General features: G+C 65.2%; 97 protein-coding genes, 2 tRNA genes, 5 rRNA genes and 2 pseudogenes (2 of these 106 cut by a window edge). 65 read left to right on the top strand and 41 right to left on the bottom strand.

All coding sequences use genetic code 11. From position 1 onward, the window contains the following. The 11 genes from ACFOPH_RS21995 to rrf (ACFOPH_RS22045) all read left to right on the top strand — a co-directional run. Positions 1–387: ribosomal RNA gene (locus ACFOPH_RS21995) — 23S ribosomal RNA — on the top strand (it extends 2505 nt beyond the left edge of the window). A gap of 116 nt (positions 388–503) precedes the next feature. Further along, positions 504–616: ribosomal RNA gene (gene rrf, locus ACFOPH_RS22000) — 5S ribosomal RNA — on the top strand. A 562-nt stretch (positions 617–1178) separates the two neighbouring features. Next, a complete protein-coding gene (locus ACFOPH_RS22005; protein WP_379737249.1) occupies positions 1179–2633 on the top strand; it encodes a DUF3375 domain-containing protein in 1455 nt (484 codons plus the stop codon). A gap of 10 nt (positions 2634–2643) precedes the next feature. Then, complete coding sequence (locus ACFOPH_RS22010; protein ID WP_312552707.1) at positions 2644–3237, top strand: DUF4194 domain-containing protein; 594 nt, start codon at positions 2644–2646, stop codon at positions 3235–3237. Beyond that, a complete protein-coding gene (locus ACFOPH_RS22015) occupies positions 3234–6686 on the top strand; it encodes an ATP-binding protein (RefSeq protein ID WP_379737251.1) in 3453 nt (1150 codons plus the stop codon). Before ACFOPH_RS22010 ends, ACFOPH_RS22015 begins: the two co-directional genes overlap by 4 nt. An 11-nt stretch (positions 6687–6697) precedes the next feature. After that, positions 6698–7888 (top strand): DUF3322 domain-containing protein, encoded by a 1191-nt coding sequence (locus tag ACFOPH_RS22020; protein ID WP_379737253.1) that lies wholly within the window; start codon positions 6698–6700, stop codon positions 7886–7888. 425 nt (positions 7889–8313) lie between these two features. Continuing rightward, a 16S ribosomal RNA gene (locus tag ACFOPH_RS22025) occupies positions 8314–9844 on the top strand. 76 nt (positions 9845–9920) lie between these two features. Continuing rightward, positions 9921–9997 (top strand) — tRNA-Ile (locus ACFOPH_RS22030). 4 nt (positions 9998–10001) lie between these two features. Next, positions 10002–10077 (top strand) — tRNA-Ala (locus tag ACFOPH_RS22035). A 243-nt stretch (positions 10078–10320) separates the two neighbouring features. After that, positions 10321–13196, top strand: a 23S ribosomal RNA gene (locus tag ACFOPH_RS22040). A gap of 117 nt (positions 13197–13313) precedes the next feature. After that, positions 13314–13426, top strand: a 5S ribosomal RNA gene (rrf, locus tag ACFOPH_RS22045). Together the 16S, 23S and 5S rRNA genes with 2 tRNA genes alongside form the textbook arrangement of a ribosomal RNA operon. A 278-nt stretch (positions 13427–13704) precedes the next feature. Here rrf (ACFOPH_RS22045) and ACFOPH_RS22050 read toward each other — a convergent pair. From ACFOPH_RS22050 to ACFOPH_RS22100, 11 genes and pseudogenes are all read right to left on the bottom strand, one after another. Then, positions 13705–14046, bottom strand: coding sequence for a DUF1840 domain-containing protein (locus tag ACFOPH_RS22050; RefSeq protein WP_379737255.1), 342 nt, complete (start codon positions 14044–14046; stop codon positions 13705–13707). 76 nt (positions 14047–14122) lie between these two features. Next, entirely contained in the window at positions 14123–15679 is a 1557-nt protein-coding gene (locus ACFOPH_RS22055; protein WP_379737257.1) for a hypothetical protein, read from the bottom strand. After that, complete coding sequence (locus tag ACFOPH_RS22060) at positions 15676–16407, bottom strand: ABC transporter ATP-binding protein (protein ID WP_379737259.1); 732 nt, start codon at positions 16405–16407, stop codon at positions 15676–15678. Before ACFOPH_RS22060 ends, ACFOPH_RS22055 begins: the two co-directional genes overlap by 4 nt. Beyond that, on the bottom strand, positions 16407–16940 hold the full coding sequence (locus ACFOPH_RS22065) for a hypothetical protein (RefSeq protein WP_379737261.1): 534 nt from the start codon (positions 16938–16940) through the stop codon (positions 16407–16409). Before ACFOPH_RS22065 ends, ACFOPH_RS22060 begins: the two co-directional genes overlap by 1 nt. Before the next feature lie 40 nt (positions 16941–16980). Continuing rightward, positions 16981–18498 carry a YifB family Mg chelatase-like AAA ATPase gene (locus tag ACFOPH_RS22070; RefSeq protein WP_379737263.1) on the bottom strand — a complete coding sequence of 506 codons (1518 nt, stop codon included), beginning with the start codon at positions 18496–18498 and terminating at the stop codon, positions 16981–16983. A gap of 102 nt (positions 18499–18600) precedes the next feature. Next, positions 18601–19113 carry an adenine phosphoribosyltransferase gene (locus ACFOPH_RS22075; protein ID WP_379737265.1) on the bottom strand — a complete coding sequence of 171 codons (513 nt, stop codon included), beginning with the start codon at positions 19111–19113 and terminating at the stop codon, positions 18601–18603. Between the two features lie 158 nt (positions 19114–19271). Continuing rightward, positions 19272–19844 carry a DUF2239 family protein gene (locus ACFOPH_RS22080; protein WP_312548856.1) on the bottom strand — a complete coding sequence of 191 codons (573 nt, stop codon included), beginning with the start codon at positions 19842–19844 and terminating at the stop codon, positions 19272–19274. A gap of 102 nt (positions 19845–19946) precedes the next feature. Next, the gene (locus ACFOPH_RS22085) at positions 19947–20468 is read right to left on the bottom strand and encodes an OmpH family outer membrane protein (protein ID WP_379737267.1); all 522 of its coding nucleotides are present in this window, start codon (positions 20466–20468) and stop codon (positions 19947–19949) included. Then, positions 20465–21379, bottom strand: a complete 915-nt coding sequence (locus ACFOPH_RS22090; protein WP_379737269.1) for a protein phosphatase 2C domain-containing protein — start codon at positions 21377–21379, stop codon at positions 20465–20467. The genes ACFOPH_RS22085 and ACFOPH_RS22090 overlap by 4 nt, the downstream gene beginning before the upstream one ends. Positions 21380–21454: 75 nt before the next feature. Further along, positions 21455–23941 carry an adenosylcobalamin-dependent ribonucleoside-diphosphate reductase gene (locus tag ACFOPH_RS22095; protein WP_379737271.1) on the bottom strand — a complete coding sequence of 829 codons (2487 nt, stop codon included), beginning with the start codon at positions 23939–23941 and terminating at the stop codon, positions 21455–21457. A gap of 168 nt (positions 23942–24109) precedes the next feature. Then, a pseudogene (locus tag ACFOPH_RS22100) lies at positions 24110–24340 on the bottom strand (accessory factor UbiK family protein); the annotation flags it as partial. A gap of 270 nt (positions 24341–24610) precedes the next feature. Between ACFOPH_RS22100 and ACFOPH_RS22105 the strand changes: the two are divergent. The 4 genes from ACFOPH_RS22105 (at position 24611) to gshA (ending at position 28549) form a co-directional block, all read left to right on the top strand. Continuing rightward, positions 24611–25348: a TorF family putative porin gene (locus ACFOPH_RS22105; protein ID WP_379737273.1), complete on the top strand. Its 738-nt coding sequence runs from the start codon at positions 24611–24613 to the stop codon at positions 25346–25348. A gap of 13 nt (positions 25349–25361) precedes the next feature. Continuing rightward, on the top strand, positions 25362–25700 hold the full coding sequence (glnK, locus tag ACFOPH_RS22110; protein ID WP_192053152.1) for a P-II family nitrogen regulator: 339 nt from the start codon (positions 25362–25364) through the stop codon (positions 25698–25700). A 10-nt stretch (positions 25701–25710) separates the two neighbouring features. Next, a complete protein-coding gene (amt, locus tag ACFOPH_RS22115) occupies positions 25711–27114 on the top strand; it encodes an ammonium transporter (RefSeq protein WP_379737276.1) in 1404 nt (467 codons plus the stop codon). A 133-nt stretch (positions 27115–27247) separates the two neighbouring features. Next, entirely contained in the window at positions 27248–28549 is a 1302-nt protein-coding gene (gene gshA / locus ACFOPH_RS22120) for a glutamate--cysteine ligase (protein WP_312548848.1), read from the top strand. A 119-nt stretch (positions 28550–28668) separates the two neighbouring features. Here gshA and ACFOPH_RS22125 read toward each other — a convergent pair whose 3' ends face one another. Beyond that, on the bottom strand, positions 28669–29382 hold the full coding sequence (locus tag ACFOPH_RS22125; RefSeq protein ID WP_379737278.1) for a class I SAM-dependent methyltransferase: 714 nt from the start codon (positions 29380–29382) through the stop codon (positions 28669–28671). A 178-nt stretch (positions 29383–29560) separates the two neighbouring features. Between ACFOPH_RS22125 and gshB the strand changes: the two genes are divergently transcribed. The 8 genes from gshB to ACFOPH_RS22165 all read left to right on the top strand — a co-directional run bounded on the left by gshB (position 29561) and on the right by ACFOPH_RS22165 (position 37018). Further along, the gene (gene gshB / locus ACFOPH_RS22130; protein ID WP_312548846.1) at positions 29561–30508 is read left to right on the top strand and encodes a glutathione synthase; all 948 of its coding nucleotides are present in this window, start codon (positions 29561–29563) and stop codon (positions 30506–30508) included. Positions 30509–30539: 31 nt separating this feature from the next. Then, a complete protein-coding gene (locus ACFOPH_RS22135) occupies positions 30540–30944 on the top strand; it encodes a PTS sugar transporter subunit IIA (RefSeq protein WP_312548845.1) in 405 nt (134 codons plus the stop codon). Positions 30945–31034: 90 nt separating this feature from the next. After that, complete coding sequence (locus ACFOPH_RS22140) at positions 31035–31304, top strand: HPr family phosphocarrier protein (RefSeq protein ID WP_312548844.1); 270 nt, start codon at positions 31035–31037, stop codon at positions 31302–31304. Between the two features lie 35 nt (positions 31305–31339). Then, positions 31340–33094: a phosphoenolpyruvate--protein phosphotransferase gene (gene ptsP / locus ACFOPH_RS22145; protein WP_312548876.1), complete on the top strand. Its 1755-nt coding sequence runs from the start codon at positions 31340–31342 to the stop codon at positions 33092–33094. 55 nt (positions 33095–33149) lie between these two features. Further along, positions 33150–34304, top strand: coding sequence for a homoserine O-succinyltransferase MetX (metX, locus tag ACFOPH_RS22150; RefSeq protein ID WP_312548843.1), 1155 nt, complete (start codon positions 33150–33152; stop codon positions 34302–34304). Beyond that, a complete protein-coding gene (metW, locus tag ACFOPH_RS22155; RefSeq protein ID WP_312548841.1) occupies positions 34301–34915 on the top strand; it encodes a methionine biosynthesis protein MetW in 615 nt (204 codons plus the stop codon). Before metX ends, metW begins: the two co-directional genes overlap by 4 nt. 294 nt (positions 34916–35209) lie before the next feature. Then, on the top strand, positions 35210–36091 hold the full coding sequence (locus ACFOPH_RS22160) for a M48 family metallopeptidase (RefSeq protein ID WP_312548839.1): 882 nt from the start codon (positions 35210–35212) through the stop codon (positions 36089–36091). Positions 36092–36094: 3 nt separating this feature from the next. Then, on the top strand, positions 36095–37018 hold the full coding sequence (locus ACFOPH_RS22165; protein ID WP_312548838.1) for a pseudouridine synthase: 924 nt from the start codon (positions 36095–36097) through the stop codon (positions 37016–37018). Positions 37019–37052: 34 nt separating this feature from the next. Here the strand turns inward: ACFOPH_RS22165 and ACFOPH_RS22170 are convergent, their stop codons facing one another. After that, entirely contained in the window at positions 37053–37823 is a 771-nt protein-coding gene (locus tag ACFOPH_RS22170; RefSeq protein WP_312548837.1) for an exodeoxyribonuclease III, read from the bottom strand. Between the two features lie 181 nt (positions 37824–38004). Here ACFOPH_RS22170 and ACFOPH_RS22175 point away from each other — a divergent pair, with 181 nt between their 5' ends. Both ACFOPH_RS22175 and pyrE read left to right on the top strand, forming a co-directional pair. Beyond that, a complete protein-coding gene (locus ACFOPH_RS22175) occupies positions 38005–40518 on the top strand; it encodes a hybrid sensor histidine kinase/response regulator (protein WP_379737282.1) in 2514 nt (837 codons plus the stop codon). Between the two features lie 71 nt (positions 40519–40589). After that, positions 40590–41252: an orotate phosphoribosyltransferase gene (gene pyrE / locus ACFOPH_RS22180; protein ID WP_379737284.1), complete on the top strand. Its 663-nt coding sequence runs from the start codon at positions 40590–40592 to the stop codon at positions 41250–41252. A 49-nt stretch (positions 41253–41301) separates the two neighbouring features. Here the strand turns inward: pyrE and ACFOPH_RS22185 are convergent, their stop codons facing one another. The 5 genes from ACFOPH_RS22185 to gatC all read right to left on the bottom strand — a co-directional run bounded on the left by ACFOPH_RS22185 (position 41302) and on the right by gatC (position 46588). Beyond that, complete coding sequence (locus ACFOPH_RS22185; protein ID WP_379737286.1) at positions 41302–42654, bottom strand: HipA domain-containing protein; 1353 nt, start codon at positions 42652–42654, stop codon at positions 41302–41304. After that, the gene (locus ACFOPH_RS22190; protein ID WP_379737288.1) at positions 42651–42938 is read right to left on the bottom strand and encodes a helix-turn-helix domain-containing protein; all 288 of its coding nucleotides are present in this window, start codon (positions 42936–42938) and stop codon (positions 42651–42653) included. Before ACFOPH_RS22190 ends, ACFOPH_RS22185 begins: the two co-directional genes overlap by 4 nt. A 255-nt stretch (positions 42939–43193) precedes the next feature. Next, complete coding sequence (gene gatB / locus ACFOPH_RS22195) at positions 43194–44654, bottom strand: Asp-tRNA(Asn)/Glu-tRNA(Gln) amidotransferase subunit GatB (protein WP_312548831.1); 1461 nt, start codon at positions 44652–44654, stop codon at positions 43194–43196. Positions 44655–44781: 127 nt separating this feature from the next. Then, complete coding sequence (gatA, locus tag ACFOPH_RS22200) at positions 44782–46257, bottom strand: Asp-tRNA(Asn)/Glu-tRNA(Gln) amidotransferase subunit GatA (RefSeq protein ID WP_379737290.1); 1476 nt, start codon at positions 46255–46257, stop codon at positions 44782–44784. Between the two features lie 31 nt (positions 46258–46288). Continuing rightward, on the bottom strand, positions 46289–46588 hold the full coding sequence (gene gatC, locus ACFOPH_RS22205) for an Asp-tRNA(Asn)/Glu-tRNA(Gln) amidotransferase subunit GatC (protein WP_312554160.1): 300 nt from the start codon (positions 46586–46588) through the stop codon (positions 46289–46291). 323 nt (positions 46589–46911) lie between these two features. Here gatC and ACFOPH_RS22210 point away from each other — a divergent pair, with 323 nt between their 5' ends. The 6 genes from ACFOPH_RS22210 to ACFOPH_RS22235 all read left to right on the top strand — a co-directional run bounded on the left by ACFOPH_RS22210 (position 46912) and on the right by ACFOPH_RS22235 (position 53945). Further along, entirely contained in the window at positions 46912–47955 is a 1044-nt protein-coding gene (locus ACFOPH_RS22210; protein ID WP_312554157.1) for a rod shape-determining protein, read from the top strand. A 129-nt stretch (positions 47956–48084) separates the two neighbouring features. Next, a complete protein-coding gene (gene mreC / locus ACFOPH_RS22215) occupies positions 48085–49257 on the top strand; it encodes a rod shape-determining protein MreC (protein WP_379737293.1) in 1173 nt (390 codons plus the stop codon). Continuing rightward, positions 49258–49776 carry a rod shape-determining protein MreD gene (gene mreD, locus ACFOPH_RS22220; RefSeq protein ID WP_379737295.1) on the top strand — a complete coding sequence of 173 codons (519 nt, stop codon included), beginning with the start codon at positions 49258–49260 and terminating at the stop codon, positions 49774–49776. It begins immediately after the preceding gene. A 25-nt stretch (positions 49777–49801) separates the two neighbouring features. Continuing rightward, positions 49802–51799, top strand: coding sequence for a penicillin-binding protein 2 (mrdA, locus tag ACFOPH_RS22225; protein WP_312553392.1), 1998 nt, complete (start codon positions 49802–49804; stop codon positions 51797–51799). Between the two features lie 4 nt (positions 51800–51803). Beyond that, positions 51804–52919, top strand: a complete 1116-nt coding sequence (gene rodA / locus ACFOPH_RS22230) for a rod shape-determining protein RodA (RefSeq protein WP_312553390.1) — start codon at positions 51804–51806, stop codon at positions 52917–52919. A 15-nt stretch (positions 52920–52934) separates the two neighbouring features. Beyond that, positions 52935–53945, top strand: a complete 1011-nt coding sequence (locus ACFOPH_RS22235) for a septal ring lytic transglycosylase RlpA family protein (protein ID WP_379737297.1) — start codon at positions 52935–52937, stop codon at positions 53943–53945. A 167-nt stretch (positions 53946–54112) separates the two neighbouring features. On the opposite strand, the gene ACFOPH_RS22240 is transcribed toward ACFOPH_RS22235, so the two are convergent. The 7 genes and pseudogenes from ACFOPH_RS22240 to argS form a co-directional block, all read right to left on the bottom strand. Next, the gene (locus ACFOPH_RS22240; RefSeq protein WP_379737299.1) at positions 54113–54844 is read right to left on the bottom strand and encodes an SPOR domain-containing protein; all 732 of its coding nucleotides are present in this window, start codon (positions 54842–54844) and stop codon (positions 54113–54115) included. Positions 54845–54848: 4 nt separating this feature from the next. Further along, positions 54849–55589 (bottom strand): type III pantothenate kinase, encoded by a 741-nt coding sequence (locus tag ACFOPH_RS22245; RefSeq protein ID WP_379737301.1) that lies wholly within the window; start codon positions 55587–55589, stop codon positions 54849–54851. A 1-nt stretch (position 55590) separates the two neighbouring features. Further along, positions 55591–56358 carry a biotin--[acetyl-CoA-carboxylase] ligase gene (locus ACFOPH_RS22250; protein WP_379737303.1) on the bottom strand — a complete coding sequence of 256 codons (768 nt, stop codon included), beginning with the start codon at positions 56356–56358 and terminating at the stop codon, positions 55591–55593. Then, positions 56355–57186, bottom strand: a pseudogene (locus ACFOPH_RS22255) (SDR family oxidoreductase). Before ACFOPH_RS22255 ends, ACFOPH_RS22250 begins: the two are co-directional and overlap by 4 nt. Continuing rightward, complete coding sequence (locus ACFOPH_RS22260) at positions 57183–57854, bottom strand: thiol:disulfide interchange protein DsbA/DsbL (RefSeq protein ID WP_379737305.1); 672 nt, start codon at positions 57852–57854, stop codon at positions 57183–57185. The pseudogene ACFOPH_RS22255 and the gene ACFOPH_RS22260 overlap by 4 nt, the downstream one beginning before the upstream one ends. An 18-nt stretch (positions 57855–57872) precedes the next feature. Then, complete coding sequence (locus ACFOPH_RS22265) at positions 57873–58580, bottom strand: SPOR domain-containing protein (protein ID WP_379737307.1); 708 nt, start codon at positions 58578–58580, stop codon at positions 57873–57875. A gap of 9 nt (positions 58581–58589) precedes the next feature. Further along, on the bottom strand, positions 58590–60326 hold the full coding sequence (argS, locus tag ACFOPH_RS22270) for an arginine--tRNA ligase (RefSeq protein WP_379737309.1): 1737 nt from the start codon (positions 60324–60326) through the stop codon (positions 58590–58592). Positions 60327–60511: 185 nt separating this feature from the next. Between argS and rsmB the strand changes: the two genes are divergently transcribed. The 8 genes from rsmB (at position 60512) to ACFOPH_RS22310 (ending at position 68899) form a co-directional block, all read left to right on the top strand. Continuing rightward, a complete protein-coding gene (rsmB, locus tag ACFOPH_RS22275; RefSeq protein ID WP_312548242.1) occupies positions 60512–62086 on the top strand; it encodes a 16S rRNA (cytosine(967)-C(5))-methyltransferase RsmB in 1575 nt (524 codons plus the stop codon). Positions 62087–62129: 43 nt separating this feature from the next. Continuing rightward, positions 62130–62693, top strand: a complete 564-nt coding sequence (locus tag ACFOPH_RS22280) for a DUF4390 domain-containing protein (protein ID WP_312548241.1) — start codon at positions 62130–62132, stop codon at positions 62691–62693. 15 nt (positions 62694–62708) lie between these two features. Then, the gene (locus ACFOPH_RS22285; RefSeq protein WP_379737985.1) at positions 62709–64985 is read left to right on the top strand and encodes a sensor histidine kinase; all 2277 of its coding nucleotides are present in this window, start codon (positions 62709–62711) and stop codon (positions 64983–64985) included. Between the two features lie 173 nt (positions 64986–65158). Further along, positions 65159–65890: a response regulator gene (locus ACFOPH_RS22290; RefSeq protein WP_312548238.1), complete on the top strand. Its 732-nt coding sequence runs from the start codon at positions 65159–65161 to the stop codon at positions 65888–65890. Further along, positions 65887–66270 carry a GTPase gene (locus ACFOPH_RS22295; RefSeq protein WP_312548237.1) on the top strand — a complete coding sequence of 128 codons (384 nt, stop codon included), beginning with the start codon at positions 65887–65889 and terminating at the stop codon, positions 66268–66270. Before ACFOPH_RS22290 ends, ACFOPH_RS22295 begins: the two co-directional genes overlap by 4 nt. 98 nt (positions 66271–66368) lie before the next feature. Then, positions 66369–66626 (top strand): BTH_I0359 family protein, encoded by a 258-nt coding sequence (locus ACFOPH_RS22300; protein WP_027865841.1) that lies wholly within the window; start codon positions 66369–66371, stop codon positions 66624–66626. A gap of 123 nt (positions 66627–66749) precedes the next feature. After that, entirely contained in the window at positions 66750–67526 is a 777-nt protein-coding gene (locus ACFOPH_RS22305; protein ID WP_379737312.1) for a class II glutamine amidotransferase, read from the top strand. 98 nt (positions 67527–67624) lie between these two features. After that, on the top strand, positions 67625–68899 hold the full coding sequence (locus ACFOPH_RS22310; RefSeq protein ID WP_312548234.1) for an EAL and HDOD domain-containing protein: 1275 nt from the start codon (positions 67625–67627) through the stop codon (positions 68897–68899). 113 nt (positions 68900–69012) lie between these two features. Here ACFOPH_RS22310 and ACFOPH_RS22315 read toward each other — a convergent pair whose 3' ends face one another. Then, a complete protein-coding gene (locus ACFOPH_RS22315) occupies positions 69013–69378 on the bottom strand; it encodes an SPW repeat protein (protein ID WP_379737314.1) in 366 nt (121 codons plus the stop codon). 116 nt (positions 69379–69494) lie between these two features. Then, positions 69495–73265 (bottom strand): methionine synthase, encoded by a 3771-nt coding sequence (metH, locus tag ACFOPH_RS22320; RefSeq protein ID WP_312548231.1) that lies wholly within the window; start codon positions 73263–73265, stop codon positions 69495–69497. Between the two features lie 251 nt (positions 73266–73516). Here metH and ACFOPH_RS22325 point away from each other — a divergent pair, with 251 nt between their 5' ends. Next, positions 73517–73744: a BrnA antitoxin family protein gene (locus tag ACFOPH_RS22325; RefSeq protein WP_312548230.1), complete on the top strand. Its 228-nt coding sequence runs from the start codon at positions 73517–73519 to the stop codon at positions 73742–73744. A 269-nt stretch (positions 73745–74013) separates the two neighbouring features. Here ACFOPH_RS22325 and fmt read toward each other — a convergent pair whose 3' ends face one another. Then, entirely contained in the window at positions 74014–74970 is a 957-nt protein-coding gene (fmt, locus tag ACFOPH_RS22330; protein ID WP_379737317.1) for a methionyl-tRNA formyltransferase, read from the bottom strand. A gap of 10 nt (positions 74971–74980) precedes the next feature. Continuing rightward, positions 74981–75523: a peptide deformylase gene (def, locus tag ACFOPH_RS22335; protein WP_312548228.1), complete on the bottom strand. Its 543-nt coding sequence runs from the start codon at positions 75521–75523 to the stop codon at positions 74981–74983. 281 nt (positions 75524–75804) lie between these two features. Here def and ACFOPH_RS22340 point away from each other — a divergent pair, with 281 nt between their 5' ends. The 3 genes from ACFOPH_RS22340 (at position 75805) to ACFOPH_RS22350 (ending at position 78691) form a co-directional block, all read left to right on the top strand. Further along, positions 75805–76902, top strand: coding sequence for a LysM peptidoglycan-binding domain-containing protein (locus ACFOPH_RS22340; protein WP_379737319.1), 1098 nt, complete (start codon positions 75805–75807; stop codon positions 76900–76902). Positions 76903–76909: 7 nt separating this feature from the next. After that, positions 76910–78052 carry a DNA-processing protein DprA gene (dprA, locus tag ACFOPH_RS22345; RefSeq protein ID WP_379737321.1) on the top strand — a complete coding sequence of 381 codons (1143 nt, stop codon included), beginning with the start codon at positions 76910–76912 and terminating at the stop codon, positions 78050–78052. 174 nt (positions 78053–78226) lie between these two features. Beyond that, a complete protein-coding gene (locus tag ACFOPH_RS22350; RefSeq protein ID WP_312548224.1) occupies positions 78227–78691 on the top strand; it encodes a DUF494 family protein in 465 nt (154 codons plus the stop codon). A 74-nt stretch (positions 78692–78765) separates the two neighbouring features. On the opposite strand, the gene ACFOPH_RS22355 is transcribed toward ACFOPH_RS22350, so the two are convergent. After that, positions 78766–79275, bottom strand: a complete 510-nt coding sequence (locus tag ACFOPH_RS22355; protein ID WP_312548223.1) for a hypothetical protein — start codon at positions 79273–79275, stop codon at positions 78766–78768. A 366-nt stretch (positions 79276–79641) separates the two neighbouring features. Here ACFOPH_RS22355 and ACFOPH_RS22360 point away from each other — a divergent pair, with 366 nt between their 5' ends. Further along, positions 79642–82275 carry a DNA topoisomerase III gene (locus ACFOPH_RS22360; RefSeq protein WP_379737323.1) on the top strand — a complete coding sequence of 878 codons (2634 nt, stop codon included), beginning with the start codon at positions 79642–79644 and terminating at the stop codon, positions 82273–82275. 101 nt (positions 82276–82376) lie between these two features. Here the strand turns inward: ACFOPH_RS22360 and ACFOPH_RS22365 are convergent, their stop codons facing one another. The 3 genes from ACFOPH_RS22365 to ACFOPH_RS22375 are packed head-to-tail and all read right to left on the bottom strand — an operon-like array spanning position 82377 to position 87076. Next, the gene (locus ACFOPH_RS22365; RefSeq protein WP_312548221.1) at positions 82377–82583 is read right to left on the bottom strand and encodes an addiction module protein; all 207 of its coding nucleotides are present in this window, start codon (positions 82581–82583) and stop codon (positions 82377–82379) included. Positions 82584–82627: 44 nt separating this feature from the next. Beyond that, the gene (locus ACFOPH_RS22370; protein ID WP_379737325.1) at positions 82628–86179 is read right to left on the bottom strand and encodes a hypothetical protein; all 3552 of its coding nucleotides are present in this window, start codon (positions 86177–86179) and stop codon (positions 82628–82630) included. A 3-nt stretch (positions 86180–86182) separates the two neighbouring features. Beyond that, positions 86183–87076: an ABC transporter ATP-binding protein gene (locus ACFOPH_RS22375; protein WP_379737327.1), complete on the bottom strand. Its 894-nt coding sequence runs from the start codon at positions 87074–87076 to the stop codon at positions 86183–86185. Positions 87077–87328: 252 nt separating this feature from the next. On the opposite strand from ACFOPH_RS22375, the gene coq7 reads away from it, so the two are divergent. Continuing rightward, positions 87329–87973: a 2-polyprenyl-3-methyl-6-methoxy-1,4-benzoquinone monooxygenase gene (coq7, locus tag ACFOPH_RS22380; RefSeq protein ID WP_312548218.1), complete on the top strand. Its 645-nt coding sequence runs from the start codon at positions 87329–87331 to the stop codon at positions 87971–87973. A 219-nt stretch (positions 87974–88192) separates the two neighbouring features. Here the strand turns inward: coq7 and ACFOPH_RS22385 are convergent, their stop codons facing one another. From ACFOPH_RS22385 to ACFOPH_RS22400, 4 genes are all read right to left on the bottom strand, one after another. After that, positions 88193–88618, bottom strand: a complete 426-nt coding sequence (locus tag ACFOPH_RS22385) for an OsmC family protein (protein ID WP_379737329.1) — start codon at positions 88616–88618, stop codon at positions 88193–88195. A 95-nt stretch (positions 88619–88713) separates the two neighbouring features. Continuing rightward, positions 88714–89943 carry an ABC transporter permease gene (locus ACFOPH_RS22390; protein WP_312548216.1) on the bottom strand — a complete coding sequence of 410 codons (1230 nt, stop codon included), beginning with the start codon at positions 89941–89943 and terminating at the stop codon, positions 88714–88716. Beyond that, positions 89940–90674: an ABC transporter ATP-binding protein gene (locus ACFOPH_RS22395; protein ID WP_312548215.1), complete on the bottom strand. Its 735-nt coding sequence runs from the start codon at positions 90672–90674 to the stop codon at positions 89940–89942. The genes ACFOPH_RS22390 and ACFOPH_RS22395 overlap by 4 nt, the downstream gene beginning before the upstream one ends. Before the next feature lie 13 nt (positions 90675–90687). Further along, a complete protein-coding gene (locus ACFOPH_RS22400) occupies positions 90688–92136 on the bottom strand; it encodes an alpha/beta hydrolase (RefSeq protein ID WP_312548213.1) in 1449 nt (482 codons plus the stop codon). A 321-nt stretch (positions 92137–92457) separates the two neighbouring features. Here ACFOPH_RS22400 and rplM point away from each other — a divergent pair, with 321 nt between their 5' ends. Together rplM and rpsI are read left to right on the top strand one after the other, a co-directional pair. After that, complete coding sequence (rplM, locus tag ACFOPH_RS22405; RefSeq protein WP_290424888.1) at positions 92458–92886, top strand: 50S ribosomal protein L13; 429 nt, start codon at positions 92458–92460, stop codon at positions 92884–92886. Positions 92887–92895: 9 nt separating this feature from the next. Beyond that, positions 92896–93288, top strand: coding sequence for a 30S ribosomal protein S9 (gene rpsI / locus ACFOPH_RS22410; protein WP_136223188.1), 393 nt, complete (start codon positions 92896–92898; stop codon positions 93286–93288). Positions 93289–93311: 23 nt separating this feature from the next. On the opposite strand, the gene ACFOPH_RS22415 is transcribed toward rpsI, so the two are convergent. Beyond that, positions 93312–93470: a hypothetical protein gene (locus ACFOPH_RS22415; protein WP_379737332.1), complete on the bottom strand. Its 159-nt coding sequence runs from the start codon at positions 93468–93470 to the stop codon at positions 93312–93314. Between the two features lie 90 nt (positions 93471–93560). On the opposite strand from ACFOPH_RS22415, the gene ACFOPH_RS22420 reads away from it, so the two are divergent. From ACFOPH_RS22420 to erpA, 4 genes are all read left to right on the top strand, one after another. Further along, positions 93561–94598 carry a patatin-like phospholipase family protein gene (locus ACFOPH_RS22420; RefSeq protein ID WP_379737334.1) on the top strand — a complete coding sequence of 346 codons (1038 nt, stop codon included), beginning with the start codon at positions 93561–93563 and terminating at the stop codon, positions 94596–94598. 168 nt (positions 94599–94766) lie between these two features. After that, positions 94767–95804, top strand: a complete 1038-nt coding sequence (argC, locus tag ACFOPH_RS22425) for an N-acetyl-gamma-glutamyl-phosphate reductase (RefSeq protein WP_312548207.1) — start codon at positions 94767–94769, stop codon at positions 95802–95804. 145 nt (positions 95805–95949) lie between these two features. After that, a complete protein-coding gene (locus tag ACFOPH_RS22430; RefSeq protein ID WP_312548206.1) occupies positions 95950–96348 on the top strand; it encodes a bactofilin family protein in 399 nt (132 codons plus the stop codon). 54 nt (positions 96349–96402) lie between these two features. After that, positions 96403–96771, top strand: a complete 369-nt coding sequence (erpA, locus tag ACFOPH_RS22435) for an iron-sulfur cluster insertion protein ErpA (protein WP_290424891.1) — start codon at positions 96403–96405, stop codon at positions 96769–96771. Between the two features lie 555 nt (positions 96772–97326). Here erpA and ACFOPH_RS22440 read toward each other — a convergent pair. Together ACFOPH_RS22440 and ACFOPH_RS22445 are read right to left on the bottom strand one after the other, a co-directional pair. Then, complete coding sequence (locus ACFOPH_RS22440) at positions 97327–98424, bottom strand: anhydro-N-acetylmuramic acid kinase (RefSeq protein ID WP_379737337.1); 1098 nt, start codon at positions 98422–98424, stop codon at positions 97327–97329. 181 nt (positions 98425–98605) lie between these two features. Next, positions 98606–99967 carry a M23 family metallopeptidase gene (locus tag ACFOPH_RS22445; RefSeq protein ID WP_312548201.1) on the bottom strand — a complete coding sequence of 454 codons (1362 nt, stop codon included), beginning with the start codon at positions 99965–99967 and terminating at the stop codon, positions 98606–98608. 148 nt (positions 99968–100115) lie between these two features. Between ACFOPH_RS22445 and tyrS the strand changes: the two genes are divergently transcribed. The 7 genes from tyrS (at position 100116) to purH (ending at position 106711) form a co-directional block, all read left to right on the top strand. After that, complete coding sequence (gene tyrS / locus ACFOPH_RS22450; protein ID WP_312548200.1) at positions 100116–101393, top strand: tyrosine--tRNA ligase; 1278 nt, start codon at positions 100116–100118, stop codon at positions 101391–101393. Continuing rightward, positions 101390–101848 carry a D-aminoacyl-tRNA deacylase gene (dtd, locus tag ACFOPH_RS22455; RefSeq protein WP_312548199.1) on the top strand — a complete coding sequence of 153 codons (459 nt, stop codon included), beginning with the start codon at positions 101390–101392 and terminating at the stop codon, positions 101846–101848. The genes tyrS and dtd overlap by 4 nt, the downstream gene beginning before the upstream one ends. A 53-nt stretch (positions 101849–101901) precedes the next feature. Continuing rightward, on the top strand, positions 101902–102567 hold the full coding sequence (locus ACFOPH_RS22460) for a YbhB/YbcL family Raf kinase inhibitor-like protein (RefSeq protein ID WP_312548247.1): 666 nt from the start codon (positions 101902–101904) through the stop codon (positions 102565–102567). Between the two features lie 42 nt (positions 102568–102609). Continuing rightward, positions 102610–103266, top strand: coding sequence for a histidine phosphatase family protein (locus ACFOPH_RS22465; RefSeq protein WP_379737340.1), 657 nt, complete (start codon positions 102610–102612; stop codon positions 103264–103266). A 426-nt stretch (positions 103267–103692) separates the two neighbouring features. Further along, positions 103693–104715 carry a tRNA dihydrouridine synthase DusB gene (gene dusB, locus ACFOPH_RS22470; protein WP_312548196.1) on the top strand — a complete coding sequence of 341 codons (1023 nt, stop codon included), beginning with the start codon at positions 103693–103695 and terminating at the stop codon, positions 104713–104715. An 85-nt stretch (positions 104716–104800) separates the two neighbouring features. Then, positions 104801–105034: a helix-turn-helix domain-containing protein gene (locus ACFOPH_RS22475; RefSeq protein ID WP_056338842.1), complete on the top strand. Its 234-nt coding sequence runs from the start codon at positions 104801–104803 to the stop codon at positions 105032–105034. 90 nt (positions 105035–105124) lie between these two features. Further along, positions 105125–106711, top strand: coding sequence for a bifunctional phosphoribosylaminoimidazolecarboxamide formyltransferase/IMP cyclohydrolase (purH, locus tag ACFOPH_RS22480; RefSeq protein ID WP_312548195.1), 1587 nt, complete (start codon positions 105125–105127; stop codon positions 106709–106711). Between the two features lie 149 nt (positions 106712–106860). Here purH and ACFOPH_RS22485 read toward each other — a convergent pair whose 3' ends face one another. Next, the gene (locus ACFOPH_RS22485; protein WP_312548194.1) at positions 106861–107754 is read right to left on the bottom strand and encodes a LysR family transcriptional regulator; all 894 of its coding nucleotides are present in this window, start codon (positions 107752–107754) and stop codon (positions 106861–106863) included. 116 nt (positions 107755–107870) lie between these two features. Between ACFOPH_RS22485 and ACFOPH_RS22490 the strand changes: the two genes are divergently transcribed. The 7 genes from ACFOPH_RS22490 to ACFOPH_RS22520 all read left to right on the top strand — a co-directional run. Then, on the top strand, positions 107871–108299 hold the full coding sequence (locus tag ACFOPH_RS22490; protein WP_379737343.1) for a PACE efflux transporter: 429 nt from the start codon (positions 107871–107873) through the stop codon (positions 108297–108299). 216 nt (positions 108300–108515) lie between these two features. Then, positions 108516–109052 carry a crossover junction endodeoxyribonuclease RuvC gene (gene ruvC, locus ACFOPH_RS22495; protein ID WP_312548192.1) on the top strand — a complete coding sequence of 179 codons (537 nt, stop codon included), beginning with the start codon at positions 108516–108518 and terminating at the stop codon, positions 109050–109052. A gap of 21 nt (positions 109053–109073) precedes the next feature. After that, positions 109074–109655, top strand: a complete 582-nt coding sequence (ruvA, locus tag ACFOPH_RS22500; protein ID WP_312548191.1) for a Holliday junction branch migration protein RuvA — start codon at positions 109074–109076, stop codon at positions 109653–109655. Between the two features lie 32 nt (positions 109656–109687). Next, a complete protein-coding gene (gene ruvB / locus ACFOPH_RS22505) occupies positions 109688–110749 on the top strand; it encodes a Holliday junction branch migration DNA helicase RuvB (protein ID WP_312548189.1) in 1062 nt (353 codons plus the stop codon). 22 nt (positions 110750–110771) lie between these two features. Further along, the gene (locus ACFOPH_RS22510; protein WP_312548245.1) at positions 110772–111227 is read left to right on the top strand and encodes a YaiI/YqxD family protein; all 456 of its coding nucleotides are present in this window, start codon (positions 110772–110774) and stop codon (positions 111225–111227) included. A 92-nt stretch (positions 111228–111319) separates the two neighbouring features. Further along, positions 111320–113113: a CIA30 family protein gene (locus ACFOPH_RS22515; protein ID WP_312548187.1), complete on the top strand. Its 1794-nt coding sequence runs from the start codon at positions 111320–111322 to the stop codon at positions 113111–113113. 32 nt (positions 113114–113145) lie between these two features. After that, positions 113146–113400, top strand: partial view of a sensor histidine kinase gene (locus ACFOPH_RS22520; RefSeq protein ID WP_379737346.1) — the start only. Its footprint extends 873 nt past the window's final position; 255 of the gene's 1128 nt are visible here — the first part of the coding sequence; it begins with the start codon at positions 113146–113148; its stop codon lies beyond the right edge, outside the window.

Raw genomic sequence — 113400 nt, forward strand, 5'->3', positions numbered from 1 at the left:
CATCCTGGGGCTGTAGCCGGTCCCAAGGGTATGGCTGTTCGCCATTTAAAGTGGTACGTGAGCTGGGTTTAAAACGTCGTGAGACAGTTTGGTCCCTATCTGCCGTGGGCGTTGGAAATTTGAAGGGGGCTGCTCCTAGTACGAGAGGACCGGAGTGGACGAACCTCTGGTGTACCGGTTGTCACGCCAGTGGCATTGCCGGGTAGCTAAGTTCGGAAGAGATAACCGCTGAAAGCATCTAAGCGGGAAACTTGCCTTAAGATGAGATTTCCCGGAGCCTTGAGCTCCTTGAAGGGTCGTTCGAGACCAGGACGTTGATAGGCTGGGTGTGGAAGTGCAGTAATGCATTAAGCTAACCAGTACTAATTGCCCGTACGGCTTGTCCCTATAACCTTAGCAGGTATAGTCGAGAATACAGCGCTGTTTGTTGATACACGCTACCCATACTTCTTCCAGATTCAGAGTGGCGCTCACATGAGTGAGCGAAACTCGTACAAGTCATGCCTGATGACCATAGCAAGTCGGTCCCACCCCTTCCCATCCCGAACAGGACCGTGAAACGACTTTGCGCCGATGATAGTGCTGCAACCAGTGTGAAAGTAGGTTATCGTCAGGCTAGTTATAAGAAAAACCCCGCAGAGTGATCTCTGCGGGGTTTTTTGCGTTTCAAGGGTCCGTTTATATCGGTTTTCCTTCTCTTCGCGCCGCGGACAGTCGACCGGTGAGACCGCGTGGACACAGGTGTCCACCCTACTGGGCAGAAGGCTGAACATCAGGTGAGACCGCGTGGGCTCGAGAGCCCACCCTACTGGGCAGAAGGCTGATCATCAGGTCAGACCGCGTGGGGACGAGTCCCCACCCTACAAGGGCGGCTTTCCAAGCTGGGCAAGCATTTGCCACCGTCGTGTTTCCCCCGATTACGAAACCTCGGGTGAACAAACGCCGCCCAGGTTCGTAGGACACTGGGATAACGCAACGGTTCCGTTACCAGCTGTTCCTGTTCAAAACCTGGCTCACTAAGCGTCGAGCCCATCAGAAAGCGAGCTGCAGCAGAGGAAGAGGCTGTGCAGTAAACATCCTTTTGCGGTTCTACTCCTCGAAACAACTTCCATTATTCTTTTGTCTAAATACCGCCAGGTCGCTTACATTGGACGTAGTGATGCCACGGACAATCAAGAATGGATTACCAACAGCTCGCAGCCCAACGCCGCAGCCATCCAGCCTGGCGCCTTCTCGCCGCCGACCACGCGCCGATGATCGCCAGCTTCCTGTACCGGAGCTTTAGCGCGCCGAACATTCGAACGTTCTCGCGTGACGAGCTCGTTACCCGGCTTGACGACCACCTCTTCCATCTGCACGACATGGCAGGCGAGCCGCTCTATTCGAAAAGCGCCGCCGCATATCTGGATGACTGGGCTGCCGACGATCGCGGCTGGCTACGAAAGTATTATCCGGAAGGCGAAGACCAGCCGCACTACGACCTGACATCGCCTGCCGAGGCCGCCATTGAATGGTTGAAGGGACTGGGCCAGCGCAGTTTCATTGGTACCGAGTCGCGCCTGATGACGGTATTCGGACTGCTCAAGCAGATCGTCGACGGCACCGAGCTGAATCCGCGTACACGCATTGCCGAGCTGCAGAAGCGCAAGGCCGATATCGATGCGGAGATTGCCCGGATCCGGGCCGGCCACGTCGAGCTGATGGAACCGGTGCAAGTGCGTGAACGCTTCCTGCAGATGGCTTCCACGGCGCGCGAGCTGCTGGCCGATTTTCGCGCCCTCGACCAGAACTTCCGCAGTCTCGACCGCGGTGTACGCGAACAGATCGCCACCTGGGATGGCGGTAAAGGCGAACTGCTGCAGCAGGTATTCGGCTGGCGCGACACGCTCACCGATTCCGACGAAGGCAAGAGCTTTCGTGCGTTCTGGGATTTGCTGATGTCGCCTGCGCGGCAGGACGAATTGAGCGGGCTGCTCGAACAGGTGATGGCGGTGCCTGCCGTGCGTGAACTGGCGCCGGACAGCCGGCTGCGGCGCATCCATTACGACTGGCTCGAAGCCGGGGAGCTGACCCAGCGCACCGTCGCGCGCTTGTCCGAGCAGCTGCGGCGCTACCTCGACGACCAGGCCTGGCTCGAGAATCGGCGCATCATGGAGCTGATCCGCAACGTCGAGCAGAAAGCGCTGGCCCTGCGCGGCCGGATTCCCGACCAGGGCTTGGGCGCCATCGACGAGCCCGGGCCGGAAATCACGTTGCCGATGGAGCGCCTGATCTACACGCCGCCTTTCAAGGCGGCGATCCGCGAGGTGGCGATCGATGAGTCGGAGGCGCCGATCGCGAGCGATGCTTTGTTCGACCAGGTGTACGTCGACCAGGCGCGCCTATTGGCGGCGGTCCGGCGCGCCCTGCAGACCCGCCGCCAGATTTCGCTGGCGTCCCTGGTCGGCGAGGCGCCGATCGAGCAGGGCCTGGCCGAACTGGCCACCTATCTGAAGCTGGCGAGCGAGGACCCGGCCGCCGTCATCGACGACGAGCGTACCGAGCAGGTCGACTGGGTCGACGGCGACGGTTGCCGTCGACGCGCGACCGTGCCGCTGGTGGTGTTTGCCGTGAAGGAGCATGGCAATGAATGAACGAGAGCGAATGAACGACGACGATCAACTGGGACCCATCCTCATCGCCCTGTTCCAGGGTGTCTTGTACCGCGAAGCCGGCGCGGCGCCGTGGCAGGCGCTGCTCGACCTGCAGGCGCGCGTGCGCGACTACGCCGCCGTGATCGGCCTCGAACTGATCCTCGACGAAGCCGAGGGCTATGCCTACCTGCGCCAGCGCGCGCAGGCGCCCGATGCGCCGGCACTGCCGCGCCTGGTGCAGCGCCGGCCGCTCAGTTTTCCCGTCAGCCTGCTGCTGGTCCTGCTGCGCAAGAAGCTGGCCGAGTTCGACGCCACAGGCGGCGAGACGCGCCTGGTCGTCAGCCGCGACGACATCGTTAACCACATGCGCCTGTTCCTGCCCGATACCGCGAACGAGGCGCGTCTGTTCGACCGCATGGAAACGCATCTGAACAAGGTGGTCGAGCTGGGCTTCCTGCGCCGCCTGCGCGGTCAAGGAGAGCAATACGAAGTCAGGCGCATCCTGAAGGCGTTCGTGGATGCGCAGTGGCTCGACGATTTCGCCGCGCGCCTGGACGGCTATGCGCAACATGCCGCGGCGATCGACGACGGGGAGGGCGCATGAATACGCCATCGGATGCGGCTCCCGGCATGTTCACGCCGGACGGGCAAACCGAACTGCCGCTGGACGCCGGTGCAAGCGGCGCTCAGGCGCCGCAGCCCGAGCCTGCCGCCACGGCCGAACGCGCCGGTTTCCGCCTGCACCGCTTCGAGGCCTACAACTGGGGTACCTTCCACGGGCGCGTATGGCGCCTGCACCCGGGCGGCGATAACATGCTGCTGACCGGCGACATCGGCTCGGGCAAGTCGACCCTGGTCGACGCCCTGACCACCTTGCTGGTCCCGGCCAACAAGATCGCCTACAACAAGGCGGCAGGCGCCGACGCCCGCGAGCGCAGCTTGCGCACCTATGTGCTTGGCCACTACAAGTCGGAACGCGGCGACACGGGGGCCAATGCACGTGCGGTAGCGCTGCGCGACGAGCACAGCTATTCGGTCCTGCTTGGCGAATTCCAGAACGAGGGCTTCGCGCAGACGGTCACGCTGGCCCAGGTATTCTGGTTGAAGGATCCGCGCGGCCAGCCCGAGCGTTTCTACGTCGTCGCCGACGCCGCCCTCGCGATCCAGGAACACTTTACTGGTTTTGGCAGCGACATCGCGCAGTTGAAAAAGCGCCTGCGCGCGATTGCCGGCGTCACCCTGCACGACAGCTTTCCTCCTTATGGCGCCGAGTTCCGGCGCCGCTTCGGTATAGCTTCGGAGCAGGCGATGGACTTGTTCCACCAGACCGTGTCGATGAAATCGGTCGGCAACCTGACCGAGTTCGTGCGCGAGCACATGCTCGAACCTTTCCCGGTCCAGCCGCGCATCGATGCCCTGATCAGCCACTTCGACGATTTGAACCGCGCCCATGAGTCGGTACTCAAGGCCAAGGCGCAAATCGAGCACCTGTTGCCGCTGACGGATAACTGCGAGCGGCATGCCGCGCTGGTAAGCGAGGTAACAGGACTGCGCGGCTGCCGCGATGCGCTGCGTCCGTGGTTTGCGGGACTGAAGGGCGAACTGCTCGACAAGCGCATCGTGCACCTGGAGGCGGACGAGGGGAAGGCGAGCGCCAGGCTGGCCCAGCTCGATCAGCTGCGGCGCAGCCAGCTGCACAGCCGCGACGAACTGACGCTCGCCATCGCCGCCAATGGCGGCCACCGCATCGAGCAGATCAGGAACGAGATCGGGCGTCTCGATGCGCTGCGCCAGGAGAGGAGCATGCGCGCGGAGCAGTATGACTTCATTGCGTCCGCCCTGTCGCTGCCCGGGGCATTCGATGCCGGCACGTTCGAGGCCAACCGCCGCGCCATCGAACAGGGCCAGGCCGGTTGCATCGTCCGACGCGACGAGCGCAGCAATCGCCTGACGGAGGCGGGCGTGACGATCCGCGAATTGCGCGGACTGCATGGCGAGCTGACCGGCGAACTCGAGTCGCTGCGCCAGCGCCGCTCGAACATTCCGCGTCAGATGCTGGCAGTGCGCGAGGCTTTGTGCGACACGCTGGCGATCGCGCCCGACGCGCTGCCGTTCATCGGCGAACTGATCCAGGTGCGCGAGGAAGACGCGGCCTGGGAGGGCGCGGCCGAGCGCCTGCTGCATGCCTTCGGCCTGTCGCTGCTGGTGCCGGAGACGCATTATGCGCAAGTGGCCGCATGGGCCGAGCGCACCCATCTCGGGGCGCGCCTGGTGTATTTCCGGGTGCGTCCGAACGTGGCGGCCGAAGCGCAGGCGCTGCATCCGCGCTCGCTGGTGCGCAAGCTGGCGGTCTCGCCGGCGTCGCCTTTCTATGCCTGGATCGACAACGAACTGGCGCGCCGCTTCGATTACGCCTGCTGCGACAGCATGGACCAGTTCCGCCGCGAGGGCCGCGCCATTACCAGCAACGGCCAGATGAAGTCGGGCGGCGAGCGCCACGAAAAGGACGACCGCCACCGCATCGACGACAGGACGCGCTATGTACTGGGCTGGAGCAACGAGGCAAAGATCGCTGCGCTGGCCAAGCAGGAGCGCGACCTGTCGACGCGCATACTGGCCCAGGCCGAGCAGGTACGCACGCTCAAGCGTGAAGTGGACGAAGCGAACGCCTTGCACGGGTTGTGGCAGAGGCTGGGCGTGTACGCGAATTTCGCCGAGCTGGATTGGAAGCCGCTGGTCAGCGAGGTCGAGCGTCTCGCCGCCGAACAGCAGGCGCTGGCCGCGTCGTCCGACCTGCTGCGCACCCTGCAGCAGCAACTGCAGGAACTGCTTGCGGCGCAGGCGCAGGCCGAGGAGCAGCACCTGGCTGCGACCAGGCAGCAGGCGACCCTCGCCGAAAAGCTTGCGCAGGCACGCAGCCAGCGTGAGGAATGCCTGCAGCTTTCCTCCCTCATCGCACCCGCGGTGGCCGCAGCCGCCTTTCCGGCGCTGGCCGCGCTGCGCGGGGAAGCGCTGGGCGAGCACACGCTGACGGTCGAGTCCTGCGACAGCCGCGAACGCGAGATGCGCGAGTTCCTGCAGGCGCGGATCGACGCCGAAGGCAAGCGAATCGAACGCCTGCGCGACCAGATCATATCGGCCATGCAGGATTACGTGCGCACCTGGCCGCTCGACGCGCGCGAAGTCGACGTCTCCATCGATGCGGCGGGCGAATTCAGGCGCATGCTCGAGGCGCTCCAGGCCGACGACCTGCCGCGCTTCGCCGGACGCTTCAAGGCGCTCCTCAACGAGAACACCATCCGCGAGATCGCCGGCTTTCAGTCACAGCTCAAGCGCGAGCGCGAGACCATCCGCGAGCGCATCGATACCATCAACGCCTCGCTGCACGCGATCGACTACAATCCGGACCGCTACATCGCGCTGGAGGCCGAGCCCAGCCTGGACGCCGACCTGCGCGACTTCCAGCAGGACCTGCGCAGCTGTACCGAGGGCGCGCTGACCGGTTCCGCCGACGAGGAATACACGGAGGCGAAGTTCCTGCAGGTGCGCCGCATCATCGAGCGCTTCCGCGGGCGCGAGGGCAGCGCCGAGATGGACCGGCGCTGGACCCGCAAGGTGACCGACGTGCGCAACTGGTTCGTCTTTTCGGCTTCCGAACGCTGGCGCGAAGACGATCGCGAGCACGAGCACTATACGGATGCGGGCGGCAAGTCGGGCGGCCAGAAGGAAAAGCTGGCGTATACCGTCCTGGCGGCGAGCCTGGCCTACCAGTTCGGGCTCGAATGGGGCGCGGTGCGCTCGCGCTCGTTCCGCTTCGTGGTGATCGACGAAGCCTTCGGGCGCGGCTCGGACGAATCGGCGCGCTACGGCCTCGAACTGTTCCGCCGCATGAACCTGCAGCTGCTGATCGTCACGCCGCTTCAGAAGATACACATCATCGAGCCGTATGTCGCCGGCCTCGGTTTCGTGCACAGCGAAGAAGGGCGGCAGTCGATGCTGCGCTACCTGAGCATTGAAGAATACCGCGCAGAACGCAGCGCGCGCGGCGCATGACGGGTCGGCATATGGCGCAGTGGTCGACGCCGGCCGATATCGTCGCAACGGTGCGCAAGCTGTGGGACAGCGGCGCCCTGCTGGCGGCGCGCCTCGACCGCGCTGAGCTGTTTCCCTACGCGCAGCGCCTGCGCCAGCCCGGGGCGGCCGAGATGGGGGAGCAGTTCGAGGCGGTGCGCACCTGGATCGCCGCCCTGGTTGGCGAGAGCCGCGAACGCAAGGGGTATGGCTACGATCTGGTCTGGCGCGAGATCAATCACCGTCAGTTGGGGCGCAACAGCATTCCGGCCGCGGTATCGATTCCATCCGAAGCCGATGCCTTGCGCATGATCGGTCGCGGGGCCGAGGCACGTCGCTTCGACACCCTGGCCGGCGCGACGCTGGCGGCGTTTCCTTCGCTATCGCCATGGGTCCGCGCGCATCCGCTGGCGCTGCTCGAGCACGGGGACGGTTGGGCGCAAGTACTCGCCGTGCTGGACTGGTTCGTACGCCACCCGCGCCCGGGACTGTATCTGCGCCAGCTCGATATCGCCGGGGTCGACAGCAAATTCATCGAAGCGCGCAGGGGACTGCTGGCCGAGCTGCTCGACCAGGTGCTGCCGGCGGAGGCTGTCGTGGCGGCCGCGCTTGGCAGCAAGCAGTTCGAAGCGCGTTTTGGCCTGCTGAGCAAGCCGCCCATGATTCGCTTCCGTTTGCTCGATCCCGAGCACTTCATTGGCGGTTTGTCCGATCTCACCGTGCCGGTGGCGCAGTTCGCATCGCTGCAGAGCAGGGTGGAGCGCGTGTTCGTGACCGAAAACGAAGTCAATGCCTTGGCATTCCCGCCTGTGCGCTCGGGGATGGTCGTCTTCGGCGGCGGTTATGGCATCGATCGCCTGGCCCAGGCTGAGTGGCTGCGCAACAGAGAACTGTTCTATTGGGGCGACATCGACACCCATGGTTTTGCCATTCTCGACCGCTTGCGCATGAACCTGCCGCACGCCCGCTCCATCTTGATGGATGAAGCAACCCTGCACGCGCATCGTCACCTGTGGGGAAAAGAGGACCCGGACAAACGCTTCCTTGCCGAACTGACGCGCTTGACCTCGGCCGAGAAAACGCTGTTTCTCGCGCTGCGCGACGATTGCCATGTCGAGCGCCTGCGGCTGGAGCAGGAACGCATCGGCTACACCTGGGCAGCGGATGCAATACGCGCGGCGTGAAGTGTGTGGCTGAATCGCCTCTTGCGCCAATGGATGAGCTTTGTTATAGTTCGGTCCCTCGCGAAAACGACAACGAAATCAAGTAGTTGAAGAGTTCACGAAGGCCGCGACAAAACGCGGTGCTGTAAAAAAGAAGTTGACGAATATCGCGAAACACTGCATAATCTCACTTCTCTGCTGCTGACGAACAAAACGATTCGCAAGCGCCGCGAGGCGGTACAGAACAACGGTTCTTTAACAATTAACAGTCGATAAGTGTGGGCGTTTGATGTAGGTGCCGCTGACTTCGGTCAGTGATTACTTAAAATATCAAATGCTCGCACAAAGTATTAAGCGTTGTCTCAGCAATGAGGCGACGGTCAGTATTTTGAGTGAGCGACTCCTGAGAAATCAGGATGACTCGAAAGAGTCAACAAACAGAGATTGAACTGAAGAGTTTGATCCTGGCTCAGATTGAACGCTGGCGGCATGCTTTACACATGCAAGTCGAACGGCAGCACGGACTTCGGTCTGGTGGCGAGTGGCGAACGGGTGAGTAATACATCGGAACGTACCCAGAAGTGGGGGATAACGTAGCGAAAGTTACGCTAATACCGCATACGTTCTACGGAAGAAAGTGGGGGATCGCAAGACCTCATGCTTTTGGAGCGGCCGATGTCTGATTAGCTAGTTGGTGAGGTAAAGGCTCACCAAGGCGACGATCAGTAGCTGGTCTGAGAGGACGACCAGCCACACTGGAACTGAGACACGGTCCAGACTCCTACGGGAGGCAGCAGTGGGGAATTTTGGACAATGGGCGCAAGCCTGATCCAGCAATGCCGCGTGAGTGAAGAAGGCCTTCGGGTTGTAAAGCTCTTTTGTCAGGGAAGAAACGGTAGAGGCTAATATCCTTTGCTAATGACGGTACCTGAAGAATAAGCACCGGCTAACTACGTGCCAGCAGCCGCGGTAATACGTAGGGTGCAAGCGTTAATCGGAATTACTGGGCGTAAAGCGTGCGCAGGCGGTTTTGTAAGTCTGACGTGAAAGCCCCGGGCTCAACCTGGGAATTGCGTTGGAGACTGCAAGGCTTGAATCTGGCAGAGGGGGGTAGAATTCCACGTGTAGCAGTGAAATGCGTAGAGATGTGGAGGAACACCGATGGCGAAGGCAGCCCCCTGGGTCAAGATTGACGCTCATGCACGAAAGCGTGGGGAGCAAACAGGATTAGATACCCTGGTAGTCCACGCCCTAAACGATGTCTACTAGTTGTCGGGTTTTAATTAACTTGGTAACGCAGCTAACGCGTGAAGTAGACCGCCTGGGGAGTACGGTCGCAAGATTAAAACTCAAAGGAATTGACGGGGACCCGCACAAGCGGTGGATGATGTGGATTAATTCGATGCAACGCGAAAAACCTTACCTACCCTTGACATGTCAGGAACCTCCGAGAGATTGGAGGGTGCCCGAAAGGGAACCTGAACACAGGTGCTGCATGGCTGTCGTCAGCTCGTGTCGTGAGATGTTGGGTTAAGTCCCGCAACGAGCGCAACCCTTGTCATTAGTTGCTACGCAAGAGCACTCTAATGAGACTGCCGGTGACAAACCGGAGGAAGGTGGGGATGACGTCAAGTCCTCATGGCCCTTATGGGTAGGGCTTCACACGTCATACAATGGTACATACAGAGGGCCGCCAACCCGCGAGGGGGAGCTAATCCCAGAAAGTGTATCGTAGTCCGGATCGTAGTCTGCAACTCGACTACGTGAAGTTGGAATCGCTAGTAATCGCGGATCAGCATGCCGCGGTGAATACGTTCCCGGGTCTTGTACACACCGCCCGTCACACCATGGGAGCGGGTTTTACCAGAAGTAGGTAGCTTAACCGCAAGGAGGGCGCTTACCACGGTAGGATTCGTGACTGGGGTGAAGTCGTAACAAGGTAGCCGTATCGGAAGGTGCGGCTGGATCACCTCCTTTCTAGAGTAGCACCAGAGCGAAAGCTCAACATCAAGCGTCCGCACTTATCGACTGTTGAAAATAACGAGAACAGTTTGGGTCTGTAGCTCAGTCGGTTAGAGCACCGTGTTGATAACGCGGGGGTCGTTGGTTCGAATCCAACCAGACCCACCACATAGGGGGATTAGCTCAGCTGGGAGAGCACCTGCTTTGCAAGCAGGGGGTCGTCGGTTCGATCCCGTCATCCTCCACCATTCTTCTTGAGAGTGCAAACGTAAGCGACGCAACAGCGTATGTTTAGGTTTGATCTTTTCGAGATCACTGTTTTTTCGTTCTTTAACAATCTGGAAGAAGTAAAGTTTTTTTAAGCGTGCGGTTAAGTCAGCAATGATTTGATCACACACTTAGGGTAGTAATCAAAGTATCAACAAACATGCAATGAGCTGTACTCTTTGAACTGTAACGATCCCTGTTGTCAGCAGGGGCTAACGTTATAGGGACAAGCGAATAAGTGCACATGGTGGATGCCTTGGCGATTACAGGCGATGAAGGACGTAGTAGCTTGCGATAAGCTGCGGGGAGTGAGCAAACACACATTGATCCGCAGATTTCCGAATGGGGAAACCCGGCCCTTTGGGTCATTGCATGCTGAATACATAGGCATGCAAAGCGAACGCGGCGAACTGAAACATCTAAGTAGCTGCAGGAAAAGAAATCAACCGAGATTCCCAAAGTAGTGGCGAGCGAAATGGGAAGAGCCTGTACGTGATAGTCGATTGAATAGTGGAACAGATTGGAAACTCTGGCCATAGCGGGTGATAGCCCCGTACACGAAATTCAGACGGTGGTACTAAGCGTACGACAAGTAGGGCGGGACACGAGAAATCCTGTCTGAACATGGGGGGACCATCCTCCAAGGCTAAATACTCGTAATCGACCGATAGTGAACCAGTACCGTGAGGGAAAGGCGAAAAGAACCCCGGGAGGGGAGTGAAATAGATCCTGAAACCGTGTGCATACAAACAGTCGGAGCGGACTTGATCCGTGACGGCGTACCTTTTGTATAATGGGTCAGCGACTTACATTCAGTGGCGAGGTTAACCGAATAGGGGAGCCGTAGAGAAATCGAGTCCGAACAGGGCGACAGTCGCTGGGTGTAGACCCGAAACCAAGTGATCTACCCATGGCCAGGATGAAGGTGCGGTAACACGCCCTGGAGGTCCGAACCCACTAATGTTGAAAAATTAGGGGATGAGCTGTGGGTAGGGGTGAAAGGCTAAACAAACTTGGAAATAGCTGGTTCTCTCCGAAAACTATTTAGGTAGTGCCTCAAGTATCACCATCGGGGGTAGAGCACTGTTATGGCTAGGGGGTCATTGCGACTTACCAAACCATTGCAAACTCCGAATACCGATGAGTGCGAGCTTGGGAGACAGACGTCGGGTGCTAACGTCCGGCGTCAAGAGGGAAACAACCCAGACCGCCAGCTAAGGTCCCAAAGATTGGCTAAGTGGAAAACGAAGTGGGAAGGCTAAAACAGTCAGGATGTTGGCTTAGAAGCAGCCACCATTTAAAGAAAGCGTAATAGCTCACTGATCGAGTCGTCCTGCGCGGAAGATGTAACGGGGCTAAGCCAGTCACCGAAGCTGCGGATATCCTTTATTGGATATGGTAGGAGAGCGTTCTGTAAGCCTGCGAAGGTGTCTTGTAAAGGATGCTGGAGGTATCAGAAGTGCGAATGCTGACATGAGTAGCGATAATGCGGGTGAAAAGCCCGCACGCCGTAAGCCCAAGGTTTCCTGTTCAACGTTCATCGGAGCAGGGTGAGTCGGCCCCTAAGGCGAGGCAGAGATGCGTAGCTGATGGGAAGCAGGTTAATATTCCTGCACCGTCGTATGATGCGATGGGGGGACGGATCGCGGAAGGTTGTCCAGCTGTTGGAATAGCTGGTTCTTGACTCATAGAAGGCGCTTAGGCAAATCCGGGCGCGCAATTCAAGGGGTCGAGACGTGTGTCCTTGTGACACGAAGCAATCGGAAGTGGTTCCAAGAAAAGCCTCTAAGCTTCAGTCATACGAGACCGTACCGCAAACCGACACAGGTGGGCGAGATGAGTATTCTAAGGCGCTTGAGAGAACTCGGGAGAAGGAACTCGGCAAATTGGTACCGTAACTTCGGGAAAAGGTACGCCCCGGTAGCTTGATCACTTTACTGTGTGAGGGCGAAAGGGTTGCAATAAACTGGTGGCTGCGACTGTTTAATAAAAACACAGCACTCTGCAAACACGAAAGTGGACGTATAGGGTGTGACGCCTGCCCGGTGCTGGAAGATTAAATGATGGGGTGCAAGCTCTTGATTGAAGTCCCAGTAAACGGCGGCCGTAACTATAACGGTCCTAAGGTAGCGAAATTCCTTGTCGGGTAAGTTCCGACCTGCACGAATGGCGTAACGATGGCCACACTGTCTCCTCCCGAGACTCAGCGAAGTTGAAATGTTTGTGATGATGCAATCTACCCGCGGCTAGACGGAAAGACCCCATGAACCTTTACTGTAGCTTTGCATTGGACTTTGAACCAATCTGTGTAGGATAGGTGGGAGGCTTTGAAGCGGGGACGCCAGTTCCCGTGGAGCCATCCTTGAAATACCACCCTGGTTTGTTTGAGGTTCTAACCTTGGTCCGTGATCCGGATCGGGGACAGTGCATGGTAGGCAGTTTGACTGGGGCGGTCTCCTCCTAAAGTGTAACGGAGGAGTTCGAAGGTACGCTAGGTACGGTCGGACATCGTGCTAATAGTGCAATGGCATAAGCGTGCTTAACTGCGAGACCGACAAGTCGAGCAGGTACGAAAGTAGGACATAGTGATCCGGTGGTTCTGTATGGAAGGGCCATCGCTCAACGGATAAAAGGTACTCTGGGGATAACAGGCTGATTCCTCCCAAGAGTTCATATCGACGGGGGAGTTTGGCACCTCGATGTCGGCTCATCACATCCTGGGGCTGTAGCCGGTCCCAAGGGTATGGCTGTTCGCCATTTAAAGTGGTACGTGAGCTGGGTTTAAAACGTCGTGAGACAGTTTGGTCCCTATCTGCCGTGGGCGTTGGAAATTTGAAGGGGGCTGCTCCTAGTACGAGAGGACCGGAGTGGACGAACCTCTGGTGTACCGGTTGTCACGCCAGTGGCATTGCCGGGTAGCTAAGTTCGGAAGAGATAACCGCTGAAAGCATCTAAGCGGGAAACTTGCCTTAAGATGAGATTTCCCGGAGCCTTGAGCTCCTTGAAGGGTCGTTCGAGACCAGGACGTTGATAGGCTGGGTGTGGAAGTGCAGTAATGCATTAAGCTAACCAGTACTAATTGCCCGTACGGCTTGTCCCTATAACCTTAGCAGGTATAGTCAAGAATACAGCGCTGTTTGTTGATACAGGCTACCCAATACTTCTTCCAGATTCAGAGTGGCGTTCAGATAGCTGAACGACATTCGTACAAGTCATGCCTGATGACCATAGCAAGTCGGTCCCACCCCTTCCCATCCCGAACAGGACCGTGAAACGACTTTGCGCCGATGATAGTGCTGCAACCAGTGTGAAAGTAGGTTATCGTCAGGCTAGTTATAAGAAAAACCCCGCAGAGTGATCTCTGCGGGGTTTTTTGCTTTTGGACGTTTGTTTTGTCGTTTTCCTTTCTCTTCAAGCCGCAGGCTGATCATCCGGTGAGACCGCGTGGGCTCGAGAGCCCACCCTACGAACCCCTATAAGACCCGGCTTCGATTGGAGTTGGGGGGACTCAGAGACTGTAAAAAGCGAAAAGGAAGCGCAAGCGCTTCCTTTTTTCGTTCAGCATGGCCCGACGGCGCGTTGGCCGTTGAACAGAACCAGGCCGCGTTTCAGACGCCCCAGAGGATATCGCAGTGCTGGTCGCGTGCCGCGCGCAGCATTTCCAGCATCGGATAGGCACGGGTGGCGAAGCTCACGACTTCCTTCTGTTCGTGATCCGGATCTTCCTCGTCACCGCTATGGGCCTTGATGTCCTGTTCCACTTCGTCGGTGGACGGATGCTTGCGGCTTTCGTCGATTTCGTGCTCCAGCAACTGGACGGCGCGGCTGGCTTCTTCGGAGGTGATGACACCCATTTCCGGCTCCTTCTGGAGCAGGTCGAGGATGCGCTTGGCATGCTCCTGATACATCATGACTTCAGGGTACGCTTTGCTTTTGAAAGTGATTAACATAGGTCTACTCGTATTGTGTGTGTCGTGACTAAACGATAACACGAGTGCCCATTATGGGTCATTACGCGCACGTCCGCTAGCGCGCACGATGCCGGAGCAAGTACGCCAGGCCGGGCATGGCCAGCGCGACTGTCGCGGCGGCGGCTATCCCTACCATCATGCCGGCGCGAACTTGCGCCATCCCGGCGGCCAGCGGCAAAAGAAAGGCGAGCGCACCCCAGCCCAGCAGGTGACTGAGTTCCAGGATGATGGCCATGCCGTTGCGCTGGCCGCGCGAATTGAACTTGTCGCGGCTGCCGGGTTTCCCTGCCCACATCACGATCAATGCCGCTCCCAGGCTGATGCCGCAGATCGTGAAAGCGGCCAGGCCGCCGGCGACCGGCCGGTTCCACGCCAGCCACAGTACGGGAAATCCCACCAGGGCTAGTACTGGCGCGATCGCCGCGAACAGTTTTGCGTTACGCACAGTGCTTGCCGATGCGGGAGCGGACTGGAGCAGGTCGGGCGCATCTTCGGCCTGCAGGACGATCCACGCCAGTGCGGAGCAGAGCGAGCCAGACAGCATCGTCAGCCCGGCGCCAACCGCGACAGGCCGCGCGCCATCGTCCTTGAAGACGAGAAAACAGATCGGCAGCAGGTAGAGCAGATTCAGCAACACCTGGGAGATCAGCTGCGGATCACGCAAGATCAGCCGCCACTCCTTCCTGACCACGACGCCGAACAGGCTACTGCCGAAACGAAAGCGTAGTGCGCCGGCGGGCCGTCGGGTCGTGCGGCCGCTGCTGGCAACCAATTGCAGGCCGCGCGTGAAACTGCGGTGCGTCAGGACGACTGTGGTACCGAACGCCAGCAGCGCCAGCACGGCCACGAGCGCGACCGCCAGTGGATCGCCCAACGCCGCCCGTCCGGGCAGCCACAGGGGACTTTCCGCGTCGATCCCGCCGCCTGACGCGAGAATGCGTCCAAAGCTGCGGTCCTGGTCGGCCCTATCCATGCCCAGCATGTTCGGCAACTGCGACAACACGAACAGCAGGGCGCCCGCGACCGCGCCGAGTACTTGCGCCACGACCCGCGTACGCCGAGCGCCCAGCCAGCGCACCAGTCCCAGCGTCAACAGCATGGCGGCCGATGCCGCGAGCGCCGCCGTGCCCAGCAAAACCGGATAGGCCGCCAGCCAGCGCCATTGTCCGAGCAGGGCGCCCGCATGGGCCAGCGGTGCCAGGAAAAAGAGGTAGATGGCGGACACGCCAAGCACGATGCCGGCCAGGCGGACCGTGAAGATGCTGCGCGAGGGCAGGGGAGACGACAGCAGCAGATCCATGTCGCCGCGGTCGAACAGGACTTGCACGCTGGACTTGAGCGCCCTCGACAGCATGAACAGGAAAGTCGCCACCAGGATCGCGCTGGCGGCGACCACCAGTTCCTGCGGGACCGGACCAGCGCCCGGCGCCACGCGTTTCAAGACCACATAGGCGCCCAGGTGCAGCAGCAGCCACAGCACCAGGAAAATCGCCACCAGCTTCCAGTGGAAACCGCGTGGCGCATTCGGCTTGGGGGAAGACAGCGTCGTGTACCAGAACAGGCGCAGCTCGTGCCGCAGCAGCCATGGCGCGCTGCCGGGACGCGCGCTCAAGCGTGCCCCGTTAGTTGCAGGAACATGTCTTCGAGCGTCTCGGCGGTCGTGCGCTCGCGCAATTCGTCGAGCGTGCCTTCGGCGATCAGGCGGCCGTGCTGGATGATGCCGATACGTTGGGCCATGCGCTCGGCCACTTCGAGGATATGCGTGGTCAGGATCACCGTGCCGCCACCGGCGACGTGCGATTGCAGCAGGTCCTTGACCTGGCGCGCCGCGCCGGCGTCGAGCCCGGTCAGCGGTTCGTCCAGGATCAGCAGTTGCGGTTCATGGATCAGTGCGCCGGCCAGCGCCAGCTTCTGTTTCATTCCGCGCGAAAAACCTTCGGTCAGTTCGTGCGCATGCTGGGTGAGGTCGAGCCAATCGAGCAGCCGGCGCGCGCGCTGTTCGGCAGCCGCGGCGTCGACACCCCATAGTCCGGCGACGAACTCCAGGTATTCGGTGGGTTTCAGCTTCCCGTACAGCATCGGGTCGTCCGGCAGATAGGCCATGGTGCGCTTCGCGGCGGCAGGGTCGCGCGCCAGGTCGATGCCGTTGACCTCGATGCGGCCGGCATCCGGCGCCAGCAGCCCCGCCACCATGCGCAGCGTCGTGGTTTTGCCGGCGCCGTTCGGGCCGAGCAGGGCGTAGAGCTCGCCGCGCCGCACCGACAGGTCCAGGCCATCGACGGCGGGGCGGCCGAAGGCCTTGTGCAGCTTGCTCAGGACGAGGGCGGGCGCGTCCGGCATCACAGCAGCGTGAACGACTTCATGAATTGCTCGGACTGCTCGGGCGCCACGTCCTTTTCCTTGCCCAGCACAATGACCTGATAAAAGCGCTTGCCGCGCGACTCGAAATGGCCGCTCAGCTTCATCGGTCCGCCATTGCCGGTACCGGTCGCATCGACGTCGACGCTCTTGCGCACGCTGTCGGGCGAACCGCTGCTGGCGGCGCTGGCACTTTCGCGCTCCACGGTCGCGTTGATATTGCGCAGCATTGCGGTACGCATCGCATCGACCGCCGCCTGTGCCTGCGCCGCATCCGGCGCCACGCCCGTGCCCACCGCAAACATCACGCCTTCGACCTCGGCCGCCGTCATGGTCATCTCGACTTTCATGCCGTTCAGGTCGACGCCGCGGGTGTGGGTCGCCGGCTTGGCCGGGAACATGACCTGGTAGGGCGCGTCCGGGCTGCGGTAGTCGCGCCAGTTATAAGTCGGGTTGCAGCCGGCCAGCAGCGTCGCGGCGCTCAGGAGTGTTGCGGTAAGTTTAATTTTTCGCATGTCCCGATGGTAGCAAAGCGCAGTTGCCAGGGCCAGCTTTCTACCTTTCGCGCAAGCCGCGCCGGTACTGGACGGCCTCGGCCATGTGTGCCGGCCCGATGGCCGGGGAGGCCGCCAGGTCGGCGATGGTGCGCGCTACCTTCAGCACCCGGTGATAGGCGCGGGCCGACCAGTGCATGTGCGCCATCGCGGCGCGCAGCGTGCGCTCGCCGGCCCGGTCGAGTGCGCAGTAGCGGTCGATCTCGTGCGTGCCCAGGCGCTGGTTCGGCTTGCCCTGGCGCGCGATCTGCAGCGCATGGGCGCCGGCCACGCGCGCGGCGATGGCCGCCGTGCTCTCGCCGTCGGCCTGGGCGCTCATCGCTTCCGGCGCCATGGCGCTCACCTCGATCTGCATGTCGATGCGGTCGAGCAGGGGACCGGAAATGCGGTCCCGGTAGCGCTGCGCCGCCTCGTTCGTGCAATGGCACTTGCCGGACGGATGGCCTTGCCAGCCGCAGGGACAGGGATTCATGGCGGCCACGAGTTGGAAGCGCGCCGGGAAGTCGGCCTGGTGCGCGGCGCGCGAGATGGTGATGCGGCCGGATTCCAGCGGCTGGCGCAGCACCTCCAGCACCTTGCGATCGAACTCGGGTAGCTCATCGAGGAAGAGCACACCACAGTGCGCCAGCGAGACCTCGCCGGGGCGCGGCACATTGCCGCCGCCGACCAGGGCCACGCCCGAGCTGGTGTGATGGGGGCTGCGAAACGGCCGGGCGCGCCACTGCTCGGCGGAAAAGCGGCCGGTCAGCGAATGCACCGCGGCCGCCTCCAGCGCCTCCTCGTCCGTCATCGGCGGCAGCAAGCCGGGAAAGCGCGAAGCCAGCATGCTTTTGCCGGCGCCCGGCGGGCCAAGCAGCAGGATCGAATGGCTGCCGGCGGCCGCGATCTCGAGCGCGCGTTTCACATGCAGCTGACCCTTCACGTCGGAAAAGTCGGGATAGCGCGGCGCCTGCACGGGCGCGTCCCTGCTGTAGCGCGGCAGCCGCGCATTTTCTTCGCTGGCGGCGAAGTGGGTGCACACCTGCAGCAGCGTGTCGGCAGGGTAGACGCGGGCGTCGGTAACGAGTGCGGCCTCGTCGGCGTTTGCCTGCGGCAGGATGAAGGCGCGGCCGCCGCCGGCACCGCTGCGTTGAATCGCGAAGGTCATGGCGAGCGCGCCGCGCACCGGCCGCAGCTGGCCCGACAGCGACAATTCGCCGGCGAATTCATACTTGTCGAGTTCCTTCGACGGGATCTGGCCGGACGCGGCCAGGATGCCCAGCGCCATCGGCAAATCGAAGCGCCCCGATTCCTTCGGTAAATCGGCCGGCGCCAGGTTGATCGTGATGCGCCGCGCGGGAATATCGAAGCCGACGTTCTGCAAGGCGGCGCGCACCCGGTCCTTGGCTTCGCGCACTTCGGCGTCCGGCAGGCCGACGATGGTGAAACTGGGGAGCCCGTTCGCCAGGTGCACTTCGACGCTGACGGGCAGCGCTTCCATGCCGGCGAGGGCGCGGCTTCGTAACACGGCAAGGCTCATGGGATTCCTGGCGAGTGAGGGCTCGCAGGATGGTGGCACCGCTTGGAAAATCGCTTGTTGAGCGCACCCAAGCCTTGTCGCGTACGGCGCCGGGACGCTGCTTCAGACGTCGCGCAGGGTCACCACCGGCATGGTCAGGACGCGCTTGTCCTTGAAGAAAGCGATATCGAACAGGGCCGCCGCGCCGACCACTTCTTTTCCAAGCTGGCGCAGCAGGGCCGCCGCCGCCTCGATGGTGCCGCCGGTGGCCAGCACATCGTCGACGATCAGCACGCGCTGGCTCTTGATGCGTTGCGGCTGGATCTCGATGGTCGCGCTGCCGTATTCGCGCTTGTAGTCGATGCTGATCGCCTCGCCGGGCAGTTTGCCCGCCTTGCGCGCCATGGCGAAGCCGACCTTGTGCTCGAGGGCGAGGGCGCCGGCGATCATGAATCCGCGCGCATCCATGGCAAGGATGAAGTCGAAGTGCAGCTCATCGGTCTGCGCGTGCAGGGTGTCGATGGCGATGCGCCAATGCTCGGGGTTATCGAAAATGCAGCCGACGTCGATGAAATTGACGCCCGGTTCAGGGTAGTCCTGAAAAAATTCCAGCGGAACGCTGTCGAAATCGGTCATGGAAGCAGGGTGCTCGTATAAGTAAAGCGCGTGAGTGTACGACGATTATCGCCGCTTCGTGCAAAGACGGCGCGGCTTTGGCGACATCCGGGGCGGCGTCGGGACAATGTTTCCTCGTCGCTGACGCCGCCTGCGGGTAGAGCGACAGGAACGACACCTCAGCCTTGCGCCTCGTCCGCCGGCGCAAAGGCCGGCTGCGCCAGTGCGAGCAGGTGCGCGCGCACGTCGGCCGGCCAGTCCGCCACGATCTGTTCCAGGCGCGCGGCGTCGCCGGCGAACAGCGCGCGCGAGGCTTCCTCGAAGCCCGGCGCGTCGCCGGCCAACTCGTGCATGAAGCGGTAGGCCGCATCGCGCGCTTCGCGCATCGCGTCCGCCTGGCGCGCATCGCGCGAGGCCAGCTCCACCAGTTTCCTCAGCGCGACCGAGGCGCCGCCCGGCTGCGCCGACAGCCATTCCCAGTGGCGCGGCAGCAGCGTCACTTCGCGCGCCACCACGCCCAGCTTCGGACGTCCGGCCGCGCGCGGCTGCGCACGCGGGATGCGCTGCAGCACCTCTTCCTCGGTGCCGATGAAATTGATCTCGACCGGCCGGCTCGAGGCCAGGTCGAGGACGGCGATCGATTGCTCGACCCCGCTGTCCAGCGCACGCTTCACGGCGCGTACGACGTCGAGCAAGGGGCCCCGGGCCAGCAGCGTGGTGCCGGCGAATGCAATGCAATGGTCAGGCAGCATGGTTTTTCCGATCCATGAAAAAAGCGCGCGGACGCACGCCTGCCTTGCATATTACCCGGATAAAAATGGCAGGACAATAATACCCGGAGAAAATTATCGGTGTTACTTGTCCAGCATGCGCGCGACCTTGTCGGTGATATCGAGGGCCGGCCGGTGCCACACTGTCCTGGTCAGTACCAGTTCGGCGCCTTGCTGCTCGCGGACCGTCGCAATGATCTCGTTGATGCGCGCCGCCATGCGCTGGTGTTCCTTCATCTTGCGCTCGAGCAGGTCTTCCTGGAGCTTCGCCTGTTCGCGCCTGACGGTGCGTTCGAATTCGCCGACTTCGCGCGCACGCACGAGGTGTTCGCGCTCGTCCAGCGCTGGTGCGTCGTGCTGGAGCTTGTCGGACAGCTCGCGCAGGCGCCGCACGTCGCGCTGGATGCGCTGCCGGCGCGGCGCGAAGTCCGTCTCGATGTGCGCCGCGATGGCCTTGGCGTGCGCGGACTCGGTCAACAGGCGCTCGACGTTGACGACGACGATGCGCGCTTCGCGCCGGGCTTCCTGCGCCGCCAGTGGAGCTGTCAGGCCGGCCAGGGACAGGCACAGGCAAGCGGTGGCGAAGTGTTTCAGGGTTGCATTCACGGGTGGTCCTCTGCTGTCGGCGCCCTGGGGCCGCGCTGGTCGAGCCTGGACGCCTGGGGCGTCCATAGGATGGCGGAGGCATCGTCCGCATTTTTTACCGCCGGCGCGGCGGCGCCGGCACGGGCCGTCTCGAATGCGCGCAATTCGCGCATCAGGCTTGCCAGCCCTTCGACCCGGCAGCGCCTTGCCAGTTCGTCCCAGGTCATCAAACCGTAGGGATCGACCAGCCGGTAGAAACCATCGCTCATCGCCAGCACGGCGGTATCGGGCGGCAGCCGCAGGCTGCGCTCTCGGGCTCCGAATTCTCCTTGCGGCGCCAGGCACAGGACGGCCGGCGCCGGGGCCGCGTGCTGGGCCTCGCGCCGCTCGCGCAGCAGCGGCAACAGGCGCTGGAGCCGCTCCTTGGGATCGAGCACGCCGTGCGCCGCGAGCTGGGCGACGGCGTCCTGCACCACCGTCTCGAACGGATTCTCGTAAGGGTCGAGGTCGGTGACGGCGCCCGCGCCATCGATCGCCAGGGCCTTGCAGTCGCCCAGGCAATACAGGGAAAGGTCGAGCGCATCGGGCAGGTGGCGGATGCGGATCCAGGTCAGCGCGGCCAGCGGATGGGCGTACAAGGGCACGTCCTGGCCGGCCGTGAGTTCGGCATACATGCGACGCACGGCATCGATGGCCAGGCGCAGGCTGTCGGCCTGGGAGCGCGCCGCATCGATGGTCTTGCCGAGTTCCGAGGCAAACGACTGGACGAACCAGGCGACGTCGCCGCTGCCCGTGTCGGCGTAATCGCGGTCGGCGACCGAGGTCGCGCCGTCGACGACGAGCAGGTCGAGCAGGCCGTCGGTCTCGAACACGGCCACGAGGTCTTCATTGTTACTGTCGCCAGGTGCGCAGGAAATTCGCTCGATCGTCATTCAGTCGTTCAGGTAGGCTGCCGATTGCATGATGGTATCACTGCAAGGGGCTTGTCTGAACGTTATCTCGGTATCTCAGCCACATTCCCCCACATACTGGCAGTTGTCGCAACGGGTGCAGCCATCGAGCTTGCGCAGGGCACGCGCGCCGCATTCCGGGCATTTGCCGGCCGAGGCCGAGAACGCCGGCGAAGTCGAGAACGCCGGCGATGCCGATGCGGCTGGCGCTGCAGATAGCGGCGCGACGCCGCGCGCCGCCAGCTGGCGAGATAACTGCGTCACCGGCACCTGGTTGCCCTGGCTGTCGAGGAAGCCGCGGCGCACCAATATACGTTGCAGCATGAAGCCGACCGCCGCCGCTTCCGAGTCGTGGAACACCGGCACCTCGACGCCGTCCTCGCGCGTCAGCGTGCCGCAGCGCACCGGGCCTTTTTCCCAGACCACGTCGCGCATGTCGGCCAGGGCCTTGGCAACCGGCCCGCCGGCGCGCGCCAGCATCGACAGCAGGCGCATCGAGGAGGTGATCCATTGCTGGCCGTCGGTGCGCTGGCTGGCCGGCATGAAGAATTCGAAGGGGCGCTCGATGACGACCGGCCGGCCCTCGCTCACGCCCTCGACGCGGATGAAACTCACCGTCAGGTAAAAGGTCTTGCGGCCTTCCTGGGTCGAATATTCGATCTTCGACGTGACCGATTCGAGTTCGCCGAGCGGGCGCTTCTCGAAGCGCTTGCGCAGCGGGTCCTCGTCGGGCGGCGCCGAACTGTCCGCCTGCGGCGCCGCGCCCAGCACCTGGCCGACCACCGCATTCGGCCGGTAGGTGGCCAGCCCTTTCAGGCCGGCGCGCCAGGCTTCGCTGTACAGGTCGCGGAAGTCCGCGTAGGGGTAGTCCGCCGGCACGTTGACCGTCTTCGAGATCGCGGTGTCGACGAAAGGCTGCACCGCCTCGAGCATGCGCAGGTGGTCGTCGGCGCTCATCTCGAGCGCGGTGACGAACTGCGGCGGCAGCGCGGCGTCAGGGTCGGGGTCGAGCGCGGGACTGCGGCGCCGGTACAGGCGCCAGGCGTGGTCCTCGACCTGGTAGCTGCGCATGCTGTTGTCGGGCATGCGCTTCTTGCGCTGGTAGGTCCAGGAATAGGGCGGCTCGATGCCGTTCGAGGCGTTGTCGGCGAAGGCCAGCGCGATGGTCCCGGTCGGGGCGATCGACAGCAGGTGCGAGTTGCGGATGCCGTGCACACGGATCGCGTCGCGCAGCGCTTCGGGCAGGCGCGCGACGAAACGGCCCTCCAGGTAGCGCGCGGCCTCGAACAGCGGGAAGGCGCCTTTTTCGCGCGCCAGTTCGCACGAGGCGGCATAGGCGGCGTCGCGCAGCGCTTCGGCGATGCGCGCGGCCAGGGCCCGGCCCTCGTGGGTGTCGTAGCGCAGGCCGAGCATCACCAGCGCGCTGCCCAGGCCCAGGAAACCCAGGCCAATACGGCGCTTGGCGCGCGCCTCGGCGGCCTGCTGCGGCAGCGGCCACTCGGTGGCGTCGAGCACCAGGTCGAGCATGCGCACCGCCACCGCGGCGACCTCGCGCATGCGTTCGAAGTCGAAGGCGGCATCCGGGCCGAACGGATCGTCGACGAAGCAGGTGAGGTTCAGCGAACCCAGGTCGCAGCAGCCGTAGGCGGGCAGGGGTTGCTCGCCGCAGGGATTGGTGGCGCGCAGCTCTTCGGCGTACCAGAGGTTGTTTTCCTCGTTCATGCGGTCGACGAACAGCACGCCCGGCTCGGCGTGGTCGTAGGTGGACAGCATGATCTTTTCCCACAGCGCGCGCGCCGGCACTTCCCGGTACACCCACAGGCCATCCGCGCGCCGGTACGCTCCCTGCGCCACGGCGTCCTCGCCGGGCTCGGCGCGGTGCACCAGCGCGAACGGCGCATCGGCTTCGAGCGCGCGCATGAAGGCGTCGCTCACGCCGACCGAGATGTTGAAGTTCGACAGGCCGCCCAGGTCCTTGGCGGCGATGAAGGCTTCGATGTCGGGGTGGTCGATGCGCAGCACGCCCATCTGGGCGCCGCGCCGGGCGCCGGCCGATTCCACCGTCTTGCACGAGGCGTCGAACAGTTCCATGTACGACACCGGCCCGGACGCGCGCGAGCGGGTGCCGCGCACCAGGCTGCCGAAGGGACGGATCGCGCTGAAGTCGTAGCCGACGCCGCCGCCGCGCCGCATGGTCTCGGCCGCTTCCGCCAGCGCGGTATAGATGCCGGGCAGGCCGTCCTCGACGCCCGTGACGGAATCGCCGACCGGCTGCACGAAGCAGTTGATGAGGGTGGCCTTGATGTTCAGGCCGGCGGCGGAGTTGATGCGTCCGCCGGGGATGAAGCCCTGTTCCTGGGCCCACAGGAAGCGCTCGGTGAATTCGGCGCGCCGCTCGGGCGTTTCCAGCGCCGCCAGCGCCGTGGCTACGCGCCGGCGCACGTCGGCGACCGAGGTCTCGTCGCCTTTTGCATATTTCTCGCGCAGGACGTCGAGCGAGACTTCCTGCGGCGGGAGCATCGACAACTGGTCGGCTGCATTCATGGTCCGCGTCTCCGTACCCGAATGCCGCCGCCGGCTTTACGGCTTGTCGATGATGACGTGCGGCGCGGCCGGGTCGGTGGCGCCGGCGAGCGGGACGTCGGCGCTGGCTGCCGGCGCTGGCTTGGCCGCCGACGTTGCCGCCGAGGTTGCCGCTGCGGGCTGCGCCGTCAGGCGAGCCTCCAGCTCGACCACGCGCAGTTCGAGCGCCTCGAGCTTGGCGCGGGTCTTGGCCAGCACCTGGGCCTGGATGTCGAATTCCTCGCGCGTCACCAGGTCGAGCTTGGAAAAGCCCTGGGTCATCATCGCCTTGACGTTGCGTTCGATGTCCTTGGCGGGCGAGCTTTCCATGGCCTGGTTGATTTTGCCCTGCAAGTCGTTGAAGAAGTTGTTCATGTCCATCTGTCCTAGTGTTCCGGCCGTTGCACCACGCTGGTGCGAAATGGTGTGCAGCGGGTGTGCAGCGGCCTGCTTTGGTGCGCCGTGACGCGGCTGCGACGGGCACGCACCGGTTTGTACTTATTGAACCAGAAGTGTGGCACCTGTATGAAAAATCAAGCACACGGGTGCCGTCTCGAGCTGGCACGCATTCTGCTAAAGGAAGGGTAAGCCGAATGACGCACAGATTGTAAACCGCATCGAACACATTGTTCCAATAACAGGGGAATCGTCATGAAAAGCAGGATGGCAGCAAGCGCGGCGGCGTTCACGCTGATGGCAGCAGGGGGCAGCCTGGCCCGGGCCCAGGAAGCGCCGGCGCCCGAACACCAGGTGAGCTACAACGCCGCGCTCACCAGCGAATACCGCTACCGCGGCCTGGCGCAGACGCGCTTCGAACCGGCCCTGCAGGGCGGCGCCGACTACACCCACACGCCGAGCGGCTTCTACGCCGGCACCTGGCTCTCGACCATCAAGTGGATCGACGATGCCGGCGGCGACGCGAACGTCGAGGTCGACCTGTATGCCGGCAAGCGCGGCCAGCTCACCGACGCCATCAGCTACGACGTGGGCGGCCTGTACTACGTGTATCCGTCGAACGGCCTGCCGACCAACGCCAACACCTTCGAGCTCTACGGCCAGCTCGGCTATGGCCCGGTCTACGTCAAGTATTCGCATGCGACCAGCAACCTGTTCGGCACCGCCGACAGCAAGAACAGCGGCTACCTCGACATCGGCGCCAACGTCCCGGTTGCCGACAAGCTGGTGCTGAACCTGCACGCGGGGCGCCAGCGCGTGAAGAACAACGGCGACTACTCGTACAACGACTACAAGGTCGGCCTGAGCTACGACTTCGGCGTCGCCACCGCTTCGCTGGCCTGGGTCAAGGCGAACACCGACGCGTATGTGAGCCCGCGCGGCAAGAATCTCGGCAAGTCGGCGGCCGTGTTTTCTGTATCAAAAACTTTCTGAAAGAGGCAACACCATGAAACTGATTACCGCCATCATCAAGCCCTTCAAGCTCGACGAAGTGCGCGAGGCCCTGTCGGAGATCAACGTGCAGGGCATGACGGTGACCGAAGTGAAAGGCTTCGGCCGCCAGAAGGGCCACACCGAGCTCTACCGCGGCGCCGAGTACGTGGTCGACTTCCTGCCGAAAATCAAGATCGAAGCGGCCGTCGACGACGCCGTGATCGACCAGGTGATCGACGCCATCCAGGGCGCCGCCCGCACCGGCAAGATCGGCGACGGCAAGATCTTCGTGTCCGACCTCAACCAGGTCATCCGTATCCGTACCGGCGAAACCGGCAACGACGCACTGTAAGGGAAGCCCCATGAAAACGATAACGAGCAAGATTCTCGCAGCCGCGCTGGGCCTCGGCCTGGCCCTGCCGGCCATGGCCGCACCTTCCATCAACAAGGGCGACACCGCCTGGATGTTCGTCGCCACGCTGCTGGTGATCATGATGTCGATCCCGGGCCTGGCCTTGTTCTACGGCGGCCTGGTGCGCGCCAAGAACATGCTGTCGGTGCTGCTGCAGGTGTTCATGATCTTCTCCCTGATCATCGTGCTGTGGTGCCTGTACGGCTACTCGCTGGCCTTCACCGGCGGCAGCCCCTTCATCGGCGGTTTCGACCGCGCCTTCCTGAACGGCATCTACGATCCGGCCAGCGGCGTGTTCAGCATGGCTGCGACCTTCAGCAAGGAAACGATGATCCCCGAGTTCATCTTCGTCGCCTTCCAGGGTACCTTTGCCGCGATCACCTGCGGCCTGATCGTCGGCGCCTTTGCCGAGCGCGCGCGCTTTGCCGCCGTGCTGCTGTTCGTCGTGATCTGGTTCACCTTCGGCTACCTGCCGATCGCGCACATGGTCTGGTTCTGGGCCGGTCCCGACGCCATCACCGACGCCGCCTCGCTGGCCAGCGTCACGGCGGACGCCGGCTGGCTGTGGCAGCAGGGCGCGCTCGACTTCGCCGGCGGCACCGTGGTCCACATCAACGCGGCGGTGGCCGGCCTGGTCGGCGCCTATGTGATCGGCAAGCGCGTCGGCTACGGCCGCGAATCGATGGCGCCGCACTCGATGACCATGACCATGATCGGCGCCTCGCTGCTGTGGGTCGGCTGGTTCGGCTTCAACGCCGGCTCGGCTCTGGAAGCGGGCGACGTCGCCGCGCTGGCCTTCATCAACACCCTGCTGGCCACCGCTGGCGCCACCGTCGCCTGGACCTTCGGCGAATGGGCGACCAAGGGCAAGCCGTCGATGCTGGGCGGCGCCTCGGGCGCGGTCTCGGGCCTGGTGGCGATCACCCCGGCAGCCGGTTTCGTCGGCCCGATGGGCGCGCTGGTCATCGGCCTGGTCGGCGGCCTCGTCTGCCTGTGGGGCGTGAACGGCCTGAAGCGCATGCTGCGTGTCGACGATTCTCTCGACGTGTTCGGCGTGCACGGTGTCGGCGGCATCGTCGGCGCCCTGCTGACCGGCGTCTTCGCCTCGCCCGAGCTGGGCGGCCAAGGCGTCTGGGACTACGTCGCCAACAAGGCGTCGAGCGAGCCGTACTCGATCGCCCACCAGCTGTGGGTGCAGCTCGAAGCGGTCGGCGTGACCATCATCTGGTCGGCGGTGGTTGCCTATGTCGCCTTCAAGCTGGTCGACCTGGCGATCGGCCTGCGCGTGACCGAAGAGCAGGAACGCGAGGGCCTGGACCTTACCAGCCACGGCGAAAGGGCGTACCATTCCTGATAGCCGCGAGCCGGTAGCGAAAGGGCGTCCTGCGGGACGCCTTTTTTGCGTGTGGGCCCGGCGGCCTTTAAAATGGCTGCATTGCCCCCAGATAAGGGCACTCATTGCCAAGAAGCCAATTAAGGACACCCACATGGTTCCGCACCTCGCCACCGCCTTGACCGGCCCGCTGCTCGACCTGGAAAAGAAGATTCTCGATGCCACGCCGGCCATCGAGCGCTGGTTCCGCCTCGAGTGGCAGGAGCATACGCCGCCGTTCTACTGCTCGGTCGACCTGCGCAATGCCGGCTACAAGCTGGCGCCGGTCGACACCAACCTGTTCCCGGGCGGCTTCCATCACCTGGCCACTGAAATGCTGCCCCTCACCGTGCAGGCGGCGATGGCGGCCATCGACAAGTATTGCCCGGACGCGCGCAACCTGCTGCTGGTGCCGGAAACCCATACCCGCAATCCGCAATACCTGCAGAACGTCGCGCGCCTGATGCAGATCTTCCGCCAGACCGGCCTGCACGTGCGCCTCGGCTCGCTGTCGCCGGAAGTGACCCAGCCGACGCCGCTGGCGCTGCCGGACGGCAACATGCTGGTGGTCGAGCCGCTGGTACGCTCGGCCAACGGACGCCGCCTGGGCCTGGCCGACTTCGACCCCTGCACGATCCTGCTGAACAACGACTTGTCGGCGGGCATTCCTTCGATCCTGGAAAACGTGCACGAGCAGTCGCTGTTGCCGCCGCTGCATGCGGGCTGGGCGCTGCGCCGCAAGAGCAACCACCTGAAGGCGCTCGACGAAGTGGCCAAGAAGTTCGGCAAGCTGATCGACATCGATCCGTGGATGGTCAATCCGCTGCATGCGAAAGTCAGCGAGGTCGACCTCGAGCACGACCAGGGCACCGAGGCGCTGGCCGACGCCGTCTCCTCGCTGCTCTCGAAGATCAAGAAGAAGTACAAGGAATACGGCATGAAGGAGCAGAAGCCCTTCGTGATCGTGAAGCCGGACGCCGGCACCTACGGCATGGGTGTGACGACGATCAAGGACGCCAGCGAAGTGCGTGACCTCTCGCTCAAGCAGCGTGCCAGGATGTCGGTGATCAAGGACGGCGTGGCCGTGACCGACCTCATCGTGCAGGAAGGCGTGCCGACGTTTGAAAGCATCGACGACGCCGTGGCCGAACCGGTGGTCTACATGATCGACCGCTACGTGGTGGGCGGCTTCTACCGCGTGCACGCCGAGCGCGGCGTCGACCAGAACCTGAACGCGCCGGGCTCGCAGTTCGTGCCGCTCGCCTTTGCCCAGCAGCACGCGGTACCGGACCTGAAGGCCAAGCCGGGCACGGCGGCGCCGAACCGCTTCTACGTCTACGGCGTGGTGGCGCGCCTGGGCCTGCTGGCGGCCTCGCTCGAGATGGAGCGCACGGATCCGAATCCGGAAGTGTACTGATCCGGGTTTGCCGGAGGGATAGGGAAGGGACCGCTTGCGGTCCCTTTTTCATTGATGTCGTATCGGTGGCGCGGCGGCGCATCGGTGCGTTGAACGCGTGGGCGGCGCAGCCGCCCACGCTACGGCTTTTTCCTGCACATGTAGATGAACTGCGAGTGCAGCGGCGGCGCCACGGTGGCGAGGATTTCGGTCACCAGGGCCGGCAGGCCGGCCAGGGCGCGGCCGATGGGCGGGACCAGCAGCAGGGTCTGGTATTGCTGGCGCTCGCCGGGCCAGAACCGGTCGAGCTCCTCGCGCGTGACGCGCCGTACCTGCGGGTTCTTCGGGTTGTTGTAGCGGAAGTCGAACACCATGCACCAGCCGCCGGGCTTGAGCAGGCGCCACATGTCGGCCGCGAGCTGCGCGCGCATGCCGGGATCGAGATAGGACGAAAACACGGTTTGCGCGGCGACCAGGTCGCTGTTGCCGGCCGGTAGCAACGACAGCGCGCCGCAATGCCAGCCCACGCCGGGTGCGGTGCGCGCGGCGGCGATGTCGAGCCGGTCCTGCTGGAATTCGGTGCCGGTGAGGTTGGCGGGCGTGGCGCCCCAGTCGATCAGCTGGCGCAGGAACGCACCGGTGCCGCAGCCGACGTCCACCACCCGCACATGGGTGAGATCGGTGCCGACGGTGGACACCAGCATGCGCGAGAGCACGCGTGCCCGCATGGCCTGCTGGCGCACGACGTCGGGCCGGTGCCAGGCATGGCGCGCCAGCGCGGCGCTGCCGTGCCAGCCGCGATAGGCGCGCGCGATGCGTTCCTGTTCGGCCTGCTGGTCGAGTTGAACGTCCATGCTGCCATCCTTGCGCAGCGAATGGAAAGGGATTTGCGCACGCTCAGGCGTGTGTGTGATCTGGCACAAGGCTGATCGGAACTATTTGCGTAGCCGCAGGATGCCGGCCGGGCCGCTCGGCCGCGCGGTTTCGGGTTTCCAGCTAAAATCGTGGGCATTACCTTCGATGGACACACCCATGAAAATCGCTTTCCTCGCCGATCCCTTATCCGGTTTCAAGATCTACAAGGACTCGACCTTCGCCATGATGCGCGAGGCGGCGCGGCGCGGCCATGAAGTCTATGCCTTCCAGCAGCGCGACATGGCGCTGGAAGACGGCGTCGTCACCGCCGAGGTCGCACGCATCCACCTGACCGGCGAGCAGGATCCCTGGTACCGCGCCGACGAGGCGCACGACCTCCGCCTGTCGAGCTTCGACGCGATCATCGAACGCAAGGACCCGCCGTTCGACATGGAATACGTCTACGGCACCTATCTGCTGGAGCTGGCGGAAAAGCAGGGCGCGCGCGTGTTCAACAAGGCGTCGGCGATCCGCGACCACAACGAAAAGCTGGCGATCGGCCAGTTCAGCGAATTCACGTCGCCGACCCTGGTCTCGTCGTCCGAGCAGCGCCTGCGCGCCTTCCACGCCAAGCATGGCGACGTGATCTTCAAGCCGCTCGACGGCATGGGCGGGACCGGTATCTTCCGCGTCAAGCAGGACGCCATGAACCTGGGCGCGATCATCGAAACGCTCAGCGACAACGGAAAGCGCACCATTATGGTGCAACGCTACATTCCGGACATCGTCAAGGGCGACAAGCGCATCCTCGTCATCGGCGGCAAACCGGTGCCGTTCGCGCTGGCCCGCATTCCGCAGGGTACCGAAGTGCGCGGTAACCTGGCCGCCGGCGGCATCGGCGTGGCCCAGCCGATCACCGAGCGCGACCGCCAGATTGCCGAAGCCATCGGGCCCGTGCTGGCCGAGCGTGGGCTGTTGCTGGTAGGATTAGATGTGATTGGCGATTTCCTGACCGAGGTGAATGTCACCAGCCCGACCTGCTTCCAGGAGATCACCGACCAGACCGGTTTCGACGTGGCGTCGATGTTCATCGACGCGGTCGAACAGCAAGTTTCGGGCAACTAAGCGGGCAAATAAAGCGAGAACATACAACATCATGGTAGGGATATTGCTCCTGACCCACGCACCATTGGGACAGGCATTCATTGCGGCGGTCGCGCACGTGTTTCGCGGACCGACCGAACGCTTCGAGGCCATCGACGTGACGGCCGACCAGGACCTGGTCGACGTCAACTGCAAGGCCAAGGAAGCGATCGCACGCCTCGACGACGGCGACGGCGTGCTGGTCATCACCGACATCAAGGGCGGCACGCCTTCGAATTGCTGCAATTCGCTGGCCAACGCCGGCCATGTGGAGGTGATCGCCGGGATCAGCCTGCCGATGCTGCTGCGCGCGATCACCTATCGCCGCGACACGCTCGACGTGGTGGTGGAAATGGCGCTGGCCGGCGCCCAGAACGGCGCGGTGCGGGTCGATAACCGCATCCGCGTCGGTTCATGATTACCCGGAGTAGTAGCGCGAAGGTGTAGCGAGGGCGCTGTGCGTCCTTTTGGATAGCGCGGTTCTGAAGACGAAGAAGACAACGACAACATGATTCAACAAGAGCTCGAGATCATCAACAAACTGGGCCTGCATGCCCGCGCATCCGCCAAATTCACCCAGCTTGCCGCCAAGTACAAGAGCGACGTCTGGCTCACCCGCAACGGCCGCCGCATCAATGCCAAGTCGATCATGGGCGTGATGATGCTGGCCGCCGGCAAGGGCGCGAAAGTGACCCTGGAGGCCGACGGGGCCGACGAACAGGATGCGGTCAGCGCGCTGACCGCCCTGATCAACGACAGATTCGGCGAAGGCGAGTAATGCCCGACACCGGCCGCTATCGCTCGGGACCCTCGATGGCTTCGTTCACCCTCCACGGCATTCCGGTTTCGCGCGGCATTTCGATCGGCCGCGCGCACCTGCTCACGCCGGCGGCGCTGGACGTCAAGCACTACCTGGTGCCCGAGGAGCAGGTCGAAGCCGAAGTCAAGCGCCTGCAGGATGCGATCGCCGAGGTGCACCGCAACCTGCAGGAACTGTGGACCGACCTGCCGAAGGACGCCCCGACCGAGCTGGGCGCCTTCATCGACGTCCACGCCCTGATCCTGTCCGACCCGATGATCTCGGAGGCGCCGCTCGACATCATCCGCATGCGCCACTACAACGCCGAGTGGGCGCTGGTGACCCAGATCGACGAGCTCTCGGCCCAGTTCGACGAGATCGAGGACGAGTACCTGCGCGAGCGCAAGCAGGACATCCAGCAGGTCGCCGAGCGCGTGCTGAAGGTCCTGATGGGCACGGCCCTGTCCGTGCCGCCGGTGCTGGCCGGCGAAGACGACTACCACCCGCAGATGATCGTGGTCGCCCACGACATCTCGCCGGCCGACATGCTGGCCTTCCGCGACCGTTCCTTCATCGGTTTCGTCACCGACGTCGGCGGTCAGAACTCGCACACGGCGATCGTCGCGCGCTCGCTCGACATCCCGGCGGCGGTCGGCATGAGCCAGGCCTCGCGCCTGATCGAGCAGGACGACTGGGTCATCATCGACGGCGATGCCGGCGTGGTGATCTGCAACCCGAGCCAGCTGGTGCTGGAGCAGTACCGTGCGCGCCAGGCCGCCCTGATCAAGGCCAGGAAGCGCCTGCTCAAGCTGAAGAAGACGCCGGCGGTGACCAAGGACGGCACCGCGATCCGGCTGCTGGCCAACATCGAGCTGCCCGACGACTGCCCGCATGCGCTGGAAGCCGGCGCCACCGGCGTCGGCCTGTTCCGCTCCGAATTCCTGTTCATGGGCCGCGGCGCCCACGGCCTGCGCGTCCCGGACGAGGACGAGCAGTTCGAACAGTACCGCAAGGCCGTGGTCGCGATGAAGGGCCGGCCGGTAACGATCCGCACGCTCGACGTCGGCGCCGACAAGCCGCTCGACCCGACCGAGCACACCGCCCTGAACCCGGCGCTGGGACTGCGCGCGATCCGCTACTGCCTGGCCGAGCCGCAGCTGTTCCTGACCCAGCTGCGCGCGATCCTGCGCGCATCAAGCTTCGGCAAGGTGCGGATCCTGATCCCGATGCTGGCGCATGCCTTCGAGATCGACCAGACCCTGAACATGATCGAGCAGGCCAAGTTCCAGCTGCGCGAACAGAACATCAAGTACGATCCGGCGATTGAGGTCGGCGCCATGATCGAGATTCCCGCGGCCGCGCTGGCGCTGCCGATGTTCGTCAAGCGCATGAATTTCCTGTCGATCGGCACCAACGACCTGATCCAGTACACGCTGGCCATCGACCGCGTCGACTACGAAGTCGCGCACCTGTACAACCCGCTGCACCCGGCGGTGCTGCAGCTGATCGGCATGACCATCGCGGCCGGGCAGAAGGCCGGCATCGACGTCGCCGTCTGCGGCGAGATGGCGGGCGACATCAAGCTGACGCGCCTGTTGCTGGGCATGGGCCTGCGCGAATTCTCGATGCACCCGGCCCAGCTGCTGGCCGTGAAGCAGGAAATCCTCGGCGCCGACCTGGCGCAGATCGCCCCCCGAATGCGGCGCATCATGCGCTCGATGGAACCGGGCGAGATCCAGGACGCGGTCGAACAGCTGCAGCTCATGTAATCCAGAGGCGGCCTCCAGAGCCGCCGCTCTCGCAAGTAAAGTCAAAGAAAGTCTCATGGGATCCATTGGAATCGTCTCACCGCAAGCGATGCATTTCGCCGAGCCGCTGCGCCTGCAAAGCGGCGCGCAACTCGGCGACTACACGCTGATGTATGAAACCTACGGCACACTGAATGCCGACCGCTCGAACGCGGTGCTGATCTGCCACGCCCTGAACGCCTCGCACCACGTGGCCGGCACCTATGCCGACCAGCCGAAGAGCGCGGGCTGGTGGGACAACATGGTCGGGCCGGGCAAGCCGGTCGATACCGACCGCTTCTTCGTCATCGGCGTCAACAATCTCGGTTCCTGCTTCGGCTCGACCGGCCCGATGCACACCAATCCCGCCACCGGCAAGCCTTACGGTGCGGCGTTCCCGTTATTGACAGTAGAGGACTGGGTGGCGGCGCAGGCGCGCCTGGCCGACCGCCTCGGCATCGAATGTTTTGCTGCCGTGATGGGCGGCTCGCTCGGCGGCATGCAGGCGCTCTCGTGGAGCATCATGTTCCCCGAGCGCCTGCGCCACTGCATCGTGATCGCCTCCACGCCAAAGCTGTCGGCCCAGAACATCGCCTTCAACGACGTCGCGCGCCAGGCCATCCTGACCGACCCGGACTACCACGGCGGGGACTTCTACGAACATGGCGTGGTGCCGAAGAACGGCCTGAAGGTCGCGCGCATGGTCGGCCACATCACGTATTTGTCGAACGACGACATGGCCGAAAAATTCGGCCGCAAGCTGCGCAATGCCGCCGAGACGAATGACTATAAATTCGACTTCGGCATCGACTTCGAGATCGAGTCCTACCTGCGCTACCAGGGCGACAAGTTCTCAGAATACTTCGACGCGAATACTTACCTCCTGATCACCAAGGCCCTCGACTATTTCGACCCGGCGCGCGAGCACGACGGCGACCTGACGAAAGCCCTGGCGTCCACCCGCGCCCAGTTCCTGATTGCGTCCTTCACCACCGACTGGCGCTTCTCGCCGGAGCGCAGCCGCGAAATCGTCGAAGCCTTGATCTCGAACCGGCGCAAGGTGACCTATGCCGAGATCGACGCGCCCCACGGGCACGACGCCTTCCTGCTGGAAGACGCGCGCTACATGGGCGTGGTGCGGGCCTATTACGACCGCATCTGGGAACAAACGATGAGCCGGGAGGCGGCATGAAATTCGAAGACATGAACACGCTGCGGCCCGACCTGGCCTTCATCGCCGACTGGGTGCCCGAGGGCGCCCACGTGCTCGACGTCGGCTGCGGCGACGGCGCCATGCTGCGCTACCTGGAGACGGGAAAACGATGCACCGGCTACGGCGTCGAGATCGCCGACGACAAGGTGCTCGAGAGCACCCGGCGCGGCATCAGCGTGATCCAGCACGACATGGAGCAGGGCCTGGACCTGTTCGGCGAGAATGCCTTCGACACGGTGCTGTGCCTGTCCTCGCTGCAGATGATGCTGCACGTGGAAGCGCGCCTGCGCGACATCGTGCGCGTCGGCACCGAGGCGATCGTCTCCTTTCCGAACTTCGCCTACTGGCCGCACCGCATGGCCCTGCTGAAGGGCCGCATGCCGGTCTCGCGCACCCTGCCTTACCAGTGGTTCGATACGCCGAACGTGCGCTACGCCACGATCGTCGACTTCAAGGAACTGGCCGAGGAGTGCGGGCTGGAAGTGCTGGACTACGTGGCGCTGGCCGAGGGCAAGCCGGTCAGCTTCCTGCCGAACCTGCGCGGCAGCCTGGCGGTGTTCAGGTTGCGCAAGAAGGCGAAACCGGCGTAATCGTTGCCGATAACCGTAGGGTGGGCACGCCGTGCCCACGCGAATGTGTGCGTCTCGTTGGCCATGTCAGCGTCGCCTAGCCCGCTTCTTGTTACAGTGTGCCCTGATCGACCGATAACGTTCAAACGCAGCCACCATCTGTCAGCTTCCGCGTGGGCACGCCGTGCCCACCCTACGATACGGTAGTTGCGCGTGATCTCAGCTTGCGCCATGATGGCGCCGTTTATCGTGCGTACCCCATCCACGTATTTCTGCGACGATGTTGTTATCAAAAACAGCACGCTCATCGATACCATGAAGAAACTAAAACACCTCGCTCTCAGCCTGACGATGCTCGTCAGCATCGGCACCGCCTACGCCCAGGACCAGGTCGTCCAGGACGGTATCGCCGTCAAGCCGCTGTCGCGGGTGCGCGTGCTCGTTCCCGAAGAACAGATGAACGAAGCCGCGGCCCAGCAGTACCGGGAAATGCTGTCGGAAGCGCAGCAGAAGGGCGCGCTGGTGCCGGCCAGCTCGCCGCAGGTGCAGCGCCTGCGCGGCGTGGCCCAGCGCATCATCCCGCATACGCCGCGCTGGAACCAGGCGGCGAAGAACTGGCAGTGGGAGGTCAACCTGTTCGATTCCCAGCAGGTGAACGCTTTCTGCATGCCGGGCGGCCGCATCGGCTTCTTCACCGGCATCATCGACCAGCTGAAACTGACCGACGACGAGATGGCCGCCATCATGGGCCACGAGATCGCGCACGCGCTGCGCGAACACGGCCGCGAGCGTACCGCCAAGTCGGGCATCACATCGATGGTCGCGCGCGGGGCAGGGGCGCTGGGCGCCGCCATCTTCGGCATCGATCCGAACATCACCAACACCGTCACCGGCCTGGTGGGGCAGGGCGTGGTGCTGAAATTCTCGCGCGACGAGGAGCGCGAGGCCGACCTGGTCGGCCTCGACATCGCCGCCCGCGCCGGCTACGACCCGCGTGCCGGCGTCGCCCTGTGGCGCAAGATGGGCGCGCTGAACAAGGCGGCGCCGCCCGAGTTCATGTCGACCCACCCCGGCGGCGAGACCCGCATCGGCGACATGGAGCGTCACATGAACGTGCTGCTGCCGCTGTACGCGCGCGCGAAAGGCACGACCGTGAACAAGCTGCCGCCCTACCGCACCAACGTCGCGCTGAAGTAAAGAATGGGTCGCCAGGCAGAAGCCAACGCCTACGTTCCCCTGCCGGTCCGCAACGGCGTCGCGCCCAGCTACCTGTGGCTGACCGAGACGCTGGCCGGCGGCATGCTGCGCTTCCTGGCCGAGCGCTTTCCCGACGTCTCGCGCGATTCCTGGGCCGCGCGCCTGGAGCGTGGCGAAGTGGTCGACGCCCAGGGCAAGCCCCTGCAAGCGGACAGCCATGTCCGCAAGGGCATGCGCATCTGGTACTACCGCGAGCTCGACGAAGCGGAAACGCCGATCCCGTTCAAGGAGCGCATCCTGTTCCAGGACGCGCACCTGCTCATCGTCGACAAGCCCCACTTCCTGCCGATGATCCCGAGCGGGCGTTTTCTTCACGAGACCCTGCTGGTGCGCCTGAAGGCCCAGCTCGAGTTACCGCACCTGGTGCCGATCCACCGCCTGGACCGCGAGACCGCGGGCGTGGTGATCTTCTCGCACAACATCGAGACGCGCGGCAGGTACCAGTCGATGTTCCAGAAGCGCGTGGTGAAGAAGGTGTACGAGGCCCTGGCGGGCCCGATCGAAGGGCGGGAGTTCCCCTTCACCTACCGCAGCCGCATGCAGGACGCGGCGCAGTTTTTCGTCAGCGAAGAGGTGCCGGGCGAGCCGAACTCGGAAACCGTGGTGGAGATGATCGAGCGCCGCGGCGACGTGGTGCGCTACCGCCTGCATCCGCACACCGGACGCAAGCACCAGCTGCGCCTGCACCTGTCCTCGCTAGGGGCGCCGATCCTGAACGACGCCTTCTATCCGGTGGCGCTGCCCTGCAAGGGCGACGATTTCAGCGCGCCGCTGCAGCTGCTGGCGCGCTCGATCAGTTTCGAGGATCCGCTCACGGGCGAGCAGCGCAGCTTCCACAGCGAACGCACGCTGGACTGGCCGGCGTAGGCGATCGGTGGGCGCCCTGCGCCCACCGATTTCATCACAGCTTATAGTCGATGATCAGCGGCGCGTGATCCGAAAAACGCTCGTCCTTGTACACCGACACCGCATGCGCCGTGGCGGCGATGCCCGGCGTCGCGACGTGGTAATCGATGCGCCAACCGACGTTGTTGGCCCAGGCCTGGCCGCGGTTGCTCCACCAGGTGTAGTCGGCGGCCTCGGGCGCCACCACGCGGTGCACGTCCACCAGGCCGACTTCGTCGAAGATGCGCGTCATCCAGGCGCGTTCTTCCGGCAGGAAACCCGAGTTCTTCTGGTTGCTCTTCCAGTTCTTCAGGTCGATTTCCTTGTGCGCGATGTTCCAGTCGCCGCAGATCACGACCTCGCGTCCTTCCGCCTTCAGTTGCTGCAGGTGCGGCAGGAAGACTTCCATGAAACGGAACTTGGCCAGCTGGCGCTCGGGCGACGAGGAACCCGACGGGGCGTACAGCGAGATCACGGTCAGGTTGCCGAAATCGCAGCGGGTGTAGCGGCCTTCGGCGTCGAATTCCGTGCAGCCGAAGCCGATGCGCTTGTTGTCGGGGGCGGTGCGGCTATACACGCCGGTGCCCGAATACCCCTTCTTTTCGGCGTAGTGGAAGTGGCCGTGGTAGCCGTGCGGCCCCAGCAGCTCTTCGGTCATGTCGGCTTCCTGGCACTTCAGCTCCTGCACGCAGATGTAGTCGGCGTCCTGCGTGGCCAGCCAGTTGAAAAAGCCCTTCTTGTGGGCGGAACGGATCCCGTTCAGGTTCGCGGAAATAATTCGTGGCATTGGTAGAAAAATAAGGGAAGGCGGCGCAATCTGACGCGACCGCAACGGCATGCGGGCCGTTAGTGTAGCGCGTTTTTCCGGGTGCGGAAATGCAGGCAGGCAATCTGTTAAACTCTTACGCATGCGAAGTAACAAGACGCTTCATTCCCTCCCGCCAGCTGCGCCGGCGTCCGACATGCCGGTGGCTGCCGTACACGCGGCGGCGCCGTCCATCCGTTTCTACGACACCGATACCGTCCTGCTCGACGAAGCGGCCGATTTCGTCGACGCCGCCCTGCGCGCCGGCGGCACCGGGGTCGTGATCGCGACCCCGCCGCACGTGGCGCAGCTGCGCCGGCGCCTGGCCGGCTTCGGCAGCTCGACCAGTGGCGCCTCCTGGTTCCCGGGGCGCCTGGTCGTCCTCGACGCCGAGGAAACCCTGGCCGCCTTCATGGTCGACGGCCAGCCCGATCCGCAGCGCTTTCGCGACAGCGTCGGCGCGCCGCTGGCGGCCGCTTGCGCCGGCGGCGGCGTCGTGCACGCCTTTGCCGAGATGGTCGCGCTGCTGTGCGCGCGCGGCCAGTACGAGGCCGGCGTGCGCCTCGAGCAGCTCTGGGATGCGCTCGGCGACGAACTGTGCTTCTCGCTGTTCCACGCCTGCCCCACGCAAACCCCGGCCGACGACGGCGTGCCGGCCGCCTTTGCGCACAAGCCTGCGCAGCAGGAGGACGCCGCACCCGTACGCGTCGGGCACGAACAGCGCACCTCGCAGCTCGAAGCCGAGATCGCGCGCCGCAGGGAAGCCGAGCAGACCCTGCGCCGGCGCGAAAAGGAATTCGCCGACTTCGTCGAGAACGCCGCCGAAGGCCTGCACCGGGTCGCCGGCGACGGCATCATCCTGTGGGCCAACCGCGCCGAGCTGCAGATGCTGGGCTACACCTGGGAAGAATATGTCGGCCATCACATCGCCGACTTCCACGTCGATGCCCCGGTGATCGAGAGCATCCTGGGCAAGCTGGCGTCGGGCGAAACGCTGTACGACCAGCCGGCGCGCCTGCGCTGCAAGGACGGCTCGATCCGTCACGTAGTGATCCATTCGAACGGCTATTTCGACGACGGCGAGCTGCGCTACACGCGCTGCTTCACGCGCGACGCCACCGAGCGCCACCAGCGCGACGCCGCGCTGGCCCAGCGCGACCGCATGCTGCTCAACGCGCCGGTCGCGGCCGCTTTGCTGATGGGGCCGGAACTGCGCTTCCGCCTTGCCAACCGCCGCTATTGCGAACTGGTCGGGCGCGATGCGCTCGAGACCCTGGCCTTCGCCGAGGCCTTCCCCGAATGGCGCGGGAGCGAGATGATGCGCCTGCTGGAGCAGGCCTACCGCAGCGGGGCGCCGGTCGCGGTCGAGGAACTGCGCGTCGAGCTGGCACGCGCCGACGGCAGCGTCGAGGAAGGCTTCCTCAAATTCAGCCTCGAGCCCCTGACCGACACGCCGGGCGAGGAGCAGGGCGTGATCCTGGTCGCGGTCGACGTCACCGAACAGGTGCGCAGCCGGCGCAGCCTGGAGCGCGCCCATGCCGAGCGCGAGCAGCTGCTGGACGAACTCACCGCCGCCAACCGCACCAAGGACGAATTTCTGGCCATGCTCGGCCACGAGCTGCGCAACCCGCTGTCGCCGATCGTGACCGCGCTGCAGCTGATGCGCATGCGCGGCGAGGGCGGCGCCTTGCGCGAGCGCGAGATCATCGAGCGCCAGGTCGAGCATCTGGTGCGCCTGGTCGACGATTTGCTGGACGTGGCGCGCGCCACGCGCGGCCAGGTCGAACTGAAGTTCGAGCAGGTCGACCTCGACGCGCCGCTGGCCAAGGCGGTCGAGATGGCCAGTCCGCTGCTGGAGCAGCGCGGCCACCGCCTGTCGGTCGAGATCGAGCCCGGCCTGCGCTGGGAGGGCGATCCGATGCGCCTGGCGCAGGTGGTGTCGAACCTGCTGACGAATGCCGCGCGCTACACCGAACCCGGCGGCGAGGTGGCCCTGCGCGCCGGGCGCGACGGCGATGGCTGGCTGCGCATCGGCGTGAGCGACAACGGCATCGGCCTGGCGCCGGAGATGCTGACCGAGGTATTCGGCCTGTTCTTCCAGGGCAAGCGCAGCGTCGACCGCCGGGAGGGAGGCCTGGGCATCGGCCTGGCGCTGGTGAAGAACATCGTCGAGCTGCATGGCGGCCGGGTCGAGGCGAGCAGCGGCGGACCGGGGCAGGGCAGCCAGTTCGTGGTGCGCCTGCCGCTGCGCAGCACGGGCGCCGGGGCCGACGCCGAGGCACAGGCCCTGCCGGCCGCGCCCGCGCCGGCGGCGCCGCACAAGCGCCTCCTGGTGGTCGACGACAATGCCGATGCCGCCGAGACCCTGGGCCTGCTGTTGAAAGCGCATGGCCACCAGGTCGAGGTGTTCAACGACCCGCTGCAGGCCTTGTCCGCGGTGACCCGCGTCCAGCCCGACATCGCGGTGCTCGACATCGGCTTGCCGGGCATGGACGGCTACCAGCTGGCGCGCAGCCTGCGTGCGCTGCTGGGCACGCATCCGTGCCGCCTGATCGCGCTGTCCGGCTATGGCCAGGCGGCGGACCGGCAGCGCAGCGGGGAAGCCGGTTTCGAGCAGCATCTGGTCAAGCCGATCAGCCCCGACCAGGTCGCGCGCCTGGCGCTGGCGCTACCATAAAAGCGGGGTCGGCCGGCGCAGGCGCGGCGGCGCGGATTACAATATCCGTTTTCGAATTTCAGGAGAACAGCGTGAGCAATCTGCGCCAGGAGTTTATTGCGTTTTCGGTCGAGACCGAAGTCTTACGATTCGGTCAATTCACGACCAAGGCCGGGCGCCTCTCGCCTTACTTCTTCAACGCCGGCCTGTTCCACGACGGCGCCACCCTCGGCCGCCTGGCGCAGTTCTATGCCCAGACCCTGATCGCATCGGGCGTCGAGTTCGACATGCTGTTCGGCCCGGCCTACAAGGGCATCACCCTGGCCAGCGCGACCGCGGTGGCGCTGGCGGCCCAGGGCCGCAACACCTCGTTCGCCTACAACCGCAAGGAAGCCAAGGACCACGGCGAAGGCGGCACCATCGTCGGCGCCAAGCTGCAGGGCAAGGTCGTCATCGTCGACGACGTGATCTCGGCCGGCACCTCGGTGCGCGAATCGGTCGACATGATCCGCGCCGCCGGCGCCGAGCCGGCCGCCGTCCTGATCGCGCTCGACCGCATGGAGCGCTCGGGCAAGGACGACGCGCTGTCGGAGGGTTCGGCGGTGCAGCAGGTGGCCAAGGAATTCGGTATTCCCGTGATCTCGATCGCCAACCTGGACGACCTGTTCACTTACCTGTCGGGTGAGGGAGCGGGCGCCGAGCTGGGCCAGCACAAGGAAGCGGTGGCGGCCTACCGCACGCGTTACGGCGTTTAAATCCTCGGGCGAAAGGCGCTGAGCGTTTTCGTTGCAGACGCAAGCCGTATCACAGAAGCGCGGCGGAGATCGCCGCCGCTTCGCGCGCCAGCGCCGCCAGGCGTTGGGCCTGCCGGCCAATGAAGACTGCGATCTGCGCAACGAAGGCGCGTTCGTCGTCCTGATAGTTGTTTGAACCCGCCAGTTCGACAGCTGCGGTGCCGGCCGCATTCGACAGGCGCTCCGCCTCGCGCCGCATCAGCTTGCGGTCGATACCGCAGCGCGTGGCGAAGTCGGCGAGGGCGAATGGCGTGACCTCGTCGAAGGTGAACGCATCGCCGAATGCCATGGCAAGGTCGGTATCGAAGTGCGCATATTGGACCACGCTGACGAGGTCATACCAGGGCGTCGGTTCAAGATAGCCGCCGGGACTGACGAAAAACGAAAAGTTCTTGCCGTGGGCGTCGCTGTTCCCGATCAGGAACTGGAAGAGCGCCCAGCGCAGCATCGTCAGCTTGGCCTGGGCCTTGTTGCCCGTCAGCTGACCCAGGCCGAACAGGCGTTCAAAACTCATGCCGTCCCGAATATCACGGACCGCTTCCTGGTTCCCGTAATTGCGCTCGTATTTGAAACTGACCGGCAAGTCGCAGGCCTGGCAAGCGTCGACCATGTGCCGCCGGTCGACCCGCAGCGCTTCTCCCTGCTGTTGCACGGTGCGATCGAAACGGCGCACGACAAGCACCGGGCGGGGCGTGCGCAGCAGCTCGACTTCCGCCACCGGCAAGCCGATGCGGGCCGCGAGCGTCATGCAGAAATGTTCGTTCACCGCGAGATGCGGCGGTCTGGAGTGGCCGAGATCGGGTTTGAGGATATGGGTGGATGCCAGGCGCGGTCCTTCGACCAGGAACAGCCGTCCCCCTTGTGCGAGTGGAGCGTCGAGGTAGACCAGCAGCTTGTCCTGTACCCCCGCAACGGACATGCGCACCTTGCCGTCCCATACCGTGAACGGCATGTCGCGGTCTGCGATGCGCTTGTCCAATTCCGCGATCGGGATTTCCCGCATCTCGGGCCCGGCGGGAGCGTGCATGTCGGCTTGCGCATCCCGGAAACGTAATACGCCGGCCGTTTCGGTACCGAGTGCGCGGATCAAGCCAAACACATTCGATCTGGCCAAGCCATTGGCTGCAATGGCGACATCCAGTGCATGTCCCTCCGGTAGCAAGTGCTCGATGAAGCGCTTGATCGAACGCGAGTCGTAGCCTTGCCCGGATGGTGAAAGAGGCAAGGAGGGCGATAGGGGAAACGCCTGCGGGTCGTCGAGCCAATCGCGGGTATAGGCCAATGACCACGCGTCCGCCATGGCGTTATGGCCCAGATGCGCCATCAGGCGATCGCCTGCCAGGACCTCGAGAACGAAGTTCACCGTGGGACTCCAGGTTCATGTACGGCCGATCCCAGGCGGGTGCGTTGGACCCAGGGATGATCCTTTGGGACGACCAGCATTGCCAGCCCCAAACCTTCGAGGACCGCCAGTGCCTTGTCCAGGCGTACGCTGCCTTGGCCGTTTTCAAGCCGCGACATCAAGTCGACGGAGACACCAAGAAGCGCTGCGGCGTCGTCGATACGCAAATGCTGCGCACGACGACGCTGGCGCACCAGCGGGCCCAAGGCATCCGGTGCGTTCAAGAGAGTAGGAATCGTTTCCATGATCGGCTTGTTTCGGATATTCAGAAAGAATACCCAGTATAGCCTGACATGTCCGAAAATTTCTTAAATTCCGAAATATCGTCCCGAAGTGTTGTGCTTACGACATAAATTTCAGAAAATCCGAAATATCACAGCGTGAACCCAGGAGTTTGCTGAAGTTTTCTGACATTCCGAAACAACGCAAGATCTTGTAATTAAGCATAAAAAAACCGGAGCACGCTCCGGTTTTTCTTTTCTTCTTCAAGACCAGCGGTATCAACCCGCCAGCTTCTTCTTCAGCAGCTCCGTCACCTGGGCCGGATTCGCCTTGCCCTTGGACGCCTTCATGGTCTGGCCGATCAGTGCGTTGATCGCGGCTTCCTTGCCGGCGCGGTACTGCTCGACCGACTTGGCATTCGCCGCCAGCACTTCGTCGACGATGGCTTCCAGCGCGCCGCTGTCCGAGATCTGCTTCAGGCCCTTCTGCTCGATGACGACGTCGGCCAGGTTCTCGTCGGTCGACTTCGCTTCCCACATCGCCGCGAACACTTCCTTCGCCGCCTTGTTCGAGATCGTGCCGTCGGCGATGCGCTTGACCAGCAGCGCCAGCTGCGAGGCCTCGACCGGCGATTCGGTGATGTCCACGCCTTCGCGGTTCAGGGTCGAGGAGACGTCGCCCATCATCCAGTTGGCGATGGTCTTCGCGTTTTCCTTGCCGGCCTTTGCCACCACGGCTTCGTAGTAGGTCGCCATGCCCTGCGACGAGGTCAGGATCAGGGCGTCATACTCGGGCAGGCCGTAGTCGCCGGTGAAGCGCGCGCGCATTGCGCCCGGCAGTTCCGGCATGTCGGCCTTCACGCGCTCGATCCAGTCTTCCGAAATGGTCAGGGGCGGCAGGTCCGGGTCCGGGAAGTAGCGGTAGTCCTGCGCGTCCTCTTTCGAGCGCATGGCGCGGGTTTCCTTGCGGTCCGGGTCCCACAGGCGGGTGGCCTGCTGGACCTTGCCGCCGTCTTCGATCAGCTCGATCTGGCGCCGCACTTCGTAGTGGATCGCTTCTTCCATGAAGCGGAAGGAGTTCAGGTTCTTGATCTCGCAGCGGGTGCCGAATTCCTTCTGGCCCAGCGGACGCACCGAGACGTTGACGTCGCAGCGGAATGAACCTTCCTGCATGTTGCCGTCGCAGACGCCCAGCCACATCACCAGCGAGTGCAGGGCCTTCGCATAGGCGACCGCTTCGGCGGCGCTGCGCATTTCCGGCTCCGAGACGATCTCGAGCAGCGGGGTGCCGGCGCGGTTCAGGTCGATGCCGGTCATGCCGGCATAGTCCTCGTGCAGCGATTTACCGGCATCCTCTTCCAGGTGGGCGCGGGTCAGGTTGACGGTCTTGGTCTCGAGCTTGCCATCCTTCTCGTAGCCGAAGGTGATGGTGCCGCCCTGGACCACCGGGTTCTCGAACTGGCTGATCTGGTAGCCCTTCGGCAGGTCGGGGTAGAAGTAGTTCTTGCGTGCGAAGACCGACTGCGGCGCGATCTTCGCCCCGACCGCCAGGCCGAAGCGGATCGCGCGCTCGACGGCGCCCTTGTTCATCACGGGCAGCACGCCCGGCAGCGCCAGGTCCACGGGGCTGGCCTGCGTGTTCGGCTCGGCGCCGAACTGGATCGAGCTGCCGCTGAAGATTTTCGAGTTGGTCGTGAGCTGGACGTGGTTCTCAAGACCGATGACGACTTCCCATTGCATGGTGTTCTCTCTTTTCTATTCGGTTCGCATGGAGGGAGCGGGCTGTTCATTTGTGACCGCCGCGGGCTGCTCATGCGTTACGCGTGGGCACGGGGTGCCCACCCTACGGCGCCCGCGCCGGATGGCGTCAGACGCCATCCGGTGCTCGCTGGTGCCAGTCGGTGACCTGCTGGTACTGGTGCGCGATGTTCAGCAGCTTGGCTTCGGCAAAATAATTGCCGATGATTTGCAGGCCGACCGGGCGCTTGGCGTTCTTCTCGCCGCTGCCGAAGCCGCAGGGGATCGACATCCCCGGCAGGCCGGCCAGGCTGGTCGACAGGGTGAAGATGTCGGCCAGGTAGTTGGCGACCGGGTCGTTCGCCTTCGAACCCAGGTCCCAGGCCACCGTCGGCGCCACCGGGCCCATGATCACGTCGCACTTGTCGGCAAAGGCGGCCTGGAAGTCGTCGGCGATCAGGCGGCGGATCCTCTGCGCCTGGACGTAGTAGGCGTCGTAGTAGCCATGGCAGAGCACGTAGGTGCCGACCATGATGCGGCGCTGCACTTCACGACCGAAACCCTCTGCGCGGGTTTTCTTGTACATGTCCTGCAGATCCTTGTACTCGGCGGCGCGGTGGCCGTAGCGCACGCCGTCGAAGCGCGACAGGTTCGACGAGGCTTCGGCCGGGGCGATGATGTAGTAGGTCGGGATCGACAGCGCTGTTTTGGGGAGCGAAATGTCGACCAGGGTCGCGCCCAGCTTGACGAACTGCTCGAGCGCGGCGCGCACGGCCTGCTCGACGTCGGCGGCCAGGCCCTCGCCGAAGTATTCCGAAGGCACGCCGATGCGCAGGCCGCTCAACGGCTTGTTCAGGTCGCGCGTGAAGTCCTCGTGCAGGTTGCCCTGCTCGGGCGTGAGGCTGGTCGAGTCGCGCTCGTCGTGGCCGATCATTTCGTTGAGCAGCAGGGCGCAGTCCTCGGCGGTCTGGGCGATCGGGCCGCCCTGGTCGAGCGAGGAGGCGAAGGCGATCATGCCGAAGCGCGAGACGCGGCCGTAGGTCGGCTTGATGCCGGTGACGCCGCAGAAGGCGGCCGGCTGGCGGATCGAGCCGCCGGTGTCGGTCGCGGTCGCGGCCGGCGCCAGGCGCGCGGCGATCGCGGCGGCCGAGCCGCCCGAGGAGCCGCCCGGCACCGCCAGCGCATCCCAGGGATTCTTCACCGGGGCGAAGGCCGAGTTCTCGTTCGACGAGCCCATCGCGAATTCGTCGAGGTTGACCTTGCCCAGCGTGACCATGCCGGCGGCGCCGAATTTCTCGACCACGGTGGCGTCGAAGGGGCTGACATAGTTGGCCAGCATCTTCGAGCCGGCAGTCGTGCGCCAGCCGCGCGTGACGAAGATATCCTTGTGGGCGATCGGGACGCCGGTCAGCGGGCCGGCGGTGCCTTCCGCCAGGCGCGCGTCGGCGGCGGCGGCCTGGGCCAGCGACAGTTCCGGATCGACGTGCAGGAAGGCGTTGTGGCCGCTCGCGTCGATGCGGGACAGGTAGTGGCGGGTCAGTTCCGTGCTCGAGACTTGTTTCGAGTGCAGCAGCGCGGACAGCTCTTTGATAGTCTTGTTGTGCATATGCGTGTTCTGTTCGTGGATGCTGGCTGGGTTACTCGATGACCTTCGGCACCAGGTACAGGCCGTCCTGGGCTTTCGGCGCCGGCGCCTGGTAGGCTTCGCGGCGGTTTTCTTCCGTGACCACGTCTTCGCGTAGGCGCAGCGGCAGCGCCAGGATCGCGGCCAGCGGGTGCGACAAGGGCGCAACATCGGTGGTGTCGACCGCCTGCATCTGTTCGGCCAGGGCGAAAATGCCGTTCAGCTCGGACAGCGCGGTCTCGGCGTGGGCGTCGTCCATATCGAGCTGGGCCAGATTGGCGATCCGTTTTACGTCTGAAAGAGTCAGGGACATGGCAAAAGGCGCGGCGCGGTGCCGCGTTCAAAATGGGGTTGGGCGCATGACGGGATTGCGGCGCCCTTTGTTGAACGCCTTGCTACAGCCGATAAAACCTTGCTAATCCCGTCGATCTCGCTTGAGGAACTGGGGGCTAAAACCACCTGTTTTCAGCGTTTAATCGGTAAATTATAAGGTAGAATGGCGGGCTAATGCGTGGTTGGCGCCGAACGAGCGCCGCCACGGCAGGTTCTACAAGACCGCAGGGCGCAGCAGCAGGCCAGGGCGGCAAGGATTCCCGATCAATAGTTTAGGCGCGGCTAGCGCGCATCAGGACATACATGTTTGGTTCTTTACGCAGTTACTTCTCGAACGACCTGGCCATCGACCTGGGTACCGCCAATACGCTGATCTATGTGCGCGGCCAGGGCATCGTGCTGGATGAACCTTCGGTCGTGGCGATCCGCCAGCAGGGCGGCCCGAACGGCAAGAAGACGATCCAGGCGGTCGGCAAGAAGGCCAAGCAGATGCTGGGCAAGGTGCCGGGCAACATCGAAGCGATCCGCCCGATGAAGGACGGCGTGATCGCCGACTTCACCGTCACCGAAGAAATGCTCAAGCAGTTCATCCGCATGGTGCACGACTCGAAGTTCTTCCGTCCGTCGCCGCGCATCATCATCTGCGTGCCTTGCGGTTCGACCCAGGTCGAGCGCCGCGCGATCCGCGAATCGGCGCTGGGCGCCGGCGCCTCCCAGGTGTTCCTGATCGAGGAGCCGATGGCGGCCGCAATAGGCGCTGGCCTGCCGGTGTCGGATGCGACCGGTTCGATGGTGGTCGATATCGGCGGCGGCACGACCGAGGTCGGCATCATCTCGCTGGGCGGCATGGTCTACAAGGGTTCGGTGCGCGTGGGCGGCGACCGCTTCGACGACGCCATCGTCAACTACATCCGCCGTAACTACGGCATGCTGATCGGCGAGCAGACCGCGGAAGCGATCAAGAAGGCCATAGGGTCGGCCTTCCCGGGGTCGGAAGTGAAGGAAATGGAAGTCAAGGGCCGCAACCTGTCCGAAGGCATCCCGCGTGCGTTCACCATCTCGTCGAACGAGATCCTGGAAGCCCTGACCGATCCGCTGAATAATATCGTCTCGGCGGTCAAGAACGCGCTCGAACAGACGCCGCCGGAACTGGGCGCCGACATCGCCGAGAAGGGCATGATGCTGACCGGCGGCGGCGCGCTGCTGCGCGACCTGGACCGCCTGCTAATGGAAGAGACCGGCCTGCCGGTGCTGGTGGCCGAAGACCCGCTGACCTGCGTGGTGCGCGGCTCGGGCATGGCGCTGGAGCACAACGACAAGCTGGGCTCGATCTTCTCGTACGAGTAAGCACTGGCAACGGTCGTTCATCGTTAGACCATAGCGTGGGCAGGCGAGCGGCATAGGCCGTGCTCCTGCCCATTTGCGTATTTGTCGCGTATCTGTCGCGCGGGCTTGGGCCCGCCATCATCGAAAGTCATGGAATACAGTCCTCCGCCGCTTTTCAAACAGGGCGCCCCGGCACGGGTGAAGGTGACCGTGTTCGCGCTGGTGTCGATCGTGCTGCTGGTGGTCGACGCGCGCATGCACCTGCTCGGCGCCGTGCGCCAGGTGGCCGCCACCGTGCTCTACCCGCTGCAGATGGCGGCGCTGATGCCGCGCGACGCCGTCTACAGCATGGGCGATTACTTTTCCTCGCTCTCGAGCCTGCAGAAGGAAGTCGCCGAGCTCAAGAACCAGCAGGTGGCCCAGGCCCAGGCGATGCAGCAGGCCCAGCTCCAGATGGCGGAGAACGCCCACCTGCGCCGCCTGCTCGATGCGCGCGACCACCTGCCGGTCAAGTCGATGATGGGCGAGATCCTGTACGACGCGCGCGATCCCTCGACCCGCCGCATCGTGCTCGACCGCGGTTCGCGCAACGGCGTGCAGCTCGGCCTGCCGGTGATCGACAACGCCGGCGTGGTCGGCCAGGTCACCCGCGTCTTCCCCTTCACCTCGGAAGTGACGCTCCTGACCGACAAGGACCAGGCCATTCCGGTGCAGGTGCTGCGCTCGGGCCTGCGCAGCGTGGCCTATGGCCGCGGGCGCTCGGGCCTGCTCGACCTGCGCTTCGTCGCGCCGAACGCCGACATCCAGGTCGGCGACATCCTGATCACGTCCGGCCTGGACGGCATGTATCCGGCCGGCCTGGCCGTGGCCAAGGTGGTGCAGGTCGAGAGCGTCGCCGCCGGCGCCTTCGGGCGCGTGGTATGCCAGCCGCTGGCCGGCATCGACCGCAACCGCCAGCTCCTGATCGTGATGTCGCAGGCCGCGCGCGAGCCGCGTCCTGCCGACGTGCCGGCCGCGCCGGCCCAGAGCGGCCGCCGCAACCTGCCGAAGATGACGCCGGTGCCGCCGCCGCCGCTGCCGGCCACGCCGCTGCCGGCGCAGGCGCCGCCGGCGGCCAACCAGGGCGGAACCGCGGGCGTGCCGCCTGCGGCACCGGCATCCACCCCACCGGCAAGCACAGCACCTGCGGGCACCGCACCCGCGACCGCGCCGGCCAACAGCGCCCAGCGTCCCGCGCACCCGCCCGCCACGCCGGGCGCGGCGCGCCCGGGCACGGCGGCAACCCAGCCGGCCCGGCCGGCCACCCAGAAGGAGGGCGCGTAAATGCCCGCAAACCGTCCCCATTACATCCTGCTGCCGGTCAGCCCGCTGTTCATCGCCTTCAGCCTGACCTGCGCCTTCATGCTGAATCTGCTGCCCTGGGGCCGCTGGATCGGCGCGCCGGACTTCGTCGCGCTGGTGCTGGTGTTCTGGGGCATCCACCAGCCGCGCCGGGTCGGCATCGGCGTCGCTTTCTGCATGGGCCTGTTGATGGACGTGCACGACGCCACCCTGCTGGGCGAGAACGCGCTGGCCTATACGCTGCTGTCCTATGTCGCGATCATGATCCACCGCCGCGTGCTGTGGTTCCCGGTGCTGACCCAGGCCATGCACGTGTTCCCGCTGCTGCTGCTGGCCCAGGCGATCCAGGTGCTGGTGCACGTGTTCGCCACCGGCCGCTTTGCCGGCTGGCTGTATTTCGTCGAAAGCGCGGTCGCCGTCGTCCTGTGGCCGCTGATCAGCTGGCTGCTGCTGGCGCCGCAGCGTCGCGCCGTCGACCGCGACCATACCCGCCCGATCTGATTGTTCGAAAGACCGCACGCAGTAAATGACTGAAATTAAAGATAGCGACCGCGAGATCCACCAGTTCCGCCTGCGCATGACCGCGCTCGCGGTGCTGGTGTTCGTCTGCTTCGGCATCCTGGTGGCCCGCTTCGTCTGGCTGCAGGTGGTCCAGCACGACAAATACCATGCGCAGGCCGAGGACAACCGCATCGCGCTGGTGCCGATCGTGCCGAACCGCGGCCTGATCGTCGACCGCAACGGCGTCGTCCTGGCGCAGAACTTCTCCGCCTATACGCTCGAGATCACGCCCTCGAAACTGCAGGCGAACCTGGACTCGGTGATCGACGAGCTGGCCAAGCTGGTGACGATCGAGCCGCGCGACCGCAAGCGCTTCAAGCGCCTGATGGAAGAGTCGCGCAGCTTCGCCAGCGTGCCGCTGCGCACCCGCCTGACCGACGACGAGGTGGCCCGCTTCACGGCCCAGCGCTTCCGCTTTCCCGGCGTCGAAGTGCAGGCGCGCCTGTTCCGCCAGTATCCGCTGGGCGAGGTCGCCTCGCACGTGATCGGCTACATCGGCCGCATCAATGCGCGCGAAGCCGCGGCCATCGAGGACAGCGACGACGCCGCCAACTACAACGGCACCGACCACATCGGCAAGGAAGGCCTGGAGAAGAAATACGAGCGCTACCTGCACGGCACCACCGGCTACGAGGAGGTCGAGCGCTCGGCCGGCGGCCGCGCGATCCGCACGCTGTCGCGCCGGCCGCCGGTCCCGGGCAGCAACCTGATCCTGTCGATCGACATCGAGCTGCAGAAGATCGTCGAGGAAGCCTTCGGCGACCGGCGCGGGGCTTTCGTCGCGATCGAGCCCGAGACCGGCGACGTACTGGCCTATGTCTCGCGTCCGGGCTTCGACCCCAACCTGTTCGTCGACGGCATCGATACCCAGAGCTGGAACGAGCTGAACACCTCGCTCGACCGGCCGCTGATGAACCGTCCGCTGTCGGGCACCTATCCGCCCGGCTCGACCTTCAAGCCCTTCATGTCGCTGGCGGCGCTCGAGATGGGCTTCCGCCGGCCCGAGCAGGGCATCCGCGACGCCGGCTTCTACATGCTGGGCGGGCACCGCTTCAACGACGACAAGCCGGGCGGCCACGGCTACGTCGACATGTACAAGTCGATCGTCGAGTCCTGCGACACCTATTATTACCAGCTCGGCAACGAGATGGGGATCGATAACATCTCGCGCTTCATGGGGCAGTTCGGCTTCGGCTCGCCGACCGGGATCGACCTCGAGCACGAGAAATCCGGCGTCCTGCCTTCGAAGGAGTGGAAGGCGAACCGCTTCAAGCGCAACCGCGCGGCCCAGAAGTGGGTCGGCGGCGACACCATCTCGATCAGTATCGGCCAGGGCTTCAACAACTACACGATCATCCAGCTGGCGCACGCGGTGGCCAACCTGGCCAACGACGGCGTGGTGATGAAGCCGCACCTGGTCAAGCTGATCGAGGACGGCGCCACGCGCGAGCGCACCCTGACCGTGCCGAAGGAAAGCCGGCGCATTCCGCTCAAGCAGGAAAACATCGACTTCATCAAGCGCGCGATGGTCGGCGTGACCCAGGAAACCTATGGCACGGGTTATCGCGTGTTCGGCAATGCCGGCTATATCTCGGCAGGCAAGACCGGCACCGCCCAGGTGATCGGCCTGAAAGGCCAGAAGTACAACGCCAACGCGATCGACGAACGCCACCGCGACAACGCGCTGTACACCGCGTTCGCGCCGGCCGACAAGCCGCGCATCGCGATCGCCCTGATCGTCGAGAACGTGGGCTTCGGCGCCGCGCACGCCGCGCCGATCGCGCGCAAGGCGCTCGACTACTACCTGCTCGGCAAGCGCCCGCCGCCGCCGAAGCCGGAAGCCGGCGCCGCGGCCGCGAAGAAAACCGTCGCCACCGTTCCGGCCGGCCCCCGGCCGTCCGGAAACGGCGCTGTCGCTTCCCCGGTCATCGCCGCCACGCCGCCCGCCACCACCAAGGAGTAAGCAGATGGCCTATTATCCGGAGCGGCGCTCGCTCAGCCGCCGCCTGAAGCCGTATTTCACCGTGTTCGACTGGCCGCTGGCGATGGTCCTGTTCATGCTGCTCACGACCAGCATGATTACCATGTCCTCGGCCGGCCACGAGTTCCCGGGCCGGGTGGAGGCGCAGATGCGCAACTTCATCCTCGCCTTCGGCATCATGTGGATGGCCGCCCTGGTGCCGCCGCAGACGCTGATGCGCCTCGCCGTGCCGGTCTATACCTTCGGCGTGACCCTGCTCATCGCGGTGGCGATGTTCGGCATCATCAAGAAGGGCGCGCGGCGCTGGCTGCACGTGGGGGTCGACATCCAGCCCTCCGAGATCATGAAGATCGCGACACCGCTGATGATCGCCTGGTACTTCCAGCAGCGCGGCAGGGTGGGGGAATGGAAAAGCTACATTGTCGCGGCCATCCTGCTGATCATTCCGTTCACGCTGATCGCCAAGCAGCCCGACCTCGGCACGGCCTTGCTGGTGGGCGCCTCGGGCTTCTACGTGATCTTCCTGGCCGGCCTGTCGTGGCGGGTGCTGATCGCCCTGGCCGTTGCCGGCGCGGCCTGCCTGCCGGTGGCCTGGTCGATGTTGCACGATTACCAGCGCGAACGGGTGATGACGCTGATCGATCCGACCTCCGATCCGCTGGGCAAGGGATTCCACATCATCCAGTCGGTGATCGCGATCGGCTCGGGCGGCCTGACCGGCAAGGGCTATCACCAGGGCACCCAGGTCCAGCTCGAATTCGTGCCGGAACAGACTACCGACTTCGTGTTTTCGGTCTATTCCGAAGAATTTGGGCTTGTCGGAAACCTATTTCTTTTGGTAATTTACCTGCTGCTGATCGGCCGCGGCATGATGATTGCGGCCAATGCCCCGAATATGTTCTCCCGGCTGCTGGCCGGTTCGATCACGATGATCTTCTTTACTTATGCCTTTGTTAACATGGGCATGGTGAGTGGGATCCTCCCCGTGGTCGGAGTTCCGTTGCCTTTCATGAGCTACGGCGGAACTGCGTTCATTACGCTCGGGCTCGGCGCTGGTATATTGATGAGCATTCAAAGGCACCGCAAGCTGGTGCAGACCTAAAGGAGGAAGCTGCGCATGACCGCTTCGAGAACTCTCCCAGTGGTCATCGCGTTGGCAGCGTTGATGACCGGCTGCGGGACGACAGGCGATAGCAAGACCCTGATCCCGCTGCCGTGGAAACACAAAGTCACCGGCAAACATCCCCCGCTGTCGCCCAAGCTGCCGCCGGCCAACTCCGGCCGCGGCGGCTATTACAAGGACGACGGTCCCGGCACCGATATCCCGGAAGGGCTGGAATTCACGCCCGACGCCGTGGTCAGGGCCGAACCTTACGCCAAGTGGGCGAACCGCCCGTATTCCGTCTTCGGCCAGACCTATACCCCGATCCTGCACGAGGAACCCTTCGTGCAGCGTGGCGTGGCCAGCTGGTACGGCGTGAAATTCCACGGCCAGAAGACCTCCTCGGGCGAACCCTACGACATGTACAAGATGACGGCGGCGCATCCGACGCTGCCGATCCCGTCGTATGCCCGCATTACCAGCGTCGAGAGCGGCAAGTCGGTCGTGGTGCGCATCAACGACCGCGGCCCCTTCCACGCCAGCCGCATCGTCGACGTCTCGTATACCGCCGCCCTGAAATTGGGCCTGCTGGGCAAGGGCAGCCACGAGGTCGCGCTCGAACGCCTGTTCCCGGGCGACGAAGTGCGCCTCGCCGCCGAGCGCCGCGCCGCCACCTCGCAGGCGCAATCGGTCGAGGCGCCGCCGGAAATCGCCGCGCTGATGCTGGAAGACCGCGTGCGGACCGACAGCGCCGCCGTGGCCCAGGCGCTGCCGGCGGCCGAGGCGCAAGCGGCAGGCAAGCAGTTCTATGTGCAGCTGGGTTCCTACAGCCGGGCCGACAAGGCGCAGGAGATGAGCCGGAAACTGGCGGACGCGGGCCTGGCGGTCGGCACCATCGAGGTCGTGCCGAGCGGGCAGGTGAATCGCCTGTATGGCGGGCCGTTCGAGACGCGCGCGGCGGCGCAGGAAGCGGCCAGGGGATTGCCGTCGGGCTTGGGGATCAAGCCGATTGTCGTCAGGCGTTAAGTTGTTCGCCGCCGGGTGGTTTTGCGGCGGCCTTGATGGTGTTCATCCGTACGACAGCGTGGGTTCAAGAACCCACCCTGCAAGAGCGGGTTCTTCGTAGGGTGGGTTCTTGAACCCACGCGGTATGGTGCCCATACGCACCGCCAGCGCCGCGCGCCAGCCCCGGATCACTTGCAAACGTGCAGCACCGCCGCCGGAAACCCCCGCCCGGCCTCGACGATCCGCGTGCGCGTCGGCGCATCGATGTCGCGGAAGCGGTAGGCAAAGCGATTCGTCTGCGGGCCGCGCGGCAGGATGCGCACGCCCTGCACGCCCTGTTTCGCCAGTTCCGCCGCCAGCGTACGGGCGCCGGCCTCGGTCTTGAACACGCCCAGCGATACCGCCCAGCGCAGCGGCGAATCCCCCTGCATGATGAAGAAGTTGGTCACGCCGCGCTCGCGCAGCTCGGCCACGCGGCGGTCGGCGCCTTCCTTGCCGCCTTGCGGAGGCAGGTAGACCAGGTGGCTGGTCACTTCCTGGAAGGGGATGGCGAGGCGGGTCTGGCGCGCGCCGAGCGCGATGCGGGCCAGGCGCGTCTCGTAGCGCCGCGCGTCGCCCGCGGCAAAGGCCTCGGTCTCGAGGCAGGCGAAAGCGGGCGCCGCCGGCTCTGCCGGCGCCGGCGGCTCCGCCGCGGCCGGCACCTCGGTGGCGGCCGTGGCTTCGGTTTCCTCGGGCTTGGCGGCGCTGGCCAGCGCCTGCGCCTGTTCGCCGGTCAACAGCGTCAGCTTGTCGGGCGCTACCTGGTTGCGCAGCCGCGCCGGCTCGCGCACTTCGGCGTCGACGTTGCCCAGCAGGCCGCGGCCGTAGGCGAACAGCAGCGCGTTCGCCGCCAGCAAAGCCCAGAATACGAATTTCAGCACGCCTTCACTCTCCTTTCGCCGCGTCCGCCAGCGCCACCGCGTGCAGACCGACCAGCACGATATTATCGACCAGCTCGTGCGCGATCTTGAGCGCGGGGGCGATGTAGGGCGCCGCGCCGCCCGAGAGGATGCAGAACGCGCCGCCATGGCCGCTTACTGCGCGTTCGATGGCGCCGGCCTGGGCCGACAGGCAGCCGGACACGATCGCGTCATTCGTGTTGTCGGCGAACAGGGGCGGCGGCGCGGCGCCCGGCGTGGCCTGCGGCAGCTGGGCGGTGTTGCGCGCCAGCGCGCCGGCCATCAGCGCCAGGCCGGGCAGGATCATGCCGCCTGCGAAGCGGCCGTCGGCGGTGACCGCGTCGACCGTGGTCGCGGTGCCGCAGGTGGCGACGACCAGGTCCCGGTTCGGCGCCAGGGCGCGCGCGCCGATCGCCGCCGCGAAGCGGTCGCACCCCAGGCGCTGCGGCTCGCGGTAGCCGTTGACCAGGCCCGCGCGTTCGGCACTGGATGCGAACCACTCGACCGCGATGGGGCCGAGCAGCGCGGCCAGGCGTTCACGCAAGTGCGCACCCGCGACGTTCGAGACGAGGGCGCGCGTCACGCCCGCGCCTTGCCATTCCGCGGCCAGCGCGTCGAGCCCCTCATGCAGCGCGGCGCCCGTGGCGAACCACGCTCCCGGCTCGGCGCCCGGATGCGCAAGCGCCCACTTGACCCGCGTATTGCCGGCGTCGATCAGGAGCAGCATGTCACGCACCTTTCACGCGCAGCGAGACGTCGCCGGCCATGATCGCGATGCGGCCATCGACCGTGTCGAGCAGCAGGCGGCCGGCGTCGTCGACACCGGCGGCGGCGCCTTCGTGCAGCACCGCGCCGCGGTCGAGGATGGTGACGGTCTCGCCCTGCCAGGCATGGCGCAGGTTCCAGCGCGCGACAAAGGCGCCGAAGCCGGCGCGCCCGAATTCGCGCAGCGCATCCGCCAGGCCGTCGAGCAGGGCGGCCAGCAGTTCGTTGCGGTCCATGCGCGCCAGCCAGGGCAGGGAAGCGATGCTGCGCCCGAGCAGCGCTTCGGCTTCATCGGGCATCAGGAGGTTCAGGCCGATGCCGATCACCGCCCACACCCCGCCATCCTTTGCGGACTGGGTCTCGATCAGGATGCCGGCCAGCTTGTCGCCGTCGCGCAGCACGTCGTTCGGCCACTTCAGGCCGACCTGCACGCCGAGGCGGCCGAGGGTCTCGGCCAGCGCCACGCCGACCGCCAGCGGCAGCCCGGCCAGGCGGTTCACGCCGCCCTCGAAACGCCAGGCCAGCGAAAAGGTGAGCGAGCCCTCGCTCGAGGACAGCCAGCTGCGCCCGGCGCGGCCGCGGCCGGCGGTCTGGTTGCGCGCCACCAGCAGCAGCGGCGCCTGAAGCAAAGCCGCGCGCGCCAGCAGGTCGGCGTTGGTCGAACCGGTCTCCTCGACCACCTCGACCGCCACGTTCGCGCCGGAACGGGCGGCGATCTCGAGGGCGTTCATGCGGCCTCCTTGCGCTGCTTTTGCGGGGCGCGCGAAAAGACCAGGTCGAACAGGGGATTCGGCAGGGCGCGCAGCAGCTTGGCGGCGACGCCCATTTGCCAGGGCAGCACGCGGTAGCTGTCGCCGCGCGCGATCGCATCGGCGGCGCTGGCCGCGAAACGCTCGGCCGGCATCAGGAAAGGCATGGGGAAACGGTTGTTACGGGTCATGGGGGTATCGATATAGCCGGGCGCGATGGTCACGACCCGGATGGCGGTGGACTTCAGTTCGAGGCGCAGCGACTCGGCATAGCTGTGCACGGCGGCTTTCGAGGCGCAGCGACTCGGCATAGCTGTGCACGGCGGCTTTCGAGGCGCAATAGGCGCCCGCGCCGCGCATGCCGCGAATGCCCGCCACGCTGCCGATGGCGACCAGGCGGCAGGGCGTGCCCTGCGCCTTCATCGGCGCGACAAACGGCGCGAAGGTGGCGACCATGGCGTTCACGTTGGTCGCGAACACGGATTCGAACACGGGCAGGTCATCGAGCCGTTCGGTCAGCGTGCCGTGGGAGATGCCGGCGCTGGCGATCACGATGTCGGCGCCGCCGCAGGCGCGCAGGAAGTCCTGCGCGGCGCCGGCCAGCGCCGCGTGGTCGCAGACGTCGACGGCGTAGCAATGGTGGCGTTCGGGATCGGGCAGCGCGGCGCGCAGTGCGGCGAGGGCGTCGGCGCGCCGGCCCAGCAGGCCGAGGGTGGCGCCGCGCGCGGCATATTCGCGCGCCAGGGCCGCGCCGATGCCGCTCGAGGCGCCGGTGATGAAGACGCGGTCCGGGCGGGCCGCGACGGTCATTTCTTGTCCGCTCGGGCTTTCGCGACCAGTGCGTCCATCACCTGCAGCGCCACCTGCTGCTGTTCGGTCTCGGTGCGGGCGGTCGAGCCGCCCTGGTTCGCCATCGAAGGCGAGGTGACGAAGCGGCCGTCGATGGCGACGAACGGCCAGTGGTCGACCTTGTAGGCGTCCATCATGGCGCTGGCGCGGCGCAGCTTGCCCTGCACGCCGAAGGAGCGGTAGGCGTCGGTGAAGCGCGCGCGGTCGATGCCGGACTTGACCGCCCACTCGATCACCTCTTCGTCGTCCTGGAAGCGCAGGCCCTGCTGGTGGATCGCGGCAAAGGCCTTCTCGTGGTACTGGCCGAGCAGGCCGAGCGCCTCGAGCGTGTAGAACAGGCGCTGCTGCGGCACGATGCGCTGGCCGGCAGCCACGTGCACGCGCTTGAAGACGATGTTGTCGCCCTGCTTCTTGACCCAATCCTGGAGCAGCGGTTCGAAGGCGTGGCAGTGCGGGCAGTAGTAAGCGAAGAACTCGATGACTTCGACCTGCTTGCCGGCCGGGGTTTCCTGCTTCTGCGGCAGGACCTGGTACTGCACGCCTTCCTTGGGCGCGAGCGGCGCAGCGGCGGCAATACCGGCAAATCCCATCAGCATGGCGCTGCACAGCAGGCGGCGAAGCATTTGCATCGAGTTCTCCTTACAGGATTATTTCTGGTTGCGGACGATGGCCACGTCGATGCCGCTGTCGAGCAGCTTGGCGCGGGCCTTGTTGACGGCTTCGACCTGGTTGAACGGGCCCAGGCGCACGCGGTGCAGCACGCCGCTGTCGCTGGTGCGGTCGCTGATCGCGGCCTCGAAGCCGAGCAGGGCCAGCTTGGCGCGGGTGTTCTCGGCGTCGGACATTTCGCGGAAGGCGCCGGCCTGCAGGTAGTAGACGTATTTGTCGTCGCCGCCGGCGCTGTCCGCCGCAGCCGCGGGGGCGCCGGCCGGTGCTGCAGCCGGGGCGCGCGCGGCCGGGCTGGCCGCCGGCTTCGGATCGGCCGCCGCGCTCATGCCGGCGATCGCTTCGCCCAGCGGGTCGGCGTCGGTATCGGCGGGGCGCGCCGCTGCCGCCGGCGCCGGGGCCGGGGCCGCTGCCCGGGCAGCCTCGCGCTCGGCCAGCTGCTTGTTCGCTTCGCGCGCGGCGTCGCGGTTGCCGTACATCGGCTTGTTCGGATCGTTCGCCTGGCTCGGATCCAGATCGGCCGGGCGGCCCATCTTGTTCGAGCGGTCGGTGAAGGGCGAATTGCCCTTCGTGATCATCAGCGCGACCGCCACCGCGATACCCAGCCCGATGATCAGGCCGATGATGATGCCGGTCAGGGTGCTGCCGCGCTGGCGCAGGAGGGAAGGAGGTCGGATGGTGGCGGTCATGTTGCGTGCTTACTCTTGTGGTTCGGTGGGGTTGCGTTCCATTTTGGTCGGGGCCGAAACGCCGATCAGGGCCAGGCCGTTGCGCAGCACCTGGCGGGTCGCCGCCATCAGCGCCAGGCGCGCCATCTTGACCGACTCGTCGTCGACGAGCACGCGCTCGGCGTTGTAGTAGCTGTGCAGCTCGCCGGCCAGGTCGCGCAGGTAGAAGGCGACCTGGTGCGGGCCGAGTTCGGCCTTTGCGCGCTCCAGCATTTCCGGATAGGCCGACAGCGTGTTCAGCAGGGTCGCTTCGCGCGGCGCGGTCAGGGGCGCCAGGTCGACGCCGGCAAGTTGCGACTCGTCGCCGCCCCACTGGGCCAGCACCGAGCAGATGCGCGCGTGGGCGTACTGCACGTAATAGACCGGGTTCTCGTCCGAGGTCTTCAGGGCGACGTCGACGTCGAACACGAATTCGGTGTCGGCCTTGCGCGAGATGAGGAAGAAGCGCACGGCGTCGCGGCCGCGCGTGATGTCGCCGTTGCCCGACCATTCGATCAGGTCGCGCACGGTGACGTAGGAGCCGGCGCGCTTCGAGATCTTGACCTCTTCGCCGTTCTTCATCACGGTGACCATCTTGTGCAGCACGTAGTCCGGGTAGCCCTGCGGGATGCCGATGTTCACCGCCTGCAGGCCGGCGCGCACGCGCGCAATCGTCCCGTGGTGGTCGCTGCCCTGGATGTTGATGGCCTGGTCGAAGCCGCGGCGGAATTTCTGGATGTGGTAAGCCACGTCCGGCACGAAATAGGTGTAGGTGCCGTCGGACTTGCGCATCACGCGGTCCTTGTCGTCGCCGTAGTCGGTCGTTTTCAGCCACAGCGCGCCGTCCTGCTCGTAGGTGACGCCGGCGTCGACCAGGGCCTGGACCGCCGCCTCGACCTTGCCGTCGCCGTACAGCGAGGACTCGAGATAGTAATTGTCGAACTTGACGCCGAAGGCCTGCAGGTCGCGGTCCTGCTCGTTGCGCAGGTAGGTGACCGCGAAGCGGCGGATCGATTCGATGTCGTTCACGTCACCGCTGGCGGTGGCCGGCTCGCCGTCGCTGGCCGAAACGGTTTTCTTGGCCAGGAAGTCGTCGGCGATGTCCTGGATGTAGTCGCCGTTGTAGGCCGACTCGGGCCACTCGGCGTCGCCCGGCTTGAAGCCGCGCGCGCGCGCCTGGACCGAGTTGGCCAGGGTGGCGATCTGCACGCCGGCATCGTTGTAGTAGAACTCGCGGGTCACTTCGTGGCCCTGCGACTCGAACAGCGCCGACAGGGCGTCGCCCAGCGCGGCCTGGCGGCCGTGGCCGACGTGCAGCGGGCCGGTCGGGTTGGCCGAGACGAATTCGATGATCGCATGGTGGCCGGCGCCCGAGCTGCCGCGCCCAAAGGCTTCACCGGCTTCCAGGATGCTGCGCACCACCGACTGCTTGGCGCTGGCGGCCACGCGCAGGTTGATGAAGCCGGGACCGGCGACGTCCGCCGATTCGACCAGGCCGGCGGCCTTCGGTTCGGCCAGCAGCGCGGCGACCAGGCGGGTGGCCAGTTCGCGCGGGTTGGTCCTCAAAGGCTTGGCCAGCTGCATGGCGATGTTGCAGGCGATGTCGCCGTGGCTGGGATCGCGCGGGCGTTCCAGGACGATATTAGGGGTCAAATCGGTGCCGGCAACGATCGGCGCAAGGGCGGCCTGGAACAGGGCAACGATTTCTTGTTTTTGTTGGGCGAGCATAAATGATACGCAGTGAGTGGTCCGTGAATTCGAATGGAGCGGTGGCGCGGCCACGGCAAACAGGGATTCATTATACTGGTTTGCTGCAACAGCGAATACGGCCTGCGGCCGCATGGCGCCTGTTGTTTAAGCACCGCCAAAGGCTGAACCGTTACAATGCAGGCTTTTCGTATTGACCCGTAACCATGACCGACAAGCGCCCCACGCTCACCATCAAACCCAAGTCCGGCAGCGCCGCCAAGCCGGCGCCGAAGAAGGTGGGCAATCCCGCGGCCCAGTTCGCGAAGCCGGCGGCCAAGCCGTCGGGCCAGCCCGCGCGGACCCGGGAAACGGGGCAGGACAGGCCGGCGCCGCGTCCCGAGCAGCGCACGCAGGCCCCGGCCGAGGCAAGGCGTGCGGTCCCGCAGCCGCGTCCGAGCTACGAGGTCAAGCCGCAATTCCAGTCCGACTACCGCCCTGACCTCCCGGGCGATTCGCTGGCGCTGGCCCTGCTCGGCGCGGCCAACGCGATCGCCCAGGTCGGCGCCGGTACCGCGCTGCCGCAGGCGCTGTCCCACGTGTTCCAGGCCTGGGGCGTCACGCCCCAGACGCGCGGCGCGATCCAGGACCTGTCCTATCGCAGCATGCGCCAGATGGGCCGCAGCGAGACCCTGCTGGGCCTGATGACGACCAAGGCGCCGGACGCGCCCCAGCTGGCCGGCCTGCTGTGCTGCGCGCTGGCCCTGCTCGACCCGCCGGAAGGGCAGGCCGCGCCGTACGAGGCGTTTACGGTCGTCGACCAGGCGGTGACGGCGGCGGCGAGCCACCCCGATTTTGCCCACGCCAAGGCGATGGTGAACGCGGTGCTGCGCCGCTTCCTGCGCGAACGGGACACGCTGGTCGAGGCCGCATTGGCCGAGCCGCTGGCCCAGTGGAACTACCCGCAATGGTGGATCGACGCGACGAAAGCGGCTTACCCGCGCGACTGGCAGGCGATCCTCGCGGCCGGCAACACCCATCCGCCGCTGACCCTGCGCGTGAATACCCGCAAGACCTCGGTCGAGGATTATGCCCGCCTGCTGGACGAGGCCGGGCTGCATGCCGACCAGGTCGGGCCGCAGGCCCTGCGCCTGCGGCAGGCCGTGAACGTGGCCCAGATCCCGGGCTTCCACGACGGCCTGGCCTCGGTCCAGGACGCCGGCGCCCAGCTGGCGGCGCCGCTGCTCGACCTGGCCGACGGCATGCGCGTGCTCGACGCCTGCGCCGCGCCGGGCGGCAAGAGCGGCCACATCCTCGAACTGGCGGACGTCGAGCTGACCTCGGTCGACGCCGATCCGCAGCGCCTGGCGCGCGTGGGCGACAACCTCGGCCGGCTGGGGCTGCAGGCCACGCTGGTGGCGGCCGAAGCGCAGACGAGCGGCTGGTGGGACGGCCGTCAATACGACCGCATCCTGGCCGACGTGCCCTGCACCGCGTCGGGCATCGTGCGGCGCCATCCGGACATCCGCTGGCTGCGCCGCAAGACCGACACGCGCCAACTTACAACACTTTCCGCGCAGATACTCGACAATCTTTGGCAGATGCTGCGGCCCGATGGTAAATTGCTGTTTGTGACATGTTCGCTCTGGCCCCAGGAATCGGAGGCGCAGGCGGCCGCGTTTGCGGCGCGCCACATTGATGCCACCCGCCTCGAAGCGCCGGGCCAGCTGCTTCCATCGAGCGGCGCCGGGCTGGATCATGACGGTCTGTTCTATGCCCTTTTCCACAAGAAGGGGGCGTGAGACATCCATAACAAGCTCGATTAATTTAGGTTCCGGCCCACCTGTGACTTTACGATTTTTCCGCCTCCTCGCCTGCCAGTTGCTGCTGGTCTTCGCGTGCGCAACGGCGCAGGCGGCCGACGGGATCGACATCACGATGGCGAAAATCGAGGCCTCCGACGACGGCTATCGCCTCGCCGCCAACTATTCGTTCGAACTGAGCCGCGACCTCGAGGACGCCCTGCAGCACGGCATCAAGCTGTACTTCACGACCGAAATCGAGCTGGTGCGCCCGCGCTGGTGGTGGCGCGACGACCGCGCCGTGTTTGCGCGGCGTACCGTGAGCATTTCCTACGACGTCCTGCTGCGCCAGTACTACGTGGCGGCGGTCGGCAGCGTGCAGCAGACCTTCCAGACCCTGGACGAGGCGATGTTCCAGATCCGCCGCCCGGGGCGCTGGCTGATCGCACCCAGGAACGCGCTCAAGCACGGCGAGACCTACGAGGTCAGCCTGCGCATGTTCATGGACCGCGACTACCTGCAGAAGCCCTTGCAGGTGAGCGCGTTCTCCAACTCCGACTGGCGTCTCGCCTCGAACAGGAAGACCTTCAATTACCGTGCGGAGTAAGGCGTGAACCAGGCCATGCGCTACGCGCTGGTGGTCGGCGGGGCGGTCGTCTCGATCCTGCTGTTCCTGCTCGCCTCGGCCTCGAACAACTCCGGCTTCTTCGACCGCTACTACGCCTGGCTGCTGGGCCTGAACGCCACCATTGCCTTCCTGCTGCTGATCCTGGTGGTGGTGGCGCTCGGCCGCCTGTATTCGCGTTATAAAGCCAAGCGCTTCGGCTCGCGCCTGATGGCGCGGCTGGTGCTGCTGTTCGCCGGCATCGGCATCCTGCCGGGCCTGATCATCTTCATGGTGTCGGTGCAGTTCGTCTCGCACTCGATCGAATCCTGGTTCGACGTCAAGATCGAGGCCGCGCTCTCGTCCGGCCTGAACCTGGGCCGCGCCGCCCTTGACGAAGCGCAGGCCGGGCTGGTCGCCAATACCCAGACCGTGGCCGCCACGCTGTCGGGCCAGCCCGACATCGGCGCCCAGCTGGTGCTGTCGCAAACCATCACCGACAGCAACGGCATGCAAAGCGCGATGCTGATCGACGCCGACGGCAGGCTGGTTGCCAGCGCCAGTGCCGACCGGCGCGCCGACCTCACGCCCGACCTTCCCACGCCGCAGATGCTGCGCCAGGCCGCCATGCCGGGCGGGTATGCACGGCCCGAGGGCGGCATCGAACTCGATTTCCGCGACGAAGGCGGCGAGGAGCCGAACGCGCTCGACGCCGCGACCGGCCTGCGCCTGCGCGTGGTGCTGGCGGTGCCCGAGCCGCCCGGCGCCGCGCCGCGCTACCTGCAGATGATGCAGGCGGTGCCGGTCAACCTGGCCACGAACGCCGAGGTGCTCAGGAGCGCCTTTAGCGAGTATCGCCAGCGCTCGGTGGCGCGCGAAGGCTTGCGCCAGATGTACATCAACACGCTCACGCTCACCTTGCTGCTGGCGATCTTCGGCGCCATCGGCAGCGCGGTGCTGATCGCGGGGAACCTGGCGCAGCCGCTGCTGGTGCTGGCCGAAGGCACGCAAGCGGTGGCCGAGGGCGACCTGTCGCCGCGCCCGATCGTCGAGACCGACGACGAGCTGGGCACCCTGACCCAGTCCTTCAACGCCATGACCGGCCAGCTGTTCGAGGCCAGGAGCGCCGTCGAGCGCAACCGCGCCGCGCTGCAAAGCGCCAAGGCCCACCTGGAATCGGTGCTGGCCAACATGTCGGCCGGCGTGCTGGTGCTCGATGCCGAAGGCACGGTCGTGAACTCGAACGACGCCGCCTGCCGCATCCTGCAGATGGAGCACTGCCACCTGAACGGTCCGCTGAACCGGATCGAGGGCCTGGAAACCTTCGCCAACGCCGTCACGCGCGCCTTCTCCGCGCAGAGCGCGCAGTCGGCCGCCGGCAGCACGCGCCAGCGCACCCACTGGCAGCAGCAGATCGAGATCCCGCGTCCGGGGGAGGACCACGACACGACCCTGCTGGCGCGCGGCTCGCGCCTGCCGGTGGGGGTGGAAAGCGGCTTCATCGTGGTGTTCGACGACATTTCCGACGTGATCTCGGCCCAGCGCTCGGTGGCCTGGGGCGAGGTCGCGCGGCGCCTGGCGCACGAGATCAAGAATCCGCTGACGCCGATCCAGCTCTCGGCCGAACGATTGCAGATGAAGCTGGAAGACAAGCTGGAAGCGCCCGATGCCGCGCTGCTGGCACGCGCCACGAGCACCATCGTCAACCAAGTCGACGCGATGAAGCGCATGGTCGACGACTTCCGCGACTACGCGCGCACGCCGCCGGCGGTGCTCGAGCCCCTTGACCTGAATGCGCTGATCGAGGAAATCCTCAGCCTCTACCTGGCCGAGGACGCGTCCGACATCATCCATGCCACGCTGACGCCGCAGCTGCCGCGCGTGATGGGCGACCCGACCCAGCTGCGCCAGGTGATCCACAACCTGCTGCAGAACGCCCAGGACGCCCTGGTCGACCGCGGCCCGGAAGCGCCGGCGCCGCGCATCGACGTCGCCACCGAGATCATCCACTACACCGGCGCCGACGGCGCGGCCGGCCTCGCGGTGCGCCTGGCGATCATGGACAACGGCCCGGGATTCGCGCCGAAGATCCTGGCACGCGCCTTCGAGCCCTACGTCACCTCGAAGACGCGCGGCACCGGCCTCGGCCTGCCGATGGTGAAGAAGATCATCGACGAACATGGCGGCCGCATCGATATCCAGAACCGTCCAGACGGAAGTGGCGCGTCGGTATTCATTTTGCTGTTAAAGTTAGCCCAAGAGGCGAACTTGGCCGAAAGCGTCAATCGGGCATAAAATCACGGCTGGAAAATCACGACTTGCAACGAGCGTTTGAAAAAATCGTCAGGGCAAGGCGTATCGCCGCAGCGGCGGACCGCGAAGACAGTACGAGGGTACGGCGAGACGATGCAACGAAGCCATGGCGATTTTTTCACACGCTCAACGGGTGGAGACAGGAAGGCGAAAAGATGGCGAACATACTCGTAGTTGATGATGAAATGGGCATCCGCGAGCTGCTCTCGGAAATTTTGGGAGACGAAGGCCACGCAATCACGCTGGCGGAAAACGCGCAGCAGGCGCGCGAGGCGCGCGCGGCCGGTGCGCCCGACCTGGTCCTGCTCGATATCTGGATGCCGGATACCGACGGCGTCACCCTGCTCAAGGAATGGCAGCGCGACGGCCTGCTGACCATGCCGGTCATCATGATGTCCGGCCACGCGACCATCGATACGGCGGTCGAGGCCACCCGCATCGGCGCCCTGAACTTCCTCGAAAAACCGATCGCCCTGCAAAAGCTGCTGAAGGCGGTGCAGCAGGGCCTGACCCGCGCCCAGGAAGTGGCGCGTGCGCCGAGCCCGCCGCCGCGCCCGAGCATGCCGCCGCCGATCGTGGAAAGCCTGCCCGCCAGCGCGCCGATGTATGCGCCGCCGCCGATGCCGGCGCCGCTCAACGGCGCGCGGGTCGGCGTGGCCGGCGTCATCGGCCATGGCGAAACCCAGGGCTACACGCTTTCCTTCGACCTGCCGCTGCGCGAAGCGCGCGACGCCTTCGAGCGCATGTACTTCGAGCACCACCTGGGGCGCGAGGGCGGCAGCATGACGCGCGTGGCCGAGAAGACCGGCCTGGAACGCACCCACCTGTACCGCAAGCTCAAGCAGCTTGGCGTCGAGCCGGGCAAGCTCGGCAAGCGCGGGGGATGACGGGACCGCACGCCCCCATCCCCGCCACCCTCGTCACCGGCGCCAGCGCCAGCCGGCGCGAGGCGGCGATCGCCGCCGCCCTGGCCGAGTCAACTCTGCACCAAAATGGTGCATCCGCCGTCATTCTGGAAGGCCTGCCCGACGGCAGCCCCGTTCTCGACGCTTCCGATTCGCTCTTGATCGCCCGCATTGCACCGGGTTGCCTATGCTGCGCCGGCAATCTGGTGATGCGTGTTACATTGAATCGTCTCCTGCGCCAACGCCCGAAGCGTCTCTTCGTCGGCATGGCCAGCGACGAGCACCTGGGTCAGTTGCGATCATGGTTAAGCAGCGCACCATACGATCAGCTGTTGAAACTGACGCCGGACCGGCACTCTTGAAATCGGTTCGCGCAGCCCCACCTCTTCACTGAAGTCGAAAGCCAGCCGCCCGCCGCCGCGCGGCTGGTCCAACACTCTGATCGAGAGAAGGAGTCATCATGAACATGATCTATAACAGCGAACAGTACAGCGTGGTCGAATTTGGCGTCGATCGCGACCTCGAAGCCCTGCGCTTCGGTGGTTACGAGATCGTCGACAAAGCCGGCCGTCGCGAAGCGTTCATCGGCGGCAAACTGGCACAATCGTTCCGGCGCGACGTCAACAACCTGATCGCCAGCGAGCCGACCATGGAGGAAATCGACGATTTCCTGGGTTCCTACGATACCCTGATGAGCCAACCGGTCGTGCTGCATTAAGCGGACCACGTCGCATAGCGAGCGATATGAAGTAATGATCAAGGAAAGCCGCGCCGACCGTTACGCCGGCGCGGTCCCTGTCCCTTCCGCATGCTGTCTCTGACACATGGTAAGCTGCGCGCCATGTGCCAACTTCTCGCAATGAACTGCAATGTTCCAACGGACATTGTGTTTTCCTTCACCGGCTTCGCCCACCGCGGCGGCCGCACCGATACCCACCACGATGGCTGGGGCATTGCCTTCTTCGAGGGCGCCGGCGTACGCCATTTCGTCGACCACCAGGCCGCGATCGCTTCCCCCATTGCCGAACTGATCAAGCGCTATCCGATCAAGTCGACCAACGTCATCGCCCATATCCGCAAGGCCACGCAAGGCCAGGTGGCACTGGAGAACTGCCATCCCTTCGTGCGCGAACTGTGGGGCCGCTACTGGGTGTTCGCCCACAACGGCGACCTGAAGGAATTCGCGCCCGCGCTCGACGGCGCCTTCCGTCCGGTCGGCACCACCGACAGCGAGCTGGCCTTCTGCTTCCTGCTGCAGGAATTGCGGCGCCGCTTCGGCGACACGGCGCCCGACCGCGCCGCGCTGCATGCCGCCCTGGAGGAGCTGGTGCGCGGGATCGCCGCCTACGGGACCTTCAACATGATGCTGTCCGACGGCACCGCCCTGTTCGCGCATTGCTCGACCAAGCTGTGCTACGTCGTGCGCAAGTATCCGTTCGCCTCGGCCTGCCTGTCCGACGAAGACTTGTCCGTCGATTTCTCGCAGGTGACCACGCCCAACGACCGGGTCGCGATCATCGTCACCGAGCCGCTGACCACCAACGAAACCTGGACCCATTTCGCTCCGGGCGAACTGAAACTGTTCGTCGACGGCGCGCTGCAGGCGGCGTCAATTTAGCATTCCGGCATCTTTTTTTGCTTCATGGCGATGCCAAAAAGCCACTAACCGTCGAGAATCAGGTAGAGTGAGCAGCTTGAACCGACCACGGGAACGCGATGACCGATACCGCCAGCCTCGACCAGGCATCCCAGCCTCTGCAACTCCGTAATTTCTACCTGGCGCGCCAGCCGCTGCTCGACCGCAACCAGGCCCTGTTCGGCTACGAACTGCTGTTCCGCAACCGCCAGGACGGTGGCGCCGAGATCGATTCGGCGCTGGCCGCCACGAGCGGGGTGCTGGCCCACGCGGCCCAGCTGGGCCTGCCGCGCGCGATCGGCGATGCGCTCGCCTTCCTGAATGTCGACACCGAGGTGTTGATGAGCGATATCTTCGCCTTCCTGCCGCGCGAGCGCACCGTGCTCGAACTGGCCGCCTCGGTGGAGGCGAGCGACGCGGTGCTGTGGCGCCTGGCCGAGCTGGCCGGGCACGGCTTCCGCTTCGCCGCCGAGGCGTCCAGCCACGGCGCGCGCCTGGGACGGCTGCTGCCGCTGCTCGACTACGTCAAGGTCGACCTGCGCGCCACGCCGGTGGTGGCGATGCTGTCCCTGGTGCCGCGCCTGCGCGGCACCGGAAAACGGCTGGTGGCCGAGAAGGTCGAAAGCCAGACCGAATACCGCACCTGCCTCGATCTTGGCTTCGATTACTTCCAGGGCTATTATTTCGCCAAGCCCTCGGTGCTGGCGGGGCGCAAGCTGTCGCCCTCGCAGCAGGCCCTGGTCGAGCTGATGCACCTGGTGGATTCGGACGCCGACCACATCGACATCGAGCGCGCCATCAAGCGCGACGTGCCGCTCTCGGTCAATCTGCTGCGCATCGTGAACACGCCGGCGGCCGGCCTGGGCCAGCGCATCGATTCGCTCAGCCAGGCCCTGCTCGTGCTTGGGCGGCGCCAGCTGCAGCGCTGGCTGCAGATCATGTTGTATGCCGAGCCGGGCACGCGCGGCCACGCGATGACGCCGCTCCTGATGCTCGCCAGCACCCGCGCGCGCCTGATGGAACTCCTGGCCCAGCGTCTGCGCCCGGGCCAGCGCCAGGTCGCCGACGTCGCCTTCACGGTCGGCATCATGTCGCTGATGGATGCGCTGTTCTCGGTGCCGATGGCCGACCTGGTCGAGCAGATCCCGGTCAGCGACGAAGTGGCAGCCGCGCTGCTCAAGCGCAGCGGCTTCTTCGGCGAACTGCTGCGCCTGGCCGAGTCGCTCGAACAGATGGAGGAGGGCGACGCCATGCTGCCGGTGCTGGGCGAGCTGGCCGACAGCGGCGACGAACTGGTCGAACTGGAGATGGCGGCCTTCGAGTGGAGCGACAAGGTGGTGCGCCACGCGTTGTAGGGTGGGCACTCCGTGCCCACGCGTGAACGATGAGCATTGTTGGCCTGCTTTTCGCGCCGACATGACGCAAAGGTCACGCGTGGGCACAGGGTGCCCACCCTACGCCCTGCCCGTCACGCCCCCACCCACTGCTGATGCAGGTCCGGATCGGTCCGCATTTCCCATAATCCCAGGACGACCGTCGCCACCCCGACGACCAGCATGCTGGCGCTCATCGCCCGGTCGCCGACGACGCCCACCAGCCAGGGCGACACCGCCACCCAGGCGCCGGCCACGATGTTCACGAGCACGGCCCAGATGGTGGTCTTGTAGACGTCGAAGATGGCCAGCGCCGCCATGATGGCGCCGGCGACGAAGGCGTTGAGCGCCGGCGGCGAATCGCTCGGGTAGCCCATCGCCCAGGGCGAGGCGAACAGCCAGAGGCCCAGCAGCAGGATCACGCGGTCCTGCCAGCGCCGGGCGGAAAGATGCGTTGCCATGATGCGCTCCTTGACCTGGGACCGGGGTCCCCGAGGAATTAGGCAATACAGGTTAAAGAAAGTTCCACGATCGTTTCCCGCTGAATCACTGCAACCGCGCCGGCGCCAACGGGCGATTAAGACAGATTCGGCGCCAGGTGACGCTCGACCTCGGCCTTGTCCATGCCGCGGCGCTGCGCCATGTCCTCGACCTGGTCGTCGCCGATCTTGCCGACCACGAAGTACTTCGATTCCGGATGGGCAAAATAGAAGCCCGACACCGCCGCGCCCGGATACATCGCGTAGGACTCGGTCAGCTGCATGCCGATCTCCTCGGCCTGCAGGGTCTCGAACAGCTCCTTCTTGACCGTGTGCTCCGGGCAGGCCGGGTAGCCCGGCGCCGGACGAATGCCGACGTACTTCTCGGCGATGAGGTCGGCGTTGTTCAGGTCTTCGTTGGCCGCATAGCCCCACAGGTCGGTACGCACGCGCTCGTGCAGGTATTCGGCGAAGGCTTCGGCCAGGCGGTCGGCCAGGGCCTTCAGCATGATCGACGAGTAGTCGTCGTGCGCGTCCTCGAAGCGCTGCTCGTGTTTCTCGATGCCCAGGCCCGCCGTCACCGCGAACATGCCGATGTAGTCCGCCACGCCCGATTCCTTCGGCGCGATGAAGTCGGCCAGGCACTGGTTCGGGCGCTGCACGCCGTCGACCACGGGTTTGACGCCCTGCTGGCGCAGGCCGTGCCAGGTGAAGGCGACCTGCGAACGCGATTCGTCGGTGTAGATCTCGATGTCGTCGTCGCGCACGCTGTTGGCCGGCAGCAGGGCGATCGCGCCGTTCGCCGTCAGCCAGCGGCCTTCGATGATCTTCTTGAGCATGGCCTGGCCTTCCTCGAAGACCTTGGTCGCGGCTTCGCCCACGACCTCGTCGCTCAGGATGGCGGGGTAGGGACCGGCCAGGTCCCAGGTCTGGAAGAACGGACCCCAGTCGATGTAGCGCGCCAGCGTACCCAGGTCGACATTTTTAAATACGCGGCGCCCGATGAACTTCGGCTTGAGCGGAGCGAATGCCAGCTTGGCCTTGTTGGCGCGCGCCTGTTCCAGCGTGACCATCGGCAGCGCCTTCTTGCCGGCGTGCTGCACGCGGATGCGCTCGTAGTCGGCCTTGATCTCGGCCATGTACTGCTCGCGCGTGTCCTCGGTCAGCAGCGACTGGCCGACAGACACCGAACGCGAGGCGTCCGGCACGTAGACCACCGGGCCGTCGTAGTGCGGCGCGATCTTCACGGCCGTGTGTGCGCGGCTGGTGGTGGCGCCGCCGATCAAGAGCGGAATCCGGCGCTCGCGGAACCACGGATCGCGTTGCATCTCGCGCGCGACGTGGGCCATCTCTTCCAGCGAAGGCGTGATCAGGCCGGACAGGCCGACGATGTCCGCGTTCTCTTCCTTGGCCTTGGCCAGGATGTCGGAGCAGGGCACCATCACGCCCATGTTCACGATCTCGAAGTTATTACACTGCAGGACCACCGAGACGATGTTCTTGCCAATGTCGTGCACGTCGCCCTTCACGGTGGCGATCACGATCTTGCCCTTGGGCTTGGCGACGATGCCGGTGCGTGCTTCTTCCTGCGCCTTTTCTTCTTCGATGAAGGGCACCAGATGGGCCACGGCCTGCTTCATCACGCGGGCGGACTTTACCACCTGCGGCAGGAACATCTTGCCCTGGCCGAAGAGGTCGCCGACGATGTCCATGCCCGCCATCAGCGGACCTTCGATGACGTTGATCGGACGCCCGCCGGCGGCGAGTACGGCCTGGCGCGCTTCCTCGGTGTCCTCGACGATCCACTGGGTGATGCCGTGCACCAGCGCGTGCGCCAGGCGCTTCTCGACCGGACCATTCCTCCACTCGAGGTTCTGTTCCTGCTTGCCGCCGCCGGCCTTGAGCGTGCCGGCGAATTCGATCATGCGCTCGGTGGCGTCATCGCGGCGGTTCAGCACCACGTCCTCGACGCGCTCGCGCAGTTCGGCGGGCAGTTCGTCGTAGACGCCGATCATGCCGGCGTTGACGATACCCATGGTCATGCCGGCCTTGATCGCGTGGTACAGGAACACGGTGTGGATCGCTTCGCGCGCCGGGTCGTTGCCGCGGAAGGAGAACGACACGTTCGAGACGCCGCCCGACACCTTCGCATGCGGCAGGTGCTCGCGGATCCAGCGCGTGGCGTTGATGAAGTCGTTCGCGTAGTTGTTGTGCTCCTCGATGCCGGTGGCGATCGCGAAGATGTTCGGGTCGAAGATGATGTCCTCGGGCGGGAAGCCGACCTTCTGCACCAGGGTGTCGTAGGCGCGCTTGCAGATCTCGATCTTGCGCTCGAAGGTGTCGGCCTGGCCCAGCTCGTCGAAGGCCATGACGATCACGGCCGCGCCGTAGCGGCGGCACAGCTTGGCCTGGCGCAGGAACTCCTCTTCTCCTTCCTTCATCGAGATCGAGTTGACGATGGCCTTGCCCTGCACGCACTTCAGGCCGGCCTCGATCACCGACCACTTCGAGGAGTCGATCATGATCGGCACGCGCGAGATGTCGGGCTCGGACGCGATCAGGTTCAGGAAGCGCGTCATCGCCGCCTGCGAATCGAGCATCGCTTCGTCCATGTTGATGTCGATGACCTGGGCGCCGTTCTCGACCTGCTGGCGCGCCACCGACAGCGCCTCGTCGAACTGCTCGTTCAGGATCATGCGCGCAAAGGCCTTCGAGCCGGTGACGTTGGTGCGCTCGCCGACGTTCACGAACAGCGAGGAGGCGTCGACCGTGAACGGCTCCAGGCCCGACAGGCGCATCGCGACCGGCACCTGCGGCAGCGCGCGCGGGGTGGCGCTCGACAGCAGTTCGGCGATCGCCTTGATGTGTTCCGGCGTGGTGCCGCAGCAGCCGCCGGCGATGTTGACGAAGCCGGCGTCGGCGAATTCGCGCAGCAGGGCCGAGGTGTCGGACGGCAGCTCGTCGAAGCCGGTGTCGCTCATCGGATTCGGCAGGCCGGCGTTCGGGTAGATACACACGAAGGTATCGGCGATCTGCGACAGCTCCTCGGCATACGGGCGCATCAGCGCCGCGCCCAGCGCGCAGTTCAGGCCGATGGTCAGCGGCTTCGCGTGGCGCACCGAATTCCAGAAGGCCTCGACGGTCTGGCCCGACAGGATGCGGCCCGAGGCATCGGTGACCGTGCCCGAAATCATGATCGGCTTGCGCGGCGTATCCGGATGCTCGTCGAAGTACAGGTCGATGGCGAACAGCGCCGCCTTGCAGTTCAGGGTGTCGAAGATGGTCTCGACCAGCAGCACGTCGACGCCGCCCTCGACCAGGCCGCGCACCTGTTCATGGTAGCTCGCAACGAGTTGATCGAAGGTGATGTTGCGCGCCGCCGGATCGTTCACGTCGGGCGAGATCGAGGCCGTCTTCGGGGTCGGGCCGAGGGCGCCGGCAACGAAGCGCGGCTTGTCCGGCGTCGAGTACTTGTCGCAGGCGGCGCGCGCGAGCTTTGCGGCCTCGACGTTCATCTCGTAGGCCAGGTGCCCCATGTGGTAGTCGTCCTGGGCCACGCCGGTCGCACCGAAGGTATTGGTCTCGATTAGGTCGGCGCCGGCCGCCAGGTAGCGCTCGTGGATTTCCTGGATGATCTGCGGCTGGGTCAGGGTCAGCAATTCATTGTTGCCCTTGACGAAAAGCTCGCGGTTGCCGGCGCCCTCGGGCGCGGCGAAGCCGGCGAAGCGCTCGCCGCGGTAGGCCGCTTCATCGAGCTTGTACTGCTGGATGATGGTGCCCATCGCGCCATCCAGGATCATGATGCGGCGCGACAGGATCTCGCGCAGCTGGGTTTCGATCGGGGAGAGGGCGGTCTTTGGGGCAGTCATGATGAGCTTTCGGAAGGCGTGCGCAAGCATCGGCACGGTTTGGACGACCTGAAATTATACGTCATCGCCGCCGCGCGCTTCAGCCACGGCGGACGGAGAAGGCAGATTGTATCGTTATGTGTTTATGCGCAACCTTGTTACATGATGTTACAAAACCCGCCTGTTTAGCAATTTTGCGGATACATACAGCGACGACAATAAATAAATGCCACGCGGAATGTGGCACGTTGTTAAAGAGACGGGATGATTGCATGAACAAAGAGTACGAACCCGATTGGGACCAGGCAATGGTGCAGAATCACGTAGCGCCAGTAGCGAAGCAACAGCCGGCTGGCGTGAAGCAGATCGTGACGATCCGCCTCGACGTCGATATGCTGGAATGGTTCAAGGCGGCCGGTCCGGGCTACCAGACCCGCATCAACCAGGTTCTGCGCGAACACATGGACGCGCAGCGCGCTGCGGAAGCAGCCGGCAATTAAATTGTCATCGAACGCGCCGAAGGGCGCGTTTTTTGTTTGGGTGTCTTGAAACGTTAGCGCGGATGATCGTAGGGTGGGCACCCCGTGCCCACGCGGAAGCTAGCGTTACAGTAGCGTCGTTCAAGCCCAACAAGCAGCGTGAAGTTGGCAGCGTTCCGGGCATACCGCGAATGCCTGTGCTGGAACGCAGCTTGTTCGCCGCGTTCACGGGCAAACGTCAAGCCGCCGTTCGCGTGGGCACGGGGTGCCCACCCTACGGTTGAGTTGGCCTATTCGAAGCGCAGGCCAGCCAGCGGGAAGCCCTTCAGGAACTCCGCCGCCGCCAGGCGCTTGCCGCCCGGCTTTTGTAACTCCAGCAATCGCAGCGCGCCTTCGCCGCAGGCGACGACGATGCCGCCTTGCGCATCGGCGGACAATACCGTGCCCGGCGCAGCATTGCCCTGGTAGTCGGCCAGCTCGGCCTTCCAGATCTTGATCGCCGTCCCGTTCACCATGCCCTGCGCGGCAGGGAAGGGGTTAAAGGCGCGCACCTTGCGCCACAGCGCGATGGCCGGCAGGGCAAAGTCGAGCTTCGCTTCGTCTTTGCTGATCTTGGCGGCGTAGGTCACGCCTTCCTCGGGCTGCGGCGTGGACGTCAATTCCCCGCGTTCCATGCGGCGCAGCGCCTCGACGATCATGGTCCCGCCCAGCGCCGCCAGCTTGTCGTGCAGGCTGCCGGTGGTGTCGCCATCCTCGATCGCCACGCGTTCGATCAGCATCATCGGGCCGGTGTCCAGGCCTTCTTCCATGCCCATGATGGTCACGCCCGTTTCGACGTCGCCGCTTTCGATCGCGCGGTGGATCGGCGCGGCGCCGCGCCAGCGCGGCAGCAGCGAACCGTGGATGTTGATGCAGGGTGCGATGTCGAGGGTGCTGCGCGGCAGGATCAGGCCATAGGCCGCCACCACCATCACGTCGTAGTCGAGCCCTTGCAGGCGCTCATGCGCGGCGGCCGCTTCGAGCGCGCGTTGCGGGTCCTTGCTATCCATGCGCAGCGACAGCGGCTGCAGCACCTCGATGCCATGCTCCAGCGCCAGCTGCTTGACCGGCGAGGCCTGCAATTGCATGCCGCGCCCGGCCGGGCGGTCGGGCTGGGTCAGCACCAGGGGAATCTCGAACCCGGCGGCGATCAACTCGCGCAGGGCGACAGCGGCAAACTCCGGCGTGCCGGCGAAAACGACCTTCATGCGCGGCGCCTTAATGACGGCGGCCGGCGGCCTTCAGCGCCGCTTCGCGTTCCATGCCGCGCTCTTCCTTCTGCAGCTTGGCCTTGATGCGGTTGCGCTTCAGCGGCGACAGGTATTCGACGAACACCTTGCCCATCAGGTGGTCCATCTCGTGCTGGATGCACACGGCCAGCAGGCCGTCGCACTCGAGCTCGAAGAACTCGCCCTTGGCATCCTGGGCGCGCACTTTCACGCGGGCAGGACGCTCGACGCCGTCGTAGATGCCCGGCACCGACAGGCAGCCTTCGTCGTAGACCTGTTTTTCCTCGCTGGCCCAGGTGATTTCCGGGTTGACGAAGACGCGCAGCTCGTCGTGCGACTCGGAGACGTCGATCACGACCACGCGCTCGTGCACGTCGACCTGGGTCGCGGCCAGTCCGACGCCTGGCGCGTCGTACATGGTCTCGGCCATGTCGGCCACCAGCTTGGCGAGGCGCTCGCCGAATTCGGTCACCGGCATGGCAACCTTGTGCAGGCGAGGGTCGGGATAGCGCAGGATCTTCAGGAGGGCCATATCAGCTAATTCAGTAACAGTTCAATAAGGATTGGTGGGAGTACGACAACAGGTGGGGGCGCACGAGCAGGAATGCAACACGCCGCCCCGGCTGCAGGACGCGGTTTGTCTTGCTAGTTCAAGGATTTGTGTGCAGAATTTGATTCAATTCGGCAACTCTTTGCGATCCGCCTCGCGGTCTGGGAACGTCGATTCGTGCTGTTTCTTGCGCCGCGGCTGGCCGTGGTGACCGGTGCAGCCTGCAATTTCCGTGTCAATGCCGCACTTTACGGACGTCTTCAATGAAAAATTTTAGCACAGTCGTGACCCGCGCTGCTGCCGCGGCCCTCGTCGCGTGTGTCGTAGCCGGCCCCGTCCAGGCCGCCGAATGCGCCTTCAAGCCGAACGCTCCCGACCAGCACCGCGTCGTCAAGGGCGACACCCTGTGGGATATCTCCGGCGCCTTCCTCCAGCACCCCTGGTGCTGGCCCCAGGTCTGGGGCATGAACCGCGACGAGATCCGCAACCCGCACTGGATCTATCCTGGCCAGATCGTGTACTTCGACCGTGTGCGCGGACGTTTGTCCTTGAATAAACCGGGTAGCGGCGACGGCCGCGGCGAGCCGCCCCTGCTGCGCCTGTCGCCCCAGGTGAAGAGCAGCGGCCTGGAGAACGACGCGGTGCAGTCGATTCCCTCCGGCGTGATCGAACCCTACCTGACCCAGCCGCTGGTAATCGAGCAGGGCCAGCTGGCCAATGCGCCGCGCATTGCCGCGTCCGAGGAAAACCACGTCTACCTCGGCGTGGGCGACCGCGTCTACGTGCGCGGCGACCTGCAGGGCGCGACCAGTTTCCAGGTGTTCCGTCCGGGCGGTCCTCTGAAGGATCCGCAGACCGGCGCCGTGCTGGCGCACGAGGCCAGCTACGTCGGCACCGTCACGCTGACGAAACCGGCCGCGCCCGGCGTCGACGTGCACACCTTTACCGTGTCGAGCTCGGTGCGCGAGATGGGCGTGGGCGACCGCCTGGTCCCGGCCCCGCCGCCGGCCGTGCGCAACTACGTGCCGCATGCGCCGCTGCAGCCGATCGACGCGCGCGTGATGTCGATCTATTCCGGCGTGACCTATGCCGGACAGAGCCAGGTCGTCACTGTCAATCGGGGCGCGCTTGACGGGCTCGATGTCGGCTCCGTGCTGCAGCTCTATCATTTCGGGAAGACGGTGCCGGACCCGGAAGGCCGCAAGGGTTTCCTCGGTTTCGGCCGCTCGACGATCAAGCTTCCCGATGAGCAGTATGGCACCCTGTTCATCTTCCGAGTGTTTGGGCGCGTTTCCTACGGCCTGATCATGCAAGTGACGGCGCCGGTGGAAGTCGGCGACGTGGCGAAATCACCGGAGTAAATTCACCGTGCAGGACACGGCCCCCAATCCCGCCAGCGGCAGTGAGCAAGGCATCGACCAACTCCTCGACTGGCTGCGCCTTGAAGGGGCGAGCGGGGTCGGGTGCCGCACCGCGCAATTGCTGCTGCGCCGCTTCGGTTCGCCGCGCGGCATCTTCGAGGCCGGCCATGCGGCACTTGCCGCCCACTTGCCTGTCGCCACGGTGCGCGCCCTGTGCTCGCCGCCTTCTACATCCACCTTGCGGCTGCGCGACGCCGTGCTCGCCTGGCTCGACGATCCCGCGCATGCGCTGCTGGCGCTGGGCGAGCCCGGCTATCCGGCCAGCCTTGCCAACATCCCCGATCCGCCGCTCCTGCTCTATATAAATGGACGCAGCGAATTGCTGACGCGTCCGGCGTTGGCCATCGTCGGCAGCCGCAACGCCACCAGCCAGGGCAAGGCGAACGCCAGGCATTTTGCGGCCAGCCTGTCGCGTGCCGGCGTGTGTGTCGTGTCCGGGCTGGCGCTGGGTATCGATGCCGCCGCGCACGAAGGCGCACTCGAAGGCATGGGCGCGACGATCGCCGTGGTCGGCACCGGCGCCGATCTGTTTTATCCAAGCCGCAACCGCGCCCTGGGCGAACGCATCGCGCAGGAAGGCTGCATCGTCAGCGAGTATCCGCTCGGCACGCCGCCGACGCCGGGCAATTTCCCTCGGCGCAATCGGATCATCAGCGGCTTGTCGGCAGGCGTGCTGGTGGTCGAAGCGGCGGCGCAGTCCGGCTCGCTCATCACGGCGCGCGTGGCGAACGAACAGGGACGCGAGGTGTTCGCCTTGCCCGGCTCGATCCACGCGCCGCTGGCCAAGGGCTGTCACGCCCTGATCCGCGATGGCGCGCGCCTGGTCGAAACGGTCGCCGAGATTCTCGAGGCGATGCGCGTCTCGCCGCTCGCGCCGGATGTGGCAAGCGCGCCACCAAGCGAGACGGCGTGTCTCGGATTGCTCGAGCAGCTGGGCCACGAGCCGGTCGACATCGATACGTTGCTGCTGCGCAGCGGCAGCAGCATCGGCGAGTTGAGCCTGGGCTTGCTGGCGCTGGAAATGGCCGGCATGCTCGAGCGGCTGCCGGGTGGAAAGGTGCAACGCGTATCGTCGATTGCAGCGTGTTGATGACAGCACATTGATTGCCTTGTCGGCTTTGTTCGATGCAGTAGCCGCACAGATAATTACTTACTAGCCTATATGAACCGATAAGGCCGAAAAACGACGAAATACGCATTGCGGATGCTCATGTACGTAGCAAGCTTGTGCCCGTACGAGCTTAGCTGCTACAGTAGCGTCACTATGTTCGACATCCTGGTCTACCTCTACGAGACGTACTATCGTCCCGAAGCCTGCCCCGAGCCGGCTGCATTGGCGCGCAAGCTCTCCGCCGTCGGCTTCGACGACTTCGAGATCTGCGAAGCCATCGATTGGCTCACGGGTCTGAATGAAATGGCCGCCGAAGAGCTGGCCGACGTGGTCGCCTCCACCGGCACCCGTTACTACGTGGACGAGGAGTACAACGAGCTCGGCAGCGCCGCGATCGGCTTCATCCAGTTCCTCGAAAGCGCCAGGCTCATCACGCCAGTGCAGCGCGAGATCATCATCGAACGCGCGCTCGCGGTCGACGAGTCACCGGTTACGCTGAGCAAGCTGAAGATCATCGTCCTCATGCTCATGTGGAGCCAGGGCAAGGAGCCGGACGCGCTGATGTTCGACGACCTGTTCGGTGCCGACGACGAGCAGACGCCGCGCCTGCTGCATTAATTTTTTCCGAGTTAATTGAACGGCCTGCCGCTAACCGGCAGGCCGTTTTCTTTTGCAGCGTTTCCGGGATCGCCTCAACGATTACCCGATCCGCCGCCCGGCTTGCCCTTGCCGACATCCGCCGCCGGCTGGTCCGGCTGGCCTCCCTGCTGCGCGCCGGTCACGCTCGATTGTTGCGATCCCGGTGGACCGCTGGGCGACTCCTGCGAACCGGCGCGCTGGTCCTGCTCGAGGCCGCCGTAACCGGACTGCTGCGACATGCCGAGCCGGTCTTCCTCGGCGCGGGCCTGCATGCGCTGGCCCTTCTGGCGCGCGCTCCAGCCGCCTTGCTGGGCAGCCACGCCGCCACGTCCGCGGTCGGGATGGCCGCCCACCGAGGCCTGGCCAGGATTCAGATTTTCCGACTGCATATTGCCTGAAGGACGCTGGTCGTCGTTCGGCGTCCAGGATTGCGAGTTCGGCGCCGACGAGGCCACGGCGCCGGGCGGCTTGCCCTGTTGGCTGCCCTCGGCCACCGGCACCATTTTTTCGCGTGAGACACTGCGTCCGTGTTCGTTCACCATGCCTTTCTGTTTGTCGCTCATGGTCATTTCCTCCCATCAAACGGCGGCATCAAATCCGCCAACAGGATGATCTTGCGCGCACGGCCGCGCCAGTCCTATCGGAATGGTGTCCGATACCATGTAGGAAAGCGCCCACTTTCACGGAAGAAGGCATTCTTGGCTGCATTGTCAACGCCAGGAAAGGGCCGCGCGTTTTCGGCGCAATGCTGTGCGGCCTTGCACAACAGAGGTGCAGAGTCCACTTGCGAACAGCGCGATAACGCGCTTATCATTGGCCGCTCATTCCAAACTGTTACCACTAAGACATTAAGTAAAAAGCGGGGACGCCGCCAAGCATGTATGATGCGCGAGCCAAACCTCTAATAAATAAGTAAGACGAGAAACTTTATGACCAAAACCCTCATCATCGCCGAGAAGCCCTCCGTCGCGAATGACATCGCCAAGACGCTGGGCGGCTTCACCAAGCACGATGAGTATTTCGAATCCGACGAATACATCCTCTCGTCCGCGGTCGGCCACCTGCTGGAAATCGCGGTGCCGGAAGAATACGACGTCAAGCGCGGCAAGTGGAGCTTCCAGCATTTGCCGGTGATTCCGCCATACTTCGCGCTGAACCCGATCGCCAAGACCGAGTCGCGCCTCAAGGTGCTGAACAAGCTGATCAAGCGCAAGGATGTTTCGACCCTGATCAACGCATGCGACGCGGGCCGCGAAGGTGAACTGATCTTCCGCCTGATCGCGCAGAACGCGAAGGCGAAGCAGCCGGTGAAGCGCCTGTGGCTGCAGTCGATGACCCCGACGGCGATCCGCGAAGGCTTCCGCCAGTTGCGCAGCGACGAAGAGATGCTGCCGCTGGCCGACGCCGCGCGCTGCCGTTCGGAAGCGGACTGGCTGATCGGCATCAACGGCACCCGCGCCATGACCGCTTTCAACTCGAAAGAGGGCGGGTTCTACCTGACGACGGTAGGCCGGGTGCAGACGCCGACCCTGTCGATCGTGGTCGAGCGCGAAGAAAAAATCAAGAAGTTCGTTCCGCGCGACTACTGGGAAGTGCGCGCCGAGTTCGTCTGCGCCGCCGGCATCTACGAAGGACGCTGGCTCGACCAGAAGTTCAAGAAGGACGAGAACGATCCGGAGAAGCGCGCCGAGCGCCTGTGGAGCAAGGCTGCCGCCGAGTCCATCGTTGCCGCCTGCCGCGGCAAGCAGGGCGTCGTCACCGAGGAGTCGAAGCCGACCACCTCGATGGCGCCGGCCCTGTTCGACCTGACCTCGCTGCAGCGCGAGGCCAACGGCCGCTTCGGCTTCTCGGCCAAGAACACCCTCGGCCTGGCCCAGGCCCTGTACGAGAAGCACAAGGTCCTGACCTATCCGCGTACCGATTCGCGCCACCTGCCGGAAGACTACATCGCCACCGTCAAGTCGACGATGGAATCGCTGGCCGAGAACAATAATTACCACCAGTTCGCCAAGCAGATCAGCAAGAACGGCTGGGTCAAGCCGAACAAGCGCATCTTCGACAACACCAAGATCTCGGACCACTTCGCGATCATCCCGACCGGTGTCGCGCCGAAGAACCTGAGCGAACCGGAACAGAAGCTCTACGACCTGGTCACGCGCCGCTTCATGGCCGTGTTCTTCCCGCCGGCCGAGTTCCTGGTCACGACCCGCTTCACCGAAGTGTCGGGCCACCAGTTCAAGACCGAAGGCAAGGTCATGACCAACCCGGGTTGGCTCGCCATCTACGGCAAGGACACGACCGGCGACGACAAGGACGGCGCCACCCTGGTGCCGGTGCAGAAAGGCGAGAAGGTCCTGGCCGACAAGGTGACCCCGAACAGCCTGGTGACGAAACCGCCCGCGCGCTATACCGAAGCGACGCTGCTGTCGGCAATGGAAGGCGCCGGTAAGCTGGTTGACTCCGACGAGCTGCGTGACGCCATGGCCGGCAAGGGTCTTGGAACCCCGGCCACGCGTGCGGCGATCATCGAGGGCCTGCTCACCGAGAAATACCTGGTGCGCGAAGGGCGCGAACTGATCCCGACCGCGAAGGCGTCGCAGCTGATGACCTTGCTGCGCGGCTTGGGCGTGAACGAACTGACGGCGCCGGAACTGACCGGCGAATGGGAATACAAGCTGTCGCAGATGGAGAAGGGCAAGATCTCGCGCGACGAGTTCATGCGTGAGATCGCGCAGATGACCCAGATCATCGTCAAGCGCGCCAAGGAATACGACAACGACACCATTCCGGGCGAATACGCGACCCTGCAGACGCCTTGCCCGAACTGCGCCGGCGTGGTCAAGGAAAACTACCGCCGCTTCGCCTGCACCAAGTGCGACTTCTCGATGAGCAAGACGCCGGGCAGCCGCCAGTTCGAGATCAACGAGGTCGAGGAACTGCTGAAGAACCGCACCATCGGTCCGCTGCAGGGCTTCCGCTCGAAGATGGGCCGTCCGTTCGCGGCGATCCTGCGCATCGTGCGCGACGAGGACATCAACAACTTCAAGCTGGAGTTCGACTTCGGCCAGGACCAGGCCGAGGGCGAAGAGGGAGAAGGCGTCGACTTCACTGGCCAGACCCCGCTCGGCCCGTGCCCGAAGTGCAACGGCGGCGTCTACGAGATGGGCCTGGCCTACGTCTGCGAACACCAGGTCGCCAAGCCGAAGACCTGCGACTTCCGCAGCGGCCGCATCATCCTGCAGCAGGAAATCCTGCCCGAGCAGATGGCCAAGCTGCTGAACGACGGCAAGACCGACCTGCTGCCGGGCTTCATCTCGCAGCGTACGCGCCGTCCGTTCAAGGCCTTCCTGGTGCGCGGCAAGGACGGCAAGATCAGCTTCGAGTTCGAGGAACGCAAGGCCAAGCCGGCCGCCAAGGGCAAGGCTGCGGCGAACGACGACTCGGCGGGCGCCGATGGCGAAGCCGTCGAGACCAAGGTCACCAAGAAGCCGGCCGCCAAGGCCGCGGCCAAGACCGTCGCGGCGAAGAAGCCGGCGGCCAAGCGGGTGGCGGCGAAGAAGTGATGGTGGGTGGGCGGTTTAACCGCCCACGCTACGAAAAAAAACCGCGATCGACAGATCGCGGTTTTTTTATGTCTTGTGCTTCAGCTATATGCGGCGGCGAATTATTCCTGCCAGTCCTGCAGCGCGCGGATCGCCGCTTCGCCGTTGCGGATCGCCTTCACGCGGCGCACCACTTCCATGCGCCAGGCTTCGTCGGCATCCTCGTCGGCGCCATCGACGTCCTTCAGCAGCGTACGCAGCAGCTCGTGCTTTTCCTCGGCGCTGAGCATCTGAATTTTTTCGCGGATCTCGGTGACCATGGTAGACATCGCTCCACCCTCACTAATAGTTTTAGCCGATGATATATCGAGTTTTACCGATTGTCGACTGGAACCATGTTATCTGTGGGTTTCTTGTCTATCAGCTTGTAGTCGGGGTCGATGCCCGCGCGCGCCGGCAGCGCGTCGACCACGAAGCTGACGACCTGCGCACGCTCGCGCACCAGGCGCCGCTCGCGCGCCAGCGGCCTGCCCTCGCTGTCGTCGACGCCGAACTCGATGCTGTCGGCCAGCGGCAGCTCCTGCTCGGTGGGGCCGCCCGCGCGTACCTTGGCCGCGCTGGCGCGCAGCGTCACTTCGTACTTGCCGTCCGGGCGGCGCCGCGCGCTGGCGCTGTCGGCCCGGTTCTCGTACAGCACGATGGCCTCGAACAGGTCGTGCACCAGGTAGGCCTTGTCGGGCGGCGTGACTGCCCGCAGTGCCTCGACCAGCGCGGCCGCATCCGGCGAGTTGTCCTGGCCGCCATGACGGCGCAGGAAGTCGCGCAGCACCGCGTTGACGCGCTCCTCGCCCAACTGGTCCTGCAGCAGGTAGAGCGCCAGCCCTCCCTTGCGCTGCGCCAGCCAGGCATCGTCGCCGGCGCGTACCAGCGGCAGCTCGCGGCCGGTGGCGGTGGCGCGGCCCAGCAGGTAGGCGTTCAGGTCCTGGCGCAGGTAGCGCCGCATCGCGGTCGAGCCCAGGCTGCGGCGCACGGTCATCAGCGCCGTGTACTCGGCCAGGCCGGCGGCCAGCAGGGCGCCGCCGGGCTTGTTCGAGGCGGCCAGCTGCTGGCCCCACCACTGGCGCGCGGTGCTGTAGGCACCCATGTAGAACGGGTAGTCGATCTCGGTGCGCGAGTTCGGCTCGACGCGCGCGATGAAGGCTTCGGTCTCGGGCAGGCTGACCATGCCGGGAAAGGATTGGGCCGCGCCGGCGCCGCGCGGCGTCTCGACCAGGCGCAGGTCGTGCAGGCCGTAGGAACCGAACGCACGGGTGCCGTAGGCGAGGGCGGCGGCGGCGCCGCGCACCAGGCGGTCGACGTTGTCCTCGTGGCCGGGCCGGTAGAAGGCGTCGATGGCGACGTCCTGCCAGCGCTCGTGGCGCACGGCATAGCGCGCCGAAGCGATCGCATAGCGGTCGAGGATGGGCTGCTCGGCGCGGTAGCGGAAGTGGCGGCGCTCCTGCGCGATCCACTCGCGTTCGAGCGCGCCCGGCGCGACCGCGATCTGGTCCACGCTCGTCGTGACCAGCGCCTCGAAGCGGATGCGGGCAGCATCAGTGCCGGCGGCGTCCAGGTGCTGGTCCTGCGCGCGCGGCGCCAGGCCGTGGCGGCGGCGGTCGCGTTCGTCGCGCAGCTCGACCGCCTGCTGGTAGCCAATGCGCGGCAAGGCGTCGTTGGTGAACCAGCTGCCGTTGGCCGCGACCGGGGTGTCGGTGCCCACGCCGAGCAGGCCGCCCGGCGCCGCGCTCAACTGGAATTCGAAAGCGATGCGCGCGCCGGGCGCCAGCGGGGTCGCCAGGCGATAGCGGTAGAAGCCGCGCGCGCGGTCGCCCGTCACCAGGCGCGCCGGCTGCGACAGGCGCGCCGCCAGGTCGAAGCCGGGCTGCTGGTAGACGACCAGGTCGCTGATGGGCGCCGCGCCGCGGTTCTCCAGCTGGTAGCTGCCCGCTACCGCCAGCATGCGCGCCTGCGGATACAGGTCGGCCCGCAGATTCACCGCCGCCAGGCGCGGCTGGGGCAGGTCCTGGAAGCGCCGGTAGCGCAGCTCGTACTCGGCGCGTAGCGCTTCGGCGCTGCGCGTCATCCGGTAGTTGCCGGCCACGTCCAGCTCGTACCAGAGCAGGGCGCCGCTGGCGCCGAACAGAAGCAGGCCGGCGCCAAAGGCCGCCAGCACGCGCGGCGTCAGGTTCTGGCGCGCCAGGCGCAGGCGGCTGGACCATTCCTGGTTGACGCCGCGCGGCCACAGCACCACGGTCAGGGCCAGCAGCATCAGCGCCAAGCCGCCGCCGTACAGTTCCAGCGCGCGCTCGCGCAGCAGCAGGTGGCCGTAGCCGTTCATGGCCGACCAGGGCAGCTCGGGCAGCGCGGTGAACAGCAGCAGCGGGTGGTCCAGGCCCAGGCCCTGGCAGGCGATCATCGCCACGTACAGCGTCACCAGCAGCGCATAGCCGAGCACCTTGCGCCCGCACAGCGCCTGCACCGCCACCGCCAGCACCGCCAGCAGCGCGTACTGGGGCAGCAGGATGGTGAACAGGGTGCGCAGGTAGAGGCCGGTCTCGAGCGCGAAGTAGCCGCGCAACACCTGGTTCAGCATCGCGGTCAGCATCGCCAGCAGCAGCAGCAGCGCCTGCATGCCGACCAATGCCAGCACTTTCGAGACCGGCGCCAGCCAGCCGGGCAGGGGCAGGGCGTCGAACAGCTGGGCGGTGCGGGCGTCGCGCTCGCGCCAGACCAGCTGCGCCGCATAGAAGGTGGTGATCACCAGGACGAACAGCGAATTGGTGTCGCGGATCAGTTCCAGCATCCGCCAGGTGACGGGATAGGTGCTGGCGCCATGCAGCATGCCGAGGTCGAAGCTGCCCAGCACCAGCATGCCCATGCCGGCCAGGGCGATCAGGGCGAAGGGGAGCGTCGCGACCGACTGGCGCCATTGCAGCCAGGTCTGCTTCGCCAGCAGCAGGCCCAGGCTGCGGCGCGCGAAGTCCGGGCGTTCGCGCGTGTTGACGGCCGCCTGCGTCAGCTGCGGCGCCGGCTCGGGCAGGGCGCGCGGCTCGCCGCCGCGCACTTCCGCCAGGGCGCTCAGCTGCAGGCGCCAGTAGCCTAGCAGCAGCACGACCAGGCCGAAGCCGCACCAGATCAGGCGGTTGAGCAGGTAGACGCCTTCCAGCGTCACCTGGCGCGCGTTGCGCTCGGCGATCGGCCAGTATTCGGTGAGCGTGACCAGCGCAGTGGTGGCGAACGGATCGATCAGGGCGGCCGCGGTCTTGTAGTCGAAGTCGCGCGCCAGCGAGGGCGCCACCGTATAGCCGACCAGCAGCACGATGCTGGCCACGTACACCGGCAGCATGCGCCGGGTGAGCGCCGCCAGCACGAAGAAGATCGCGCCGAAGATGAACAGGTTGGGCAGCAGCGTGAACAGCCAGGGCAGCAGGTAGGCGCCGGGGCTGCCTCCGCCCAGGCGGTCGGGATCGATGCCGGGCACCAGGGTGCCGAGCCAGGCGCCCAGCAGGATGCCGGCGAAGATCAGGGCCAGCACGATCCAGGCGCCGAGGAAGCGCCCGAACACGTAGGCGGATTTGCGGATCGGCGCGCTGAAGAAGAAGTGGTGCATCTCGTGCTCGAAGTCCTGCTGCACCGCGCGCCCCATCACGGCGGCCATCACGATCACGCCCAGGCAGCCGAGGAAGGCGGTGGTGAGGGCCACCTGGCGCGGGGCGTCGATCAGCACGCGCGAGCCGAAGGCGACCACCGTGTCCTTGAACACGCCGCCGGCCGCCGCCGTCCACAGCAGGGCCAGGGCGACGAACAGGCCGAAATAGACCCAGGTCGCCAGCTGGCGCAGGCGCTGGCGTATCTCGAAGCGGGCGATCGCGAACAGCGCGGCCATGGATCAGCAGTTCCCCGTTGCGCTGTCGTGGCGGCCGGCGATGGTGGCGAAATACACGTCTTCCAGGCTGGCGTGGGCCGGCTCGAAACCCATGCCGGGATCGTGCTCGGCATACACGTGGATCAGGGTGCGGCCGGCGCGCAGCCGGGTCGAGATCACGGCGTGCTGCTTCTGGAACAGCGGCAGGTCCTGCTTGTCGACGAAGCGCGCCCAGATGCGCTCCTCGATGTCCTCGATCAGGCGCGCCGGCTCGCCGCACAGCAGCACGTGGCCCTTGTGGATGATCGCCATGTTCGAGCACAGGTCGGCCACGTCGGACACGATGTGGGTCGACAGCAGCACCGTCTTGTCGGCGCCGATGTCCGACAGCAGGTTGTGGAAGCGCACCCGCTCCTGCGGATCGAGGCCGGCGGTGGGCTCGTCGACGATGATCAGCTGCGGGTCGCCGATCAGCGCCTGGGCCACGCCGAAGCGCTGGCGCATGCCGCCCGAGAAGGTGCCCAGCTTCTGGTGGCGCACCTCGAACAGGTTGGTTTGCTGGAGCAGGCCGTCGACGACCTCGCGCCGGCGCTGCCGGTTCGCCAGCCCCTTCAGCTGGGCGAAGTGGTCGAGCATCTCGTAGGCCGTCACCTTCGGGTAGACGCCGAAGTCCTGGGGCAGGTAGCCGAGCATGCGCCGCACCTCGTCCTTTTCGTCGAGCACGTCGATGTCGTCGAGGAAGACCGAGCCGCTGTCGCATTCCTGCAGCGTGGCGAGGATGCGCATCAGGGTCGACTTGCCGGCGCCGTTCGGCCCCAGCAGGCCGAACATGCCTTGCGGGATGTTCAGCGTGACCTTGTCCAGGGCCACTACGCCGTTGGCGTAGGTCTTGGACAGATTGCGGATGCGTAATTCCATGCGGACTCCAGGTGGGCTTTGCATGGCGTTCATTTTCATTTCCGCCAAGCCTTTTTGACGCATGCATTGTAGTCAATTACGGCCGAGTCGGGCGGCCCGGTGCGACACACGGCGCGCTGGGTGGGCTGGACTGCAGAAAGGCGGGGGCAGGGCGTGCGAGGGTACACACGCAAGCGGCCGGGGCAGGGCGCGCGGCAAGGCCGGCGGCGGCGGGCATATAATGGCGTTTTCCCCGCGAATAAATCGAATACTATGTTAGCGAACCGTTTTATCAGTCCCCTCGACCAGCTGATCGTCGGCTTCGACAAGGCGCTGCGCGTGGTCGGCGGCGTGGCATCGGCCTCGCGCCCGAACCCGGCGGCGCACGCCGTCGATTGCGAACTCGACGAGCGCGAACAGCGCCACAGCGCCGGCCTGATGCGCGTGAACCACGTCGGCGAAGTCTGCGCCCAGGCGCTGTACGACTCGCAGGCGCGCCACGCGCAATCGCCGGCCATGCGCATGCAGTTCGAGCAGGCCGGACGCGAAGAGGAAGACCACCTGGCCTGGACCGCGCAGCGCCTGTCGGAGCTCGGCTCGCAGCCGAGCGTACTGAATCCGCTGTGGTATGCCGGCGCCTACGCGATGGGCACCGTGGCGGCCAAGCTGGGCGACGCCAACAGCCTGGGCTTCGTCGTCGAGACCGAGCGCCAGGTCGAGGCCCACCTGGACAGCCACCTCGACATGCTGCCGCCGCAGGACGCCAAGTCGCGCGCCATCGTCGACCAGATGCGCGTCGACGAGATCGCCCACGGCGCCGCGGCCCAGAACCTCGGCGCGGCCGAGATGCCGGTGCCGGTCAAGCTGGCGATGAAGGCGTTTGCGAAGGTAATGACGACCACCGCGTATTACGTGTAAGCGTTGGCGCGTCGCTGCGCGATGCGTGGCGGCGCCGTTTGCATGTTGGCTTCGACCGTAGGGTGGGCTCTCGAGCCCACGCGGTACGGCGCTTGCGGGTGTTGCGGCATCCGTGAGATCCGCGTCGTATGCGATCGGCGAGCTTGTTCGGCGAGACTACGCTGTCGGGTGTTCATGAGTACGACCGCGTGGGCACGAGTGCCCACCCTACGAAACCGATCAGGCGGTTTCGACGATCTCGAACGAGTGCGTGATCTCGGCCGTCTTGGCCAGCATGATCGAGGCCGAGCAGTACTTCTCGTGCGACAGCTTCACCGCGCGCTCGACCGCCGCCGGCTTCAGATTCTTCCCGCTCACCGTGAAGTGGAAGTTGATCTTGGTGAACACCTTCGGATCGGTATCGGCGCGCTCGGCCTGCAGCGTGACGTCGCAGCCCTGGACGTCCTCGCGGCTGCGCTTGAGGATCAGGACCACGTCGAACGCGGTGCAGCCGCCGGTGCCGGCCAGCACCAGCTCCATCGGCCGCGCCGCCGTGTTGTGGCCGCCGGCTTCCGGCGCGCCGTCCATCGTCACGGTGTGGCCGGACCCGGTCTCGGCGCGAAAACTCATGCCCGACGGGCCGTTCCAGCTGACTTTGACTTCCATGTGCGTATCTCCGCTGTTTATGCTGACCACATTGTAAGACAGCCCGCCGCGGCATGCCGGGGCGGGCTGTTTTCATTGCGCCATCGCCAAGGGGTTCAGACCGACAGCACGTAACGCTCGCTCTTCATGCGCCAGCTGGCGAAGCCGACGGCGATCGCCGCCGCCAGCGCCGAGGACAGGAAGGTCATCGCCACCGGCCACAGGCCGACCTCGCCGCCCTTGGCCATCTCGCGCAGCAGCGTCTGGTTCGACAGCATCGGCACCATGTACATCCAGTCGGCCGTCTTCAGTTCCATCATCGAGATCACGACCCCCGGCACCAGCGGCACCAGCATCGCGATGCTCAGCACGCTCTGCGCTTCCTTGAACGATTTCGCGTTCATCGCCAGCGCGATCTGCAGGCCGGCCGCGAACAGGCACAGCGGGATCGAGGCGAAGCAGACCAGCGCCAGGTGGCCCCAGGTCAGGGCCCAGGACATGCCGATTTCCTCCAACGGCATCCAGGACAGGATGGCATGCGCCAGCGCCAGTTCCAGCGTGACGCCGGCGATGGCCAGCACGCCGGCGGTGAGCCACTTGCCGGTCACCAGTTCCCAGGCGCGCGCCGGTTGCGCCATCAGCACTTCCATCGAACGCCGTTCGCGCTCGCCGGCGGTGATGTCGACCGCGGTCGACATCCCGCAGATAAAGGCGGGAAGGAACAGGATGCCGAGGATGCTGCCGATGAAGCCGGCCGAGCGCGAGGCGTTGGTGCCAGTGTCGAAACGCTGCACCTGGATCGGCGCCAGCGTCGCCGGCGACACGCCGTGCGCCAGCAGGCGCGCGCTGGCGACGTTGGCGCCATATGCCTCGAGTACTTCCTCGACCTCGCGCCGCTGGGTGTAGTTTTCGTCGGCCGAGTCGAACCACAGCTCGACCCGCGCCGGGCGCATCGCGGCGTAGTTCTCGGTGAACTTGTCGGACAGGCGCAGCACCACCGGATACTTCTCCGAGCGCAGCAGCTCGCCGATCGCCTCTTCGTCGAGCGGCTTGGTATCGACGACGGTGACGTTGCGCTGCTTGAGCTGGGCCATCAGGGTCGGCGCCAGGCCGGCGCCGATCACGGCGACCCGGACGCCGTCGCGCTCCGGCTTGGTGGCGCGGTCGATGGTCTTGTGCAGCAGGAAGCCCAGCATCAGCGGGTACATGAAGGTGAACAGCGCGAGCAGGCCCAGGGTGCGCTTGTCGCGCAGGGTCTCGCGCAGTTCCTTGATCAGGACAACCAGGAATTTTGGCTTTAGATTCGTTGGCTTTACATTCGTCGGCTTTACATTCGTCGGCTTCATGCGGCGATTCCTTCCTCGGTGCCGACCAGGCTGACGAAGGCGTCTTCCAGGCTGGCGATGCCGGTGCGCCGGCACAGTTCTTCGGGCGAGCCCTGGGCCACGGTATGGCCCTTGGCGATGACGATCACGTCGTCGCACAGGTGGGTCACTTCCTGCATCACGTGGGTAGCCATGATCACGCAGCAGCCATCCTTGCGCAGCGCGGTGAGCGCGTGGCGCAGCGCGCGCGTGGCCATCACGTCCAGGCCGCGGCTCGGTTCGTCGAGCAGCAGGTGGCGCGGCCGGTGCAGCAGGGTGCGCGCCAGCGCCACCTTGATGCGCTGGCCTTGCGAAAAGCCCTTGGCGCGGCGCTCGAGGATGTCGTCCATCGCCAGCAGTTCCGAGACTTCGTCGATGCGATCGTGCAGGGCGGGGCCGCCCATGCCGTTCAGCTCACCGAAATAGGCCAGGTATTCGCGCGTGGACAGGCGCTCGTAGAGCCCGAACTGGTCGGTCAGGAAGCCGATGTTGCGGCGCACCGCCAGCGGGTCCCGTTCCGGATCGACACCGTCGATCGAGATGGAACCGTGGTCGCGTCTGAGCAGGCCGATCAGGGTGCGCAGCAGGGTGGTCTTGCCGGCGCCGTTGGGGCCGAGGAGGGCGGTGATCTGGCCGTCGCGCGCGGAAAAGCTCACGCCGCCGAGCGCCTGCACCTCGCCGAACTGTTTGCGTACGTCTTTTACTTCGATCATGGGGAAACTCGATTCAGGGTTGCGGCCCGGCGCTGCCGAGCTGGAAGGTCGGGGCCGGGATCTCGGCCAGGCAGCTGGCGTCGAGCTTCGCGGTGGGCTTGTCGAGGAATTCGCGCAGCAGGCGCGGCGCGCAGCCGAGCTGCGAGACGCCATGGCCGGCGTTCTCCACCACCAAATGGCGCGCATTGTTGAAATAACGTGCCGCCGCCTCGGCGCGCCGAGGGGGCGTCACTGGGTCGAGCGCGCCCGACAGCAGCAGGGCCGGCGCGGCGATCCTGCTCGGGGCCGTATAAGGAACGGCCGGCACCTTCATGTCCTTGCACAGGCCCGGGATGCGCTCGGCCATCGGACGCGTGAGCAGGGCATTGTCTTCCTTGATCAGTTCCGGGGTCATGCGCGGCACGTCCTCGGCGCAGACCACCGCCAGGTGCAGCAGCATCGCGCTCGAGCCGTCGCTGGCGAAATCGCTGGCGATGTTGTGGCGCGCGACGAAGGGTTCCCAGCGGCCGTTGTAGGCGCTGTGCAGCAGGAAGGGCAGGCGGCGCGCGTCGGCCGGCGAATACAGGATGTTGTGGACCGTGCCGAGGAAGCGCTGGCCGGTCATGGTGAAGGTGACCGGCGCCGCGGTGCGCGGGTCGGCGATCGAGAGCTTGATGCCGGCTTCGGTGCGTTTCACCAGTGCGTCGAATTCGGCGCGCAGTGTCGGATACGCCTTGTTGCAGGCGGCATCCCTGGCGCATTGGTCGAACAGCTTGTCGAGCGCGGCATTGCCGTCGCGCCCGCCCGCCGGAATCACCTGGTCGGGCGCGGCGACGCCGTCCAGCACCAGCGTGCGCACGCTGTCGGGGAAGGCGCGCGCATAGGCCTGGCCGAGGCGGGTGCCGTAGGAGCCGCCCCAGACGTTGACCTTGCCGTAGCCGAGCGCCTTGCGCACCTGTTCCAGGTCGCGCGCGGCGGCAGCCGTGGTGTAGGCGCCGAAGGGCGCGCGGCTGTTCGCGATGCAGGACCGGACCTCGGCTTCGAGCTCGGCGTCGCTCATGGTCTCGTGTTCGGGACGGCTTTCGCAATCGAGCTTGCCGGACAGGCCGGTCCCGCGCTGGTCGATGAAGACGATGTCACGGGTGGCGCGCACGCGCTTGAAGGCGGCCGAGAGCAGGGGCAGCACATCGCTGCCGGCCTGGCCGGGACCGCCGGCCAGCACGAACAAGGGGTCGTTGCGGGCGGCCTCGCGGAAGGCCGGCGCCACCGTCACGTGGACCTTGGTGCCGGGGCCGTTCGGTTTGGCGTAATCGAGCGGGACGGGAATCGCCAGGCAACGCAGCGTCTCCTCGGTACCGGGCAGGTGGCAGTTGCGCGTGGCCGCTTTCGCAGCGGCCGGCGCGGCCTGGGTCGCGCTGGAAAGGAGCAGCGCACACAGGGGTAGCAGGATGGAACGCATCTTCACTTTGGATCGAATCTTCACTTCAGCTCCTCAGACAATTGATCCATACTAATTTGGCATCAATTCGCCGGTCAACCCGAAAGTTTCATTTAAGAACACTTTTGCATGCATACATCCTCGTCGAGTCTAGTTGCCATGAGGAATGTGAGCTTGTGCAAGCTCACCATGGCGAGGCCTGGATGGGCATGGATGCGACAGCGACAGAAGGTCGCCTTGACGCGGCTGTGCAAAGCACGGTATGATCGTCGGCTTTCCATTTGCTCTGGAAAAGACAATAAGGCAGAGTCCGCAGTAACCCTTGCGGAACCACCATTTGAGCAATTTACCTATTAGGAAGTCAACATGAAAACTTTTTCCGCTAAGGGCCATGAAGTCCAGCGCGACTGGTTTGTGATTGACGCGACGGACTTGGTCCTCGGACGTGTTGCCAGCGAAGTGGCACTCCGACTGCGCGGCAAACACAAGCCGGAATTCACTCCGCACGTCGATACCGGTGACTACATCGTCGTCATCAACGCAGGCAAGCTGCGCGTGACCGGCACCAAGGCCACCGCCAAGACCTACTACCGTCACTCGGGCTACCCGGGCGGTATCTACGAAACCAACTTCCTGAAAATGCAACAGCGCTTCCCGGGCCGTGCCCTGGAAAAGGCTGTCAAAGGCATGCTGCCGAAGGGCCCGCTGGGCTACGCCATGATCAAGAAGCTGAAAGTGTACGCGGAAGGCACCCACCCGCACGCAGCACAGCAACCCCAAGCACTGACCCTCTAAGGAACTGACATGATCGGTAACTACAACTACGGCACTGGCCGTCGCAAGAGTGCAGTCGCTCGCGTGTTCATCAAAGCTGGCACCGGCCAGATCATCGTGAACGGCAAGCCGGCTGCGGATTACTTCTCGCGCGAAACCGGCCTGATGGTCATCCGTCAGCCGCTGGAACTGACCGGCAACGTCGAGCGTTTCGACATCAAGGTCAACGTGCACGGCGGTGGTGAATCGGGCCAGGCTGGCGCGGTTCGTCACGGCATCACCCGCGCACTGATCGACTACGACGCAGGCCTGAAGGGCGACCTGGCACGTGCCGGTTTCGTCACCCGTGACGCCCGTGAAGTCGAGCGTAAGAAAGTCGGCCTGCGTAAAGCACGTCGCGCAAAGCAGTTCTCGAAGCGTTAATCGCTCCGGCAGCCTTCTGGCTGCTACTGCTGGACAAGAAGCCGCCTTCGGGCGGCTTTTTTATTTCCGGCATCTTTTGTATCGACATGGCGGTAACCGTTGTTGCGGCGCTTCGCCAACTGCAGGCCGCACCCCTCGTCATGGCGCAGCGAGCGCACCGCAGTCATCATGAACGGCAACATGGTTCATGCGGCCACGAGCGTTCGCTAGCGCACGGCCGGGCTTCCTTGCGGCTGCTAGCCTGAGTGGTCGGCAATTCGCAGGAGATGCACATGTCTGGTAAAAGGATCAGTCTTGGATTGCAGGGCGGCGGCGCCCTTGTCGCCTTCGGTTGGGGCGTACTCGATCGCCTGCTGGCCGACGAGCGCATCGAAATCGTCGCGATCAGCGGCACCAGCGCCGGTTCGGTGAACGCGGCGGCGCTGGCGGACGGCTATGCCTTGGGTGGCGGGCGCGAGGGCGCGCGTGCGGCCCTGCTGCGCTTCTGGCAGGGCTTGAGCGCGGCTTCGCTGTTCAGTCCGGTCAAGCGCACGCCGCTCGACTACGCCAGCGGCGACTGGACCCTGCGCAATTCTCCCGGCTACCAGCTGATGCAGCTGGTCGGCGGCGTGCTGGCGCCGCCCAGTTCGCCGATGAGCATGAACCCGATGCTGCCGCTGCTCGCCGGACTCATCGATTTCGAACGCGTGCGCCAGTGCCGCGAGATCGCGCTGTTCGTGCCGGTGACGAACGTGCGCACCGGGCGCGGCCGCATTTTCGCTCGCGAGCAGCTGGACGCGCGCACGATCGCCGCCTCGGCCTGCCTGCCGCACGTGTTCGCGCCGGTCGTCATCGACGGCGAAGCCTATTGGGACGGCAGTTTTGTCGGCAACCCTTCGCTCTCGCCGCTGGTCGACCTGGGCGCGCGCGACATCGTGATCGTCCAGAACAACCCGGTCGCGCGCGGCGGCCTGCCGATGACCCTGAGCGACATCCACAGCCGCGCCAGCGAGATCGCCTTCAACATCAGCTTCGTGCGCGAAGTCAGCGCGATCCAGCACCTGGGTGGCCTGGTCGATGCCGAAGAGAGCGAGACGGTGCACCCGGTCGCGGTGCGCCTGCACATGATCAGCGGGAACGACGAGTTGCAGCGCCTCGACCTGTCGACCAAATACAATACCGAGTGGGCCTTCCTGCTGCACCTGCGCGACCTCGGGATCGCGACGGCGCAGCGCTGGCTCGACGCGCACTTCGACCAGGTCGGCGTACGGTCGACGCTCGATCCGGTGCCGGTGTACGAGCCGGAACGCATGACAAATGCCGCCGCCTGAGCCGCGGCGGCCAGGAAGCCCACCGTGTAAAATTTGCAATTTTAGCTGTGGATGCAAATAGTATTTGCACCGCCGAGTGCAGGGCCGTATTCGGCACCCCGCCTCACGCGCTGTTAAAATTGCAGCCTCGTCCCACGCAGGGCTATTTATTTTTCTCAAGGAAAGAACATGATCAAAGTTGGCATCGTTGGCGGAACCGGATACACGGGCGTGGAATTGCTGCGGCTGCTGGCCGCGCATCCGGGCGTGGAGCTGACCGCGATCACCTCGCGCAAGGAAGACGGCCTGCCGGTGGCCGACATGTTCCCCTCGCTGCGCGGCCGCGTGAACCTGGCGTTCTCGGCGCCGGACAAGGCCGACCTGACCCAGTGCGACGTGGTCTTCTTCGCCACCCCGCACGGCGTGGCCATGGCGCAGGCGCCGGCCCTGCTGGCGGCCGGCGTGAAGGTCATCGACCTGGCGGCGGACTTCCGCCTGAAGGACCGCGCCGCCTTCGAAAAATGGTACAAGATGGAGCACACGGCGCCCGAGCTGATCGAGGAAGCCGTGTACGGCCTGCCGGAACTGAACCGCGAAGACATCAAGGGCGCGCGCCTGATCGCCAATCCGGGCTGCTACCCGACCACGATGCAGCTGGGCTTCGTGCCGCTGCTGAAGGCAGGCCTGATCGACGCTTCGAATCTGATCGCCGACAGCAAGTCGGGCGTCTCCGGCGCCGGCCGCAAGGCCGAGATCGGCACCCTGTTCTCGGAAGCGAGCGACAATTTCAAGGCCTATGGCGTGGCCGGCCACCGCCACACCCCGGAAACCTCGGCCCAGCTGCAGCGTTTCACCGACCAGAAAGTCGGCCTGATCTTCACCCCGCACCTGGTGCCGATGATCCGCGGCATGCATTCGACCCTGTACGCGCGTTTGACCAAGGACATCGACGACGCCGCCCTGCAGGCCCTGTTCGAGGCCGAATACAAGGATTCGCCGTTCGTCGACGTGATGCCGTTCGGCTCGCACCCGGAAACCCGCTCGACCCGCGGCTCGAACATGCTGCGCCTGGCCGTGCACCGTCCGGATGGCGGCAACACCGTCGTCATCCTGGTGGTGCAGGACAACCTGGTCAAGGGCGCTTCCGGCCAGGCGGTGCAGTGCATGAACCTGATGTTTGGTCTGGAAGAAACGACCGGCCTGCAACAGATCGCATTGCTGCCGTAATAAAGGGCTACCCCGGTCGGGCGATTCCTACAGGCATTGCCCGACCAGAGCTAGATCAAGGTGGTAACTGTTGAGGGCGGTAAATTGATTGTTGCACTGATCGATTTACTAGTTGCAATATCCATCTATCTACAGGGGTGCCACCATGTTCGGTCGCAACGCGAAAAGCGAAATTGACAGCCTGATCGGCATAGCCGCCCGGATCGAAGGCGACCTGTGTTTCAGCGGCGGCCTGCGCATCGATGGCGAGGTGCACGGCAACGTGATCGCCAGCGAGGGGCCGGACAGCGTCCTGATCGTTTCCGAGCATGCCCGCATCGAGGGCGAGGTGCGCTGCGCCAGCCTGGTGGTGAACGGCTACATCGCCGGCGCGGTCCATTCGACCGAACTGCTTGAATTGCAGCCGAAAGGCCGCATACATGGGGATGTCCATTACAAGCTGCTCGAAATGCACGGCGGCGCCCTGGTCACCGGCAAGCTGACGCACCAGCCGGCGGGCGAGCCGGTTTTTCACCTGGCAGAAGCGGAGAGGGCCGAAGCATGACCGGCGCGAACCGTCTATAATGGCATAAATCCGAATCCAATCAGGAGTTTATCCATGACTGCAGTGGCCGAAGTGCAAGACTTTGACACCATCCCGACCCCGATCGTCTTCACCGACAGCGCCGCTGACAAAGTGGCCCAGCTGATCGAAGAAGAGGGCAATCCCGACCTGAAACTGCGCGTTTTCGTGCAGGGCGGCGGCTGCTCGGGCTTCCAGTACGGCTTTACCTTCGACGAAATCGTCAACGACGACGACACCACGATGGAAAAGAACGGCGTTCAATTGCTGATCGACTCGATGAGCTACCAGTACCTGGTCGGCGCAGAAATCGACTACAAGGACGACCTCGAAGGCGCCCAGTTCGTCATCAAGAACCCGAACGCGACCAGCACCTGCGGCTGCGGTTCGTCGTTCTCGGCGTAACGCATCGCACAGCCCGGCTTGCCGGGCGTCGCTTCCAGATCCGGGCATTGCCCGGATTTGTTTTTTTGGGCGCCGCGTTATCTGATCCGGCACTGCCCGGATTTGTTTTTGGGGTGTCGTTGTAGGGTGGACACCTGTGTCCACGCGGGATCACCGTATGCGTCGACACGGCTCCTGTGGAGGGCCCACGTTGACATCCTGGTGAAAACGCTGCCGCAGGGAGCGCGCATCGTGAGACCGCGTGGGCTCGAGAGCCCACCCTACGAAACCCCACACACGCGGCGTGTTTGGTTCAAATTACGCCGAATACAGCGCTCCCAGGTTTTGGGCGCCGCGTTATCTGATCCGGCGCTGCCCGAACTCCTGTTATTCGTACCGTGGTTTCGTAGGGTGGGCACGTGTGCCCACACGGTCTCACGGCATGCGTCAACGCGGCGTCGTGGTCGACTAGCGTCTGCACCCTGAGGAAATAACGCCGCAGGGAGCGCGTATCGTGAAACAGCGTGGACACAGGTGTCCACCCTACGAAACCCTCTGCAGCGCGCTTGATCCGCCTTACGCCGGATACAGCGCCCCCAGGATCCGCGGCCCCTTCGCCCCCGTCACCGCCGGCATATTGCCCGGCTCGCGCTCCATGAAGCGGTAACCCAGCCAGGCAAAGGCCAGCGCCTCGACGCGGTTCGGCGCCACGCCCAGCGCCGCGGTCGACTCCACCGCCACGCCAGCGCCGAGCGCGCCGCCCAGCATGCGCAGCAGCGTGCCGTTGTAGGCGCCGCCGCCGCACACATAGACCGCATCCACGGCGGCGCTTTCCTGGCGGATCGCGTCGGCGATCGTGCGCGCGGTCAGTTGCGTCAACGTGGCCTGGACGTCGGCCGGCGCCAGGCCCGGAAAGCGCGCCAGCTGCGCGTCTAGCCAGGCCATGTGGAACAGGTCGCGTCCAGTGCTCTTCGGCGCCGGCTGGTGGAAATACGGTTCGTCCAGCAGCGCCGCCAGCAAGGCGGCATGCACTTGTCCGCTGGCGCCCCAGGCGCCGTCGGCGTCGTACTCCTTGCCCTGGTGGCGTCCGATCCAGCCGTCGAGCAGGACATTGCCCGGCCCGGTGTCGAAGCCGGTCACGCGCCCGTCCGCATGCAGCACGCTGATGTTGCCGATGCCGCCGATGTTGACCACCACGCGCGCCGTGCCCGGCTTGCCGAAGGCCGCCGCATGGAAGGCCGGCACCAGAGGCGCGCCCTGGCCGCCGGCGGCGATGTCGCGGCTGCGGAAGTCGGCGACGACGTCGATCCCGGTCAGTTCGGCCAGCAGGGCAGGGTTGTTGGTCTGGCGCGTGAAGCCGAGTTCCGGACGATGGCGGATCGTCTGGCCGTGCACCGCCACGGCCGCCACCGGCCCGGGCGCATGCGGCAGCAGCGCCTGCACGCAGGCCGCATAGCACTGCGCCAGGCCGTTCGCGGCCAGGGCTTCGCGCTCGATCTCGTTCTCGACCGCGGCCTGCAGCGCCATCAGTTCGGCGCGCAAGGCGGGCGGGAAGGGGATGAAGCTGGCTTCGAGCGTACGGATGGCGCCGCCGCCGAAGTCGGCCAGCACGCCGTCGACGCCGTCCATGCTGGTGCCCGACATCAGGCCGATATACAAAGTAGAAGTGGTCATAATCATTTGCCCATCATAAAGCAAGGAAGTCCGATCACGCCGCCGCGCCGGATCGGGTGCGGGTGCAGCGCCCCGCCTCCCGTTTGCGACAGTCTCCGGCTCCCGGAGTCAATGTCGACGTAAAAACGCCTTCCGTGCATCTGCATGCAGGGAAGGCGTTCTAGTACAGCGTCTTGAGAGCTTAGCGTGCAGCCATGGCGTTGCCGCCCGGGGTCAGCAGCGAGAAGCGGTGGTTCATCTCGGCGGCGGCCATCTTGAAGCGGGTCATTTCCGCGGCCGTCAGCGGCGCCTGGGTCAGGCCCTTCAGCGTTGCCGGGTCGCGCGCGACATTTGCCACACGGAACTCGTAGTGCAGGTGGGCGCCGGTCGACCAGCCGGTCGAGCCGACGTAGCCGATGATGTCGCCCTGGCTGACCTTGGCGCCCTTGCGCACGCCGTTGCCGATGCGGCTCATGTGGGCGTAGGCGGTGCTGTAGTTGTTCCAGTGCTTGAGCACGACCATGTTGCCGTAGCCGCTGTTCACGCCGGCGAAGTCGACGGTGCCGTCGCCCGCGGCGCGGATCGGGGTGCCGGTCGGGGCCGCGTAGTCGATGCCCTTGTGCGCTTTCCACTTGCCCGAGATCGGGTGGATGCGGTTCGAGAAGCCCGAGGAGACGCGCGAGAAGGCCAGCGGCGACTTGAGGAAGGCTTTTTTCAGCGACTTGCCGTCCAGGCTGTAGTAGCCGCCCTGCTTGGTGACCGGGTCTTCGAACCAGACGGCCTGGTAGCTGGTGCCGCGGTTGATGAACTCGCCGGCCAGGATGCGGCCGGTCTTGACCATTTCGCCGTCCAGCCAGAAGGTTTCGTAGACGACGTTGAAACGGTCGCCGCGCTTCAGGTCGGAGCGGAAGTCGATGTTGGTCGAGAACATCTGGATGATTTCGCCGACCACGGAATCCGGGATCGAGCCGCCGTCGACGTTGGCGTCGGTGGCCGAGTAGAGCGAGGTGGTGATCTCACGCGAACGCATCTCGACGCGGCGTTCCAGCTTGGCCGGCGCTTCGCTGGCGACGAAGCCGTCACCCTTGCGGGCGATCGTCAGGATAACCGGGGTGCTGTTCTTGTCGGTGATGGTGGCGCGCAGGGAGAGGAGCAGGCCGTTCTCGTCGGTCTCGGCTTGCAGGCGCTTGCCGTTCTTCAGGGAGATCAGGCGGCGGGCCAGTTTGTCGGAACGGATGAACTTTTGTGCTTGCGCATCATCCACACCCATGCGGCTCAGGGTGGAGCCGATCGAGTCGCCCGAGCGGATCCGCTCTTCTTGGATGAATTGCTGTTCGTCCTGTTGGAGGGCGGCGATCTGGTCGGCCAGGTTCGGCAGCGCGAGGTTTTCGGCGACCGACTTGACCGGCACGTCGGCCGGGTCGGGGGCAATCGGGGCCACCGCGACTGCGCCGAATGCGCACAGTGCCAGGGCCACCGCGCCGGCGCCCACGATGCGGGTCTTGCGACTTGCATCGGCCAGGCCGAACCAGCGTTTGCCGGTGATTTTATGTATAGGGTTCATGCAATCAGTTAAAATTTGCCGCTTGAACTTCCACGCCATTGTTCTTGTTGTTTTGAAAAGTTTTCTTACGGCAAGATTGATGGGATCGAGCATTATACCAAAATCCTTGCTCCTACAACCGTTTTAGCACTTTTCCTACAAGAATTTTATGACTTCCCCCGCGTCTTCAGGTAATAGCAATTTAGCAACCGCCACCGCTCTGCCGCTGTCGGACAAGGTGCAGGAGGCGCTTGCGATCGCGAAGCGCGGCGTCGACGAACTGCTGATCGAAAGCGAATTTGCACAAAAGCTGGCCCGTTCCGAGCAGAGCGGCGTACCGCTGCGCATCAAACTCGGCGCCGACCCGACCGCTCCCGACCTGCACCTCGGCCACACCGTGGTGCTCAACAAGCTGCGCCAGCTGCAGGACCTCGGCCACAAGGTCATCTTCCTGATCGGCGACTTCACCTCGATGATTGGCGACCCGTCGGGCCGCAATGCCACCCGCCCGCCGCTGTCGCGCGAGCAGATCGAGGAAAATGCCCAGACTTACTTCCGCCAGGTCGCCCTGATCCTCGATGCCGAGCGCACCGAGATGCGCTACAACTCCGAGTGGTGCGACCCGCTGGGCGCGCGCGGCATGATCCAGCTGGCCTCGCGCTACACTGTGGCGCGCATGATGGAGCGCGACGACTTCACCAAGCGCTACAAGAGTGGGACACCGATCGCTATTCATGAGTTCCTGTATCCGTTGATGCAAGGCTACGATTCGGTCGCTTTGAAAGCAGACCTTGAGCTAGGTGGAACGGATCAGAAATTCAACCTGCTGGTTGGTCGTGAGTTGCAGAAAGACTACGGCCAGGAGCCGCAGTGCATTCTCACCATGCCATTGCTCGAGGGCCTGGACGGCGTCGACAAGATGTCGAAGTCGAAGAACAACTACATCGGCATCACCGAGGCGCCGAACACCATGTTCGGCAAGCTGATGAGTATTTCCGACACCATGATGTGGCGTTACTACGACCTGCTGTCGTTCCGCTCGATCGAGGACATCGCCGCCGTGAAGGCCGCGACCGAAGGCGGCGCCAACCCGCGCGACGCCAAGGTCGCGCTGGCCAAGGAAATCGTGACCCGCTTCCACTCGGCGCAGGCGGCCGACGACGCGCTGGCCGACTTCGTGAACCGCTCGAAGGGCGGCATCCCCGACGACGTGCCCGAAGTGGCCGTGTCCGGCGCCCCGCTCGGCGTGGCCCAGCTGCTGAAGGCGGCCGGCCTGTGCGCCTCGACCTCGGAAGCGATGCGCATGATCGACCAGGGCGGCGTGCGCATCGACGGCGGTGTGGTCAGCGACAAGGGCTTGCAGGTGGAGGCCGGCACCTTCGTCATGCAGGTCGGCAAGCGCAAGTTCGCGCGCGTGACCTTCAGCCGGTCCGGCGATCCGGCATGATCGGCCTGCTGCAACGCGTCAGCCAGGCCAGCGTAACAGTAGACGGCGTCTCGATCGGGGCGATCGAGACGGGCCTGATGGTCCTGGTCTGCGCCGAGAAGGGCGACACCGAGCGCGAGGCCGACGCTTTATTGACCAAGCTGCTCGGCTACCGCGTCTTTTCCGACGAATCCGGCAAGATGAACCGCAGCGTCACCGACCTGGGTGCCGCGCTGCTGCTGGTGCCGCAGTTCACGCTGGCGGCCGACACCCGCTCCGGTACCCGTCCCTCGTTCTCGCCGGCCGCCAGTCCCGAGGATGGGCGCCGGCTGTTCGATTATTTCGTGCGCCGGGCATGCGAACGGCATGGCAAAGTTGAAACCGGCCAATTTGGCGCCGACATGAAAGTGGCATTGGTCAACGACGGGCCGGTGACGATCTGGCTGCGCGTTGATCCGGTCGACGTCAAGCGCTGAAACCCGCACCGCATCGATGCGGTCAATACAAGGAGGCCCTGGGAGTGAGCAAAATGAAAATCTGGAGCGATTCGTTTACCGAGGGCGAGCCGATCCCGCCCGAATGCGCGTTCGCGGTCATCGACCCGGCCACCCACGTGCGCCTGTCGAATAACCGCAATCCCCACCTGGCCTGGGACGAGGTGCCGGCCGGCACCCAGTCGCTGGTGCTGCTGTGCCATGACGGCGATGCGCCGACCGACGGCACCGACGTCAACAAGGAAGGCCGGACCGTTCCCGACAGCCTGAAGCGCGCCGACTTCTACCACTGGACCCTGGTCGACATTCCGCCCAGCCTGAAGGAACTGGCCGAAGGCCGCTTCTCCGACATGGTCACGCCGGGCGGCAAGTCCGGACCGGAGCTGCCTTTCCTCGTCAAGAACGGCACCGAACACCAGCTGCGCCAGGGCATTAACGACTACACCGGCTGGTTCGCGCAGGACCCTGACATGGCCGGCGAGTACTACGGCTACGACGGTCCCTGCCCGCCGTGGAACGACGAGCGCGTCCACACTTACGTGTTCACCATCTACGCACTCGACATTGCCCGCCTGCCGCTGGAAGGCCGCTTCACCGGCCAGGAAGCACGGCTGGCCATGCGCGGTCACATCCTCGACGAAGCCCAGATCTTCGGCGTCTATTCGCTCAATCCGGCGATCGCATCGACGCTGTCCAAGTAATCCCCGCGCCCGTGCGCTGGCACGGGCGCTTTTTAATTCCGAATGCAAAACGACACCACGACCCGGATCGTCCTGATCCGCCATGGCGAAACCGCCTGGAACGCCGAACGCCGCCTGCAGGGCCACCTCGACATCGACCTGAACGCCACCGGCATGCGTCAGGCGCGGGCCCTGGCCGCAGCCTTGGCCAATGAACGCTTCGACGTGCTCGTCTCGAGCGACCTGTCACGCGCCGCCCAGACCGCGAAAGCGGTCGCCGAGGTGCAGGATCTGCCTCTGTATATAGATGGACGCCTGCGCGAGCGCTGCTACGGGGGCTTCGAGGGGCTGCTGTATGCCGAGATCGCCGATCGCTATCCCCAGGAGTTCGCTGCCTGGCAAGGCCGCGACGTCGATGCGCCCCTGCCGCCGGGCGAGAATTGCGCCGAAACCTTCCGCCAGTTCTACGACCGCGTGGTGCCGGCCATCCTCGGCTGGGCCGAGGACAATCCCGGCAAGTCGCTGGCCCTGGTCGCCCACGGCGGCGTGCTCGAATGCGCCTACCGCGCCGCCCTCGGCCTCCCGCTCGACACCCCGCGCGACTTCAAGGTGCACAACGCCAGCATCAACCGCTTCACCGTGCAGGACGGCAAACTACAGCTGGAGAGTTGGGGCGAGGTGGCGCATTTGCAGGCGGCGGTACTGGATGACGTCGGTTAAGCGGTAGATTTACGGATGTAGCGTGGCCTATTTCCGAGCACAAGTAGTCAACTTGTAAGTGCAAGTGACGGAAGGTGTAGGGTGGGCGCCCCGTGCCCACGCGTTACGCACGTGGTCGGCAGTTACATGCGGCGATATTTCGCCCGCAAAATGTGCAACGGAAGCAGGCCAGGATGGACGCTAGCGGGCGAGAAGGTCCAGCCGCCAGGCAAAGGAGGCGCACGCAACGCGTGGGCACAGCGTGCCCACCCTACGGCGCTGCGATGAAGGCGCCGACAAATGAATCCACCTGGCTAACCAATTTTTTTCCCCCTGTCCACACCTGATTGTCCCGTTCGCTACAATCCGGCAAAAATTTTGCCGATAATTTGAGCAGCGCTTGGGGTAAAATAACGGGTTCCCGAGAATTCTCCTTCTATTCCCCCTGTGCAAATCGGTCCTTACCAACTTCGCAATAATGTCTTCGTCGCGCCCATGGCGGGTGTGACCGACCGTCCGTTCCGCCAGCTGTGCAAGCAGCTCGGGGCCGGCTATGCGGTGTCGGAAATGGCGGCGTCCAACCCGCGCCTGTGGGCCAGCGAAAAGACCAGCCGCCGTACCGACCACGCGGGCGAGATGGAGCCGAAGGCGGTGCAGATCGCCGGCGCCGATCCGCAGGACCTGGCCGATTGCGCGCGTCACAACGTCGAGCGCGGCGCCCAGATCATCGACATCAACATGGGTTGCCCGGTCAAAAAGGTGTGCAACAGCTGGTGCGGTTCGGCCCTGCTGCAGCACGAGGACCTGGTCGAGCGCATCCTGAATGCGGTGGTGCAAGCGGTGGACGTGCCGGTCACGCTGAAGTTCCGCACCGGCTGGGACCGCCAAAACAAGAATGCCCTGCGCATCGCGCGCATGGCCGAGCAGGCCGGCATCCAGATGCTGACCCTGCACGGCCGCACCCGTGCCGACGGCTACAAGGGCGACGCCGAGTACGACACCATCCGCGCGGTGAAGGCGGCGGTAGGGATTCCGGTGGTCGCCAACGGCGACATCACCAGCCCGGAAAAGGCGAAATTCGTGCTCGACTACACGGGCGCGGACGCGGTCATGATCGGCCGCGCGGCCCAGGGCCGGCCCTGGATCTGCCGCGAGATCGACCATTACCTGCGCACCGGTGAACTGTTGCCTGCGCCGATGGTGGACGAGGTGAGGGCGCTGATGAACGAACACCTGCCGGCCCACTATGCCTTCTACGGCGAGTACGTCGGCGTGCGCACGGCGCGCAAGCACATCGGCTGGTACGTCGAGGATTTGCCTGGCGGCGAAGAGTTCCGCCAGCACATGAATCGCTTGGAATCCACGGCCGAGCAATTGGCTGCCGTGGATAATTTTTTCCAAGCACAACTGCAGTATGGCGAACGGTTACAATACCGGCCCGCGCTTGCTCACGAGGCAATCGCAGCATAAAAAACCAGTAAAACAAAAAGAACGATGGGGACGCCACCGGTTACCGCCGGCGGAGCAAAACACTAACCAGGATGAAGCAGCAGACATGAGCAAAGAGAGTATCCAGGAAGTTGTCCAGAAGAGCCTCGAGGACTATTTCAATGACCTGGGCGAGCAAAAGCCGACGAATATCTACGACATGATGGTGATGACCGTGGAGAAACCGATCCTCGAAGTGGTCATGACGCGCGCCGACGGCAACCAGTCGCACGCGGCCCAGATGTTGGGCATCAACCGCAATACCTTGCGCAAGAAACTGCAAGAGCACGGATTGCTCTAACGCTTGCCGGCACACGTGGCCGTGCGCGGGCGCGGCCTATACGGCGTGCCCGAATTCCGCACAGAATTTCCATCAACAACGGCCACTCCCATGATCAAACAAGCCCTTATTTCCGTCTCCGACAAGACCGGCGTGCTCGATTTCGCCCGTGCGCTCTCCGCGCTCGGCGTGAACATCCTGTCCACCGGCGGCACCGCCAAACTGCTGCAGGACAATGGCGTGCCGGTGACGGAAGTTGCCGACTACACCGGCTTCCCGGAAATGCTCGACGGTCGCGTGAAGACGCTGCACCCGAAGGTCCACGGCGGCATCCTCGCGCGCCGCGATTTCCCGGAGCATGTGTCCAAGCTCGAAGAGCACGGCATTCCGCAGATCGACATGGTCGTGGTCAACCTGTATCCGTTCCAGCAGACCGTCGCCAAGGATGACTGCTCGCTGGAAGACGCGATCGAGAACATCGACATCGGCGGCCCGACCATGCTGCGTTCGGCCGCGAAGAACCACAAGGACGTGGTCGTGATCGTCGACCCGGCCGACTACGGCGTGGTGCTGGCGGAAATGAAAGGCACCGGTGCGACTGCCGGCGCGGTCGGCTACGACACCAAGTTCCGCCTGGCCAAGAAAGTCTTCGCGCACACCGCGCAATACGACGGCGCCATCACCAACTATCTCACCAGCCTGGGCGAGGACAAGGCCCACGCGACCCGTTCGTCCTACCCGCAGACCATCAACATGTCCTTCGAGAAGGTCCAGGACATGCGCTACGGCGAGAACCCGCACCAGGGCGCCGCATTCTACCGCGACATCGTCGCTGTCGACGGCGCGCTGGCGAACTACCGCCAGCTGCAGGGCAAGGAACTGTCTTACAACAACATCGCTGACGCGGACGCGGCCTGGGAATGCGTGAAATCGCTGGGCGGCTTCGAGCAGCCGGCCGGTTGCGTCATCGTCAAGCACGCCAACCCCTGCGGCGTGGCGATCGGCGCCGACGCGCTCGACGCCTACACCCGCGCGCTGCAGACCGACCCGACCTCGGCCTTCGGCGGCATCATCGCCTTCAACGTCGAAGTCGACGGCCGCGCGGCCGAGGCGCTGGCCAAGCTGTTCGTCGAAGTGCTGATCGCACCGTCGTTTACGGAAGAAGCACGCCGGATCATGTCGGCCAAGCAGAACGTGCGCCTGTTGGAAATTCCGCTGGGCGCCGGCCAGAATGCCTACGACGTGAAGCGCGTCGGCGGCGGCCTGCTGGTGCAGTCGCCGGACGCGAAGAACGTCGGCCTGGGTGAACTGCGCGTGGTGACCAAGAAGCAGCCGACCCAGCAGCAGCTGCAGGACCTGATGTTCGCCTGGCGTGTCGCCAAGTTCGTCAAGTCGAACGCCATCGTGTTCTGCGGCAATGGCATGACCCTGGGTGTCGGCGCCGGCCAGATGAGCCGCATCGACTCGGCCCGCATCGCCTCGATCAAGGCGCAGAACGCCGGCCTGTCCCTTAGCGGTTCGGCCGTGGCCTCGGACGCCTTCTTCCCGTTCCGCGACGGCCTCGACGTGGTGGTGGATGCCGGCGCGACCTGCGTCATCCACCCGGGCGGCTCGATGCGCGATCAGGAAGTGATAGACGCGGCCGACGAGCGCGGCGTCGTGATGCTGTACACGGGTACCCGTCACTTCCGTCACTGATCTGATTGTTTCCATGCCGGCGACTGCGCCTGTCGCCGGCGTGCGTGGCCGGCTGCTGAATTGATCGCACGCCCGTCACCGCCTAACGGCAAGCCCGGGCAAGCCCGGGCAGTCCCGGGCAGTCCCGGGCAGTCCCGGCATGCCGGGCTTTAATGCCCGGTTTCCCGGTAGGCGCTGAACACCTCTTCCATGAAATCCACCACGGCCCGGACGCGTGCGCTCGTACGCAGGCCGCCGTGCATCGACAGCCAGATCTCCTGATCCAGTTCGGGAATATGGGGAAGCACGGCGTGCAGATCCTGTGCGTCGCCCGCGAGAAACGTTGCCAGCACACCCAGGCCGGCGCCGTGGCTGACGCCATCCAGGATGCCGAGTCCGTAGCTGCACTTCATCCAGGGCGCCGGCGCGCCGGGCAGGGCGCGCAACCAGCGGTCGGACTGGAACTCGGCGCGCGGCTCGTCGAACCCCACGAATGGCAGCTTGGCCCAGTCCCGGTTTGCCAGGGCAGCAGCATGGCGCTGCGCCACATCCTGGCTGCAATACAAGCCGAAGGCCAGGGTGCCGATCCGGCGGGTGACGAGGTCGAGCTGTTCAGGGCGGTAAGGCCGGATCGCGATGTCCGCTTCGCGGCGCGTCAGGTTGTAAGGCCGGTGCGAGGTAATGATTTCCACCTCGATGTTGGGGTAGGCGTCATGAAAGCGCGCAAACCGGGTGGTCAGGAAATACGAGAGCCACTCGTCGGTATTGATCCGCACCAGGCCGGACGCGGCATGCGCATCCTGGCGCTCCCGGCTGCGCTCGACGTCGAGCGCAATCTCGCCCATCTGGTCGGCCAGCGCGATGACATCGCTACCGAAGGCTGTCGGGATACAGCCGCCCTGGAAACGCTCGACGAGCTTGTGCCCGACCGCGTCCTCGAGGTCGTCCAGCCGGCGCGACAGGGTCGCCGGACTCACTCCGGCCTTCCTGGCCGCGCGCCGCAGCGTTCCTTCCTGCGCGATGAGTAACAACAGGCGCAGGTCATCCCAATTCAGGTGTTTCATATTTGAAGCATGATGCCTCGATTTTGCCTCTATGCATAGATTTATAGAATATGGGATGATGCCGGCGAAACGTCAAACGGGCAGACGACCCGTACAGCTACAAGAGAGAAAGTTACATGCGTACATTCCGCGAGCGCGTCGTTCATGCGCTCCTGTTCGAAGCCGTGGCCCTGGCCATCTTCATTCCCGGTTCAGCCCTTGTCTTCGACCAGCCGGTGCAGCACATGGACGTGATCGGCGTCGCGTCGGCGACCATCGCCACGCTCTGGAACTTCGTGTTCAACGTCATGTTCGACCGCGCCATGCTGCGCCTGCGCGGCAGTGTCCAGAAAACGATGGCGATCCGGGTCGCCCACACCTTCCTGTTCGAGGCGGGCCTGGTCGTCATGCTGATCCCGCTGATCGCCTGGTACCTCGGCATCGGCCTGTGGGCAGCGCTGCTGATGGATATCGCCATCGTGATTTTCTACCTGGTGTACGGCTTTCTGTTCAACATCGCGTACGATCGCGTGTTTCCGGTGACGGCAGCGCCGCTGGCGCGATAAACCCACGCGCGCTGGTGCACGGGCACGGGCCACGAAGCAGCATTTATGTGGCATCCTGCTGGTGACGCCCCGGGTCTTCCGTTGCCCTGTTGCCACTATTCATCGTTCCGCGTGGGCACTTCGTTATTGAGGCCCCCAGCCTCAATAACCCCACCCCACTGTGTTTTTCCACAGTATTTTTCCCACGAACCTTGCTGGCCGGTATAACATTCGATAATGATTATTCTCGGCATCGACCCAGGCTTGCGCACGACCGGCTTCGGCGTCATCGAAAAGCAGGGCAGCAAATTGCGCTACATCGCCTCGGGCACCATCAAGACCGGTCTTGAAGGGGCATTGCCGCCGCGCCTGAAGATCATCCTGAACGGTGTGCGCGAGATCGTCGCCACCTACCAGCCGAGCTGCGCCGCCATCGAGAAGGTCTTCGTCAACGTCAATCCGCAGTCGACGCTGCTGCTGGGCCAGGCCAGGGGCGCCGCGATCAGCGCCCTGGTCGGCGCCGACCTCGACGTGGCGGAATACTCGCCGACCCAGATCAAGCAGGCGGTCGTCGGTACCGGCAAGGCCGCCAAGCCCCAGGTCCAGGACATGGTCTCGCGCCTGCTGACGTTGCCCGGCTTGCCGGGTTCGGACGCCGCCGACGCGCTCGGGGTTGCCATCTGCCACGCGAACAGCCACGATACGCTGGCGCTGATCGGTTCGCTCGGTCCGCAACTGGCCGGCCTGCGCATGAAGCGCGGGCGCCTCGTCTAAATCCAATAACAAAGGTCAACCATGATTGGTCGCATCTCCGGAATCCTGCTCGAAAAGACTCCGCCGCAACTGCTGGTGGACTGCAACGGCGTCGGCTATGAAATCGACGTGCCGATGAGCACCTATTACAACCTGCCGCACACCGGCGAGCGCGTCGTGCTGTTCACGCACCAGGCGATCCGCGAGGATGCGCATTTGCTGTTCGGCTTCGGCACGGCCAGCGAGCGCGCGCTGTTTCGCCAGTTGATCAAGATTACCGGCGTCGGCGCGCGCACCGCGCTGGGCATCCTGTCGGGCATGTCGGTGAACGACCTGGCCCAGGCCGTGACGCTGCAGGAGCCGGGCCGCCTGGTCAAGATTCCCGGCATCGGCAAGAAGACCGCCGAGCGCCTGCTGCTGGAACTGAAGGGCAAGCTCGGCGCCGACATCGGCGTGGTCGGCGGCGGCGCGCCGCGCGACGATACCCAGGCCGACGTGATGAACGCGCTACTGGCATTGGGGTATTCTGACAAGGAAGCGCTGGTCGCGACCAAGAACCTGCCGGAAGGCGCAAGCGTGTCCGACGGCATCAAGTTCGCCCTGAAGGCCCTGTCCAAGGCTTAGGGACTAAGCCGCCCTAACTCGAGATTCAAGCAATGAGCATCCAGACCGACAATTTCACCGAGCAGCGGGTCATCGACGCGGCGCCGGCCTCGCCCAACGAGGAGGCGATCGAACGCGCCTTGCGCCCGAAACAGCTGGACGAATACGTCGGCCAGGCCAAGATCCGCGACCAGCTCGAGATTTTCATCTCCGCCGCAAGGAAGCGCCGCGAGGCGCTCGACCACACCCTGCTGTTCGGCCCGCCGGGCCTGGGCAAGACCACGCTGGCCCACATCATCGCGCGCGAGATGGGCGTGAGCCTGCGCCAGACCTCCGGCCCGGTGCTGGAGCGTCCGGGCGACCTGGCGGCCATCCTCACCAATCTCGAGCCGAACGACGTGCTGTTCATCGACGAGATCCACCGTTTATCGCCGGTGGTCGAGGAAATCCTGTACCCGGCGCTGGAGGACTACCAGATCGACATCGTGATCGGCGAGGGCCCGGCCGCGCGTTCCGTGAAGCTCGACCTGCAGCCGTTTACCCTGGTCGGCGCCACCACCCGCGCCGGCATGCTGACCAACCCGCTGCGCGACCGTTTCGGCATCGTCGCGCGCCTCGAGTTCTACAACGTCGACGAGCTGACCAAGATCGTCACCCGCAGCGCCCACCTGCTGGAAGCGCCGATCAACGAAGAGGGCGCGCGCGAAGTGGCGATGCGCGCGCGCGGCACGCCGCGTATCGCCAACCGCCTGCTGCGCCGCGTGCGCGACTACGCGGAAGTGAAGGGCAACGGCGAGATCACCAAGGACATGGCCGACCGCGCCCTGAAGATGCTCGACGTCGACTCGGTCGGCTTCGACGTCATGGACCGTAAACTCCTGGAAGCGGTGCTGTTCAAGTTCAATGGCGGCCCGGTCGGCATCGGCAACCTGGCCGCGGCGATCGGCGAGGCGGCCGACACCATCGAGGACGTGCTCGAGCCCTACCTGATCCAGCAGGGCTACCTGCAGCGCACCCCGCGCGGCCGCATTGCCACGCCCGCCGCTTACCAGCACTTCGGCGTCGCCGCGCCGCGCATCAGCCCGACCGGCGACCTCTGGGACAATTTACGATGAGCCTGCGTTGACAACGACCCCGATGCAGATCTGGGTCGACGCCGACGCCTGCCCCGGCGTCATCAAGGACATCCTGTTCCGGGTGGCCGAGCGCACGCAGATCCCCGTGACGCTGGTGGCCAACCAGCTGCTGCGCGTGCCCGGGTCGAAGTTCATCCGCGCGCTGCAGGTGCCGGGCGGCTTCGACGTTGCCGACGCCGAAATCGTGGCGCGCCTGCAGCCCGGCGACCTGGTCGTGACCGGCGACATCCCGCTCGCGGCGCAGGTGCTGGAGAAGGGCGGCTACGCACTCAACCCGCGCGGCGAGTTCTACACGAAGGACACGATCGCCCAGCAACTCACGATGCGCGCCTTCATGGAAGAGCTGCGCAGCAGCGGCGTCGACACCGGCGGCCCGTCCGCCTTCAGCCAGGCCGACCGCCAGCATTTTGCAAATGCACTTGATCGGCACCTGGCCCGCCAGCGTCCGCGCGCATGACATTTGTCACCTGAAAGTGGTGGCAGTTGCGTCTGGTGACGCCGCCGCCGCTCTTCCATACTCGGTTCATCCAACCACCTGGAGAGACCGAGATGAAACCGACCACCCTGAAACTCCTGCTGCTGTGCGCCGCCATCGGCGCCAGCCCCGCCGCGCTTGCTGCCGCCACCCTGGTCCAGGACGTGCGCGTGTTCGACGGCAAAGCCGTGCATGAACGCCGCTCGGTGCTGTTCGAGAACGGCGTCATCGCCAACGCCGATTTCCGTGGCCCGCCGCCGGCGGGGACGCGTGTGGTGAGCGGCGCCGGCCGCACCCTGCTGCCTGGCCTGATCGACGCCCACACCCACGTCTTCCGCTGGCAGGAATTGCCGGTGCTGTTCGGCGTGACCACCCAGGTCGACATGTTCACCGACCTCAAGCTCATGAAGCAGGCCAAGCAGGAGATGGCGCAGGGCAGCCGGCACGACCATGCCGACCTGTTCTCGGCCGGCACGCTGGTCACCGCGCCGCACGGCCACGGCAGCCAGTTCGGCGTCGTCATCCCCACCATCACCGGGCCGCAGCAGGCCCAGGCCTTCGTCGACGCGCGCATCGCCGAAGGCTCGGACTTCATCAAGATCGTCATGGAAAGCGGCTACGGCATGCCCTCGCTCGACCTGGCGACGGCCAAGGCGGTGATCGACGCGGCCCACCTGCGCGGCAAGCTGGCCGTGGTCCACATCGGCAACGAAAAGGATGCGCGCGCGGTGCTGGAAGCGGGCGCCGACGGCCTGGTGCACCTGTATCCGGGAGAGTCCGGCGACGCCGAGGGGCTGGCGCGCCTGGCCGCCAGCCGCGGCGCCTTCGTGATCCCGACCTTCACGGTACTGGAGAGCATGGCCGGCTGGCGCGGCGACGACCTGCTCGCCAACCCGGCCCTGGCCGCCTTGCTCGACAAGGATGGCCAGGCGCCGCTCAAGGCACGCTACGGCAACAAGGAACGCGCGGCGATGCTGGTGGCGCCGAAGCTGGTGACCGCCGCCATGCTCAAGGCCGGCGTGCCGGTGCTGGCCGGCACCGACGCCGGCAACCCCGGCACGCAATATGGCATCAGCATGCACCGCGAGCTGAAGGCGCTGGTCGAAGCGGGCCTCACGCCGGTGCAGGCGCTGGCGGCGGCCACCAGCGAGCCGGCGCGCGTGTTCAAGCTGGGCCGGCGCGGTCGCATCGAGCAGGGCTACAAGGCCGACCTGCTGTTGGTGGAGGGTAATCCAACGGCCGACATCCTGGCCACGCGCCGCATTGTCGAAGTCTGGAAGGATGGCGAAAGTGCGAACCGCCTGCGCGAGGGCCAGCGCCAGGCCGTCGCCAAGGCGGCGCAGGAGAAAGGCAAGGGACTCGCGCTGCCGCCCGATGGCCGCATCAGCCGCTTCAGCGACCAGGCGCTGGCCAGTCCCTTCGGCATGGGCTGGGGACCGTCGACCGACAGTTTCGCCGGCGGCAAGTCGACCGTCGCCCTGGCGACCGGCGCGGCGCTGGCCGACGGGCAGGTGCCGCTCGCGATCAACGCGAAAGTGGCGCCGGGCCTGCCGTACGCCTGGTCCGGCGTCGCCTTCATGCCGGGCGCGCAGCCGATGCAGTCGGTCGACTTCAGTACCGTCAAGGCGGTGCGCTTCAAGGTGCGCGGCGACGGCAAGACCTACCAGATGATCGCGATGTCGCAGGGCGTGCAGATCCCGGGCGCGAAGTCCTTCGTCGCGGGGCCGGAGTGGACCGAGGTGACGGTTCCCTTTAGCGAGCTCAAAGGCATCGATCCGGCCAGCGTCACCATGTTAGGATTCAACGCCGGTCCGCAGCCGGGCGACTACCGCTTCGAGCTGGCCGACGTGCGCCTGCTGACCCAATAACCAGAATCGGCACAAGAGCGATGAACACGATCATGCAAGGATTCAAGCGGCTGTGGGCGGGGCCGTGGTTGCCGCCCGAGCAGGGCCGGATGCCATATTTCTGGTTGCTCAGCCTCGCCTACATGTTCTGGAAGTACGCCTATGTGGCGCCGAGCGCCGTCGAGGCGGCGCTGCTGGCGCTGACCTTCGCGGTCTTCATCCCGCTTTACTGCGCCAGTTTCTGGGCGCGCGGCTGGCAGGTCGGCGCCTGCATGCTGGCGGGCTGCCTGATCGGCATCGCCTGGGTG

It is taken from the genome of Massilia haematophila, from assembly GCF_042647645.1.
GTDB classification, from domain to species: Bacteria; Pseudomonadota; Gammaproteobacteria; order Burkholderiales; family Burkholderiaceae_D; genus Telluria; species Telluria haematophila.

Excerpts from the sequence above, each read along its gene's own strand:
- tyrS (WP_312548200.1), top strand. The coding sequence starts at position 100,116 with ATGACTTCCCCCGCGTCTTCAGGTAATAGCAATTTAGCAACCGCCACC.
- ACFOPH_RS22070 (WP_379737263.1), bottom strand. The coding sequence starts at position 18,498 with ATGAGCCTTGCCGTGTTACGAAGCCGCGCCCTCGCCGGCATGGAAGCG.
- ACFOPH_RS22385 (WP_379737329.1), bottom strand. The coding sequence starts at position 88,618 with ATGGAAGTCAAAGTCAGCTGGAACGGCCCGTCGGGCATGAGTTTTCGC.
- mreD (WP_379737295.1), top strand. The coding sequence starts at position 49,258 with ATGCCCGCAAACCGTCCCCATTACATCCTGCTGCCGGTCAGCCCGCTG.
- ACFOPH_RS22445 (WP_312548201.1), bottom strand. The coding sequence starts at position 99,967 with ATGAACCCTATACATAAAATCACCGGCAAACGCTGGTTCGGCCTGGCC.
- ptsP (WP_312548876.1), top strand. The coding sequence starts at position 31,340 with ATGGCTTCGTTCACCCTCCACGGCATTCCGGTTTCGCGCGGCATTTCG.
- ACFOPH_RS22460 (WP_312548247.1), top strand. The coding sequence starts at position 101,902 with ATGAAAATCTGGAGCGATTCGTTTACCGAGGGCGAGCCGATCCCGCCC.
- ACFOPH_RS22375 (WP_379737327.1), bottom strand. The coding sequence starts at position 87,076 with ATGGAATTACGCATCCGCAATCTGTCCAAGACCTACGCCAACGGCGTA.
- ACFOPH_RS22360 (WP_379737323.1), top strand. The coding sequence starts at position 79,642 with ATGACCAAAACCCTCATCATCGCCGAGAAGCCCTCCGTCGCGAATGAC.
- ACFOPH_RS22310 (WP_312548234.1), top strand. The coding sequence starts at position 67,625 with ATGACCGATACCGCCAGCCTCGACCAGGCATCCCAGCCTCTGCAACTC.
- ACFOPH_RS22010 (WP_312552707.1), top strand. The coding sequence starts at position 2,644 with ATGAACGACGACGATCAACTGGGACCCATCCTCATCGCCCTGTTCCAG.
- ACFOPH_RS22075 (WP_379737265.1), bottom strand. The coding sequence starts at position 19,113 with ATGACCGATTTCGACAGCGTTCCGCTGGAATTTTTTCAGGACTACCCT.
- ACFOPH_RS22305 (WP_379737312.1), top strand. The coding sequence starts at position 66,750 with ATGTGCCAACTTCTCGCAATGAACTGCAATGTTCCAACGGACATTGTG.
- gshA (WP_312548848.1), top strand. The coding sequence starts at position 27,248 with ATGGTTCCGCACCTCGCCACCGCCTTGACCGGCCCGCTGCTCGACCTG.
- dtd (WP_312548199.1), top strand. The coding sequence starts at position 101,390 with ATGATCGGCCTGCTGCAACGCGTCAGCCAGGCCAGCGTAACAGTAGAC.
- rpsI (WP_136223188.1), top strand. The coding sequence starts at position 92,896 with ATGATCGGTAACTACAACTACGGCACTGGCCGTCGCAAGAGTGCAGTC.
- gshB (WP_312548846.1), top strand. The coding sequence starts at position 29,561 with ATGAAAATCGCTTTCCTCGCCGATCCCTTATCCGGTTTCAAGATCTAC.
- ACFOPH_RS22250 (WP_379737303.1), bottom strand. The coding sequence starts at position 56,358 with ATGAACGCCCTCGAGATCGCCGCCCGTTCCGGCGCGAACGTGGCGGTC.
- ACFOPH_RS22340 (WP_379737319.1), top strand. The coding sequence starts at position 75,805 with ATGAAAAATTTTAGCACAGTCGTGACCCGCGCTGCTGCCGCGGCCCTC.
- metW (WP_312548841.1), top strand. The coding sequence starts at position 34,301 with ATGAAATTCGAAGACATGAACACGCTGCGGCCCGACCTGGCCTTCATC.
- ACFOPH_RS22105 (WP_379737273.1), top strand. The coding sequence starts at position 24,611 with ATGAAAAGCAGGATGGCAGCAAGCGCGGCGGCGTTCACGCTGATGGCA.
- ACFOPH_RS22005 (WP_379737249.1), top strand. The coding sequence starts at position 1,179 with ATGGATTACCAACAGCTCGCAGCCCAACGCCGCAGCCATCCAGCCTGG.
- ACFOPH_RS22415 (WP_379737332.1), bottom strand. The coding sequence starts at position 93,470 with ATGTTGCCGTTCATGATGACTGCGGTGCGCTCGCTGCGCCATGACGAG.
- rsmB (WP_312548242.1), top strand. The coding sequence starts at position 60,512 with ATGACCGACAAGCGCCCCACGCTCACCATCAAACCCAAGTCCGGCAGC.
- ACFOPH_RS22190 (WP_379737288.1), bottom strand. The coding sequence starts at position 42,938 with ATGGAAACGATTCCTACTCTCTTGAACGCACCGGATGCCTTGGGCCCG.
- def (WP_312548228.1), bottom strand. The coding sequence starts at position 75,523 with ATGGCCCTCCTGAAGATCCTGCGCTATCCCGACCCTCGCCTGCACAAG.
- erpA (WP_290424891.1), top strand. The coding sequence starts at position 96,403 with ATGACTGCAGTGGCCGAAGTGCAAGACTTTGACACCATCCCGACCCCG.
- ACFOPH_RS22300 (WP_027865841.1), top strand. The coding sequence starts at position 66,369 with ATGAACATGATCTATAACAGCGAACAGTACAGCGTGGTCGAATTTGGC.
- ACFOPH_RS22235 (WP_379737297.1), top strand. The coding sequence starts at position 52,935 with ATGACCGCTTCGAGAACTCTCCCAGTGGTCATCGCGTTGGCAGCGTTG.
- ACFOPH_RS22165 (WP_312548838.1), top strand. The coding sequence starts at position 36,095 with ATGGGTCGCCAGGCAGAAGCCAACGCCTACGTTCCCCTGCCGGTCCGC.
- ACFOPH_RS22095 (WP_379737271.1), bottom strand. The coding sequence starts at position 23,941 with ATGAATGCAGCCGACCAGTTGTCGATGCTCCCGCCGCAGGAAGTCTCG.
- ACFOPH_RS22485 (WP_312548194.1), bottom strand. The coding sequence starts at position 107,754 with ATGAAACACCTGAATTGGGATGACCTGCGCCTGTTGTTACTCATCGCG.
- ACFOPH_RS22325 (WP_312548230.1), top strand. The coding sequence starts at position 73,517 with ATGAACAAAGAGTACGAACCCGATTGGGACCAGGCAATGGTGCAGAAT.
- mreC (WP_379737293.1), top strand. The coding sequence starts at position 48,085 with ATGGAATACAGTCCTCCGCCGCTTTTCAAACAGGGCGCCCCGGCACGG.
- ACFOPH_RS22160 (WP_312548839.1), top strand. The coding sequence starts at position 35,210 with ATGAAGAAACTAAAACACCTCGCTCTCAGCCTGACGATGCTCGTCAGC.
- ACFOPH_RS22140 (WP_312548844.1), top strand. The coding sequence starts at position 31,035 with ATGATTCAACAAGAGCTCGAGATCATCAACAAACTGGGCCTGCATGCC.
- ACFOPH_RS22290 (WP_312548238.1), top strand. The coding sequence starts at position 65,159 with ATGGCGAACATACTCGTAGTTGATGATGAAATGGGCATCCGCGAGCTG.
- ACFOPH_RS22350 (WP_312548224.1), top strand. The coding sequence starts at position 78,227 with ATGTTCGACATCCTGGTCTACCTCTACGAGACGTACTATCGTCCCGAA.
- gatC (WP_312554160.1), bottom strand. The coding sequence starts at position 46,588 with ATGTCCCTGACTCTTTCAGACGTAAAACGGATCGCCAATCTGGCCCAG.
- ACFOPH_RS22355 (WP_312548223.1), bottom strand. The coding sequence starts at position 79,275 with ATGAGCGACAAACAGAAAGGCATGGTGAACGAACACGGACGCAGTGTC.
- ACFOPH_RS22440 (WP_379737337.1), bottom strand. The coding sequence starts at position 98,424 with ATGACCACTTCTACTTTGTATATCGGCCTGATGTCGGGCACCAGCATG.
- ACFOPH_RS22315 (WP_379737314.1), bottom strand. The coding sequence starts at position 69,378 with ATGGCAACGCATCTTTCCGCCCGGCGCTGGCAGGACCGCGTGATCCTG.
- ACFOPH_RS22265 (WP_379737307.1), bottom strand. The coding sequence starts at position 58,580 with ATGACCGCCACCATCCGACCTCCTTCCCTCCTGCGCCAGCGCGGCAGC.
- ACFOPH_RS22060 (WP_379737259.1), bottom strand. The coding sequence starts at position 16,407 with ATGCCGGACGCGCCCGCCCTCGTCCTGAGCAAGCTGCACAAGGCCTTC.
- ACFOPH_RS22065 (WP_379737261.1), bottom strand. The coding sequence starts at position 16,940 with ATGCGAAAAATTAAACTTACCGCAACACTCCTGAGCGCCGCGACGCTG.
- ACFOPH_RS22285 (WP_379737985.1), top strand. The coding sequence starts at position 62,709 with ATGCGCTACGCGCTGGTGGTCGGCGGGGCGGTCGTCTCGATCCTGCTG.
- ACFOPH_RS22125 (WP_379737278.1), bottom strand. The coding sequence starts at position 29,382 with ATGGACGTTCAACTCGACCAGCAGGCCGAACAGGAACGCATCGCGCGC.
- ruvC (WP_312548192.1), top strand. The coding sequence starts at position 108,516 with ATGATTATTCTCGGCATCGACCCAGGCTTGCGCACGACCGGCTTCGGC.
- ACFOPH_RS22090 (WP_379737269.1), bottom strand. The coding sequence starts at position 21,379 with ATGACGATCGAGCGAATTTCCTGCGCACCTGGCGACAGTAACAATGAA.
- ACFOPH_RS22465 (WP_379737340.1), top strand. The coding sequence starts at position 102,610 with ATGCAAAACGACACCACGACCCGGATCGTCCTGATCCGCCATGGCGAA.
- ACFOPH_RS22020 (WP_379737253.1), top strand. The coding sequence starts at position 6,698 with ATGGCGCAGTGGTCGACGCCGGCCGATATCGTCGCAACGGTGCGCAAG.
- ACFOPH_RS22080 (WP_312548856.1), bottom strand. The coding sequence starts at position 19,844 with ATGCTGCCTGACCATTGCATTGCATTCGCCGGCACCACGCTGCTGGCC.
- gatA (WP_379737290.1), bottom strand. The coding sequence starts at position 46,257 with ATGCACAACAAGACTATCAAAGAGCTGTCCGCGCTGCTGCACTCGAAA.
- amt (WP_379737276.1), top strand. The coding sequence starts at position 25,711 with ATGAAAACGATAACGAGCAAGATTCTCGCAGCCGCGCTGGGCCTCGGC.
- ACFOPH_RS22510 (WP_312548245.1), top strand. The coding sequence starts at position 110,772 with ATGCAGATCTGGGTCGACGCCGACGCCTGCCCCGGCGTCATCAAGGAC.
- ruvB (WP_312548189.1), top strand. The coding sequence starts at position 109,688 with ATGAGCATCCAGACCGACAATTTCACCGAGCAGCGGGTCATCGACGCG.
- ACFOPH_RS22050 (WP_379737255.1), bottom strand. The coding sequence starts at position 14,046 with ATGTTAATCACTTTCAAAAGCAAAGCGTACCCTGAAGTCATGATGTAT.
- ACFOPH_RS22490 (WP_379737343.1), top strand. The coding sequence starts at position 107,871 with ATGCGTACATTCCGCGAGCGCGTCGTTCATGCGCTCCTGTTCGAAGCC.
- ACFOPH_RS22245 (WP_379737301.1), bottom strand. The coding sequence starts at position 55,589 with ATGCTGCTCCTGATCGACGCCGGCAATACGCGGGTCAAGTGGGCGCTT.
- ACFOPH_RS22475 (WP_056338842.1), top strand. The coding sequence starts at position 104,801 with ATGAGCAAAGAGAGTATCCAGGAAGTTGTCCAGAAGAGCCTCGAGGAC.
- gatB (WP_312548831.1), bottom strand. The coding sequence starts at position 44,654 with ATGCAATGGGAAGTCGTCATCGGTCTTGAGAACCACGTCCAGCTCACG.
- rodA (WP_312553390.1), top strand. The coding sequence starts at position 51,804 with ATGGCCTATTATCCGGAGCGGCGCTCGCTCAGCCGCCGCCTGAAGCCG.
- ACFOPH_RS22295 (WP_312548237.1), top strand. The coding sequence starts at position 65,887 with ATGACGGGACCGCACGCCCCCATCCCCGCCACCCTCGTCACCGGCGCC.
- ACFOPH_RS22420 (WP_379737334.1), top strand. The coding sequence starts at position 93,561 with ATGTCTGGTAAAAGGATCAGTCTTGGATTGCAGGGCGGCGGCGCCCTT.
- coq7 (WP_312548218.1), top strand. The coding sequence starts at position 87,329 with ATGTTAGCGAACCGTTTTATCAGTCCCCTCGACCAGCTGATCGTCGGC.
- glnK (WP_192053152.1), top strand. The coding sequence starts at position 25,362 with ATGAAACTGATTACCGCCATCATCAAGCCCTTCAAGCTCGACGAAGTG.
- ACFOPH_RS22135 (WP_312548845.1), top strand. The coding sequence starts at position 30,540 with ATGGTAGGGATATTGCTCCTGACCCACGCACCATTGGGACAGGCATTC.
- argS (WP_379737309.1), bottom strand. The coding sequence starts at position 60,326 with ATGCTCGCCCAACAAAAACAAGAAATCGTTGCCCTGTTCCAGGCCGCC.
- metH (WP_312548231.1), bottom strand. The coding sequence starts at position 73,265 with ATGACTGCCCCAAAGACCGCCCTCTCCCCGATCGAAACCCAGCTGCGC.
- ACFOPH_RS22210 (WP_312554157.1), top strand. The coding sequence starts at position 46,912 with ATGTTTGGTTCTTTACGCAGTTACTTCTCGAACGACCTGGCCATCGAC.
- ACFOPH_RS22430 (WP_312548206.1), top strand. The coding sequence starts at position 95,950 with ATGTTCGGTCGCAACGCGAAAAGCGAAATTGACAGCCTGATCGGCATA.
- ACFOPH_RS22395 (WP_312548215.1), bottom strand. The coding sequence starts at position 90,674 with ATGATCGAAGTAAAAGACGTACGCAAACAGTTCGGCGAGGTGCAGGCG.
- purH (WP_312548195.1), top strand. The coding sequence starts at position 105,125 with ATGATCAAACAAGCCCTTATTTCCGTCTCCGACAAGACCGGCGTGCTC.
- metX (WP_312548843.1), top strand. The coding sequence starts at position 33,150 with ATGGGATCCATTGGAATCGTCTCACCGCAAGCGATGCATTTCGCCGAG.
- ACFOPH_RS22170 (WP_312548837.1), bottom strand. The coding sequence starts at position 37,823 with ATGCCACGAATTATTTCCGCGAACCTGAACGGGATCCGTTCCGCCCAC.
- argC (WP_312548207.1), top strand. The coding sequence starts at position 94,767 with ATGATCAAAGTTGGCATCGTTGGCGGAACCGGATACACGGGCGTGGAA.
- fmt (WP_379737317.1), bottom strand. The coding sequence starts at position 74,970 with ATGAAGGTCGTTTTCGCCGGCACGCCGGAGTTTGCCGCTGTCGCCCTG.
- ACFOPH_RS22515 (WP_312548187.1), top strand. The coding sequence starts at position 111,320 with ATGAAACCGACCACCCTGAAACTCCTGCTGCTGTGCGCCGCCATCGGC.
- ACFOPH_RS22015 (WP_379737251.1), top strand. The coding sequence starts at position 3,234 with ATGAATACGCCATCGGATGCGGCTCCCGGCATGTTCACGCCGGACGGG.
- ACFOPH_RS22260 (WP_379737305.1), bottom strand. The coding sequence starts at position 57,854 with ATGCAAATGCTTCGCCGCCTGCTGTGCAGCGCCATGCTGATGGGATTT.
- mrdA (WP_312553392.1), top strand. The coding sequence starts at position 49,802 with ATGACTGAAATTAAAGATAGCGACCGCGAGATCCACCAGTTCCGCCTG.
- ruvA (WP_312548191.1), top strand. The coding sequence starts at position 109,074 with ATGATTGGTCGCATCTCCGGAATCCTGCTCGAAAAGACTCCGCCGCAA.
- ACFOPH_RS22365 (WP_312548221.1), bottom strand. The coding sequence starts at position 82,583 with ATGTCTACCATGGTCACCGAGATCCGCGAAAAAATTCAGATGCTCAGC.
- rplM (WP_290424888.1), top strand. The coding sequence starts at position 92,458 with ATGAAAACTTTTTCCGCTAAGGGCCATGAAGTCCAGCGCGACTGGTTT.
- ACFOPH_RS22390 (WP_312548216.1), bottom strand. The coding sequence starts at position 89,943 with ATGAAGCCGACGAATGTAAAGCCGACGAATGTAAAGCCAACGAATCTA.
- ACFOPH_RS22370 (WP_379737325.1), bottom strand. The coding sequence starts at position 86,179 with ATGGCCGCGCTGTTCGCGATCGCCCGCTTCGAGATACGCCAGCGCCTG.